This is a genomic window from Pseudomonas sp. MF4836 (assembly GCF_002018875.1).
Classification (GTDB): Bacteria; Pseudomonadota; Gammaproteobacteria; order Pseudomonadales; family Pseudomonadaceae; genus Aquipseudomonas.
On the sequence record NZ_MVOL01000011.1, the window covers coordinates 1 to 112,119 of the forward strand.

Annotated in this window: 120 protein-coding genes and 2 pseudogenes (1 of these 122 only partly in view); 56 read left to right on the forward strand and 66 right to left on the reverse strand. The window is 52.1% G+C overall.

Annotated elements, in window-relative coordinates; translation table 11 throughout:
* Positions 1–39 precede the first annotated feature (39 nt).
* The 4 genes and pseudogenes from MF4836_RS23440 to MF4836_RS23455 all read left to right on the forward strand — a co-directional run.
* A complete protein-coding gene (locus tag MF4836_RS23440) occupies positions 40–381 on the forward strand; it encodes a sugar transferase (protein ID WP_078472288.1) in 342 nt (113 codons plus the stop codon).
* Between the two features lie 41 nt (positions 382–422).
* Positions 423–746, forward strand: coding sequence for an IS66-like element accessory protein TnpA (gene tnpA / locus MF4836_RS23445; protein WP_102047937.1), 324 nt, complete (start codon positions 423–425; stop codon positions 744–746).
* Between the two features lie 41 nt (positions 747–787).
* Complete coding sequence (gene tnpB / locus MF4836_RS36195) at positions 788–1,075, forward strand: IS66 family insertion sequence element accessory protein TnpB (RefSeq protein WP_443217389.1); 288 nt, start codon at positions 788–790, stop codon at positions 1,073–1,075.
* A pseudogene (locus MF4836_RS23455) lies at positions 967–1,206 on the forward strand (transposase domain-containing protein); the annotation flags it as partial. The gene tnpB and the pseudogene MF4836_RS23455, both read left to right, overlap by 109 nt.
* A gap of 5 nt (positions 1,207–1,211) precedes the next feature.
* Here MF4836_RS23455 and MF4836_RS23460 read toward each other — a convergent pair.
* From MF4836_RS23460 to MF4836_RS23495, 9 genes and pseudogenes are all read right to left on the reverse strand, one after another.
* Positions 1,212–1,733, reverse strand: coding sequence for a GNAT family N-acetyltransferase (locus MF4836_RS23460; protein ID WP_078472291.1), 522 nt, complete (start codon positions 1,731–1,733; stop codon positions 1,212–1,214).
* A gap of 497 nt (positions 1,734–2,230) precedes the next feature.
* Positions 2,231–2,695: a M15 family metallopeptidase gene (locus MF4836_RS23465; protein ID WP_238596191.1), complete on the reverse strand. Its 465-nt coding sequence runs from the start codon at positions 2,693–2,695 to the stop codon at positions 2,231–2,233.
* A gap of 572 nt (positions 2,696–3,267) precedes the next feature.
* Positions 3,268–3,849 carry a hypothetical protein gene (locus tag MF4836_RS23470; RefSeq protein WP_078472293.1) on the reverse strand — a complete coding sequence of 194 codons (582 nt, stop codon included), beginning with the start codon at positions 3,847–3,849 and terminating at the stop codon, positions 3,268–3,270.
* A 116-nt stretch (positions 3,850–3,965) separates the two neighbouring features.
* Positions 3,966–6,311: a hypothetical protein gene (locus tag MF4836_RS23475; protein ID WP_078472294.1), complete on the reverse strand. Its 2,346-nt coding sequence runs from the start codon at positions 6,309–6,311 to the stop codon at positions 3,966–3,968.
* A gap of 123 nt (positions 6,312–6,434) precedes the next feature.
* Entirely contained in the window at positions 6,435–7,199 is a 765-nt protein-coding gene (locus MF4836_RS35990; RefSeq protein ID WP_338013630.1) for a DinB/UmuC family translesion DNA polymerase, read from the reverse strand.
* 111 nt (positions 7,200–7,310) lie between these two features.
* Positions 7,311–7,717: pseudogene (locus tag MF4836_RS35880) on the reverse strand (Y-family DNA polymerase); the annotation flags it as partial.
* Positions 7,718–7,720: 3 nt separating this feature from the next.
* Positions 7,721–8,614 carry an abortive infection family protein gene (locus tag MF4836_RS23485; protein WP_078472295.1) on the reverse strand — a complete coding sequence of 298 codons (894 nt, stop codon included), beginning with the start codon at positions 8,612–8,614 and terminating at the stop codon, positions 7,721–7,723.
* Positions 8,607–9,512: an abortive infection family protein gene (locus MF4836_RS23490; protein WP_238596180.1), complete on the reverse strand. Its 906-nt coding sequence runs from the start codon at positions 9,510–9,512 to the stop codon at positions 8,607–8,609. The genes MF4836_RS23485 and MF4836_RS23490 overlap by 8 nt, the downstream gene beginning before the upstream one ends.
* 11 nt (positions 9,513–9,523) lie before the next feature.
* Positions 9,524–9,955, reverse strand: coding sequence for a LexA family protein (locus tag MF4836_RS23495; protein ID WP_078472297.1), 432 nt, complete (start codon positions 9,953–9,955; stop codon positions 9,524–9,526).
* A 259-nt stretch (positions 9,956–10,214) separates the two neighbouring features.
* Here MF4836_RS23495 and MF4836_RS35120 point away from each other — a divergent pair, with 259 nt between their 5' ends.
* The 4 genes from MF4836_RS35120 (at position 10,215) to MF4836_RS35125 (ending at position 12,818) form a co-directional block, all read left to right on the forward strand.
* Positions 10,215–10,502, forward strand: coding sequence for a hypothetical protein (locus MF4836_RS35120; RefSeq protein ID WP_138739347.1), 288 nt, complete (start codon positions 10,215–10,217; stop codon positions 10,500–10,502).
* A 112-nt stretch (positions 10,503–10,614) separates the two neighbouring features.
* Positions 10,615–11,490 (forward strand): N-6 DNA methylase, encoded by an 876-nt coding sequence (locus MF4836_RS23500; protein ID WP_078472298.1) that lies wholly within the window; start codon positions 10,615–10,617, stop codon positions 11,488–11,490.
* Positions 11,487–12,338, forward strand: a complete 852-nt coding sequence (locus MF4836_RS23505) for an N-6 DNA methylase (protein WP_078472299.1) — start codon at positions 11,487–11,489, stop codon at positions 12,336–12,338. Before MF4836_RS23500 ends, MF4836_RS23505 begins: the two co-directional genes overlap by 4 nt.
* Before the next feature lie 138 nt (positions 12,339–12,476).
* Positions 12,477–12,818 carry a hypothetical protein gene (locus MF4836_RS35125; protein ID WP_153050256.1) on the forward strand — a complete coding sequence of 114 codons (342 nt, stop codon included), beginning with the start codon at positions 12,477–12,479 and terminating at the stop codon, positions 12,816–12,818.
* Positions 12,819–13,154: 336 nt separating this feature from the next.
* Here MF4836_RS35125 and MF4836_RS23510 read toward each other — a convergent pair whose 3' ends face one another.
* The 4 genes from MF4836_RS23510 to MF4836_RS35130 form a co-directional block, all read right to left on the reverse strand.
* Positions 13,155–13,463, reverse strand: a complete 309-nt coding sequence (locus MF4836_RS23510) for a hypothetical protein (protein WP_078472300.1) — start codon at positions 13,461–13,463, stop codon at positions 13,155–13,157.
* Complete coding sequence (locus tag MF4836_RS23515) at positions 13,460–16,576, reverse strand: hypothetical protein (RefSeq protein WP_238596181.1); 3,117 nt, start codon at positions 16,574–16,576, stop codon at positions 13,460–13,462. Before MF4836_RS23515 ends, MF4836_RS23510 begins: the two co-directional genes overlap by 4 nt.
* Before the next feature lie 123 nt (positions 16,577–16,699).
* Positions 16,700–17,278 (reverse strand): hypothetical protein, encoded by a 579-nt coding sequence (locus tag MF4836_RS23520; protein ID WP_078472301.1) that lies wholly within the window; start codon positions 17,276–17,278, stop codon positions 16,700–16,702.
* Between the two features lie 528 nt (positions 17,279–17,806).
* Positions 17,807–18,310, reverse strand: coding sequence for a hypothetical protein (locus MF4836_RS35130; protein WP_153050257.1), 504 nt, complete (start codon positions 18,308–18,310; stop codon positions 17,807–17,809).
* Positions 18,311–19,456: 1,146 nt separating this feature from the next.
* Between MF4836_RS35130 and MF4836_RS23530 the strand changes: the two genes are divergently transcribed.
* The 5 genes from MF4836_RS23530 (at position 19,457) to MF4836_RS23550 (ending at position 25,255) form a co-directional block, all read left to right on the forward strand.
* Entirely contained in the window at positions 19,457–19,891 is a 435-nt protein-coding gene (locus tag MF4836_RS23530; protein WP_078472303.1) for a hypothetical protein, read from the forward strand.
* Between the two features lie 10 nt (positions 19,892–19,901).
* On the forward strand, positions 19,902–20,702 hold the full coding sequence (locus MF4836_RS23535; RefSeq protein WP_078472304.1) for a hypothetical protein: 801 nt from the start codon (positions 19,902–19,904) through the stop codon (positions 20,700–20,702).
* Positions 20,699–22,960 (forward strand): hypothetical protein, encoded by a 2,262-nt coding sequence (locus MF4836_RS23540; RefSeq protein ID WP_078472305.1) that lies wholly within the window; start codon positions 20,699–20,701, stop codon positions 22,958–22,960. The genes MF4836_RS23535 and MF4836_RS23540 overlap by 4 nt, the downstream gene beginning before the upstream one ends.
* A gap of 119 nt (positions 22,961–23,079) precedes the next feature.
* Entirely contained in the window at positions 23,080–23,739 is a 660-nt protein-coding gene (locus MF4836_RS23545; protein WP_078472306.1) for a hypothetical protein, read from the forward strand.
* A 202-nt stretch (positions 23,740–23,941) separates the two neighbouring features.
* A complete protein-coding gene (locus tag MF4836_RS23550; RefSeq protein WP_078472307.1) occupies positions 23,942–25,255 on the forward strand; it encodes a hypothetical protein in 1,314 nt (437 codons plus the stop codon).
* A 69-nt stretch (positions 25,256–25,324) separates the two neighbouring features.
* Here MF4836_RS23550 and MF4836_RS23555 read toward each other — a convergent pair whose 3' ends face one another.
* Positions 25,325–25,636 (reverse strand): helix-turn-helix domain-containing protein, encoded by a 312-nt coding sequence (locus MF4836_RS23555; RefSeq protein WP_078472308.1) that lies wholly within the window; start codon positions 25,634–25,636, stop codon positions 25,325–25,327.
* Between the two features lie 188 nt (positions 25,637–25,824).
* On the opposite strand from MF4836_RS23555, the gene MF4836_RS23560 reads away from it, so the two are divergent.
* The 3 genes from MF4836_RS23560 to MF4836_RS23570 are packed head-to-tail and all read left to right on the forward strand — an operon-like array spanning position 25,825 to position 27,285.
* Complete coding sequence (locus tag MF4836_RS23560) at positions 25,825–26,199, forward strand: hypothetical protein (RefSeq protein WP_078472309.1); 375 nt, start codon at positions 25,825–25,827, stop codon at positions 26,197–26,199.
* Positions 26,196–26,732, forward strand: a complete 537-nt coding sequence (locus MF4836_RS23565; RefSeq protein WP_078472310.1) for a hypothetical protein — start codon at positions 26,196–26,198, stop codon at positions 26,730–26,732. The genes MF4836_RS23560 and MF4836_RS23565 overlap by 4 nt, the downstream gene beginning before the upstream one ends.
* A 13-nt stretch (positions 26,733–26,745) precedes the next feature.
* Positions 26,746–27,285 (forward strand): hypothetical protein, encoded by a 540-nt coding sequence (locus MF4836_RS23570; RefSeq protein ID WP_078472311.1) that lies wholly within the window; start codon positions 26,746–26,748, stop codon positions 27,283–27,285.
* A 58-nt stretch (positions 27,286–27,343) separates the two neighbouring features.
* Here MF4836_RS23570 and MF4836_RS23575 read toward each other — a convergent pair whose 3' ends face one another.
* From MF4836_RS23575 to MF4836_RS23585, 3 genes are all read right to left on the reverse strand, one after another.
* Positions 27,344–27,649 (reverse strand): hypothetical protein, encoded by a 306-nt coding sequence (locus MF4836_RS23575; protein ID WP_078472312.1) that lies wholly within the window; start codon positions 27,647–27,649, stop codon positions 27,344–27,346.
* Positions 27,650–27,733: 84 nt separating this feature from the next.
* The gene (locus MF4836_RS23580) at positions 27,734–27,913 is read right to left on the reverse strand and encodes a hypothetical protein (protein ID WP_078472313.1); all 180 of its coding nucleotides are present in this window, start codon (positions 27,911–27,913) and stop codon (positions 27,734–27,736) included.
* On the reverse strand, positions 27,910–28,179 hold the full coding sequence (locus MF4836_RS23585) for a hypothetical protein (protein ID WP_153050259.1): 270 nt from the start codon (positions 28,177–28,179) through the stop codon (positions 27,910–27,912). Before MF4836_RS23585 ends, MF4836_RS23580 begins: the two co-directional genes overlap by 4 nt.
* 97 nt (positions 28,180–28,276) lie before the next feature.
* On the opposite strand from MF4836_RS23585, the gene MF4836_RS23590 reads away from it, so the two are divergent.
* Complete coding sequence (locus MF4836_RS23590) at positions 28,277–29,047, forward strand: hypothetical protein (RefSeq protein WP_078472315.1); 771 nt, start codon at positions 28,277–28,279, stop codon at positions 29,045–29,047.
* A gap of 35 nt (positions 29,048–29,082) precedes the next feature.
* Here MF4836_RS23590 and MF4836_RS35410 read toward each other — a convergent pair whose 3' ends face one another.
* Entirely contained in the window at positions 29,083–29,442 is a 360-nt protein-coding gene (locus tag MF4836_RS35410) for a hypothetical protein (RefSeq protein WP_161955764.1), read from the reverse strand.
* 418 nt (positions 29,443–29,860) lie between these two features.
* Here MF4836_RS35410 and MF4836_RS35140 point away from each other — a divergent pair, with 418 nt between their 5' ends.
* The 3 genes from MF4836_RS35140 to MF4836_RS23605 all read left to right on the forward strand — a co-directional run bounded on the left by MF4836_RS35140 (position 29,861) and on the right by MF4836_RS23605 (position 32,454).
* Complete coding sequence (locus MF4836_RS35140) at positions 29,861–30,610, forward strand: hypothetical protein (RefSeq protein WP_153050261.1); 750 nt, start codon at positions 29,861–29,863, stop codon at positions 30,608–30,610.
* Between the two features lie 312 nt (positions 30,611–30,922).
* A complete protein-coding gene (locus tag MF4836_RS23600; RefSeq protein ID WP_153050262.1) occupies positions 30,923–31,861 on the forward strand; it encodes a hypothetical protein in 939 nt (312 codons plus the stop codon).
* Positions 31,858–32,454 (forward strand): hypothetical protein, encoded by a 597-nt coding sequence (locus tag MF4836_RS23605; protein WP_078472318.1) that lies wholly within the window; start codon positions 31,858–31,860, stop codon positions 32,452–32,454. The genes MF4836_RS23600 and MF4836_RS23605 overlap by 4 nt, the downstream gene beginning before the upstream one ends.
* On the opposite strand, the gene MF4836_RS23610 is transcribed toward MF4836_RS23605, so the two are convergent.
* From MF4836_RS23610 to MF4836_RS23620, 3 genes are all read right to left on the reverse strand, one after another.
* Complete coding sequence (locus tag MF4836_RS23610) at positions 32,451–33,167, reverse strand: hypothetical protein (RefSeq protein ID WP_238596193.1); 717 nt, start codon at positions 33,165–33,167, stop codon at positions 32,451–32,453. The two genes, MF4836_RS23605 and MF4836_RS23610, sit on opposite strands and share 4 nt — an antisense overlap.
* A 5-nt stretch (positions 33,168–33,172) precedes the next feature.
* On the reverse strand, positions 33,173–34,525 hold the full coding sequence (locus MF4836_RS23615) for a hypothetical protein (protein ID WP_078472320.1): 1,353 nt from the start codon (positions 34,523–34,525) through the stop codon (positions 33,173–33,175).
* Positions 34,526–34,617: 92 nt separating this feature from the next.
* Entirely contained in the window at positions 34,618–36,075 is a 1,458-nt protein-coding gene (locus MF4836_RS23620; RefSeq protein WP_078472321.1) for a hypothetical protein, read from the reverse strand.
* Positions 36,076–36,213: 138 nt separating this feature from the next.
* Between MF4836_RS23620 and MF4836_RS23625 the strand changes: the two genes are divergently transcribed.
* The 3 genes from MF4836_RS23625 (at position 36,214) to MF4836_RS23635 (ending at position 37,651) form a co-directional block, all read left to right on the forward strand.
* Positions 36,214–36,903 (forward strand): hypothetical protein, encoded by a 690-nt coding sequence (locus MF4836_RS23625; RefSeq protein WP_078472322.1) that lies wholly within the window; start codon positions 36,214–36,216, stop codon positions 36,901–36,903.
* A gap of 161 nt (positions 36,904–37,064) precedes the next feature.
* Entirely contained in the window at positions 37,065–37,373 is a 309-nt protein-coding gene (locus MF4836_RS23630) for a type II toxin-antitoxin system RelE/ParE family toxin (RefSeq protein WP_078472323.1), read from the forward strand.
* The gene (locus MF4836_RS23635) at positions 37,370–37,651 is read left to right on the forward strand and encodes an addiction module antidote protein (protein ID WP_056788879.1); all 282 of its coding nucleotides are present in this window, start codon (positions 37,370–37,372) and stop codon (positions 37,649–37,651) included. Before MF4836_RS23630 ends, MF4836_RS23635 begins: the two co-directional genes overlap by 4 nt.
* Before the next feature lie 52 nt (positions 37,652–37,703).
* Here MF4836_RS23635 and MF4836_RS35145 read toward each other — a convergent pair whose 3' ends face one another.
* The 6 genes from MF4836_RS35145 to MF4836_RS35150 form a co-directional block, all read right to left on the reverse strand.
* Positions 37,704–38,141, reverse strand: a complete 438-nt coding sequence (locus tag MF4836_RS35145) for a hypothetical protein (protein ID WP_153050263.1) — start codon at positions 38,139–38,141, stop codon at positions 37,704–37,706.
* A complete protein-coding gene (locus tag MF4836_RS23640; RefSeq protein ID WP_078472324.1) occupies positions 38,101–38,832 on the reverse strand; it encodes a hypothetical protein in 732 nt (243 codons plus the stop codon). The genes MF4836_RS35145 and MF4836_RS23640 overlap by 41 nt, the downstream gene beginning before the upstream one ends.
* Before the next feature lie 35 nt (positions 38,833–38,867).
* The gene (locus MF4836_RS23645; RefSeq protein ID WP_078472325.1) at positions 38,868–39,560 is read right to left on the reverse strand and encodes an SOS response-associated peptidase; all 693 of its coding nucleotides are present in this window, start codon (positions 39,558–39,560) and stop codon (positions 38,868–38,870) included.
* Between the two features lie 86 nt (positions 39,561–39,646).
* The gene (locus tag MF4836_RS23650; RefSeq protein ID WP_078472326.1) at positions 39,647–39,976 is read right to left on the reverse strand and encodes a hypothetical protein; all 330 of its coding nucleotides are present in this window, start codon (positions 39,974–39,976) and stop codon (positions 39,647–39,649) included.
* A 48-nt stretch (positions 39,977–40,024) separates the two neighbouring features.
* Positions 40,025–41,026, reverse strand: a complete 1,002-nt coding sequence (locus tag MF4836_RS23655) for a DNA adenine methylase (protein ID WP_078472327.1) — start codon at positions 41,024–41,026, stop codon at positions 40,025–40,027.
* Positions 41,027–41,173: 147 nt separating this feature from the next.
* On the reverse strand, positions 41,174–41,740 hold the full coding sequence (locus MF4836_RS35150) for a hypothetical protein (RefSeq protein WP_153050264.1): 567 nt from the start codon (positions 41,738–41,740) through the stop codon (positions 41,174–41,176).
* A gap of 792 nt (positions 41,741–42,532) precedes the next feature.
* Between MF4836_RS35150 and MF4836_RS23660 the strand changes: the two genes are divergently transcribed.
* From MF4836_RS23660 to MF4836_RS23675, 3 genes are all read left to right on the forward strand, one after another.
* Positions 42,533–45,205: a hypothetical protein gene (locus MF4836_RS23660; RefSeq protein ID WP_238596183.1), complete on the forward strand. Its 2,673-nt coding sequence runs from the start codon at positions 42,533–42,535 to the stop codon at positions 45,203–45,205.
* Between the two features lie 59 nt (positions 45,206–45,264).
* Positions 45,265–47,841, forward strand: coding sequence for a hypothetical protein (locus tag MF4836_RS23665; RefSeq protein WP_238596184.1), 2,577 nt, complete (start codon positions 45,265–45,267; stop codon positions 47,839–47,841).
* Positions 47,842–48,783: 942 nt separating this feature from the next.
* Positions 48,784–49,035, forward strand: coding sequence for a hypothetical protein (locus tag MF4836_RS23675; RefSeq protein WP_078472330.1), 252 nt, complete (start codon positions 48,784–48,786; stop codon positions 49,033–49,035).
* Here MF4836_RS23675 and MF4836_RS23680 read toward each other — a convergent pair.
* Positions 49,032–49,430, reverse strand: a complete 399-nt coding sequence (locus MF4836_RS23680; RefSeq protein ID WP_078472331.1) for a hypothetical protein — start codon at positions 49,428–49,430, stop codon at positions 49,032–49,034. The two genes, MF4836_RS23675 and MF4836_RS23680, sit on opposite strands and share 4 nt — an antisense overlap.
* 287 nt (positions 49,431–49,717) lie before the next feature.
* On the opposite strand from MF4836_RS23680, the gene MF4836_RS35155 reads away from it, so the two are divergent.
* The 5 genes from MF4836_RS35155 (at position 49,718) to MF4836_RS35175 (ending at position 54,313) form a co-directional block, all read left to right on the forward strand.
* Positions 49,718–49,981, forward strand: coding sequence for a hypothetical protein (locus MF4836_RS35155; RefSeq protein ID WP_153050265.1), 264 nt, complete (start codon positions 49,718–49,720; stop codon positions 49,979–49,981).
* A gap of 108 nt (positions 49,982–50,089) precedes the next feature.
* Complete coding sequence (locus tag MF4836_RS35160) at positions 50,090–51,937, forward strand: hypothetical protein (protein ID WP_153050266.1); 1,848 nt, start codon at positions 50,090–50,092, stop codon at positions 51,935–51,937.
* 530 nt (positions 51,938–52,467) lie between these two features.
* Entirely contained in the window at positions 52,468–52,719 is a 252-nt protein-coding gene (locus tag MF4836_RS35165) for a hypothetical protein (RefSeq protein WP_153050267.1), read from the forward strand.
* A 48-nt stretch (positions 52,720–52,767) separates the two neighbouring features.
* On the forward strand, positions 52,768–53,448 hold the full coding sequence (locus MF4836_RS35170) for a hypothetical protein (protein ID WP_153050268.1): 681 nt from the start codon (positions 52,768–52,770) through the stop codon (positions 53,446–53,448).
* Positions 53,449–53,572: 124 nt separating this feature from the next.
* Positions 53,573–54,313: a hypothetical protein gene (locus MF4836_RS35175; protein ID WP_161955766.1), complete on the forward strand. Its 741-nt coding sequence runs from the start codon at positions 53,573–53,575 to the stop codon at positions 54,311–54,313.
* Positions 54,314–54,392: 79 nt separating this feature from the next.
* Here MF4836_RS35175 and MF4836_RS23685 read toward each other — a convergent pair whose 3' ends face one another.
* From MF4836_RS23685 to MF4836_RS23695, 4 genes are all read right to left on the reverse strand, one after another.
* The gene (locus MF4836_RS23685; RefSeq protein WP_078472332.1) at positions 54,393–55,286 is read right to left on the reverse strand and encodes a hypothetical protein; all 894 of its coding nucleotides are present in this window, start codon (positions 55,284–55,286) and stop codon (positions 54,393–54,395) included.
* Between the two features lie 50 nt (positions 55,287–55,336).
* Positions 55,337–55,828 (reverse strand): hypothetical protein, encoded by a 492-nt coding sequence (locus MF4836_RS23690; RefSeq protein WP_078472333.1) that lies wholly within the window; start codon positions 55,826–55,828, stop codon positions 55,337–55,339.
* 57 nt (positions 55,829–55,885) lie between these two features.
* Complete coding sequence (locus MF4836_RS35180; protein ID WP_144269764.1) at positions 55,886–56,197, reverse strand: hypothetical protein; 312 nt, start codon at positions 56,195–56,197, stop codon at positions 55,886–55,888.
* A gap of 559 nt (positions 56,198–56,756) precedes the next feature.
* The gene (locus MF4836_RS23695) at positions 56,757–58,295 is read right to left on the reverse strand and encodes a tyrosine-type recombinase/integrase (protein WP_008438435.1); all 1,539 of its coding nucleotides are present in this window, start codon (positions 58,293–58,295) and stop codon (positions 56,757–56,759) included.
* A 281-nt stretch (positions 58,296–58,576) separates the two neighbouring features.
* Here MF4836_RS23695 and MF4836_RS23700 point away from each other — a divergent pair, with 281 nt between their 5' ends.
* Together MF4836_RS23700 and MF4836_RS23705 are read left to right on the forward strand one after the other, a co-directional pair.
* On the forward strand, positions 58,577–58,906 hold the full coding sequence (locus MF4836_RS23700) for a hypothetical protein (protein ID WP_078472334.1): 330 nt from the start codon (positions 58,577–58,579) through the stop codon (positions 58,904–58,906).
* Positions 58,907–58,932: 26 nt separating this feature from the next.
* Entirely contained in the window at positions 58,933–59,301 is a 369-nt protein-coding gene (locus MF4836_RS23705; protein WP_020298448.1) for a PH domain-containing protein, read from the forward strand.
* On the opposite strand, the gene MF4836_RS23710 is transcribed toward MF4836_RS23705, so the two are convergent.
* From MF4836_RS23710 to MF4836_RS23730, 5 genes are all read right to left on the reverse strand, one after another.
* Positions 59,279–60,559, reverse strand: a complete 1,281-nt coding sequence (locus MF4836_RS23710; protein ID WP_078472335.1) for an MFS transporter — start codon at positions 60,557–60,559, stop codon at positions 59,279–59,281. The genes MF4836_RS23705 and MF4836_RS23710 overlap by 23 nt on opposite strands.
* A 187-nt stretch (positions 60,560–60,746) precedes the next feature.
* Positions 60,747–61,262: a hypothetical protein gene (locus tag MF4836_RS23715; protein ID WP_078472336.1), complete on the reverse strand. Its 516-nt coding sequence runs from the start codon at positions 61,260–61,262 to the stop codon at positions 60,747–60,749.
* Between the two features lie 157 nt (positions 61,263–61,419).
* Complete coding sequence (locus tag MF4836_RS23720; RefSeq protein WP_238596185.1) at positions 61,420–62,247, reverse strand: GNAT family N-acetyltransferase; 828 nt, start codon at positions 62,245–62,247, stop codon at positions 61,420–61,422.
* A gap of 213 nt (positions 62,248–62,460) precedes the next feature.
* Positions 62,461–63,066, reverse strand: coding sequence for an acyl-homoserine-lactone synthase (locus MF4836_RS23725; protein ID WP_078472337.1), 606 nt, complete (start codon positions 63,064–63,066; stop codon positions 62,461–62,463).
* An 87-nt stretch (positions 63,067–63,153) separates the two neighbouring features.
* Positions 63,154–63,525 carry a DUF4902 domain-containing protein gene (locus MF4836_RS23730; protein WP_078472338.1) on the reverse strand — a complete coding sequence of 124 codons (372 nt, stop codon included), beginning with the start codon at positions 63,523–63,525 and terminating at the stop codon, positions 63,154–63,156.
* 129 nt (positions 63,526–63,654) lie between these two features.
* Between MF4836_RS23730 and MF4836_RS23735 the strand changes: the two genes are divergently transcribed.
* From MF4836_RS23735 to MF4836_RS23745, 3 genes are all read left to right on the forward strand, one after another.
* Positions 63,655–64,371: an autoinducer binding domain-containing protein gene (locus MF4836_RS23735; protein ID WP_153050270.1), complete on the forward strand. Its 717-nt coding sequence runs from the start codon at positions 63,655–63,657 to the stop codon at positions 64,369–64,371.
* Positions 64,372–64,778: 407 nt separating this feature from the next.
* The gene (gene ppk2, locus MF4836_RS23740; RefSeq protein ID WP_161955768.1) at positions 64,779–65,672 is read left to right on the forward strand and encodes a polyphosphate kinase 2; all 894 of its coding nucleotides are present in this window, start codon (positions 64,779–64,781) and stop codon (positions 65,670–65,672) included.
* 125 nt (positions 65,673–65,797) lie between these two features.
* Positions 65,798–66,778 (forward strand): NAD-dependent epimerase/dehydratase family protein, encoded by a 981-nt coding sequence (locus MF4836_RS23745; RefSeq protein ID WP_238596186.1) that lies wholly within the window; start codon positions 65,798–65,800, stop codon positions 66,776–66,778.
* On the opposite strand, the gene MF4836_RS23750 is transcribed toward MF4836_RS23745, so the two are convergent.
* From MF4836_RS23750 to MF4836_RS23760, 3 genes are all read right to left on the reverse strand, one after another.
* A complete protein-coding gene (locus MF4836_RS23750; RefSeq protein ID WP_078472341.1) occupies positions 66,744–67,139 on the reverse strand; it encodes a MerR family transcriptional regulator in 396 nt (131 codons plus the stop codon). The genes MF4836_RS23745 and MF4836_RS23750 overlap by 35 nt on opposite strands.
* Positions 67,140–67,206: 67 nt before the next feature.
* Positions 67,207–68,106, reverse strand: coding sequence for a DMT family transporter (locus MF4836_RS23755; protein WP_078472342.1), 900 nt, complete (start codon positions 68,104–68,106; stop codon positions 67,207–67,209).
* 63 nt (positions 68,107–68,169) lie between these two features.
* The gene (locus MF4836_RS23760) at positions 68,170–68,793 is read right to left on the reverse strand and encodes a glutathione S-transferase family protein (protein ID WP_078472343.1); all 624 of its coding nucleotides are present in this window, start codon (positions 68,791–68,793) and stop codon (positions 68,170–68,172) included.
* A gap of 81 nt (positions 68,794–68,874) precedes the next feature.
* Between MF4836_RS23760 and MF4836_RS23765 the strand changes: the two genes are divergently transcribed.
* Together MF4836_RS23765 and MF4836_RS23770 are read left to right on the forward strand one after the other, a co-directional pair.
* Complete coding sequence (locus MF4836_RS23765) at positions 68,875–69,723, forward strand: AraC family transcriptional regulator (RefSeq protein ID WP_078472344.1); 849 nt, start codon at positions 68,875–68,877, stop codon at positions 69,721–69,723.
* A 38-nt stretch (positions 69,724–69,761) separates the two neighbouring features.
* Positions 69,762–70,493, forward strand: a complete 732-nt coding sequence (locus tag MF4836_RS23770; protein ID WP_078472345.1) for a hypothetical protein — start codon at positions 69,762–69,764, stop codon at positions 70,491–70,493.
* Positions 70,494–70,535: 42 nt separating this feature from the next.
* Here MF4836_RS23770 and MF4836_RS23775 read toward each other — a convergent pair whose 3' ends face one another.
* Together MF4836_RS23775 and MF4836_RS23780 are read right to left on the reverse strand one after the other, a co-directional pair.
* Positions 70,536–71,801, reverse strand: a complete 1,266-nt coding sequence (locus MF4836_RS23775; RefSeq protein ID WP_238596194.1) for a sensor histidine kinase — start codon at positions 71,799–71,801, stop codon at positions 70,536–70,538.
* 71 nt (positions 71,802–71,872) lie between these two features.
* Positions 71,873–72,583, reverse strand: coding sequence for a response regulator (locus tag MF4836_RS23780; RefSeq protein ID WP_078472347.1), 711 nt, complete (start codon positions 72,581–72,583; stop codon positions 71,873–71,875).
* 167 nt (positions 72,584–72,750) lie between these two features.
* On the opposite strand from MF4836_RS23780, the gene MF4836_RS23785 reads away from it, so the two are divergent.
* A complete protein-coding gene (locus tag MF4836_RS23785) occupies positions 72,751–73,539 on the forward strand; it encodes an MlaA family lipoprotein (protein WP_078472348.1) in 789 nt (262 codons plus the stop codon).
* Entirely contained in the window at positions 73,529–73,801 is a 273-nt protein-coding gene (locus MF4836_RS23790; RefSeq protein WP_078472349.1) for a hypothetical protein, read from the forward strand. Before MF4836_RS23785 ends, MF4836_RS23790 begins: the two co-directional genes overlap by 11 nt.
* Before the next feature lie 273 nt (positions 73,802–74,074).
* Here MF4836_RS23790 and MF4836_RS23795 read toward each other — a convergent pair whose 3' ends face one another.
* The gene (locus MF4836_RS23795) at positions 74,075–75,235 is read right to left on the reverse strand and encodes an MFS transporter (RefSeq protein ID WP_078472350.1); all 1,161 of its coding nucleotides are present in this window, start codon (positions 75,233–75,235) and stop codon (positions 74,075–74,077) included.
* Between the two features lie 98 nt (positions 75,236–75,333).
* Between MF4836_RS23795 and MF4836_RS23800 the strand changes: the two genes are divergently transcribed.
* The 3 genes from MF4836_RS23800 (at position 75,334) to MF4836_RS23810 (ending at position 78,663) form a co-directional block, all read left to right on the forward strand.
* Complete coding sequence (locus MF4836_RS23800; RefSeq protein ID WP_078472351.1) at positions 75,334–76,254, forward strand: LysR substrate-binding domain-containing protein; 921 nt, start codon at positions 75,334–75,336, stop codon at positions 76,252–76,254.
* Between the two features lie 126 nt (positions 76,255–76,380).
* A complete protein-coding gene (locus tag MF4836_RS23805) occupies positions 76,381–78,324 on the forward strand; it encodes an alkaline phosphatase D family protein (protein ID WP_078472352.1) in 1,944 nt (647 codons plus the stop codon).
* A 51-nt stretch (positions 78,325–78,375) separates the two neighbouring features.
* Positions 78,376–78,663 carry a hypothetical protein gene (locus MF4836_RS23810; RefSeq protein WP_078472353.1) on the forward strand — a complete coding sequence of 96 codons (288 nt, stop codon included), beginning with the start codon at positions 78,376–78,378 and terminating at the stop codon, positions 78,661–78,663.
* A 70-nt stretch (positions 78,664–78,733) separates the two neighbouring features.
* On the opposite strand, the gene MF4836_RS23815 is transcribed toward MF4836_RS23810, so the two are convergent.
* From MF4836_RS23815 to MF4836_RS23825, 3 genes are all read right to left on the reverse strand, one after another.
* Positions 78,734–79,600: a hypothetical protein gene (locus MF4836_RS23815; protein ID WP_078472354.1), complete on the reverse strand. Its 867-nt coding sequence runs from the start codon at positions 79,598–79,600 to the stop codon at positions 78,734–78,736.
* 72 nt (positions 79,601–79,672) lie between these two features.
* Complete coding sequence (locus tag MF4836_RS23820) at positions 79,673–80,257, reverse strand: hypothetical protein (protein ID WP_078472355.1); 585 nt, start codon at positions 80,255–80,257, stop codon at positions 79,673–79,675.
* A gap of 203 nt (positions 80,258–80,460) precedes the next feature.
* Positions 80,461–82,521, reverse strand: a complete 2,061-nt coding sequence (locus MF4836_RS23825; protein WP_078472356.1) for a c-type cytochrome — start codon at positions 82,519–82,521, stop codon at positions 80,461–80,463.
* 297 nt (positions 82,522–82,818) lie between these two features.
* Here MF4836_RS23825 and MF4836_RS23830 point away from each other — a divergent pair, with 297 nt between their 5' ends.
* From MF4836_RS23830 to MF4836_RS34760, 3 genes are read left to right on the forward strand one after another with little or no spacing between them, the layout of a single operon-like run.
* A complete protein-coding gene (locus MF4836_RS23830; RefSeq protein ID WP_078472357.1) occupies positions 82,819–83,394 on the forward strand; it encodes a DUF1444 family protein in 576 nt (191 codons plus the stop codon).
* The gene (locus MF4836_RS23835) at positions 83,375–83,878 is read left to right on the forward strand and encodes a hypothetical protein (RefSeq protein WP_078472358.1); all 504 of its coding nucleotides are present in this window, start codon (positions 83,375–83,377) and stop codon (positions 83,876–83,878) included. Before MF4836_RS23830 ends, MF4836_RS23835 begins: the two co-directional genes overlap by 20 nt.
* 56 nt (positions 83,879–83,934) lie before the next feature.
* On the forward strand, positions 83,935–84,690 hold the full coding sequence (locus MF4836_RS34760) for a hypothetical protein (RefSeq protein ID WP_102047938.1): 756 nt from the start codon (positions 83,935–83,937) through the stop codon (positions 84,688–84,690).
* A 35-nt stretch (positions 84,691–84,725) separates the two neighbouring features.
* Here the strand turns inward: MF4836_RS34760 and vapC are convergent, their stop codons facing one another.
* Positions 84,726–85,124 carry a type II toxin-antitoxin system tRNA(fMet)-specific endonuclease VapC gene (vapC, locus tag MF4836_RS23845; protein ID WP_020298420.1) on the reverse strand — a complete coding sequence of 133 codons (399 nt, stop codon included), beginning with the start codon at positions 85,122–85,124 and terminating at the stop codon, positions 84,726–84,728.
* On the reverse strand, positions 85,124–85,354 hold the full coding sequence (gene vapB / locus MF4836_RS23850; RefSeq protein WP_043229907.1) for a type II toxin-antitoxin system VapB family antitoxin: 231 nt from the start codon (positions 85,352–85,354) through the stop codon (positions 85,124–85,126). Before vapB ends, vapC begins: the two co-directional genes overlap by 1 nt.
* A gap of 194 nt (positions 85,355–85,548) precedes the next feature.
* Here vapB and MF4836_RS23855 point away from each other — a divergent pair, with 194 nt between their 5' ends.
* Positions 85,549–86,133 (forward strand): DedA family protein, encoded by a 585-nt coding sequence (locus MF4836_RS23855; RefSeq protein WP_078472359.1) that lies wholly within the window; start codon positions 85,549–85,551, stop codon positions 86,131–86,133.
* 54 nt (positions 86,134–86,187) lie between these two features.
* Here MF4836_RS23855 and MF4836_RS23860 read toward each other — a convergent pair whose 3' ends face one another.
* Positions 86,188–87,216 (reverse strand): amino acid ABC transporter substrate-binding protein, encoded by a 1,029-nt coding sequence (locus MF4836_RS23860; protein WP_078472360.1) that lies wholly within the window; start codon positions 87,214–87,216, stop codon positions 86,188–86,190.
* Between the two features lie 261 nt (positions 87,217–87,477).
* Between MF4836_RS23860 and MF4836_RS23865 the strand changes: the two genes are divergently transcribed.
* Together MF4836_RS23865 and MF4836_RS23870 are read left to right on the forward strand one after the other, a co-directional pair.
* Complete coding sequence (locus tag MF4836_RS23865) at positions 87,478–88,386, forward strand: LysR substrate-binding domain-containing protein (RefSeq protein ID WP_178102982.1); 909 nt, start codon at positions 87,478–87,480, stop codon at positions 88,384–88,386.
* An 83-nt stretch (positions 88,387–88,469) separates the two neighbouring features.
* A complete protein-coding gene (locus tag MF4836_RS23870) occupies positions 88,470–89,720 on the forward strand; it encodes a 2-aminoadipate transaminase (RefSeq protein ID WP_078472362.1) in 1,251 nt (416 codons plus the stop codon).
* 1 nt (position 89,721) lies between these two features.
* On the opposite strand, the gene MF4836_RS23875 is transcribed toward MF4836_RS23870, so the two are convergent.
* A complete protein-coding gene (locus MF4836_RS23875; protein ID WP_078472363.1) occupies positions 89,722–90,171 on the reverse strand; it encodes a DUF3592 domain-containing protein in 450 nt (149 codons plus the stop codon).
* 233 nt (positions 90,172–90,404) lie between these two features.
* Here MF4836_RS23875 and MF4836_RS23880 point away from each other — a divergent pair, with 233 nt between their 5' ends.
* From MF4836_RS23880 to MF4836_RS23895, 3 genes are all read left to right on the forward strand, one after another.
* Positions 90,405–90,800, forward strand: a complete 396-nt coding sequence (locus MF4836_RS23880) for a GNAT family N-acetyltransferase (protein WP_078472364.1) — start codon at positions 90,405–90,407, stop codon at positions 90,798–90,800.
* Positions 90,801–90,838: 38 nt separating this feature from the next.
* A complete protein-coding gene (locus tag MF4836_RS23885; protein WP_078472365.1) occupies positions 90,839–91,468 on the forward strand; it encodes an SMI1/KNR4 family protein in 630 nt (209 codons plus the stop codon).
* A gap of 502 nt (positions 91,469–91,970) precedes the next feature.
* Positions 91,971–92,378, forward strand: a complete 408-nt coding sequence (locus MF4836_RS23895; protein ID WP_078472367.1) for a GFA family protein — start codon at positions 91,971–91,973, stop codon at positions 92,376–92,378.
* A 14-nt stretch (positions 92,379–92,392) separates the two neighbouring features.
* Here MF4836_RS23895 and msrA read toward each other — a convergent pair whose 3' ends face one another.
* Genes msrA through msrB form a run of 3 tightly spaced genes read right to left on the reverse strand, consistent with a single transcriptional unit; the run spans position 92,393 to position 95,495 of the window.
* Positions 92,393–93,094, reverse strand: a complete 702-nt coding sequence (gene msrA, locus MF4836_RS23900; RefSeq protein WP_078472368.1) for a peptide-methionine (S)-S-oxide reductase MsrA — start codon at positions 93,092–93,094, stop codon at positions 92,393–92,395.
* 33 nt (positions 93,095–93,127) lie between these two features.
* The gene (locus MF4836_RS23905; protein WP_078472369.1) at positions 93,128–94,933 is read right to left on the reverse strand and encodes a cytochrome c biogenesis protein DipZ; all 1,806 of its coding nucleotides are present in this window, start codon (positions 94,931–94,933) and stop codon (positions 93,128–93,130) included.
* Between the two features lie 43 nt (positions 94,934–94,976).
* The gene (gene msrB, locus MF4836_RS23910; RefSeq protein WP_078472370.1) at positions 94,977–95,495 is read right to left on the reverse strand and encodes a peptide-methionine (R)-S-oxide reductase MsrB; all 519 of its coding nucleotides are present in this window, start codon (positions 95,493–95,495) and stop codon (positions 94,977–94,979) included.
* Between the two features lie 155 nt (positions 95,496–95,650).
* Between msrB and MF4836_RS23915 the strand changes: the two genes are divergently transcribed.
* The gene (locus tag MF4836_RS23915; protein WP_078472371.1) at positions 95,651–96,367 is read left to right on the forward strand and encodes a response regulator transcription factor; all 717 of its coding nucleotides are present in this window, start codon (positions 95,651–95,653) and stop codon (positions 96,365–96,367) included.
* Positions 96,364–97,866 (forward strand): sensor histidine kinase, encoded by a 1,503-nt coding sequence (locus MF4836_RS23920; RefSeq protein WP_078472372.1) that lies wholly within the window; start codon positions 96,364–96,366, stop codon positions 97,864–97,866. Before MF4836_RS23915 ends, MF4836_RS23920 begins: the two co-directional genes overlap by 4 nt.
* Before the next feature lie 105 nt (positions 97,867–97,971).
* On the opposite strand, the gene MF4836_RS23925 is transcribed toward MF4836_RS23920, so the two are convergent.
* Both MF4836_RS23925 and MF4836_RS23930 read right to left on the reverse strand, forming a co-directional pair.
* Entirely contained in the window at positions 97,972–98,796 is an 825-nt protein-coding gene (locus tag MF4836_RS23925; protein ID WP_078472373.1) for a hypothetical protein, read from the reverse strand.
* Between the two features lie 2 nt (positions 98,797–98,798).
* Positions 98,799–100,046 carry an MFS transporter gene (locus tag MF4836_RS23930; RefSeq protein ID WP_078472374.1) on the reverse strand — a complete coding sequence of 416 codons (1,248 nt, stop codon included), beginning with the start codon at positions 100,044–100,046 and terminating at the stop codon, positions 98,799–98,801.
* A gap of 95 nt (positions 100,047–100,141) precedes the next feature.
* On the opposite strand from MF4836_RS23930, the gene MF4836_RS23935 reads away from it, so the two are divergent.
* A complete protein-coding gene (locus MF4836_RS23935; RefSeq protein WP_078472375.1) occupies positions 100,142–101,068 on the forward strand; it encodes a LysR family transcriptional regulator in 927 nt (308 codons plus the stop codon).
* A gap of 156 nt (positions 101,069–101,224) precedes the next feature.
* Positions 101,225–101,926 carry a hypothetical protein gene (locus tag MF4836_RS23940; RefSeq protein WP_020297513.1) on the forward strand — a complete coding sequence of 234 codons (702 nt, stop codon included), beginning with the start codon at positions 101,225–101,227 and terminating at the stop codon, positions 101,924–101,926.
* 69 nt (positions 101,927–101,995) lie between these two features.
* Here MF4836_RS23940 and MF4836_RS23945 read toward each other — a convergent pair whose 3' ends face one another.
* The 11 genes from MF4836_RS23945 to hmpA form a co-directional block, all read right to left on the reverse strand.
* Positions 101,996–102,583: a hypothetical protein gene (locus MF4836_RS23945; protein ID WP_078472376.1), complete on the reverse strand. Its 588-nt coding sequence runs from the start codon at positions 102,581–102,583 to the stop codon at positions 101,996–101,998.
* A gap of 4 nt (positions 102,584–102,587) precedes the next feature.
* A complete protein-coding gene (locus MF4836_RS23950) occupies positions 102,588–103,031 on the reverse strand; it encodes a DUF3592 domain-containing protein (protein WP_078472377.1) in 444 nt (147 codons plus the stop codon).
* Between the two features lie 351 nt (positions 103,032–103,382).
* Positions 103,383–104,081, reverse strand: a complete 699-nt coding sequence (queC, locus tag MF4836_RS23955) for a 7-cyano-7-deazaguanine synthase QueC (RefSeq protein WP_078472378.1) — start codon at positions 104,079–104,081, stop codon at positions 103,383–103,385.
* Between the two features lie 108 nt (positions 104,082–104,189).
* Complete coding sequence (locus tag MF4836_RS23960; RefSeq protein WP_078472379.1) at positions 104,190–104,744, reverse strand: cytochrome b; 555 nt, start codon at positions 104,742–104,744, stop codon at positions 104,190–104,192.
* Positions 104,745–104,903: 159 nt separating this feature from the next.
* Entirely contained in the window at positions 104,904–105,791 is an 888-nt protein-coding gene (cyoE, locus tag MF4836_RS23965; RefSeq protein WP_020297518.1) for a heme o synthase, read from the reverse strand.
* 10 nt (positions 105,792–105,801) lie between these two features.
* Positions 105,802–106,137: a cytochrome o ubiquinol oxidase subunit IV gene (gene cyoD / locus MF4836_RS23970; protein ID WP_020297519.1), complete on the reverse strand. Its 336-nt coding sequence runs from the start codon at positions 106,135–106,137 to the stop codon at positions 105,802–105,804.
* Entirely contained in the window at positions 106,137–106,763 is a 627-nt protein-coding gene (locus tag MF4836_RS23975; RefSeq protein ID WP_020297520.1) for a cytochrome o ubiquinol oxidase subunit III, read from the reverse strand. Before MF4836_RS23975 ends, cyoD begins: the two co-directional genes overlap by 1 nt.
* 3 nt (positions 106,764–106,766) lie before the next feature.
* Positions 106,767–108,785 carry a cytochrome o ubiquinol oxidase subunit I gene (gene cyoB, locus MF4836_RS23980; RefSeq protein WP_078472380.1) on the reverse strand — a complete coding sequence of 673 codons (2,019 nt, stop codon included), beginning with the start codon at positions 108,783–108,785 and terminating at the stop codon, positions 106,767–106,769.
* A gap of 3 nt (positions 108,786–108,788) precedes the next feature.
* The gene (gene cyoA, locus MF4836_RS23985) at positions 108,789–109,733 is read right to left on the reverse strand and encodes a ubiquinol oxidase subunit II (protein WP_020297522.1); all 945 of its coding nucleotides are present in this window, start codon (positions 109,731–109,733) and stop codon (positions 108,789–108,791) included.
* 781 nt (positions 109,734–110,514) lie between these two features.
* Positions 110,515–111,024: a disulfide bond formation protein B gene (locus MF4836_RS23995; RefSeq protein WP_078472381.1), complete on the reverse strand. Its 510-nt coding sequence runs from the start codon at positions 111,022–111,024 to the stop codon at positions 110,515–110,517.
* A 474-nt stretch (positions 111,025–111,498) separates the two neighbouring features.
* Positions 111,499–112,119 carry the 3' portion of an NO-inducible flavohemoprotein gene (gene hmpA / locus MF4836_RS24000; RefSeq protein WP_078472382.1) on the reverse strand. The gene runs 561 nt beyond the window's last position, so the window shows 621 of its 1,182 coding nt (coding positions 562–1,182); its start codon lies off the right edge, out of view — the gene reads right to left on this strand; it ends in the stop codon at positions 111,499–111,501.

The following is a 112,119-nucleotide window of genomic DNA, read 5'->3' on the forward strand; positions in this document are numbered from 1 at the left end:
TTTGTTTTGTAAGTTTACGGGTGCTACCGAGGTCTACACATGGTAGATCTTCGTCAGAGTCAGATTTGTATAAGGGACAGCCCTCAGGCTGGGCTCATTCGAACGTTCGACGTTGTTCTTGCCCTAGCGGGGATATTGGCAAGCACTCCAGTGATGATGATCTTGGCCTTGATTGGCCTGTTCGATACGGGGTCTCCGTTTTTCAGCCAAGTCAGAGTCGGCAGGAATAAAAAACCCTTCACGCTCTACAAGCTGCGAACTATGAAGCCTTGTACAGCCGAGGTAGCCACACACCTCGCGAGTAGGGATGACGTTACGCGGTATGCGTCCGGCCAAGTCATCTACCCAAGCCCGAAAAGCCAGGACATGGTGTGCACTTAATTTAGGTGGGCACCAGTTCTAGCCTTTTAAGCGGGTATCTCATGCAGCCAACACGCCGTTCGTATTCCAAATCCTTCAAAGCCCAGGTCATTCAAGAGTGTGTCCAACCCGGCGCTTCAATCGCCAGCGTCGCCCTCGGCCATAGCCTCAACGCAAACCTCGTCCACAAATGGATTCGGGTACAAGCGCAGAAAAGTACGGCGCTTCAACCCGCATTCGTCCCGTTGCCCATACAAACAACGGCGCCAGTACCTTCATCGAATATCAGCGTTGAGATTCTGCACCCGCGCGGCACCGTCAAAGTGAACTGGCCAACTGATAGCGCTGCTGCCTGCGCCGCCTTCCTTAGAGACCTATTGCGATGATCCGCATCGATGCCATCTGGCTCGCCACCGAGCCCATGGATATGCGCGCCGGCACTGAAACGGCGCTGGCCAGGGTCGTCGCGGTGTTCGGTGCGGCGAAGCCGCACTGCGCCTATCTATTTGCCAATCGCCGCGCGACCCGGATGAAAGTGCTGGTACACGATGGGATTGGCGTCTGGCTGGCGGCACGTCGTTTGAACCAAGGCAGATTCCATTGGCCATCGACAACAACCCTGTCGAGAACACGATCAGGCCTTGGGCGCTTGGGCGCTCCAATTGGTTGTTCACCGGGTCTCTGCGCAGCGGCAAACGAGCGGCCGCGATCATGAGTTTGATCCAGTCGGCACGCATGAATGGGCATGATCCGTATGCTTATCTCAAAGATGTGCTGACGCGGTTGCCGACGCAGAAAGCCAGTGAGATTGAGCATCTGCTGCCGCATCAATGGATGCCGGACTGACTTACTCAGCCTGAGTTTGGCAGCCTGCTTGTCGCCCGCGTGACGTCCATTAGCTCTTCACTGGCCAACTGTTTCCGCATCGGTGTACAAGCCAGCTCAAGACCGGAGGGCGAGGTATAGACAGCTTGATTATCTCCGTGATAGCCACACCGACGGTAGAACGCGGTTGCGTTAGGGGTAGCATCTAAATGGATGTCGACGATTCCGGCTTTAAAGGCCAGTCGCTCAAGGTATAGGAGCATTGCCTTGCCAATCCCCTGTCCCATGAATGCAGGCAAAACGAAAATAGCGCCTATCTCTCCAGACTGGAAATCAATCAGACCTGTTGCGACCGGTGTCTCGCCCAACCAGGCAACGTGGTACTCCTTTTCCACCCAAGCCCGATATCGGTCTGTGAGCGGCACATCAGTCCACGCCATTACTTGCTCAGCGGTATAGACGGTAATGCATTGATGCCGGATCGCCTGGAGGCGTATATCAAACGCGGCCTCGGCGTCAGTACGTTTGGCTGGGCGAATCAACAGCATCTTCACTCTCCTTGTCATCAATGAGTTGGAAGGGGAATGAAAAAGCCCCATCCATTTCTGGCGGGGCTTCTGGTCAATGCTTCTGTTCTAAGCACGCATCGCCCTATGGTCCGCCAAAGGCAGTCATCAAGGGGCGCATCATGCTAACGAGATTTGTAGGGGTCATTGATTGATAATCTGGAGATTTGAGCACTGTGTCAATAACCGAAAATGCAAACTGGCGAGTCGCTCTTTCGTGAAATCTGATCGTATTTAGACCATTTGCTTTGTCCAGACGACTTCACCAGGCGCTTACGCTAGGCTTTCTAGAAGCACAATCCTAAGATCTCGCCGTTCTCGTCAGTCGCAGGCAGATCATACGTGTCGATCAGCTCCCCTTTAGCGAAAACGAGCCTAGGCATCCAAAAGGAATGCTTCGCAACCAGCGGCAACAGCTGAGCCAAAGACAATGCATCTGCGGGCTGCGTAGCCTGAAAAAATACTACTTCAAGCGGATATCAGTCAGCTTTAAATCTCCAATGCCAAGGCTCATAAGCGTAGCCGGCGGCATTATCGATTGGGTAAGACATGTGAAAACCAAATGATCTCGCGTTTTCTGTCAGCCACTCGTAGGCCAACGAGTTCTCAAATTCTCGCTCAAGGACAGCGCTCCCGGACGTACCTATATCGACGGCGCACCCGGTATGGTGTTCGCTAAAAAACGGAGGAGCCGAGACCGTCAGGATCTCTTCAATACTTAAACCCGAAGCTAGTTTTTTTTTGATTATTGCAGCCTGCCGCTCAACAGTTCTGAAGGCCGAAACAATGTAAATATTCACATCCTGCTTGCCGGCAGAAGCCTTCAGCTGCCGCCAGGCCAGAGCAGCAAGGGGTACCAGCAAATGCTGTCTACTGTTTGCATCAACTTCAGCAAGCTCAAGAGCCTTAGCCTCATCGAACTCTTGAAGGTTGCGACCAATCACGGAACTCAACGGTATGCCTAGGTCCTTGAGCATTCGCAGTGCAGGGGGCGTGTAGTACATCATACGAACCGAAGGACAGAGGGTAATCTAGCCTACCAGAGCCGGTGCTTAGATCAGCTCTCTTCACTACAAATAGTTGAACTTCACCTAGCGGGCCAGATGCCTTTACTAGACGCTTACTGCCTGCCTTCAACGAGTGTAGGATTATTATGTGATTAATTATTTCGATAGCGGTAAGTACAGCAGATTGAGAATGGTATAATTAGACTAAACAAACTAAACCTATTATGAATTACTCACATGAATTGATTTTACCTAGCCAAGCCCGATTAATATTACCTGACCAGAAATTGATCACCCCCAATGAACAAGTGTTGATTCTGTCTAAAACGCCGATAAATGCATTGTTGGATTTTTACTGTACTTCCCTGCCATTGAGCGCGCTCAATAAATTATCACCGTGCATATCCAGATAAATCTCCCTTCTACGGCAAAGCCGGAATGCAACCACCAAATCAAACCCAATAAAAAAGCCACTGAAGAGTGGCCTTTTCATATCCAAACATTTGTATTCATGCAGTTCTTCTATTGTCGTTGCGTAAGCTTCTATTTTTCATCAGCACCAAAGTGAACATTCCAACCAGGAGAGTAATCGGCCAGATTATTGTAAACGCAAACATAGAGCCGAACATTGCTGATGGATCGCTCAAGGAAAATTCTGCACGGGCATGGACAATTTCGCTTGTGTAATAACCATGGAGAAGGTAGGTCACAGTAGAAAGCTCGCCCGTGAAATCCCAAAACCTGATACCGAAGAAGAAGACAACTATCGACCTGTAAATGAATACCCAAACAATGACACTCATGATGAGCTTAAACGTCTTGATGCGTTTGTCCCACAAGTCTGGATTGAAGTAGTTAGGCTTGTAGTCCATCTGGTTGATCAGATAGAAAACAGGTAACGTCACGTAGAAGAAGATCATCGGCCCAAGACGAATCAGGGTAAGGTGATCATCGAAATAGGTAGAGTTTATTTTAGCCATGCCGCTGTAAAGCAAACCATTGAGCAATGGTAAAAAACCAATGACAGCATAAAAGAAGATAAATCTTTGTAAGAAATTTAACCTTATCTTTTCCTTCTTCATCCATTTCATGTCGTTCACCTTCTTCTAGTTATTGCCATTATAGCATTTACTTCCGCAAAGAAAAGAGTTAGCCGACAAACAGATCTAACTCTTTAGAAATATATAAATTAAAGGACATAACCACTTTACCTTGTTCGTTGTAACGGTAGCACACCTTTAAATTTCTCGCTCATTGAATTAACTTGAGTATTCGCTTGCTCACCCAGGGCTTTATCTGTAAATAAATCTTTTGCAACGAGCATATCTTTGAATGCAGCTGAGATAGATTTAATTCCACTGTATAAAACGATGAACATCATTATAGTAATAGTACAATGCAAGAAAAGCATCACGAACAATCTCATCACATCGAACATGAACCCTGTTCCGCCCGAGAAAAATATCGAAGACAAATAAACAACAAACTCGTTTACTATGACAATGACAACTGACACCAACGTCATCCCGACAAAGAATAAGGTGGCTACAATTGTTCCACTGAAACAAATCCAAACCAGTTGAAGCATAATATTTTTCAGTACGTCAAATGCTTCCTGTTCATTTCTATTAATAAAAATCGACTTAACCAGCCTGACGCTCATTGTCACTATTATTTCAAGCGCACTAGCAACCACCACGCCAATCTCACCCAAAAGCAATAGAAGAGGCAGCAGACCTATTAATATCTGGTTAGCCATGAAGAACGCATACATAAACATCGAAGCTGTCGATATATAGGAAAGAAGGTTTGTCATGTACCTTTCGTTTTTATTAAAGGTCAAAATTCCGTTTCTTATTATTTCAGAACCATAGTAAACAACCAATGAGACCTGTGTATATTCTGACGCATTGCTCCAAAGTGAAGCCGGGACGTTTAGAACCGGGGATACACAATTCGAATCTGTATTAAAGCAAGACTTAAATTGAAACCCCAAATTTTCGTAATAACGTGCCGTTAATTTATTTAGCAGTGCCTGAATCCCATCCAGTGCGAGAGCGCCCAGTTTATTTTCTGTCTGCGAAAAATAGACTTCATAAATAGACTTATTTATATCAAAGAGCTTTTGCACCTTCATAGTGTCTATCATTTCTTGATTCATTTGATTCTTATCATTTTCATTCAATGCTTCTGCTGAATCCGAAGCGTTGAAATTCTGATTAACGCTGATTTTGAAAATTGAGTATTGAGCATCAATGGCGTTAGTCATTTTCTTTTGATAGTTATTGAGATTCATCAAGCCAATGAATGAAGCGAAAATATCTGACGTGAATTTTTCTGGTGTGATTCCCTGCAGGAGGACTTGAACCACAGGATCAACAGTGGCTCTCACGACATTCAGCATTTGGTCACGCCCATTGTGAAGCTCTTCTATAGAAACGGAGTCTCTAAATTCATGTACGAACGAATCCTTGTCTGCCACGGTTCCATCTTCATTCATATCTAGGCAGTCATTAAGCAGCAATTCACTATCAGCGTATTTCATGCGATTATCAGCCTTATCAAGCCCTGTACTGCACATGAACATCTGCATTTTTCTAGCTTCTTTATAAGCCATGTCAAATATTTTAAGATTGGCATCTTTGATTACATCTAATTGACCTGATGAATTGATGCTACCAGCGCTATAAACATTCACTTGCAGCTTCGTTAGACACTGGGCTGTCTTAGTAATCTCACCAACCTTTAAAGAGCTTCCATCATATTTAGATGCTGGTGCTTGATTTTCTAGACAGCGAGAAAAATCAGTTTCTACGAATCTAAACTTGCCCGATTGAACGTCTTTTACCAAATTGTGCTTTACCAAAAGCTGTCTACGAAGCGCCAAGTCGTTTGACGCCATCTGAATGGCATTGATAATCTCCATTTTATAAATGCTTTCAGCTTGTACTACGCCCCTGGTGACATAGGCCGATTCATCTTTAATAGAAGCGTTTATATAGAAAGGCATGAAGAACATAACGGTCGATTTCAACAAGACGAAATTGACAATCAAAGCCGCAAGAACCAAATGAATAATCCACCCATTCCCCACTAAAAACAAAACCGCGCCCAAAGTTAAAAATACTAGGAATTTATTCTCCTTTAGGCCATATTCAGCATTGGCAGCATTCTTGAATAACCTTGCCAATATGTTTAAACCACAAACGAATATAGAAACTATCCCAAATATCCCTACTGCGTCTTTCATGACCCCTTGTATTGCAACGCCCTCTTTTGACTTGTCAGCTACAATTGACAATGTGTCGTTATCCCCAAGATATGGAGCAAGGACCAGCCCAGCTACCATGACTGATTGGGGTGTAATCATCTTTGCAATTGAGCTAAATGCGAAATCTCGCTTACTCTCATGACCTGCGCATTTGCCAACCATGTCAGAAGTGGCGTAGTAGCAGTCAGCTTGTTGGGCGTCTTGATACGTTTCTGCTTGCGATAATGGCGAAAGAATTGCCATAAGCAGAAATATCATAGAAATTATCTTTTTGGAGTTCATTTATATAGTGTTCGTTTTACTTAATTATACCATTTGAAATCATTGCTTTAAGAAGCTAAATGGTATACTTCAAACATAACAGCAAACACCAACATGGATATAATAAAATGAAGCCTTAAAGCTTCAGCATTTAACCCTCTTGAGCTGATTCCAATCAGTGACGAAACTATCTGACAGATAATCCCTTTTCATTCCCCACTGGGGAATGGGTGGCTCCACAGCGAGCATGATGCTACCCCGGCCATAGCGAGCGTTGATCCCATCTAACACCTTCATCAAGGTCTCAGAATTGCGCCGTGGTTCTGGTGCAAATAGATCCGGCTGATACCCGTCGCCACTCACGAATTGACTCAACACGATCCCAGCCTTCGCATAGCGATAGCCTGGCACGTAGATCTTCTGTAGTCCCTCAAGGGCCATAGCAACGAACTCCCGAGTGTCGTTACTCGGCACCTGCAAGCCACAGATCGAAGCGCGGCTGTAGGGCTTGTCATCGAAGCGGGACGTTTGGATGAAGACCTGAAGGCAGGAAGCAAGCTGCCCTTCCGACCGTAGCTTTGCACATGCCCTACTCGCATATGTGGCAACGGCTTCACGAAGCCCCTGCAGTGTAGTAACACGCTCACCAAAGGATCGAGTGCTTGCTATGGTTTGCTTGGGTTCAGGGGAGTCCTCAAGCGCATAGCAGCTAACCCCTTCCAGCTCCATCGAAGTCTTTTCAACGTTGACGTTGAACACCTTGCGTAAGGTTTTACGGTCATACCGTGCAAGGTCGATAGCCTTGTTGATTCCCATGCCTTGAAGGCTCGCAGAGAGCTTCCGGCCTATGCCCCAAATCTCATCAACTGGCATCCATTTCAGAAGCTTGTCACGACGCTCTGCATCCATCAGAACCACGACACCACCAGTTTCCTTGCGCCATTTCTTCGCGCTGAAATTGGCAGCTTTTGCCAAAGTCTTGGTAGGCCCAAACCCTACACCTACCCCTATGCCGGTCTGCTTCTTCACCGCCAATTGAATCTCACGCCCAAGCTTCTCCAAGTCGCCCTGGACGCCGGTGAAATCTAGCCAGCTTTCGTCAATCAATACACCTCGATCCGAGGCGCAAACGTCTCTAAAACACGCATCACACGGTTACTGACTTCTTGGTACAAGGCGTAATTTGAACTGACCACTCGCAGGCCGTGAGACTTCATCAGGTGCTTAATTTCGAAGAACGGCGCGCCCATCTTGATCCCCAGCCCGCCGTTGGCCGTGTCCTTGCTTTTGGCAATTGGACAGCGGGAAACGACGCAACCATCTGAGTTCGACAATGCGACCACGGGAACACCGATCAACGTAGGGTCGAAAAGACGCTCTGCGCTCACGTAGAAGCAATCACAATCAACCAGACAGAAGACGGCCATCAGTCACCTCGCCTTCAACACAAGGTCGGTCTGCTTCATCACAAAGACAGAGGCAACACCGGCAAGATGATTCACTGTCTGAGCTAGATCTGACGTAGGTGGGGTGTATTCATCATCCTTGCCATGAGAGACGCTTTGGGCGTTACGGATGGTCCCTACGCCGAGGAAGATGGTGCCTACTCCACGCATCATTTGCGAGGTAGCTTCGTCGATAACCGAGGACTTTTTCAGGATGTCCAAAACCTTGCTACCAAGCTTCTCAATCGCGTCTTTCTGGTAGCCCGTTTCACCTAATGATTTCAGGCATGCTTTTAGCACTGTCTCTATGTGGCTGCAGCTCAATGTGATGGAAAGCTCTGGATCAGTCAGCACACATCCCCGAGCTTTCAACCAGGAATCCGAGAGCATTTTATTGCCCTTGAAGAGCCCATCGAGATCGGCATCCATCGCAGCCTTCTCGACAGTCACAAATTGGGATAGGGACTGAACCACGGAGGCAGTTTTCATGTACTCCCGATCAAGGTTAACCAGGAGATCAGCTACCAGTGAATTCAGAACCTTGTGGTCACTGACGCGCCTCTGCATATCAGTGCCAGCTTCCTCCAACGTGCAGTAATTCCAGTAATCAAACTCACTTGGTCGAGGTGCCTCTTTCCAGCAGATTTTCAGCTCTCGGCCAGTGAATGTGAGATAGCACATCGTGTGTCCAATTGGCTCATCTTCATCGTCGAGAATTTCATCAAATACGATGGTTTCACTGTTGCCACCACAGCCAAGACCTTCAACCAAATCGAGAAGCTTTCGTTCAAACGCTCTCAATCCAAGCAACAGTTGCAGGTTTTCGTTTTTGACCTTCGCTGATCGAGCTGCCAGCTCAGAAAATCCGTCATCACTCATTTTCTGCAACCATCCGCTCTTTAAGCTTTTCCAGAATGTAGATAGCCACAGCACCCGCTAGATTATTTGACAGGCGCGCCTCATCAGCATTGGCGGTTTTATCCCCACCATGGGCCGTACCTGCATGAGTTCTTAAAGCCCCGGTCGTTTGGGAAATACCCTTAATCCCACCAAAAAATGATTTTATATCAGCAGTGTGATCTTCGCCGGTTGGTAGCTTCAAAGGAGGAAGATCATTAGAAACCGCATTTATTAGTTCACTAATCGTCTTGGTCTTGCCAGCTTTTATGTTTCGCTTTTCGAGATAATGTCTACAAACCGACTCAAGAAATTGATTCGTTCTCGTTAGGGAGTCGCTGGCATCAGTATCAATTGCTAGACGGGCCTTTACCCATTGCTTTTCAAAATAATCACCGTTCATTAAATCGACAAGCTGCCTGTGAATGCTTTCGCTCTGAACGTCTGAAAACTCAGATAATAGTTTTGCTGAACTCTTAGCCTCACCAAGCATTTCATTAACTTGTTCTTCAACGGCGTTCCAAATGGATGATATGGAATCGGGAGAAGCCAATTTGGTAACGATTTCGTCATCCTTGATTTCGTTCAAATGACGTGAAGTCATATGACCTTCCCTGGGCGTCCCGTAATTATGAGCGTCATCCATAGTCGTGGAGGTCATAACTCTCAAATCTTTACCATCAAAGCTCAACAAGCCATATTCCCAGTCATCCTCATCCACTTGACCGAAAGTGACTCGTTTGCCACGCGCATTCACGGTCAAGCCATTCATCCCCTCACGTAAATCCTTTTCAATACTCTCGAGTCCTATGCGGACTTCGCTACGTGTATCAAGAATTTGCTTGGTTAAACGAAAAAGCGCTTCCTTTCTTGTAGTCATGAGACACCTAATCAACGAGACACACGGTGGAGGTTGTGCAGGACGATACCCCACAGCTCGATGTCTTCCCACTCTCCCACCTCAATGCTCGCGTTGAGTGGATTATGAGCCAGCAGAATGGGCGATTTCCCTAGGCGTTCTCTGTACTCCTTGCAGCAAAAATCAGCTCCAATGACCACGACCACAATGTCACCATCCAAAGGTTCCAGAGCCTTGTCCACGATCAGCACGTCACCGTCGTAAATCCCAATCCCCTGCAAGGAATCACCGTCAGCACGTAGCAGCCAGCGCGAAGGCTCACGCAGGCACACCAGTTCATCCAGGCTCAAAGGTGGTTCAGAGTACTCAAGCGCAGGGGATGGAAACCCACACGAAACCCTGCCCACGATGGGCTTTCGCAGAGGATCTACAGGGGGATTGATGGGACCGAGGATGGAAAACATAGGGGCTTGCTCACACTGTACATGCAAACAGTATGGCGCGACGTGCCAGTAGCCCACAAGCGACCTACAGATCCGTCCGACAGACGAGCTTCGAAAAAGCCTAACAGACGCATTCAGACGAAACGCAAACAGCGATACCAAAACTGAAATGAATTAATTGAAGATAGATTATTTCCTTAACACAAAAAATCAAAAAACCTAAATGGTATAATATGCCTACAAAAGGAATAAACCTTTTAACGACAAACCGGAGACAAGAATGATAGTTAGCATACAAGAATCATCAAAACACTTTAAAGCACCAAAGGAACTTGAACCGTATTTACATTTAGAAACGGACAAAAAAAGAAAAATAGGAATTACGATTTTAGATTCAAAAATACTTGAAGATAAATACACACTTGCATTCATGAGATTAGTTAAAGAGGCATCAATATTCAACTACCATTACAATCATAGAAGCATAGAGCTACGCGAATACGATAGCGAAGATTACAAACTGCAAAAGACCGCTTATCAGAAGTTTTACCAAAGCAAAATCAAATAAGCCCTACAGGGCTTTCTTATAATCAAACTCCTACCCAATACTATAATAATAATCTTGACAACCACATTTAATTCGATCTATATTTTCGCCGTCATTACTGAATAGGTGAAAAATGAATGAATTAAAAAACCAAATCGAAACTCTTAGAAAAACCATATTTAAGATTTACGAAAATCATCCTGAAAACGATAGAACAAACCAAGAAAACTCATTCAAGCTGTTCGTGAAAGGCGCACTGAATATTCAGCTAAAGCGCTTCATCGAACGGTACAAGCGATTGGGTTTGTCAGACGCAGAAACTATGCAATGCATAGTGATCCACCCTTCCCTTTACGAAATCTCTTCAAAACAAATCGATGATTGCGATACAGAAGCTCTCGGTTCTTCAGTGGAGCAGTACTTTGAAATCGTATCTAAAGTTCCTGCATACACTGACGTTCTGTCACTTCTCCTAGAAAGCATACTGCTCGTGGGCAAGCGCGGGAAAGGACTCGGCCAGTGTCTGACACCTCCAAGCCTCGCAAGCGGATGCTCTGAACTCATGCCTATGCAGACAGACCAGCCATTCAAGGTCATGGAAATGTGCTGCGGGGCAGGTGCATTAGTGTTGGCACCACTGCAGCAAATGATGAAGCGAAATCCCCATCACGCGAAAAATGCCACTGTCATAGCGAACGACATTGACCCTTTCATGTGCTGCACCACAACCCTTCAAATCATCGCCAACACTGTGATTAACGACATAGACCTTTGCGAGTTCACACAGCACTGCTCAAACGTGATTACAGAGTGGACTTCTGGAAATCCGTACCTCTTCAGGTTCATAACCCCTGCCAAGATTTACGAATCTCGCGCCAGGACTCGTGAAGAGAAGCTTCGTGCGTGTGGCTATTACGAGATATTTGGCTACCCGGTGAATGTCACACCTCTTAGTGATAGCGAAGCCAGGAGAGTACACAGCGCCACACAATTGGTAGGTGCAGCATGAGCCTCCCTATCGAACAACAATTCAAAGCCCTGAAAGCCTCAATCTTTCAGATCACAAGCCATCAAACCGGTGGCAAACGAGCAAAACGAGATTTGGCCTTATCCATCTTCATCAAATTCAACCTTGGAGTGATGCTGAATCAGCTTGTGGCGCGATACCGTCATTATGGAGCCACTGACCTGGAGCTAACCAAACACGTCTTCATTGACGATACCTACATCTGTCTAGACGCAAAGCTGTTCAGCTCAATCAACCTGGCAGCGTTGGCAAGGTCAGCGCAGATCTACAAAGGGGTTGTAGAAGCCCTACCTGTGTTCTCAGACGTGCTGCATTCGCTCACCGAGGACATATGGCTTGATGACCAGAAGGGCAATGGTTTAGGTCAGTACCTCACTCCACCAGACTTGGCTAATCTGATTGGCAACCTGATAGACGTGTGCGAATCCGACCGAGATAAGCGCACCCAGCCGTATGTCATACATGATGATTGCAGTGGGGCAGGTAGCCTGACGTTACCAGCAGCACAGAGAGAAGCCAGAGTAGGACGCCACCGCACGCAATTACTCAATTTAATGGTGAACGACATTGACCCATTGATGTGTTGCGCAGCAGCCCTGCAGTTCGTATCGAGCATGGTGGTTCATGAGCATGACCTTCATCAGCTGAGAGTCATTTGCTCGAATGCACTCACAGAGACGAAGCCTAATAGTAAGTCGTTGATAGTCATCAAGACTCCTGAAAAGGTTCTCTTGAACGTCAAGCTCGCTCATGACCAGCACATGCATGAAAAGCTTCAACTGTTCAAACATATGAATTCATTGACCAATAGGATTTTAAATAAAAGTTAGGGTAATTTTTGTCTAACCCTAAAAATATAAAATCCAAATGGTACGATATTTACACCTAACCCTGATTTTACGACAATGCAAATGGTAATATATTTATATGAAAAGCAATTATGCCGACATATTCGAAAGGTAATTAAAATGACAACATTAAACAAACCCGCAAACGAAAAAGCCCAAGCAGCAGCAAACACCAACTACAATGAAATACTAGGCTTGGGATTCAAGATAGAAATTAGATCTCAATCCAATGGTAAAAGCAGAGCTTATCTCACAGATAATAAAAACGAAAGAATCATGGAAAATAGTGTTCCGATATCCATAGACTTTTACGATAACAAGGGTCAATCCGTTAACCCAGTGAGATCACGCGAAGGCTCACACCTAGATTACGGATTAAAATTGTTGCTGGAAAAAGCTAAAAAGGCAAAACTGACGGAAACGCCTGAACCAAAGAGCAAAAAGGTAAAATTCAAAATGTAATAACTCAAATAGCCCTAATGGGCTTTTTTTGTATCATACGAAACCTCAATCACTTAGCAGCTACCATCAAAGGTTCAACGTTCTCGCCAAGCAGCGCCTTCAACACGTTCGTCATCTCCCCTTCCCCTAGAGTGAACGCTACTGCAGAACAGCTCACAGGCCATGCCACACGATTAACACCAACCAGGGAAGCCAGATCCACAGCGCTAGTCATCACAGCAACAGGCCAAGGCTGTATAACCGCGCTAGAGAGTCGATGACTGCCAGCACTGGCGGACGCCAAGCTCAAGGCAAGGAAACCGCACAGAATTGCTCTGGTGAAACCATTAACGTGCTTCACAAATCACCTATCCCAAGCTTTTCAAGTTTCTGCCTTTTGATCTCATTCTTGCGCGCCATTTCCAACCCTATCAACTTCTCATTGTGGTCAATCACAGCTCGATTTTTAGCATCATGCTCTTCAATCTTTTTGTCTAAATTCTGATTGATGCGTACACCAAGCAGAAAGACCAAAAACAATATCGCGCAAGCGAATGCAGTAATCAAAGCGGGACCAACACTGAAGACCTCCCACACCTTCAAAACACCTAGAAAAATTACGAATATAAAAAGGCCATATTGCTTTGGTTTTGTTTTCTCACTCATGCTTCACCTTCTGTTGTTGTAGAGTTTTTACGTTCTTCTTCTGAGAACTGCTTGCGAATTTCTTCCTTTCTTTTTCTATTCTCGACATCATAGCTTTTAGCCCATGCGTTATTCTTCACCACTGTATCAAATGCGTTACCTAGCATTGGTATGCCAGCGTGTAGGGCATTTTGCAATTGTGGGTGCATGATGAAAGCTTGCATTCTAGAAACAGAATCATCGTGAATGGCATCTTCATTCGATATAGTTTTCATCACTCTATTGAATGAGTCGATTCCGTGCTTATAAATCATGAACAGTGTGTAGATTGCGTAAACCACAACCATAAGGATCGAAAGAATATCTCCAATAAATGTTCCGTCGCTCATGCCCAGGATTCCCCAAATCACAGCTCTAGCGTCTAGATTATTAGCCATGAAATTCATAACCAGCATGAACAACATCAGGATCATCATGAACGAAATAAGGTAAACGAATTTCCAGCCCATGATTTTGATGAACTTACTGTCGCCGCTTATGGTTGAATAGCTGAGAAGAACCGGCACTTCTATAAATTTGAAGAAAATCACAAAATAGACGAATTTAATCAATTGCCCCAAAATCATGAAAAACATGAGCATTGGCATTATGTATTTGCAAAAGAAACCCAAGGCAGCAAATACATATCCAAGCGGCAAATACGCCGACATTATAATATCCATCGACTTAACGACTATCTGAAGGGTTTTACCACTTAACGTTCCTAAGAACTTCGCAAGCTTACCTGTAAACTTACTTGTGTTAATTCCAGCAGAAGACGACGAATCACTATTACCAATTAATTCCATCAAACCATCAAGCGCACCATCAGCAGCACCTGTAAGTGACTTGATTATTATAATGTTCACGCCGAAATCAAACATTTCAGAGCCAAGCTTGTACATTCCCGCAGCCAAACCAATATGGTAGTTATTCTCGCAGCTTTGAGGATTTGAAGCACATTGAGCACGACCTTTAGGAATAGACAAGCTAGGATCGAAACCGGCCATTTCCTTAATTGACGTAAAATCTAAACCAATCATCTCAAAAATGAGTTTATATAAATCGATCTTACTAAGAAAACTGTCGTTTTCCGTCAACGTCGAAGGCGTGATGTTCATGATCGGAGAAAGGTAAAGACCTTTGTAATCGACTGGTGCGAAAGGTGTCAGGTTACAGGCACCATCTGCGCCATTAGGCTTAACATCAGTGATTCCACACAAGATCTTTTTGTTTACATAATCATAATTCTTCACATCAGCATTATCCCAATACACAAAGAAAGAATTCTTGAGTATTTGTGAACTGAGATTTTTATTGCTTTCGAATTTGGTAATTGCTTGAGTAAACAAAGCAGCACCTAATATTCCCCTTTGAACATTTGAAAGCACTTCATAGGTGAGAATATCCAAGCCTTCTTTATTTTCCTGTAGGGCCTTCTTCACGCCAATGTAAAAAAGATCATAGGCGCGGTTGAATGCCGTTAAATAGGCTAATTGTTTTGCTTTGAATTTTTTTGCATCAGATTCGTTGGGGCTACCGAGAATTTCTATCTTCAATGATGAGGCATTGAGAGTAGCGCACTGCATATCAAAATCTATGCCTTGCATACGATTTAAATCACGTCCTTTCGTGTCATTAGGCAATTCATTGAATACTGCAATTGCACGTCTAGAAGCCTCATGCTCAAACCAATGTGTAGTGCAGTACTCATCAAGCTTCGCCCGGACAATAGTGTTTTTAAACGCATTGAGGATATTTCTAAACGAAGCACCATTTTTATCAAAATCATGCCCCATATATCCAGACAAAATATTGGCTGCAAACTTAGCTTTTATTACCTCGGCATCTGCTGATTTACTAACACCTATTTGATCAATCTCAAGAATGCCCATCAATTCTTTGGTTTTAGCATACGAATCATCTACTATAGATTGCTCTTCCGTCTCAAATTTCCCATCGACAACATTCATTGATGACGTTTGAAAATAATCATCATTGATTTGTGCGTAGTATTTTTTACCAAGCTTGAAAGCGTTGTTAAGATATGTCGAAGAACCTCCCAACATATCTGTACTAGCCTTTGCCCCTTTTTCGAACATCGACTTCATCGTGCCGTCATTAAGACTTTGACCAGTAAGAATTTCTACATCACCACCATTTGATCCGATAACGAATTTACCTACGCTCGCTGGGTATCCTTTCAATGCCCTATCGCTCATAGAGTAATCAGCCGTCTTTCTCATTGGATAGTTATGTACCTCATTTACCAGGTTAACGATATTTTTTATATTTGTAGTAACATCAACGTTGACACTATCTATCCAAGAGTTTTCTTCTTTCGAAATTTCCAATCCGCTTTCAGCGATTATTTTAAGCATGCCTTCTTTCGTATAGCCTGCTTCACCAATCGCAATACGATTATTTGCGAAAAGAGCATCTATTGTTCTTGTGTCTTCAGTTGCAATATCGTTAATACGTTCGACGTTTGCAGAAAAAACCATTTTTTCTTCGGGTCTGATTACGTTGTAATCATCGACCTTTGAAAGCTTGCTCAAACTGTCTGCAAGCAATTCTTTGTTGGAAAACATAATTGATATTGTGGCAAACAGCAGTGCAAACATGCTAAATGTCCAGGGCGAGACTATTAACATGACTATGGAGACGATACGGGTAGTGTTATTCTTCAACGATGCTTGAATGCTTTGGCTTTGATACCAGTCCACCAAAAACCTAAACACAATATAACCAGTCAACGCGCCAACAATGATTATTATCATGTTCCACATATATGACGTGAACGCATCAAGCACAGGATTTGGTGTGGAAAAATGATCTTCACTCATACCGCCGCTTTTAAGAATCGGCTTAATTGTAGATAAGGCGGTAGAGTTCCCACCTTCAAGAGAATAAATAACGCTTAAGGCTTGGTCTTCATTACAGCTAAATATTCCAGGTGTGATTTGTGAGGCAAGCCCTTTAGATTGAGGGGTTGCCGTTTTCATCACTTCACAAAGGTTTGAATATTCGAAAGCATGTGATTGGGAGCCAATCAGCATGAGGACAAGCATTGCCAGAATTTTGAATTGACGCATTAGGTTTTGGATTTGTTTTCTTAATTATACCATTTCGGACTCTTGAGTTAGCTGTTAGGCATATTCTTTGTTTTTCATTCATAAAAAAAGGCCGCACATGCAGCTAATTGATTCCATCGCTCATCACTTATCAGTGATGCTTACAATCTGCCCGTATGCCTCCGACTGGACACCATTTAGCTTGGAAGACCAGAGGCACACAGCAACGCCTAAAACGATCAAGCTGACCCATGCGGGCAATCCTACGAACCCAACAGCAGCGACAAGCAATGACGGCGCAAAGAAGCACACAGCAGCATCCTTGATGACCAATTTTCTTTCGTTGACGTACTCACCAGGTGAAAGAATATTTCTCGATAGGATCTCGCCAGCCTGCTTCAGAGCGCCACTGAATCCGCCTGTATACGAAGCATCCTTGATAGCGCATTTCGCTCTGAGAGCAGCCAAGGAGAACACACCGATCAAGCTCAATAGGAACGTCATTGTAAAGAGGTAGAAAAGGAAGCTGGGGTTCAAGGGCTCTTTTATGAAGAAAGAGATATTGGACTTGATAACGAATCCTCCTAAGAACGCTATAGGCAAGATACGAACAAGGTTCATGCCTACGCCTTCAAGGAGATTCCTTTTTACGTGCAGTAGACTTTTGATTTCGGAATCTGTTGGTTGATTTTTCATTTGTAGTAAAGTTTGTTTATGCTCCAATTATACCATTCCCGAAAAACAAAATCGCCAGTAAAGGCGATTTAATTAATTCTGAAAAAATATAATCCTTTAGATTCAAAAATAATACGAAACTATGCCGAGAAGCGCGACTGAAAAAAATACGGGCAGCATCATCGTGTGTATAACGAACGGTTTTAGCTTTGAAAAAAATGGCACATACAGAAGGACAAGAGACAAAATTACAATAGCAGATGCAGGATATATCAAATCTTGAGTAGCAATCATCAAACAATGCGCAATATAATAAATGGACCCTCCGATGACATCACATATAATCGTAAAAAATGCTTTAGCCCCGTCAAACAATAGACCTATTGCAAACAGCATTATTAAAATAGAAGCGACTGAAAACTGAAACTTTTTAATTCTGGAAATTCTCATAACTAGCAGAGTTTGTTTATGCTCTAATTATACCATTATGTAAAAGCAAAACCGCCAGTTAAGGCGGCTTTATTAATACTTAGATTTATTAGGAATTCACAAATGTTATTCCATATTTTTTAACCATCACAATACACCCGCACCTTGGGCATCCACTACACAATAACAGACAAATGCAAGTGCTATTGCTGCAACGACGCAAACTATCCACCTATGGGTTTTCGAGAACGTCACATTAGTAATTATGTACAAAAGAATTAACGTGGAAATCCAAAAAACCAGACCTGCGCAAGCAAGAAAAGTAAAGTAACTATTCCACCCATTGTTTGAATAATATACTAGGCAAGCGGCAAATGCAGAGAAACCAAGACCCGCAAAAAACGAAATGAAAGACATTACCCTTTCTTTCAAAGCTTTTGAAAATTTGTTATCACTTAAACAACTGAAAATGACAAGAATCATGAGTCCAGTAGTAACACCAATCGAACCCAATGTAACGTTTAATTGCGTTGCATTCGCCCCCGCCAATTGGAGAAAACCTGTCTGTAGCAAAATGTAGGTAAACCCTCCCCATATCGCAGCAGCTCCCAAACTTACTAATACAAATTTTTTCGAAAATTCAAGATTCATAACTTTCCCTAGTTTGAGTGAAATTTTCACCATTCTACCCAAGGTGATGGCACACTGGTAGCACATCTATCATCGACCTGGAGAAATGCAACTCACGTCTACCACCATCCCATCCAAGGGCACCCCAGCGTCACGCAGTCCTACCTTCAAATTGGATCTGACGGAAAGCTCTTACCGCTTCTGTATGACGTACACGAACCATCCAGACACAGCCGATTCCGGCCACGGCCAACAGACCAGGTAGGGATGCTGATTCCGGCTGCGCAGCGGTCGGGTGCCTCACTCACTACCCTCCCCCCTTCGGATGACCACGACAGCGGGGATTCCACCAAGAGCTATGCACCATTGGGTAAGTATTGGTTATTCAATAAAGCTATTTTTAAGCATTTTTTAGAGCAGGCAAGGTCAGGTTGGTAATGGACAAGTCCATTTCAACAATCTATCGCGCTCCGCTTGTTTGGATACCGCATTTTATAAAGCTTTCAGTGAATCAGTGTTATCGAAAAGCATGTTTGACTCATTAAAAAAGTGGAAGCATCAAAAAGGTATCTAATAGAAAATTGAGCGCAACCAAAATGCTATAATCTGAAAACAACAACCTGATAACACGATGATATACAAACACCTAAAAGCCTATTTCCGCTTTCTCAAGATAGCTAGAAAAATTAAGCAGGGAGAAATTTACAAAATTCTCCTAGACCATAGAAACTCTGTAGAAGACAGCATGCGTTTATGCTTAAAGGAAATCGAGCGTACACAACCCACGAAATTCAGGAAAGCTCTGTTCAAATCAGTGCGAAGCAAGGCAGAAGATTACACTCCACAGGCAATGAATTTAGCGAGGCTGAACACCTCAAAGATAGAAATCGACAACGCTATTTATGAGTACAAACAGATCTATCTTTCAAACAATGTTAAGCAAAGGGCACTGACCTACGGGAACGACTTCTCAGAATTTCTAAAACTGAATTTCAGCTTCACAACAATCATGCTCATTCTCGCATACACAGCCCATCAGAATTTAGACAAACTGATTATATTCATCATAGCCAGTGCTATCGCCATATACCTTTTCCAAATGAAATCCAATCGAACAGTTTGCGAAATAAAAAATGTTATAATAGGTACAAACAAACAACATTAAAAATGAATATTTCCGAAAAGATTACAGACCTAAAAGTAAAGATTAAAACTAAGCAGACTGCTTTTGACACGCTAGCTGCTGAGATTAAAAAATTCGAAGATCAAGAAAATACTATTCGATCTAAACGAGACAAGGCCAACGAAATCTTAAACAAGGTATCGGCCAGCGACAGCGCGAAATCTACCGCAAGAAAAACCTACAATGACTTAACTAAATCTATTGAAAAGAATGAGGCTTCAAAAAAGTCAAAGCTCGATGCCAGAAGTAAAATATCGTCAGAAATTGCCGAGCTGGAATATTCAATATTAGTAATTGAGGCTTTAGATTTTGTAGAAGAAATGAAGAACCTTACCAACATCAGAGACACTGCCAAATTAAAAGAAGCTTTCAAAACAAAACTTCAACCTCAAAATAATAATTACCCTCATCAGCAGTGAGGGTTGATATATGAAAACGTATCTTAGATTTAGGTGTTCAGAACGCTTCAAGTCAGACCTGCAGAACCTAGTTTTTGCTTGTGGCTACACACGCCTTCCAGAAGTCGTGAATGAGATCGAGGTGATTGCCAAATACAGAAAAGGCGTGAGCCTTTTCTTGACTCACCTCCACAGGGATAGAGACATTTACATTCCTCTGAAAGATCATAAAAGCGTTGCGGCGTTGAAGGACACGTTCAACAGGAATCAGAGCAACATCCAGCAGCTTTTCAACCTATGCGCAGGCCAGCAGTACACCTCAAAGCAAGGCAAGACGGTCAAGCTCCCCAACGTGCTTACGATGCTTCTGAAGCATCACGTCAAGGTGAACCAGCTCAGTGAAAAATTCACATACGTCCACGTCGAGTACTTCGAACAAAACACAGGTGTGGAAGCCGTAGCCAAACGCAAATTCTTACGCAGCGCCCAGCTTTATACGGAGAGCGAAACGCGCCTATCTGCGCTGCTGGAGGACGAACCATACTGGTTTTTCAAGCAGGATGATGATCCGTTTACGCAGATCGTGAGGGCAATCGAAGAAGCCAAGATATACAAGATTGGGGTCAGCTCCAAGCATCCGTTCTTCGTTGAAAGAAAGCGCATTTACGACCTTCTTAATCGACGTGTCAGGGATGTGAACGAGCTGGTGAAAATCGGTAAGGACTACAAAGAATTATTGGTTCGCACAATGCTTGAAGCATCAAAAGCGCTGGAGCTTTTACACACTAAATACAGGAACAATAAGACCATAAGAATAAGAGAAGAAAAATGATAATTGCAGCACCATTAAAACAAAAATTTGCCAGCATTACATCAAATGCAAAAATAGAATACGTTGAATCCTCTGACCCTGAAATCAGGGGTAAGGTCAGAATCAAAGGAGCTGTTGCATACCTGTACCTTCCAAAAATAAACGATGACGGAATAGACACTCATGTTGGAGTCCAATATACGGAAACGAATCTTGATTTACAGTTAGATTCACCGCACAAAATGAAGAAGCTTGGCCTCTTTAAAAACGCCTTCGATGAAAATAATTACACGTTGAAATTCGCAAATACTTGCGCAAATGAATTCATGGAACATTCTAACCAAGGTAAAAAGTCTTCCTCCAATGCACCGGATGCTTTTTCGTTCATCGTTTCTTGTACAGACAATGAGCTAGCCACACTAAAAACTGACGAAGAAAAAGCAAAGTTCCTTATCAATTCCGCCAAAGAAACTTTACTTGAGCTGTCTAATTCCAAAAAGGATATTGCATTCAAATACATGATTGTTCCTCACCTTAAAGACGGTAATCCACACGTACACGTCCTAATGTCTACTCGTAGACTGGATGGGTATAGACCTAGCTTTTTTAGAGGAAAAAAACACAGCGGCATCATCAAGAAGATGAGAGACGTAAAATATCGCCTTGAAGAAAAATACCCATTCCTTCTTCAAATGGAACATGAAGACCGTGCTAAAACGATTGACGTATTGATCAACCCAAACACCGGAAAAATTTTCGGCAAGCACGTTGAGCTTGTTAATAGAATTGAGTCCATTACGTCTCAATTCATTGGGCAGAACTTCTCTTATACAGAATTCACACAAGCCCTTCAGGAAAGTGGTTTTGAAGTGGTGGATGATTACCTTAACGGAAAACAGCACATCAAGATCAAACACAAGGATTATGGCGATGACTTCCTTTCTATAGACACCCTCCCCCATCAAACGAAGGGTGTTCTTGAGCTGCATGCAGCTTACAAATACAAAGCGAACCAAACTAAAACAGACGTGTCCCTAATCGTTTCAAAAGCCGTGGCGCTAATAAACGCCACCGACATGAGCGATGGTTTTGAAGCGCTGAACAAAAAGCTGTACCAAGAGCTAGGGGCACGACTGGTTCCGAACATCAGCAAAAACAAAAGCGGTGAACGTAAGGTAAGCGGTTGGTCGATCTACCTGGACGAATTTGACTTCAAAATCTCTGCAAAAAAATCCGGCGTCATCATAGACAGCCAAATGAAAATCGACATGGATGAGGTCGAATCAATCAACAGCCTCTACCAGATGATCAAAAAGCAGAACATTCAAAAGCAGGTCACAGAAGCCACGGTGAACGGCTCAATCTCCATTGGGGACGGCAGGAAGAAGAAGATCAAATTCAGGTTCATAGACAACACTGAAAGCCTTCAGGATTTCATCACCAGGTTCAACGAGAACAGCCGATACGGCCCATCTATCACAAAGCAGATGATCGTAGGGAACACGGTCGTGTCGAAATTCAACCAAAGAGACGTATGCACAATCGTTGGGAACGCCGTCGAGACATACCAGACCGACCTGAATTCGGCACTCATCACAATGTCGATTCACGTTGCCAGAGGACACACCAAAATCCGATGCACAGGGGAGCCGAACCCAAGGACTCAAGCGAACCTTTACCTTGCATCACGTATCTGCGGGACAACGCTACTGGACTACACGCCTTCTCCAGAGCTTGTCAGAGAAGCCGATGCAATGCTTGGTAAGGAGTACAAGAAGCTTGTCGTCGCTAACCGTCAGAGGGTGAAGGACGCGGTAGCCATAAGAGCTACTGACTCAACCGGCAAATCGAAGAAGGTGTTCATCCAGACGAACAACAGGATGGATCGTGAGGTTGATGCAAGGCCCAAGCTTTATGGATTCCTCTATGGCATACACAAGGGGATACCCTTCCAGGACTTCACATACATTCAACACCTTAACGATTTGCCGAAGGCATTGAAGAAGCGCGTTATTGACGACCTACGCAAAGATGAACAGCTAAAGGCCCACGAGCTGGACAGCATCCTTATACGAGCTGGGATAACACTGGATGACGCCCCACCGGCAAAACCACCTGCGAAGGCGCCGGCACTTGCTGCGCAAGATCAGAAGCCAGCCCTTGCCACGCATTCAGCTCCAGGGGTCATAGAGCAGGAAAAGCCGGATCAGCCAGGTTCGTTGTCATCTGCTAAGCCAAGAGACACTAGACGACCACCAAGCAAACCGGGGGAAGCATGATGGAGTCTTCGCAGTGTCCATAACTGCCAGTCCTTTCGGTTTCTGTCATGATCATCATCAATGGAGGTTCCCAAGGATCAAGGCAGTGCCGGGGAGCCGGACGTACCTAAAGGATTATCATGTTTCGCAAAGCTCACATCATTACCTTTCCTGCCCTTATCGCGACGGTTCTTTTACTGACCGGCTGCCCGCCATCACCTGAATTTACGCGGTGGAAACGCCCTTCTACCTCTGTTGAGGGTGTCAAAGCCGCAATGAAGGAATGTGGCGACCCGGTAACCACTTCGATGACGCATTTGCCAATCAACGAACAGGTGCTGCAATTCCAGTGTATGAAGCGTAATGGCTTCATTCGCAAAGACGGTTTTGAATACTGCGAAATAATGAAGAATATGCCCGCCTGCGTAGAAGAAAGGCAGGGGCATCCTCTAAGCCTGTCCCAGCTCGAGGCTTTGCCATTTGTGGAGGACGAAGCATTTCACCCTATCAAGCCGAATTCTGGCAGGGATGAACGCATGCAAGTCACCTGGCGCAAGGCGGGAGCATCACCGCATTTCTCAGTCCAGATAGCCAATGATAGTGAAGCCCTGCCAGTGATGTACGCATGCGGCTATGCCAAACCGCTAGGGTCAAATCTGGACGTTGCAAGTATCGGAGACACAGCCAAAGCGCAACGCTGCATGATTGATCACGGCTTTGAGCCGAAGCATAAATCAACGCTGGTTTGCCTGATATATCCCCAAGTGACTGGCTGCTCGACGACGGCACTGCCGCGTTGAACCATTCAGTTAGAGGCAATATCGGCGGAAAACGATCATGAACGAAACTCTGACTGCCCCTATGTCACCGATACCGCGCTCCTAGGCCACCTTCGCGCTAGCTCCTGCTTGGATCGAGAAATTGCCCGTAGTAGCATGTGGCTACCCGTGTCGATGGCAAAGCGCCCGCACGCACAACCAAAGGCTAAAGGGAATTATAGATATGTCGATGCTGGATTTCATTGGCGAGCTGGGACGTGTGGAAAAAATTCACAGGAAACCACACATACCCCGCGACAAAGCCTACAACGCTATCTCTTCCTATTGCCCAGCAATTAGCTATGACGACATACAAATTCTCATTGATGAAACGGTATTTGGTAACGCGAAAGTAGGGGTAATCATCACTGATAACCAAATCTGCGGTAAAGATAATTTCTGTGATCCCTTCCACTACTCCCTGCCCAAGGTTTCATCTCTTTTCGTTAAGAAAGGCTTGATGAACTCAACGCTTTACATCAATGAACAGCAGGTGATTAAGCTAACCCAAGCCTCTGGTGCTAAGCTGGTATATCTTTTCGAAAGGATAGAAAAGTACCTCCTAAAATCCAAGAACGATCCTACGCCGAAGCATTCAGCTACTCCAGTTGCCTTGTCTACCAGTGAGGTTCCTCAAACCTCGGCACAGCCATCCACAGTGCTTGCATTCAATCCATCTCCTACACAGCCCCAAGCACAGACCAGTTTGCCCGTATCTGCCGAATCTATTCCGGTTCCTGAACCAGAACGGGAGAAGGTAGAGGCCGTCGCAAGTGAACCATCAGAAGAAAATGCTTCGGTGGAAGAACCTAAAAGCACATCTCGATTCCGCCGTTGGCCCAAAGACAATCTGATAAATTCGATTCAGACGGATAAACACGTCAGTGCGGTGTTCAACTTCATCGGAGACGTGTTAAGTGATAACAAATCCACAAAATCCGCCGCTCTACGAAGGGAAGTCCAGGGTTTTCTTGCAAGTTCAGTTCTGCGATTGAGAAAGGAATACATTGATCGAAACCATGTCATCGGGTTGATGAACGATGTGGCAACAATGGAATTAATGATTTACAGCATCGCCTACCTTCGATTAGAGCTAGCTGACCGGGGCGTAGACCCGAGGATGATTACCTACACGATGAGCGAAGGGGTCAAAGGGTTTCTATCACTCGACAACTCAACCAACTCTCGAAATATTCTTGCTAACCTGCTGCATCTCGCTGAAGCCATGGGTGAGAGCATTGATCAGATCAATTTCACCTTCTACATGAGGGTCTTGATGAGCAACATGAAGGGTGGCTTGGCTGATGACGAATTCGATATGAGCCAATTACGCACGCTTGCTTCGTTCAAAAGAGAGGTGCCACCGCAAGAAGCCTTGGGGAAAATTATCGAAGAATTCGCAATTGCTGCAATGGATGAGATTGGTGATATTAGTAGCAATCGCCAAATGAATAATGCTGCAAGGCGCTGCGCAGACACTGTAATTGACCTCTTCTGAGCAACTCATCCATTGCCGCTGGTTAAGCTCGCAGCTTGGTGGATGGAAGGATCTACGTCCTCCCATCCGCTAGGATTTCGATACCTTACGAGCCTTCCCTACCAGCTCAACGAGTCTTTTCAGCTCGTCTGCATCAGCGTTGTGGATAACTTCAAAGAGAAACGCCCTCTGCTCAATCTCACCATCCAAATCCGCAAAAAACTCCTTGACCGGCACACCTAGAATTTCAGCAAATTTGTACACAGCCTCCACGGTTGGGACGTACTCGCCCGTTTCAAATCGACTGATCGTCTTGGGGTCGAATCCCGACCTAATTGCTAGCTCCGCTTGTGTGATTCCCTTCGCAACCCGAAATTTCTTTATCGCTTTAGCAAGGACCACAGTTTTTTTCTGCCTGTTCGTATTTCAAACAAGCACTTCACAGTAAAAATCCCTATCTACAAACGCTCTGTGCCATCGGATTTTTTGCTAAGAATACGATGGTATGCGTAGAATCAGCTTCAGGTATCAGACGGCCACCACGCCGTCTGTCAGGGGCGCTACGTTCGGTATGGTTGAGGATTCAGGGAATGGCAGATCGAGACGAGAACGATAAATGGCTGTCGTATGACGGCCAGAAGCATGAAACACATTTTCAGGCCAACGAGCGTGACAAAGCCCACGGGAAGGAGATGCGTGAGACGTTTCAGAAGGAAGTGAGCCTCAAGGGCAACCTTGTCCAGGTCATCTACCTTTTCGTCTGCGTCTTTGTGTTTGCAGGTGCGCAGGGCTTTGAAAGTGGCTTGGGGTACGTCCTTCTCTTACCCATGGCCTGGGGTTTGTACGCGCTGACGAAGTTCGTCAACAAATTCTCACAAGAGCAACGTGATCGAATTTTTATGTGGACCCTAATTGCCATTGCAGTGATTTCAATAACGATGATGATAAAAGGAATCGTGAAATGAAAATCGCTGACCTAATGCTTTCGGCTTTGATTTTCTCCACTGCGACCCTTGTTCATGCTGCCCCTAGCTTTTCGAAGAATGAAAGCTACAAAGACAATCAAGTCAGCGTAGACATACAAGGTTTCGGGAATCAGATTTTAGATCAAGCAGGCAAATCGAAGTATCTCAAATTTGATCTGCAGGGCACAGAATATGCCTACGTCATTGAACGCATGGGTTCGAACGATGTGCAATACACGGGCAACACTAAAGACATTGAAGGTGTGATTTTTATCCGTGTCAGAGCTTTCAAAGACGGTTTTGAGCTTCCCAAACAGGTCAGTACTTTTGCACCTAGCAAATATAATAATGCGATCCGCATAGTTAAAATGGACCGTAATGATGATCGCCCTTACGAGTTCGACCTTGGAATGGATGAAGACAAACGGTTGTTCTTAATCGACGGCCCTACGTCTACGACCCACCTAGAACAGGTCGATACAATTAAGAAGCACGTTTCAAGAAAAGACAAAAAAAGCCCTTACGCTTTCTAAATGGAATTTCACCATGATCAAACAAATCAGCCTCGTATTTACAGCTATGCTGTTTTCAACAGCCACAGTCGTACTGGCTGACACCAGCTTTTCTAAAAACGAAAACTACAACGACCAACAAGTCAGTGCCGACATCCAGGGTTTTGGGAACCAAGTTCTAGACCAAGTTGGAAAATCTAAATACATAAAGTTCGACCAGCAAAAAACTGAATACGCCTATACGATTGAAAGAATGGGCTCAAATGATGTGCAGTACACAGGCAACCCTGCTGACATGAAAGGTGTGCGGTTTATAAAAGTACAATTTTTTGTAGACGGTTCACCGGGCCATACTCAAGTAAGTACATTCACACCAAGCAAATACAATAACGCTATCAAAATCGTAAAAATGGATCGTGACGATGATAGACCTTATGAATTTGACCTAGGAATGGATTCCGACAACAAGCTGTACCTGATAAACAAAAACGGAAGCACAACACCGCTCCAACAGGTCAATGAGATTAAACGCGATATTCCATTGACGGAAAAAAACAAAGACATGATTTTCTAAGAACAAAAAAGGCAGTAGAACAAAGCTACTGCCTTCTAAAAAGCAACGAGATTAAGCTTTATCCACCGATGATTTTCAACCTGATGATTTTCTTTTCATCGGGGGTTAAATTCATCGTAGCCAGTTTGCCCACGGCGAAAAGGTAAGCGTCCTTGGTAGATGGGAGGCTTTGAGCAAATTCATCTTCAAAATTATGGAAATATAGATTAGCTAATCTGTCAGCTTCAACAACCAAATCATATCTAGCCAATTCCTCTGCTAATCGCCTTCTTTTTGCTTCTTGATTGTGAAGCCTCACCGCCCTCACATAGTCATTATCTTTCTTATCCTCTAGCTCAATCGCAATCGTTTCATATGCATTCATTTTTAGTAAAGTTTGTTGTTAAGCGAATTATAGCATTTCGACTTATCCAAATTTACCGTTAAATCAAAATAAATAAAAACAGACTCAAAGGTCTGTATTTATAGGCTTCCAATTCTCTCTAAGATCTTTATGTTTTTTCCGCTCAAGCAGAATATTCAGCTCTAGACTCAAACATTCGTCAATCTCATCATCTGATTTTTTTTGTTTAATCGACTCTAAATCATCATCGTAATAGTTAAAAGGCTTCTGTTTTCCTATTTTCATTTAACAGCCTCATTACCGATAAGCTCGAGACTTAAATCATGGAGCGCAGAAACTGCTGACTCGCTGAACGTAATGACTATAGGCGATCTGAAATTCATGACCTTGATTTTAGTGATTTTCTGCATCTTCTTGGTGAAGCGTAAAAACTTATCTCCTTTGATTCTGGCTTTTACCAGGATCGACAGTCTTTTTAGCTGATCACCTTCTACCTCAAGACTAAAAGCATTTAACGCATTTACATCTCCGACAGTCATTTCCTTTTTCATTTTTGGCTTGTTTGTTTGTATCCATTATAGCATTTTCAAAATGGTATAATTTGAGAAACAAACCTTCTAACCAATGAAAACAACAAAAAGATGGATAATGATGCTTTTAGCAATCGTCGCCATTTCAATTATGACAATTCCCATTAGCTATGCAGAGCCAATAACAGGTGAATCAATATCAGAACATTCAAGCGGATTCGTCGGAGTTGATGACAACGACGATGCATATGACGCAGACGTAGATAATCCCAACGGGGACGAATATCAAAATTTAATTTCGATAATAATCTGGCTAACAAAGACCATCAGTGTATTCGGGGGTCTATTATTTATAGTCATAGCCTTTAAAAACATGGTTCTTTACACAGAAGTCGGCTCAGAGAGCAAACACGCCGTAAAAAATAAAATGATATTCGGATTAATCATTGGTGTTCTAATGCTAAACATTACATCCACAGTAGATTCGGTTGTTAAGACTTTCAATTCAGAATCCAAGGGAGCTTGCTATATAACAAATGAAGATGCACTTGAAGATTGGAAAATTGGTAAAAACAAAGACATGTGTTGGAGTGTTGCAAGCAGTCAAATATCTGGACCTACATTTGACAAAGTGAAATCAATGATTGACTCGCAAAATGCTGGTGGTTTAGAAGGAAACCTTAAAAACATAATATCTGGTCTTCAGATGGTTGGCTTTCTGTTTTTCGTGAATGCTTTATTTGCCCTTCATAAAATCTCATCAGGTTCAGGACAGCGAGACTACAGGGGTGTGATAGGTCAATTGTGTGCATCTGCATTAATCATAGATTTGATTCATACAATCGCAGTTGTACAAGCGACAACAAAAATGCTCGGACTTAATGTATAAAGAAAGCCCCAAATGGGGCTTTTTTTATTCCTTGGTCACTCGCTAATGAATTGATCAAATAGGCGCTTGGAAATTTCAAGTCTACATTCGTTGTAGACTCCCCGCTTTATAAAAGCCATTTTCAGGACATTCTCAAGATAGTCGAATTCTGTTGCAGTTGGGTCAAAATCGTAACTGACTAAAATACGCGCTGTTTTAAAAGCATCACGCAAAAGCGCTTCTTCTTCTTTCTTGTATTCAAGAGCCCACCTCTTGTAATCAGCCAGGGAACCGCCCTTCTCTGCCGCTGGCGTAGCCTGTGGCGTTGCTATGCATACGTCCAAGTTTACATCCTCTTCAACCTGGACGATGCCTAGAGGCTCATACGATTCGCTCACACCAAGGGGCACAATCACGTCAGGCTCACCGATAGGCCATTCATCATCCTCTACGCCTTGCGAAGGCTCAACAGAGGCTACTGCAGGCGCTACGATGGGTGCTGGTGCTGGTGCTGGTGCTGGTGCTGGTGCTGGTGCTGGTGCTGGTGCTGGTGCTGGTGCTGGTGCTGGTGCTGGTGCTGGGAGCTTGATCCCTGCGAGTGATGCATTCAAGCCACGACTCTCTGTTATTGAGCTTAAAGCTTGAATCAGTGAGTCAGTTCTTTCCGCGACGTTCTCTTTTGATTTTTCTGTACCGAATAGATCTGGTAAATCAATCTGCACAGCCGGTTCGTTAAAGTTTAATTCATTCATGTTTTACACAGTTGTTTTTGTTATTATAGCAAATGCGATTAGCTCAAATGGTATAATACATTAAATAAATAAATTCCTGCACATGCCGAATTCAAACCTTCACGTATTAAAGCCAGCCACGAGACTCACATTTCAAGACTTCACAGTAAACGGAAAGCCTTTAATCAGTCAGAATCTTATCCAGGCACTGGCGGATCTGCACAAAGCGAATACTAGTGAGCTGATGATTTACACGTCACAAAGAAAAAAATTCAGTACAAAGATACAGGTGCATTTCACTAGAGACTTATTACTAGAAAGACACATCTGCATTACAGCACCTGAAGCTATTCGCATAGAACACGAACAACACTGCTGCTTTGAACTGGACATTAGCCATAATGGTATATCCGAAACAGCTAATGAAGATTATTTGAAGCTACACCTTTGCCGCTTTTTCAAGGTTGTGGTGAATTACGACACTTGGGATTCTTTTACTAACGAAGACTACAGTAAAGCGTATAGGAAATTCATGCCGTACAGGAGCCCTTCAGAAACGGCCATCAAGATTAGCCAAACAGATCTTCTTCAAGGTTTACGCTCAATAACAAAAGACCTTGAAGCCCCGGTCATCAAATACATTCCAAGCGGAGCCGAAACATTCGCAGATTTAACCCAAGATATAGAAACACGAACACATAAGCTTTACGTTGCAATTGAAAACCCATTGGGGGAATTACATTGCATGGTCGCGGTGGATGCGACCACTTGCCAAGTCTTTGCATACTATCCAAAATCAAATCTAAAAGACCTCGCATATTTTAGTAACGTCTTTCTCAAAGAATCCTCCTGACAAAATGGTATAATTTATAAAAACAAACTTAACAATCATGCAAAACTCAAAACCATCTACAACTCAACCTTATGCTAAATACTATAAAATTGAACGCTTCTTCAAATTTGCAATACTTGCGTTTGCCATATTGATAGCTTGCTCAATTTTCATGAGCCATTCCATGGGTAGTTTCAGTTTCATAGACTGGCTGGTGGTAGCATCTCAAAAATCAAATTTAACTCAAATCATCTGCGGCTCAATTGCTTACATTGCCTTACCAATCACCCTCTCCTATCTATTCATTTACAGAAGAAAAAACCGTCAGGCTTAATGCCTGATTATCTTTATCCTATAAGTAAAATTTCGGCGCTTTCAAATGGTATAATTAGAGAAGAAAAAACAAACAATGCCACTATGTTTAAAGCCAGCCTAACTAAAGGTCGAGAGATTCCGATCAATGATTTGAACGAATTGCTTTACAGCAAGACTTTCGACTTCGATCCAAAGCCCAATACACTTGACGAAATTAATAGTGCCAAAAATTACACAGAGCTTAGTAATCCTTTTATCCTCTACAAGTACAACAAAGAAATAGAATTTCTACTTTTCTTTTCGAATTGCCCAACGCGCAACGATTTAATCAACGCGCTTATCTTTGACGATTACTCACAGCGCTTGGCTAACAAACCTTTGCCTTTTCGGTTGAAGTGGTTCTATGAAAAAGACCTCAAAGGCTTCCTAAAGGTTCTATACGCTTTTCCTACTGACGCACTCAATGTCAGCGGCTATAGAGCTAACAGCCGTTGTACAGATCACCGTTTTAAAATCAGACATGACTGGGCACAGATTCAAAACGAAGAATCATTAAACAACTTCACTACGAATGAAGAAAACTGGCTGGCATTTGACGCTTTTCAACTATGCCAATTCGATGAGTGGGCTGAAAACGCTAGACCAAACAGCATTAATGAATACATCGCTTTTTTGCTAAAGAAAAACTATGCACGATACTTTACACATTACGTGAATAAACCGGAATGGCTTAGATACCCAACAGACTATATGACAGAACACCCCTCCCTTCATAAAGACATGCTAATCACTTATGAACCATTTCTGAGAAAATACGGGCACCTTTTCGCCAAATACAATGAAACGTATCTGAATAAAAAAGCCAAGTCATACAGAGCTTTTTTAATGGCTACAAAACATAAACAAAGATTAATGAAAATACTTTCAATACCAACCAACCTAATGAGGATATTATGACAGACGAATATGACGAAGACGCAATACATCAAATGATGCAAAACCTTGATTCAGGGATAAACGGGGATGATGAAAAAGATATACCCAATCCCAATGCTGACATCCTTGATCAAATTTTTAACTCTGACCCGCCACCGGAAGACAAATCGTATGCCGGGATTAAGAAGAAACTAGGCGCCCCGCTGGATAAATATTGCACTGCTTTTGACCAAATCATCACAAGCAATTTTCTTAAACAACCAATCGAAACATGTGCATCTCTAATGTTTGTCACGAGCATGATTAGAACTTACACAAAAATCAAACCCGGCTCACCCGAATGGAAAACGTGCAATGAAGAGGTCAGAGCTTTTGTAAAACACATGGACGACTACTATAGTATTTTTAAGTACACCCATTTCGAAAACGACAAGATCAACACTCACTTTGTAGAAAATCTATTCGAGTTAGATAGGATTATTTTAAAGATGGGTTATTCCAAAACCAAATGGGAATACAGACAGCCCATGGAAATTCTTACTATTTGTCTCAAATTTCCAACGAACAAATCAGTGCTAGCTGAGATATTCACAGATTTGCAGGGCGACCTTTAATCGCCTTTTATGTAGGTGCTTGTCGTATCAAAGATGTAGAGTTCATCGAATAGAACATCTGCATTCTTCTGTAGTTTCTTATCCAAAAAGCTTTTCAAGTCGTCATCACCCACCACCAGGTGAGGTGCTTTTAAGGCTTCATGGCGCGCGACAGAAAGCGGTATGCGCAGATTGTCAGCGAAGTACTGCCCGAGGTTTGAAGCAAGCTTACGCGCAATCACAGCATGAACCTGGCCCTCTACCGCGTCACGTCCGGCTTCCATCACTGCATTAGGCAGATCGATGCACGCAGCGTGGATTACGTCAGTGATAAGCCGTACAAGTCCCCCTTCAGGCGTCACAGACTCATCAGCTAACAAAGAGAGAATGATCTGACCTTCGTTCGTGGCTCCCACTGAGAATTCATGATGGGTGTCACGTATGAGTGAAAGAACAAGCTCTGCAGACTGGGTACGCACATCCAGGACACAGAATCCCTTGCCCTTCATGAGAACAGAAGCCAAGCCGTTGGCCGTGGCTGTCAACTGTTCACCATCATGGGAAACAACAAGCGGCAAAGACCGGGCCGCACGAATCATGGTGCTGATCAATCGTTCTCGACATCTGTTGAGGAATTCAGGCTTCGCCACCAGCTCATCAGCAGCTTTGGAAGCCTCCTTGCTTCTTGGCTTTTGCACTGGATTAGGTACAAAAAAGGAGAACAGCCCCTTCATAGAAATCACGGCTTGTACCCTCTTTTAACTGCCTCGCGCACTGTGTTGTCGTCTTGCTCATTTTTTTCAAGCTTGTGCATTTCAGAAAGGTTTTTACCTCCTACGATTTTACTCAAATCAAGTGAAACTTCGTGCATATTTCCGTCTTTTACCTTTTTACCAACGACATTCTTTGAATCATCTGTAATCGACATATCTACACTTGCTTTCTTTGCTTGCTCTTCAAAAGTAGAGAGATTGCCATTGCTGGCTAACACTACATTTCTAATAGCCTTTTCAATTCTTTGCTCTTCAGTCATTTTCAGCTCTTCGATATACCTCTCCCCTTTTTCTACCGTAGCTGTAAGAAAGGTTGCAGAAAACTTTTTATCAACAGTCGAACCTGTGACATGCTGACCATCATCGCTGAACGTAATTTCTAAATTATGTTCACTTGCGAGGACTGGTCTTTTGCTATCCAAGAAATCCAAATCACCACCGAAAACCTTCAGCATTCTTAACGTGCGTTGTTCTAATGCTTCTTGTGCAGTTATAGTTTTAACACCACCAGTCAGGGGCGGGGCTTGCGAATTCACTGGCTTTGCGTTGTTAGTTGATTCCGCACCAACCTTGACGGGCTCGATTTTAGGCTTTAACTCATCCATAAGGTATCTGAAATCTTTATCAAGAATGACAATTCTCTTATGATCGATACCTGCAGCATGAAGCGTTTTATAACATGACACGAAATATTTTTTACGTTCTTCATGGCTTACTAAATCTGAATCTGTTGAAAGCTCAATGCTTTTTTTATTTCCCGTATAATTATGTCTTGCTTCAAAGTCAACAACCTCTTGAACCCACGGACCATTGATATTTACATAAAATCTAACCCCCCCTGTTCTATTGAGATCGAATTGCGTCCTGTTTCTTTCATCCGCTATCTTAATTTTTGAGTTAGAAAACTCCATTATAGACATATTGTATTTTTCTAGAATTACCTTCAACTCAGCTAGATAATCTTTTGCCTCAACCATTGAGTTTTCAGGGCTTTTAGCCAGCTCAGACTCTGGTACGCGCTTTACATTTATACTAGCAATAACTTTGTCACGGAATGCCCCGTCAGTATCAGTCAAATAATCATATTTAGTTTGACTATTGCTTCCCATACCAAACGTCTTAGATTCTTCTGCGAAAGCCTTTAATATATCATCGCTATATTGTTCTTGATTTTCAGGCAAATCATTGATGACACTAGGTGTAGAATCTGCATCTTGAAAAGACTGAATCACATCTACTGTATTTTCTGAGAATCCCGTGTCTTTTTTTCCGCCAAAAACCTCTTTGAGGTTATCTTTAATTTTGTCTATAAACTTCATTTTAGATTTGTTTGTTATTGCTTTAATTATACCATTTCGCAGTCATCAAATTATGCGCAAAAAAAAAGAACCCGCAGGTTCTCTTATTCTTTTTACATCGAAGGTTTGTTTCTTCGACTTGTTTGCCTCTCTTCCACATCCACAGGTTTTGGCTCAAACAAAGCATCCGCATTTGCTGCTTTGGCTGCATTGCTTGGCTTTATTTCTTTAAACTGATTATCTGCGCTCGAAATATTATTCAGTGCGTTGAACAACCCCGCCCCTAATTTTGAAGTCCCAACCACGATGCTACTTAGAGGAAATGTTTCCCTCTCTTTTGTATTACCATTTACTTTCGAAACAACCACGTCTTGGTAATCATCTGAAAATGACAAATCAATCCCATTTTTCATTAAATTCGTTTTTTGCTTAACAAAATTTTCGAGGTTCATACCTGATCTTATGATTGCCAACTGACCTTGACCTTCAAGCGAATTGAAGACCCTTCTGTATTCTTCAGCATCAGGCATCTTTGAAGTATCAAATTGAAAATTTCGATCTGGAATGCTCGCATCACCCCCAATTTTTGTGACATTAAAGGTACTGCCATCTTGTGATATTTTAATCTTTAGCCCTTCTGTTTTATCTAATTCTACCCCTCTATTTATCATATCCAATATAGAATCTCCCCTCCTAAATAACCCTTCGCCCAAAAAGATCTCTTCAATTCTATCTTTCACTACATCGGCGCTCTGCTTCGCAGGAACTTCTTCTTTTGGTTGAGCGACCTTTTGAGAGGATTCAGCCACTGGTGCAGCAGGTTCAACTGGCTTTTCAACAGGCTTGTTTTGACTCACGACATTAACACCAGCTACAGCGGGCTCTTCTGGATTAGCTGCTTGTGCGTCTGTTTTGTACTTCTCAAGAATAGAGTTGAATTGCTCGTTTTTTAAAATAATACGGTCGAGGCTAACGCCAGACTCTATCAATGTGCCAATAGTGTTCTTAATGAATTCCTCTTGCGCAGCAATTGCTTGTGGAGTCTTTTTAGAATCATCTACCCACACCTCAAGCACGGTGTCAGGCTGATGAAACTTAAATGGGGCTACTGCTCTCACTATGTCTTGGTTCATTTGGCAATTCAAATCGCCCTCATTGAAACGTATATCCCCACTATGCTTAACACTCACATCAATAGCGCGTTCTTGCCCAACTTTGATGAAGAAAAGGTCTACGGCGTCATGGATGTCGTCTTTCTTCTGCATTACTTTTCTGTCGTATTTTTTACCTATTTTCAGCAAAGCTGAAATAAACTCATCCACTGGAAGCTGCTCTTCTTCCTCTTCATTTGAAAGCTTCGTCAAAGGTAAGGCGCGTTTAACATTCACCCCCCCGCTGATAATTCCTTGTTGTTCAATGTTAGGCGCTGGATCTGGTTCAGGTAGTTTCTTAGCGAAACCTTTCTTGGCAAGCATTGCATCAATATCTTTGACTTGCTGTTCCTCATCTATTTCGGATGCTTGATTTCTTTTTGCCAGCGCTTGCTTTTCTTCTTCTTTTGTATACTTCATATTAGACTTGTTAGTTATATGAACAATTATATCATTTTCTTTTTGAAAACCACGCCAAAGAAATTGACAATAGGTTTTCCATCAATTATCTTCAGCCAATTCTTTACAAAACTACCAACGCACGCAAGGAACGAGTGAATGACTGACAAAGCCTCTCAAACTGAATACGAAACCGCAATTACTGCTGATCTCCACGCAGCTCCTGCGAAAGAGCTGGGCGCAAAGGTTTTGAAGCACATGCTGTCTGTCACGACTTCATCAGCCTTGACTGACATCCACGCTCAAATTGCCACAGCAGCATCATCGGGCGATGACGAAAAGCTGGTTAAGCTTTTTGAAGAATTGAAAAATCTAAAAGATGCAGAAAAAGCCAACCTCAAGTCTCTGGCAGACTTGAAGAAAAGCACTTCTTTTGAACGCGTTCTGTTGGCGTTTCAAGACGAATTCAAAGCCTTGGCCTATGAGATTTCCCTCGAGGTCATCAAAGGCACACACGTAGCGTTGAAAAATGCCGGTGGCAAAACTAAAGGCGCTCGCAAAACTAGCGAGAAAGACCCGACAGGCGAGCCAACATTCCACACAGTGACGCACAATGGTAAGTCTGAAAAGCTGTTCTCTCGCCATGGCCGTGCTGCTGTGAATCTGAAACAAGACGAAAAAGTATTCACCTTGTTGGGCTTTAAGATCGTCAAGAATGAAGCCGGCAAGGAAATACTCGATCCGGCAACCATCAAACTTACAGACGGCTCAGAGATTCCAGCTAATCGACCAAACATCGCTAAAGCTATCACTGAGAAAACCGCTTTCGATGGGTACACCATCGCTTGATGGTTCCAAGCTGCCATAAAGCCCCGGCCTGTCGGGGCTTTTTTTCGTCTGCCAGGAAGAACGAGCTGGAAGATATGATCAGGGAGAAGCACCACCAGAACTGATCAAAAAGTGATCATTCTTTCGTTGCTGGAGTGTCGCCGTTCGGCTACACTTGCTTCATGAACACAATCATCACTACCCATGAATTTGATAACTGGCTGAAAGGTCTTAAAGACGTACAGGCACGTCTACGGATCGTTTCTCGGATCTTGAGTGCAGAGGCGGGTAATTTTGGTGACTGTGAGCCGGTGGGCGAAGGCATCAGCGAAATGAGGATCTTCGTCGGGCCGGGATACCGTGTGTACTACACGCGCCGTGGCGAGGTCGTTTACCTGCTACTGTGTGGCGGCAATAAGTCATCACAGAAACGAGACATCAAGCTTGCCAAATCCATCCTCAATGAGATCGAGCAAGGAGACGTAAAATGAGAGAACTCAAAGCATTTGATGCATCCCAGTACCTCACCAACGAGGACGAGATTGCTCAATTCCTAACCATTTCTTTGGAAGACCCAAACCCTGACGTGTTCCTTCGCGCTCTGCAGGAAGTCGCCAAGGCTCGTGGCATGAGCCAGCTTGCCAAGGATGCTGGTATCAATCGTGAGAGCCTGTACAAAGCATTGGCACCGGGTGCAAAGCCCCGTTATGACACAGTGTTGAAGCTTGTGAATGCGCTAGGTGTGAAGCTGACAGCCCAGCACGTTTAGGCCCGATCCCTCCCGGACTGACCGGGAGCAAGAGTAAATACAAAACCTCCATCTAGGAGGCTTGTAATTCAATTTCTTTTAAATATTTTATCTGTTTATGAGTTATTACTGTCTCGCCACGGAAAAGCAATACCTCTTTGTTCTTGAATCTTCGAACAGCAACCCCTACTTCTTTGACCAGATCCCAGCTCACCATCGAATCTAGTTTTACATCATAGTAGTCCAAAGAAATTACAGTTTTCCCTGAATAGTCTTTGTAAGATAAGCCATATGCACAATAACCGTAATCACGGGCTATATGCCTTAAAGAATCAATCAACCCTTCAAAATGCGTAAGATATTCTTCATCAGATTTGAATTTAATTTTAGCCATAGTAAATATAGGTTTGTTTATGAGTAAAATTATACCAAACCAATTAAGCAAAATTCGCCCATAAGGCGAATTAATTTTATAATTTAAATCTTGGCCTATCGGGCTTATTTTGCTCAACAGGGGCAGGCTCAGAAAAAACGCCCATCACTCGTTTAGCAAAAGAGTTTTCAAAATCAGCAAATCTGTTGGGAATAATGAATTCGTTTTTAAAGCCTTTGACGTATGGATTGAGGGCTATCCAGGTATTGGGCATGTCTAGTTCACGCCATTTAGTGAAATCGTCGCCAGAAAGCTTTTGGAGGTCATCAAGCTTCTTGATAGCAATGCCCTTCTCAGTGATGTTCCTCACCAACTGCGCTTCAGGGTCTTTCAACGTCATACCCTTCACCTTCTCGTACCACTGCTTGAAGGTGTTATCGAGATCAAGCATAGGCTCACCTTGGCTGACACTGTGATTCCTCAAGGTGACGTAGTTATCGACAGTCTTGGTTAAGGCATTGATGGTCATTGGAGCATGGTCTTTCTGTGTATAGACATTGCACATGTCAAAGCCATAGTAGTCTTCTCCATCCTTCTGAATCACCGTGTTGGTGAAAACAGGGCTACCAAAATTAAGTACGTTCGGGGCTTTCACGCCTTGCGCACGAACCTCTTCTGCAACCAAAGCTGTTAACCAGCGCGGTAGAAACGCTTCTTCTTTGATTTTCGACATTTTGTAATCAACGTCAGGACTGACGTTGTTGGCGTAATCCAAAGCTTTGATGAAGCTTTGAACCTGTGCGCGGTATTCTGATTTTAGGTTTTGCATACATATTTTTATTTGTTATGTGCTGATTCTAGCATTTAGGTTATCGATTTTATGAGATAAGCCCCTTTGTTCTTCACGTTTCCCACGTCCTTGCTGACCGGATACCACTCAAAATCTTCTGCAGGTTGCCCAAGATCGCGGGCAATTTCCTTTGCTCTATCCTTCGTCAGATCAGGAGAAAGCCATTCCCGCGCAAGATCGGGAGAGAGAACCACGGGCCTACGGTCATGCACGTCAACCATGCCCCCAGCAGCATCAGCAGTGATGATCAAAAAGCCCGGTGGCTCATCAGGTGACGTACCTGACTCTACCTGGGCAAGTCCAGCGAAGAACATAGACTTGTGGCTCTTCAACCTGATGAAGAAGGGTTGCTTCTTCTCATCACCCGGTTCTTTGACCCATTCGTACCAGCCGTCAGCCATTACCAAGGCCCGGTGGTCAGGGAACAGGTCCTTGTAGAACCTACCCTTCGCAATGGTCTCTATGCGTGCGTTGATAGGCTGCACGACCTTGGGCTTCGGCCAAGACATCTCCCTCTTCCAACCCCAATGCACTGGCGAGATCTGCGGACCGTTAGGCTCGGCATGGATAATTGGCAAATCAGTAGAAGGGGCGATGTTGTATCGCTCAACAGGCGTGGTGTCAGCGCTTGAGAAGAGGTCGCATTGAGGGTCCAGCTCATGCACATACTCATCAAGACTTCTGAACATCACGAATCGACCACACATGGCTTACTCCAACGAATAGCGTATGTACGTGTGAGCGTAGCGAATCTTGGGAGTTCAGTAAAAAACCGAAAGAGCAGAATCACGCCTTACTCTATGAAAAAAGATAAAGTCTTGAATTCATCCTCATACTCCAGCTCATATCTTTTAATAGCCACATTCCACTGCCTTATACCATCCGATCTTAAATTAGAAACCTGCCCAAAAACCCAATCAACATAAACATATTCAATAGTATCTACATAAATGAAGACACAGGTTTCATCTGTTAAATAGATTTGTACACATTCACTATCTATCACATCAACCCGCGTAACCTTTTTCTCAAATCTTCCATTATCAACTATCAATCGAAATTTGTTCTTTTCGACAAACAGGCAAAATTCTTGAAACTTATCTTCAGCAGTTTTAACACTCATAGTGAATACCTAATTACCACCAGCCGAATTACTGATGGGCGTTCCTCATCAATTCTTATGCAAGACGTGAAGGTATTCAGTCACGTAAATTTCATTGGCAGCTTCTTTACGTGATTTGAATTTCTTGTACTGCATTTCTTTTCTTTCGTATGTTCCAAAGCAACTCATCACATCGGCAATCAGCTCAACAGGCATGATGCTTTCGTTTGAATAGCTCATGACCAGGTATTCAAAATTGGCTGTCTCAACAAGCCGCCTAAACTCACCCTCGACCTTCGGCCTACTAGCCCATGCTGAAACGTTCCGGCCTTCAGGCCGACCGCTGATCCCATGGATCGTAGGATGCTCGTTCTGCGCAATGGTGTTGAGGACGTGGTAAGCATTGCTGTACTGCATGGACGTGTACGGAGGATCGAGGTACAGAACGTCACCACTAACGCGCTGCAACAGCTCGTTAGCGTCTGCCAGGTACACCTCATTGCTTGCCACTGGCTCTTTCAGGTCGAACCCTCTGAACTCAATGGGTTTAAGCGAAGCAGCAGTGAATTTCTTGAGGAACGATGAGTACAGCCCAGTGGTGTTGCTCACCCTGTCAGCAGCCTCTAGGACAGAGCAGAGGCAGTAGTAGAACTGCCCATCAGTCAGCTCTCCATTTCCATATAGCTCGTACACCAGAGACACCCCAGCGTCGATCCTCATAGCGTTGGCATTGGTGAAGAAGGTACGGCCACCAGCTTCGCTGTAATTCTGAAAAATGAAGCCTTCAACATCATCCATGGCGTGGTTCATGTAGTCGATAATCGGCTGACATTCGTAGACGGTCGAAGGATCATTGTTCAGCAGGTTTTCCAAGGTCGCATATGAGTAGTACTCCAGATCATTAGCTACGACCTTGAAACGATTTTTGAAGTGATTCGCTACCCGTCCTGACCCGCTGAATAGGTCACACAGAACAATCTCATTTGATGGCTTTGAGATTGTAGAAACGCATTCATTAACAACAGAATCAATAAAGCCCAATAGCTTCGTTTTAGACCCAAGGTATTTCACAAGCGCACAGAGCGGCGCACATCGTCAGAAGTAACGTGTGGAAAAGACTTTAACTTTTCTGGTATGCATTGCAGTATTGTTCAAAACTGCTTTTAGAAACGTGAAAGCGCTTCAGTTAATGCATAAGATGTAAGCAAGTATCAATTGTTATGCGGGTTTAAATCGCTGATATAGACTTTCATACTCATCAGGTGTGTAGGCTTTAACAAAATGACCCCCACCGACATCTATAAATCCCTGCTCTGCCAAGCTAGGGCGTTCTGAATACCCCCAAAGCATAAGACCTATATCGTTAATCCATCGTTCTTCATTGAGGCTACACTCACCTTTGTAAGCGCTCACAACCAATGGTTTTACTCGATTCGAAATACGCGTGAGAATTACTGCACACGAAAGCATTTCACAGCACAACAAATGCGAAATTAAACAACTTTTAAATCTATCCAATAGAATTGGAACAATACGATGAGGTACACCATTCAACGTATCAAATCTAAAAACCAAAACCATGTCAGTTTTATTCGTTATTTCAAAATTAAACGCCTCAGAATCGCAACCCCAAACTTCACGTTCGGAGTTACCACCTAGTGATGCAATCTTTTCAAAATCAAAATAATACCTACCTCCATCTTCGCTAAAACAAAAATCAATTATTTCATTTAAATCGCCCTTGCTGCAGTGAATCGCAATCTCATTTCTAAAAATATTAGCCATTTGGAAATACCGGGTACGCCTCTCAGAATGAGATAGCGGAAAAGACTTTAACTTTTCTGGTTCGCACTGCTGAAATCAATCAGCGTTTAGAAATGGGCTATTTCAGATAGTGCGATTGGTACAATTACTTACTGGTAATACCGTTGAAGCTTCGCATAGTGCTTTCACGCCAAGGCATTTCCATAACCACTTGTTTTTCGAATCCCGTTGATTCGATGAAGCGAACTTTAATGATTTTAAAAACATTGTCAAACAGCCAGAATCTAGAAAAAACAGATTTTTATTTAGCCAAAAAATCTTAAATCCAAAATGATGATTTTGATAAATAACAGATTGAGGCTCACACATCGCTGCAGCTCTTAGTTTCTCGGGGCTAGAAGTCATTTAAGAAAAGGAAATGACCTTTTTGGAAAAAAATAAAAATCGGATTTTTAGGGAAACGCTGTTCTCCCCTACCGTTTCTGATAGTCAAACTCGATCAGGTGCAAGGAAGTCGATTAAAACGATTTTAAAAAAATATGCAAATCACAGCTTGGGAACAGTGAAAAAGGCAACCTAACAACGTCTGATCTTTCTCACAGCTCACCAGGAGCTTGCTTGTCTCCCCGGCACAGTAGGCCACAAGCTATCCAATGTGATGGGGTAGGAAGCAGAGCGAGAGCTACACACTGCCTATCCAAGGAGGGTGGAAGATCCACCAGGAGAATGGCAAATGGGTAAAAAAGGCAATCGGCTTATCAGCCGAAATCACGAAGCCAAATGGTATAATTTAGAAAACCAAACCTATTACTAATGCGTCAATTAGCTCTCGCCATTCTTCTATTGCCATTTCTGTATATGTCACAAGCATCTGCAGCAGAATGTGGATTCAAATCAGATAACAAAACAGTAGATCCTAATTCATCAACTCTTTGCCCTGAAAACATCGCCATTAAACTAATGAGCAGTTCCGTTGGCGAAGGGGTTCTTCTTCTAAGCAATGATCAAGATACACAATACGCAAAGATCCAGGAAACAAAAACAGATTCACAGTTACGTTTTGATGAAGCGAATCAAGATCATTTTATAAGAGACAAGCAATACACAAGGGATTTAGCTTCCTACCTAATAATTGCCATATTTATTATAATATGGTTAATCATGGCGCTCAAAGCTTGGAAAACGGGTGAATTTCATGACTCAAAAAATGATCATGGAGAACAGGTAAAAGCCAGATATAGCTTCTTGAATAACCTATTCATAGCAATAGCGGCGGTAGGGATATTTGGGCTAGGGATGGTCGGACAGAAAAACTCTTTATCCATAGCAGACGCAGTAATTATAAGGCTTGACGTAACATCTGAGATCGCAAAGCAGAAATTCATACAAATGGTAAGTTGGGTTAGACAGAAAGGATATTTGGAAACAACGGTTAAAGACTCTGAAACAGGCGTTGTAGATGATGTGACAAAGGGACAAGCCGCTTTTACGGCTTCGGCATTGTCAAACCAATTAATTTCAAAAGCCATTGTCGCGAGGCTTTCAAGTCAACTCTACAACGACATTTTCAATAAGAATTATTCTTCGAATTGGGTTGTATCGAATTCGCTATCTGACATCTCTAAACAGGAAAACAATACCTTCACATTTAAGAAGTTTAGCGATAACGGAGAGCTATTGTTCAAGCTTGATCCAGTGACCGTATTCAAATCAGAGCTTGATGCAGGTGCAGCAACACCTTATCTAAAGGAAGTCAGATACAACGAAAGGTTCAGGGACGAAGCTGACATTGGCACAGTAGAAGCTACTGCAAACCAGTTGAGAAATGAACTGCGTAACGGTCCATTTGAAAACAAGAAGGCTGAATACGAAGACATCAAAAACAACGTAATGGTGATGTTCTATAAAGACACTAGAGCAAACACCTATCTCAAAGAATTACCAAACGATTTTAAGCTAGCAGACGATGTTGCTGTGACAGTCTTGAATCTGGTATGTGCAGAAAATAAACAACTGCGCCTTTCCGCAAAAATCTACATAGATGCACATAAAGGCATTGGGGCAAGAGGCACGGGCTCAATTGAATGCGTGGGAAACGACTGGCAAGTGATGGGCGAAGACCCAATAGCGACTTACAAAACAAAGCTCTACGAAACAAGAAAGAAACTAGAAGACACTTATCGTGACAGAATTTTAGCCTTCAACGATGCGTTCAGCACGGCTTTAGAAAGTCCTTCGATCCTGGACCAGTTGAAAAAAATGATTAAAGAGGGGGAGCTAAATTTCTATTTCAATTACCAGAATCTTGTTGAAGAGACTACTTTCACGAGCATCAATCAAAACCTATTCAACACCAAAGTCTTGCAAATTTCAGAAAGGAAGGCAGTGGATTTCTTCATAGATGACGAATGGGCACGAGCGCACGGATATGAAGCTGACTATAATAACCGGGTCAACATCAGCCAATACGTCAGAAATTATTTCTTAAAGACTGACCGTGCAACATTGCCAACTATCACTGATGCAGAAGCTATTACTCAGAAGCTGATCTTCGATAATGGTACGTCTGCTGGAATGCACAATGACTTCGAACAGGGCGCGGGAATAGGCTTTGAATTGCCTTCTACTGCGTTAAAACGCTGCAAGCTATCAGTTACCCACCCAATCAAATGTTATCAATTGTACGCAACCAGCTTAAGCAATACGGCTAGTGATTTGAGAGCCTTCGGATTGACTCTAGCTATTACAGGACAAATCGCTAACGATTATGCCAAGTCAAAGATTGAAATGCCTAAAACCGATAGCGCAGCTAACATTGGAAAGCCAAATAAAATCCAAGCTGGAAGCTCATTAGCACAGACAGTAACTTTCATAGCAGCAGGTATTGGTTCAAGCATTGTGTCTTTGAGCCTGACACTTGACATGATTAGTAATGGTTACAGATTTTTTCTTATCTCAGTAACTATATTGCCGTTCTACACAATGTCGGTCACACAAAAATACTTTGTTATCGCGCTCATCAAATTCTCACCATTCTTCCTTTTCGCTTTCGTGAGGCTGAATGACGCTGACAATTTCGCAGCAATGCGCAGGAATATTTTTGCGTTTGCAGTGGGCATTGCAGTTTTCCCTATACTGCCTATTATTGCATATACAATAAATTGGGAGGTCATCAGGGTCGTTTTAGTATTCACAGATGCATCATTCTATTACGAAAGAGGCGGTATCTTTGACAACATTGTTGGATTCTTTATTGAGTGTATAAGACCATTCATCGTGACATTGGTTTCGACAAGCATTTGCCTGCACTTTATGCAAAACACCCTTAAATTACTCAGAGGACACATGATGTTTGCAGAAGCGGGAATCAAGGTTATAGGTTGGATGATGACTATCGTAAACGTTTTATCGATGGGCTCAATAGGTATGATTAGTAAGTTAAGCACGGGATTTATTTCTTCTATAACATCTTACAAACGAAGGTGATTATGAGTCATTAAGAATGGGTTGAAATGGTATAATACTTTAAAACAAGCCCACCTTTAATGAAATTCTCAACTTATGCATTTCTGCTTCTACTAACCCTATTCCCACAATTTGCTAATGCAGAGTCTATTGGCTCTAAAGCAACGGCATACATCCAATCTCAAACAGATGAAGAAAGAAGGTCTGGATTCACAGAGCCAGTATTAGACTCATTGTATGGCTGTGAAATGACACAGAGCATTGCTGAAGGAACAGAAACTGGCAAATATAACTGCATTGGAAAGAACAACAAGTTTAATAGCGGCGTATCCAAGATAGTAAATCCGTCTATCTGGAAAATGCTCACAGTGATTACCACTCTTGCGTTTTTAATTATTAGCAGGTGGTTTTATATTAAAGTATTTGCCGCAGCTTCTCAAAAAATGAACGAGAAAAACTCTGCATTAACGGCCACATTAATCACCTTACTATTTTATGCTTTTGCTTTTCCCGTTTTCGTGAATGAACAGGATATTAGATACAATTTATTTACAAAGCTAGCGATAGGGACGTTTTACAAAGCTCACTCCATAGCGGAATATTATTTATTCAAAGATGCTCAACAAACCAAAATTGAATACCCAAAGCGCTTTATCCCCGCTGTGAATTCAGGTGGACCAGCTAACGAGTACAACGCGATTAGCTTTCAATTGTGTACGTCGAGTATGTCAGAGCAAGAAGCCTCAAAAAAACAAAAAATCATCTTCAACTTTAACGAGTCTACAGGTGAATTCTCAGCCTTTCACCAAGTGGGGAGCTGCATACTTGATCTCAGCTTCACAATCGACATGAATACCGAAAGCATTGCAAAACGTTATGGCTTATCCAGCTATGTGGATAAATCGATTGAGACAATGAAACGAATCATTGAGGAAGAATATATTCAGAAGGCACAAGGAATCGCTGAGAACGTAATCAAGGCAGGTAAACCTAGATTGGGAGTACCTGACACATACACACAAGGTCAGCTCGTTTGCAGTGACGAAGAGAATTTCAATCTCAGCGGTATGAGCCCCAATAGCATCAAAGACTACGCCTACGACGCCGCAAAATGCATGCACGGGCGCGTGATTGACGACCTTAATAAGGTTCCAGGATACACAGAAGCGTTGATGCCCAAAGACCGAATGGTAAGAGTTTGCTCAACTGTTGACCACAGCGCCGGGTTAGAAACCAGTTTAGATCGTGATGCCAACTCAACAACCTTTACCAGCAATGCGACTCTTGAATCTACGTTGAGAGCGTGTGCCGAAAGGGCTTGTGCAAATGACTCAAGCCCTAAGAACTGTGCTGACTCACTGAATTTTTACAACCTATATTTCAAAAACAGATACATGACCAATCCCAACATGGTGACTTTCTTTGCGAAAATATTGAATACCGATTTCAAAAACACCCTATTCTCTGGCCCAGGTGAGCAGTTAGCATCAACGCTAAAATTAGACATGTATCAATCATCAAGCATACTCACGTCTGAAATTAAGGATAAAGAAGCCTTTACTGTTGAATACGAAAGGATTCAGTCGAATATTAATTTACAGTACTTCATAAACAATAGTCTTGATGCAAGTCAGTTAACACCAGTTGCAAAGGACTGGGACACAGCATTTTTGAAATCCATTACAATCGGAAATGACGGTCCTTTAAGTATAGATAGAGTGGTTGACTGCTTGCAGTACTCTAGCTCAACGTCCCCTAGCGGCAGAGAATGTGGTTCTGTGTTTTTAGAAATTGAAGGCTTTGGGCAAAACCTTCTAGCAGTAGGTATGATTATAAAAGCAGAACTCAGAGTAAATGATGCGATCAGAAAGAACACGTTTAGCAGAACCAAAGAGGCAGCAGGATTAAACGCTAGCAAGAATGTAATAGAGCTTGCATCAAGCTTCTTTGGATCATTCACAGGTAAGATTGCAATCCTTGCAACAGGTATAACAGCCACAACAGGCTTCAATGAGATCTACAACCCCGTAGGATTAAGCGTTGGCCCTGAAGCTCTCATAGCGCTAGCTATAATTGTCAAGGTTCCGCAAATGGCTGCCTTCCTGGACACTTTTGCAAACTCCCTGATTTTGGGTGGAAACGCTTTGATTTGGGCAATTCCTCTTGCAATTGTACTGAGTGGTTTGAGTGTAATATATACATCTATAAAATCCACGATAGGTTTTTCTGTCACGGCCCCGACTACAATTCTTCAAAATATCAATGGAACTACAGTTGACAAGCATACGGATATATTCAAATTCATCCAAGAATTGTTTTTACTTTTTCTCTCAATAACCTGCTATGCCGTGATGCTTTACCACTCTTTATGGTACATAAAAGCGTTATTTATCTATAAAGTTATCGACATAGAAAAGATAACCGGCAGTTTAAATATCGGATACAGAATCACCGGAATTGGCGACATTTATTCAACCCTGATGGGAATCAGCATCTACCTTTGTATTGTCTTAATGTTATGCATTCATATAATTCGAAGATCAACCAAAATCAAAGAATTCATAGGAGTGATTCTATATTCAACGGAAAGTAATCTTCCTGAACACGCCCAAGGAATAGAATTCTCTTCAAGCAAATTCGGAAAAAACAATATATAAATTGGCCTTATGGCCAATTTGAGATTGTGCAGATGCTATAATTAGGAAAACAACCTAACACTATAATGTCAATCAAATTATCAAAAAATGAATCTCAGTATTCAGATGAAGAGAAAAGCGCTATTCAGCAACAATTCGATTATGCAATGAGCCAATATTGTGAAGTAGACAACCTCTACAAAATAGCAAAATTGACGGCGCTATTTTTCCCATATGGATTATTAGCGACTTTCTTTCCAATACGAAGGCTAATGCAAGCAGATCACAGCCTTTTTAGGTATTGGATGATTCTGCCAACTTTGTTGGTTATCACGTTCATTTCAGCAAACATCTATGTTTGGTATGCTTATTTTTCTGTTCGTAACACACCTATCTCTGACATATTCCCCTTCCACTTAGTAATCATCTGTTCGATTTGTTTATGGACAATCGGATTGTTCGCACAGAAGATTTCAAAAGTAGCGTGGCTAATCAGAGAACTCATCTATTACAAACAAGTCAATCGTTACAATCACTATAAACGAATCGTAGCTAGCCGCTTCACCACGTCAGGAATGAAAGGTCTATTCAATAAATTTGCAGGTAGGATTAAATAAAGCGCAATGCCTGCGGCAAATGGCAAGCAATAAAGCTCAACCCATTTTCCATTGACTACCATCACACTGAAAAGCCCGTGAATAAACCCAAAAAGCCTTTTGCTTTGTACCGCCGAACCATTCAACGAGAATCTACTTATCCAATCAAATAAGCCATACCAGGTGCTACTCGCGTCAGCGGATGCTCTACCAGGTACTCAACCTTCCCTAGGCCGTCCCTAGGCCGTCCCTAGGCCATTCCGAACAGAATCCGAATGCCTCTATTACCCCGATAGAATCTGTCCAAGTCCAGGGAGCGCAGGGCCAGTTATACTACTTAATAACGCAGGTTCAGGGAGTTGACCGTATGGACAAGGAATTCAGCTACAACCCTTTAATTCCGTGCATTGTGCTGCGCAACGGCCAAGACGTTGGGGCAATGGTGGACGGGAAGCTCTACAGGTTCGATTCCAGCCTCACTGCGCAGAACCAGCATGCAGAAGCAGGATTCCTTGTGGATAACGTCCTATTTCAGCATGGAGAGCCTATAGGTCACCTTGAGGGCCGAAGGCTCATCATTGATAGCGGTAGTGAAATCCTAGAGCTGGTGGAAGCCTAAACGCCCTTCTCTGCTCCATTGGTAAGCTGACTCAGTGCAGCATCGAGTGATTCCAATAGGCTCTGTGAGTAGCTGACTGCAGCAGCTAGAGCCACTTCTGCAAAGCCCGTATCAACGTCTACGAATTTCTCCATAAACGCCCTGCAGTACTCCTGCCATTCCCCATCCTCACCCAAGCAATAAAGCCCAAAGCAGCAGGCGATGATCTGGTGTACGTGCATAGCATTCCTCGCCGTCTCCCCTTGTGTCCGTAGAAAGGCTTCGCGGTCATCAGAGACCGAGAATTCACGGAAAGCTTGTAGGTGTTGGTTCAGGTTCAAGACACACACAGACACGTCAAAATCAAGCTGAATGCGCTCCCTTGGGTTGTACCTGTTGCGGATCGGTCGAGACATGTGAAAGCGCCCTGGATGAAGTCGATCTGATCCTACCTCCAGATCTCGCAGCGAAGCCACTTAGGAATCACAGAAAGCAGAAAGCGAAAAGCCCGCACGATTGCGGGCCTCTCTAAAAACAAACCTAACTAACAAGCAGCGGACTTTACTAAAAGATGAACAACTTGCTGCTTGCCTTTACAGTTTAACATTTATATTTACAAATAAAGACAATAAAGATTTTTTTAAAAGAATTTGATTTTCTTATTTTAAATGCTACTATTTAAAAATAACAAACCTTTACTAAAATGAAAATCAGATTATTAACCTTTGCAGCTTTAGCGTTACTTTCGAGTTTATCCAATGCGAATTACTCAACTCAAAACAAATCAGGAAAACTGAATATAGATGAACAAAACCTGATTGAGACCACAAGACAAATTGTTGACTCAGTGGGTTTCGTTGATATGGATGCACAATCACGTTCTTTTTTAAGCACGGATTTCAAAGGAATTCCAATTGAAGATTATGAAGACACAAACGATTACGACGCCCATATAGACGCTTCATGATTAATCACTTATCAATTAGAGCCTCAACAGAGGCTTTAATTTTTCCCACAGGAAAAATATGCAATTGGCAAAATGGTATAATTAAGCTAATAAACAAACCTTTAAATCATGCAAAAATCTCTAATAGCTTTATCAACACTAACCCTTGTGTTGAGTGCAAATACTGCTTTTGCAATTACACAACAATCTGAAACTAAAACTGAATTTTGCCCCATAAATTACATAGGAAAAATAGTAAGTTCTAGAACGTATAATTTGTATGCAGACGGTACAAAAGATAACTATTCAGATTGGACAAAAACACAGGATACCTGCGTTTCAAGGCAAACAGAATCAGAGTGGAAATCATGCCCACAAGCAAATTACGTGGGTCAAATCGTTAACGAAAGAACATATGATTTGTATTTGGATGGCACAAAAAACAACTATTCTGCTTGGGTTAAAACACAAGATAGCTGTCAATTGATGAATACAAAAACCGTTGAAAATTATAATTGCGCAACGAAAGCCCCATCTTATCCGCTCGGCTTTACATTAGAAACATGGACTAGAACGGTAAAAGACGGCATTGCGACAGATTGGAAATTGAATAGATTTTATCCAATAGAAAACTACTGCTATAAAACGGTAACTGAAACCAAAAACCCTACCTGTTCCGCAGGCTATTCAGGGCAAATGACGCAATCAAGAACGTATGATTTATTAGCATCGGGCAGCACAAAAAATGATACAGGCTTCATCACAACGCAAGACACATGTTTAAAAAATGAAAGCCAAAATGACGAATGCACAATAGATACGTCATCAATTCAAAACGGTGCGTTCACTCTTAAAGGCTCATATAACACCGGTTTTTATTGGGGGAAATATGGAATACATGCTGTGATGGTTCCAGTTCCCGGCACTAGTTTTACTCAAAATGGTTATACATATTACGTCGGGGCACACAGTGGAGCGGATGTTTACGGAATATGCAGAAAGCCAGATTTGGCTTTTAGCTATTATGGTTATGACAATTCAAAATCTTTATGCCCTTCTGACAAGCCTTTAGGTGTAATCAATACACAACAAAAATATGAGGTTTGGACTGATGGTTCAATCAGAAACAAATCGGAATGGTACGAAACATCAAATACTTGTGAAGCGATTAAAGCGCAAACAGTTGAAGTCAAACCCGGCAGCGAAACTGTAAGCTGTGATAGCTATTACGGAGTTCAAGCAGGAACGTACAGCGGGAACGTAACAAAAACGGGCGACAACATCACAATCTTTGACCCAGCATCAGGAACGACTAACACAACGTTTCAAACGAAAAGCGAAGACACAACATCATGTATGAAAGAAATCACAGCGACTACAAAAGAAATCATTGAAGAAGATTGCCCTGCTGGCTTTTCAGGAAAAATCACCTCGTATTTAATAAAAGCCGAAGGCGCGAATGGCAGCGTTTATCCGTATGGAACAACCCCGATTTTAGAATCTAATACATGCATTGCTTCATCTACGGATACTGAAACGCCAGCAGAGGCAGCAAAACAACAAAACACTGTATTATCAAATTTAAGCTTTACCACCACCTCAATTTCTAAAAGCGACTTGATAATAAACGAGCTTAATAAAATTAATACATCAAATCCAGAAAGAAAAAGTTACATCATGAATATCAATGCTGATGATTTGAGCGTTTCTGCTTTTGATAAAAACAAAATCACCAATCTTGTAAAGACTTTCAAAACAAAGCTTGGGAGTCAATCAGCAAACGTAAAATTAGTATCTGTACCAAACAATTTAGAAAAATACATTGGTCAAAATGGCTTGACGATGGACAAAATCAAGAATGAAAAATTGGCTATGACAGGCTCAACAATTGACGGCGGCACAGTCACTGTTAAGTACCTTTCTCTTACCAACACGAAGCCCGCGCAATCGAGCTTCACAGTCAAAGTGTTTGATTGAATCCAATCACCAACAGAAGCCCTACGGGGCTTTTTTTGTGCCTTGAAATCACCACCATGAGCCGTCCTAACCTTACCCACCATAAAGGCACACCCCAACCTGTGAAAGCTCTCAAATCAATCGACAGCCATCCTAATTAGGAGTTCTGCAATTTTTTTGCTTACGGGCTAGTTTGCAAAACCAAAATGGTATAATTCGATTAACAAACAACCCTTTACTAAAAATGAGAACAACATTAGTCCAAACCATAAAAAGATTAAACTTAAGATCCGACACCAACCCAATCTATTTGACATTCAATCTATGCATTTGCATATACTTATCAGCCCTTACACTCCCACTCATAAAAGAAGCTTTGAAATTAGGAGATAGAAACTCTATATACTTACTAATCCTTCATTATTTATTCATGTGGAGCTTCTTAACGGCGTTTTTTTTACCTTTCCCTCTGTATAGCCTATTTATTTAATTTATGTAAGTTATTTCTGAAAACCCGCATACATGAAAATCATATTTTAAGAGGGCTTTCGATGTCAGGGAAAAATCTAAAAGATCCTAAATTAATATTAAAAATCTCGAGAGATTTTATAAAGTACAACACCAAAACCGATGCTTTGTTTCTAGCAAACAAAAAATCCGAACATAAGAAACAATTTAAAAATCGAATAGAAGACAGAGAACACTTGAATAAGTTTCATGAAGATTTAAGAGAACAAGAACACCTAAATAGCCTTGAAGTAAAAAGAATTCATGATGAGTATAACGCTTCAAATAACAAATAACTTTGCAACCACTGAATAAATGATAACGCCATAAGGCGTTATTTTTATATGCGCAATCCGTCCTTAACTCAGAATCCGCGACTTGCCAAATGCTATAATTCGATTAACAAACAACCCTTTACTAAAATGAGAACAACATTACTCCAAACATTATCAAGAATGGAAACAAGAGAGAACGGCGCCCTTAATAAATCATTACTCCTTGCCACATTTCTTATAGCTTTTATGTTCCTGACTTACCTCATACAAGCTGCATATTTTCAGAAATCATTGATTCCTTTGCCTAGCGACCCTGTTGAAGCTTTTCATATGCTGGCCTTCGAATCTTTATTTCAAAATTTACTATTTTTTGTTTTTTATTCAATGGGTGTTGTTTTGTGCGGAACTATTTTCTTCATAGTTTTGCACTTAGAATCACTCTTCAACTTGTTTAGTAGAACGCGCAAATATGAAAATAGATGCTTGCGCAGATATACCAAATCAGGGATAGACCTGAATGAGCCCAAAGTGAGATTAGAAATATCTGAGAGTTTCAGAGAGAACAATTCTAAAGACGATGCCTTATTCATTGCCGACAAAAAGGCTGAACGCGAGAAAAATTTAAGACAGATTATAGAACATCAACAAAAGACAGAAGAACTCGATAGAGATCTCAGAAGGCTTGAAAACCTACATAGACTTCAAGTAAAAAGACTTTATGATGAACATAAGGCTTCAAGAAACATATAACCTGTCACTACAGATTGAATGATAACGCCAAAAGGCGTTATTTTTATTGTCAGAATCCGTTCTTAACTCTGAATCAGCGCCTTGCCAAATGCTATAATTCGATAAACAACAACCCTTTACTAAAATGGACCAAACCAACCAGAAACAAACAAAAAAAAGTAAGCTGTATGTATTCCTAATGTTTACGTTAAGCTTTATAGGTGCAAGTGTCTTTTTTCTATCTGTTTCATATTTTATCCTTCTACATAAAAGCCTTGATCGACAAGGCTATTATCTTCACCATTACATGAAAGATGAATATATAACACCAATGCTTTACGCCTCTGTTGCGGCGGGTTTAACTTTTTTCATTTGGCAAAGCATTAGAAACATTATCAACACAAAAAATAGTAAATTCGATAGGGAAAGTTTTCATTTATCATATTTAGTGGTTTTTCTGATATTCACTATGACTTTTTTAACTTTAATAACTACACAGATTAGATTTGAGCTTTTGAAAACCCAAGATATCAATTTGATACTGGAAGATGCAACCTTGGAAAAATATGGAGCATACAGCGCGTCACGCGCTCCATATTATGAATACAAAAATGCCCAGTTCAGCTTCATTAAAGAACAAGGAGCCAGCTTATTAAAAACACAGAACATTAGTAATTTATATGCCACCAGCATGCTCATTAAACCAATCGAACCGCCTTACTATGATTTACACAACTTATCTAGGGTTGAACTGGAAGCAGGTTTATGGCCACTATTTATTTTTAATTACTTGGTCGCTTTACAATTTTTCTTGGCGATATTATTAAATCTTTGCGTTTATTTAACATCTAAAATGTTACCTACTACCAATCCACAAGAGAGGTAACGATTTTCTGTGTTATTTAAGATTGATGATTGCTTACAAAAAATGCCTCTTATGAGGCTTTTTCTTTTGTGGTCAGTCATCAGAAGGTTATGAGCTTCACAGCATGCTCAAATGCATTTTCCCTCGCTTTGACGTGCCCGAGGCTCATCAGGAAGGCCAACACGTCATCACTGCTGTAATGCTCTGCAAATGCCTGCCTAGCCACCTTCCTGTCGATTACATCGTCAATCACGGCATCACCAAGAAGCCTAGATTTGTACACCAGCGTTTCACGTAACGCATTTAGGTAGAAAGCGGTGTCATCAGGGCTACCAGCTTCAACAACAGGCGCTGTGAGCTTCATTCCCCTTACCTTCTGTATCTGAGCCACACATTCAGAGCAGGAACGCTTTAGAGAGCGATTGCAGGTCACGAATGACCCTGTGCCATGGTGCTTGAATCCAGCAGCGTGGATAGGTGCTTCAAGGCTCCTTGGACGAGGTACGCGCAAGGTGCTGACACTCTTGTTCAGAGCCCAAACGAACATCTGCGCGTTGTAGGCATACTGGTCATCAGCTTTATCTTTGTCGATCCTACACACCAAGTCGTAACGCTTGCTGTGAAGGCTTCCCTTGATGGTTGTTACCAGAGTGGGGGCAAAGCCAAGGCTAGCCAGGTCTTTGAGCTTTACGGACGTGACAGAGCTGATAGCAAGATAGTGGTAGGTCTTTGACTTCGGGACAATAGTTACGTCATACCCTTCTATGTTTTTTGCGCTCATCAGCTTGAAAAGCTTGTCGGTCAGCAGGTCATCTGCAGTGAAGAACTGATCCTTCACACCTTGCGCATTGAATGCTTTCAGACAGAAAGCCGCCTTGCCTTTCTCAATCAAGGCTTCTGTAGCCGGGTGGAATATTACTTGGAATTTGTCAGCTTCAAAGGATGCTAACTGGTTTGAAAAATGGTCGATTCTAGCTATTTTTGTTTTTGTCATTTTTTCTCTCTTTTTTTTTATTTTTTCTCCTTATGGAGTAGTTGCGAAAATCAGAATGGGATAAGCCCATCAACACCTTCTTGATTCATATCATTATTAAATTGCTTATATTTCTTGAATTTCTCTTTACAAATCTGTCCGCTTACCAAAGCAGCAGATCTAAACGATTTGTTCAATGCGCTAGGCATTTTCATCTTCTCATCAATACTACCTTTACAAGCAAACTGGACATTTACCTTAAAAGTCGTTTCACCACCAGTCCTATTACTATTTTTAGTCTCAATGAAATTCATATATCTCAAAACATTTAGGGATTTCTTACGAGTATTTTCAGAAACGTCCAAGTACTTATCAAGGTCATGCAGGTTAACTTTGCACTCATTAAATCTATCCATATTTTCGACTGCAGCCATCAGGATTTGCCCAGCCACTTTATCAAAACCAACTACCGCAATATAATAAGGCATTGCGCTCGTAAGAATTTGCGCGTAAAAATTCTTTTCTAATTTATTAAATGTTATACTATTAAAAGGGTTCTTCATCTCAACCTCAACTCATTAATTAGACTGTTTGCCGCAGTCTTTTTATTTTTCTATCAATTAAAGGTTAAGGAACTTAACTTCAATCCACATCATTCCATGGGCTTTATCATGCTCAACAGCTATCAATTTCTGCTCAATTAAAACGTTCATGCATCTGCGTACATTTTCGCTTGTGCAATCCATCCACTTCATAATCTCTGCTTTGTCCGTATAGACGACATGCAAGCCAGTTTCTGTTTTATCAGCAGCAGTACAGAGTTTTATCAATAGCGTATGCGCGGAGTGTTTTGTCAAAGCCACTTTACAAAGAGCTTCCAAGGCTTTGTCAGAAGTAGGCAGTTTTATATATCTTCTATTCTCAATGTTCATGTTGATTATTATTTAGTTTGTTTTAATACGATAGCATTTGAAAAATACAAAATTGTGGTTTAAGCACAAATTTGTTGAAAAATATTTTAGTATGAGAAAATAAAGCAAACTTTGGAGTACAATTTTTTGTACTCCAAAAAGAGAAATTCCACAAATATGTTGGAAAACACCGCTTTAGAGTACAGTTTTTTGTACTCTAAAATACCTTTACAGTACAATTTTTTGTACTCTAAAGTCTCTACAGGCCACGGAAATCAAGGACTGAAAACCTATAGCGCGCGCGTATAATTTTAGATCTCATTAAAAACTTAAAGGCGTCAGCAAATCTAGCCATCAATTGCTGGGTAATGGATCATGCGTTGGAATTGAAAATGCATTCGACAGGTCAATGACTTTGATTGATCCTTTAAGCTCATTCCTGTTAAGAGGTTCGGGCACTCGCTGCGCGAAATTGTTCAGCACTGCAAGCCCCAAACCTTTGGATCATGCCTTTGTCGCTTAAATATCCGTCAAGATACTTTATTAATTAAAGCTATTCCGGCATTTCCATGAACGTACATCAAATATCAAATTTAACCTTTTCAATAGCTTCTTTCTTTGCCATGGGTGTTGGTCCATCTGAGTAACGATCAAATGTCATTGAAAGACTACCGCCCACTTCATGCCCGACAATCGACATTACAAGTATGTTTTTCGTATCGGCACGTTCAAGCTCCGTGACCATTGTGTGTCGAAAGGAGTGAAAAACCAAATCCTTTGGATATCCAAGCGCAATTTTAAAGGCAGAGAACTCACTGCTCATTTCTTTAGATTTTGTTCCATACTTACCGCCTCGATTCGTTTTCAGCAAATATCCGTCTTTGGATTCAGCCTTTAAACGTTTAACAAGGGTTAGCAATTCTGAGTGAATTGGTACAAGCCTTTCACCAGCGTTGGTTTTTGACTGTTTAATATCTATGCAGTAAACACCATCTACCTCAACCAAATCTTCAACCTTGATTTGGCATATTTCTTCTATTCGTGCGCCTGTGTAGCATCCGAGCCTGATCAAATCAGCAAGGCGTGTCTTTTCTTGGCTTATAGCATTACTGTAGAGCGCCTTGACCTGTTCCTTGGTAAAACCTTTACGAGCATCCTCTTTCCGCGCACCACGGCGTATTTTAGCCACAGCGTGATTTGCAAATGGATTAACTGGATATTTTTGTCTGAAATCCACGTTATTGAACATGAATTTGTAAAAGGCATTGTAGGAACAGAGGTACTGCAATTTCGTTTTATCGGCACATTCAAGCGATTCCAAGAAAACACGAACCGATTCATAATCAAGCTCAAATTTCTGTTTTTCCAGAAACGACTTAAGCATGTTCAAGCGTTTTACGTGCCGATCAATAGAGCGCAGCGTTACCTTACGTTTCACTTCATATTTGTGAAACTCAACGAAATTCTTCTCTGTCAGAGGATGCCTTTTGACGAACTTGGTTGGTTCTGCAATGAAGGTTTTGACCTGTTCCTTCTCTGCATTGGTTTCTGCATATCCGTGGAATGAACCTAATTCAAGGGTATTTTCCAGCTTCTCAAGGAGCCCTTCCGATTGCTTGAAGGTTTTGCTTGGTTGGCTCTGGAATTCGTTCAGCTCAGTCAAAATCGAAGCCAGTGCCGGGTGCAAATCCTCACCAAGAGCCTCTTTTTCTTCAGCCAAAAGATTCAAAAAACTATGGTGGCTCTCTATTTCCTTCACTGCCTGTACGTCTTCATATTCTGAATCTTGAAAGGCTTTCTTCCTATCATCTTTCCGCTCCATCAGCCTGCGCTTGATCTCGCCCAGGTTCTGGAACATTTCGTCAAATTTCACATCGACTGGCAGTGAAGCTAGGTTCTGCATTTCTTGCTCAATGACGAGCTTGCGCCGTTCCACTGCTATGCGGTTTTTGAACTCATGCAGATCCTTGGTACGAAGCACAAGGGCTTCGCTCTTACGACCCGTTTTGAGGCTCTTGATGAACTCAGTTCGGTTCCCAAAAGCAGACCTAACATCCTTGGGAATCGCTACGCGGACGTACCACGTTCCATCGATGTTTTTGAGATTATCGACCGCCATAGCGTGAGCATCCTGTACAATTTTTAACCTGAAGGCATATGGCCTTCTCATCTGCACAGAATGTAATGCCACGAACAGCTTTTTGGAAGTGGTTTTTGGAAGTAAAAATTGCTGGAAGCACCGCATATCAAGGTTTACAGGGGGTTGCGCCATTTTAGGAGACAGTTCGAGTCTCCCTCGGGGCACCAAATTAAAAAAGACCTTGTTGATCAAGGTCTTTTTTTTCGCCTGCAGAAAAGTGATGATCGCCGCCCGATCACCACAGCAGAGGACCCCGCTCCATGGAATCGACGCTGGAAACCGTTGCGCTGTTTGCCCTCAAGCTGGCCCATGAGACGGATGATGCAAGCCCGGTCTTGCGTGATGACCCGATCATGGCCGCGTATGAGCGGGAAGCCTTTGGCTTGCTGGTGCGCAATGGCGATATCGCGGCCATCCAACTCAAGCTGGGGCAATGCGTGGCTGTGGCGCTTACCGCGTTGGGCGGTGCGCAGAGTGTCATGGGCCGGGAATTGCAAAAGCTGGCGACCGAGGTCGACCAGGCGCAGACCCTGGAGACGCTGCACGCTCCCCTGCTTGCACTCAGGGATTACCTGAAAGACATTCAGTAACGGATTTCCACCACAAGGACTGGACCATGATCGACTTCAATAACAAAGGCTTCTTCAAGCTCAAGCAAAACGATGAATACGCCGAACGCGTGACCTCCCTGTTGCTGGAGGACGAGCAAGTCATCGATTCCTACAAGTCCATGCGCGACGGGGTGGTCTTCACCACCAAGCGGATCATTGCCGTGAACGTGCAAGGGATCACCGGCAGCAAAAAGGACTTTACCTCCCTGCCCTACAAAAACATCGTCGCCTACTCCGTGGAAACCTCGGGCACCTTTGATCTGGATTCGGAGCTGGAAATCTACTTTTCAGCCCTGGGGAAAGTGAAGTTCGAGTTCACCGGCAGGACCTCGATGGTTGAGATTTCCAAGCTTATTTCCAGGCACGTGCTCTGACCTGACCGCGCAGCATCAGCCCTGCGCCCATCAGCAACAGGCAAGCGGCGCCAAAGATGTAGGCGCCGTAGATGTCGATGAACAACCGTTGCTGGCTGGCCACGGCCTGCGCCAGGTTGAGGGTCTGGGACGCCATCAATGTGCCCAGCAAGGAGGCGATGGCCAGGACCGGGGTCAGCGTGGCCGAAACCCGGCCCATGAAACCTTCCGGCACTGCCTCCTGCAACATCGGCCCCTGAACGATGGCGAACACCGAAAAACACAGGCCGCAGACCGCCATGATCAGCCATGCCAGATAAAACGGCGGGCTGAGGGCGTAGCCCAGATAACCCAGCCCCAGGCAGAACAGCGAGGCGCTGAAAGCCTGGCGGATGCTCCATGAGCGCAGCAGCGGTCGCACCAGCAGCGCGGCAATCAGGCCTCCGATGGGGAATGCGGCGAGGATCAGGCCGTACTCCGAGGCGCTCAAGCCCAGGGTCTTGAAGGCGTACAGCGACAACACCACGTTGTTCACCCCCAGGGAAACTCCGTACAACGCCATGCCGATCAGCAGGGTTCTGATAGCAGAGTGACCCCAGGCAAACCTCAGGCCCGCCGCGACCCCACCCCAGAATGAAGGACGCTCGGTTTGCGCCGCCAACCGCCGACCCAAGTCTCGGGTCAGGACGATGCACAGCGCGGAGCCGGCAAAGGCCAGCACATTGATCAACAGTGCCCAGAGTGGCCCGACCAGCACAAACAACGCCGGCCCCAGGGATGCGCAGATGACGGAGATGCCGGTCAGGGAAAACATCGCCTTGGCCGAGGCCTCGACCCGGCGCTCGGCCGGGAGCACCGCTTGCATCACGGCCTGGCGCGAGGGGTTGAAGAACTGCGCGGCCACGCTGTTCACAAACAGCAACAGCAGCACTCCAAAGAGCACTTGCCCCTGCTCAAGTTGAAACAGCCAATAGGCACTTATAAAGAGTAGGAAGTGGATGACCCTGGCCACGTCCGCCGAGATCATCACGTACAGCGGAACCAGGCGGTCCACCCACGCCCCCGCCAGGGGCGCCACCAGCACCCGGGGGATCGCCGACGCTGCCACGGCCATGCCGACGGCGCTGGGCAGAAAGGCGCTGTCGCGATACAGGTCGGTCACCAGCCAGACGATGACCGTGCTTTCAAACACGAACTCGCCGAACGAAGACAGCGCCTGGCCCAACCACAGCAGGGAAAAGTTTCTGCTGATGAAAAAATCTGCGAAGCGCTGTTTCACAACCAGGACACCTTAGGCTCATCCGTGCATTCAGGTGCAGCCAGCGCGGGCTGATCCATGAAAAGAAGGGCCCGGCGAGTTGCCGGCCCCCTTTGTGCAGCAACACCCTGAGGGGAAAGTTGATCGAAAGCAATGCATTGACGCCAGTGACAGCAGCGGCCGGCCTTCGATCCGACCGCCCCCCCTCTTACATCTTCATCTTGTAAGGCTTGGACTTGGCCACCACCTGGAACTGCCGAGTCTTTTCGTCCCACACCACAACACCGTCGGACTGCACCATGTCGGTCCCGGCGTAGCCCAGGCTCGACATGAAGATCATATTGCTGGTGGGCCGGTACGCCTTGCCGCCGCTGACCTGGGGCAGGTCGCTGCCTTCGCTCGGGAACTGCATGGGTGACTTGTAGATCTTGCCGTCATTGACGTCGACAAAGGCCGTGCTCTGGCAGCCGGTGCCGCAACTGAACGAGGTCACGACAAAATGCCCGGCGAAGTCCGCCTGGCGGCCCACCGCCCATTGCACGGCGTCCTTGGACTTGAGGTCCTTGGCGTAGGCCGGGTTCGACTTCCAGTCGACCTTGGCCAGCGGCTTGCTGGCTACGGCGGAGGCGGGATACGCCTCGAACGTGAAGCGCTCATCAGCACCCGCAGTCGCTGCACTGACCATGGCACCCGCCAGCAGCCAACCGCACAGAATCCTTTTCATTGTGTATCCCCGTAGCACGTTGAGAAACGCAGGAGCCGCTTCATTTCAGAAGCCACGATAATACCAAAATGATATTGATCAACGTCAGCATCGCAAGGCAGGTGCCGCGGGGAACAGCAGGGCGCGGCCTGGGCCGCCAGATAGGATTGGGATCGGCTCAATGGCCGAAGTACAGCTTGACCTGCTCGCCGACCACGTTGAACCCAATGGCGCGAAGCCGTTTGTACAGTGGCCCGGAGGAACTGGTGAAGGTCAGGGGGATCTTGCCCCGGGCATGGACGGCGGTGCACAGATCACCCAGCAGGCGGTCCGCCACGCCACGGGCACGATGCCGCGACTCGACGTAAATAAAGCCCAGTTGCTCATGAAGCTCGTCACTGGTGATCAATGCCGCGCAACCACCCACTTCCCCGTCGACCTCGATCACGAACAGGCAGCCCCGCGCCAGCAGGCGGGTCACGCTGTGGTGCGCCTGCTCTCGGCTGCACACCAGGGCCAGCTGCGCATCGCACTCCATCTGGATCTGGTAGTCGATCAGTACTTCAACATCGTTCAAGCGGGCCAGACGGGTTTTCAGCGTGTCGTCCTGCTCGACCCGGCACGGCTTGAGTTGCTTGAGCAGCACTTCGTTGCGCTGGCTGAGAAAGGGCTTCCAGGTCTCCGGCCACGCCTGGGTCAGCGCCTTGGTCGCCGCTTTCGGGCCCAGGGCCATATGCGGGCTCTGGGCCAGGATGCTGACCGTATCGAGCAATTCCGGGGAGACCTCGCCGGCCGGCAGAATCAGCGGCATGGCAAACGGCGGCAAGGCCGGCAACAATGCAATCGCGCCGACCACCTCGCCGTTACGGCGCTGGACATGCACGTTCAAGCCATCGGGACGATTGCGCAGCACGCCCGAGAAGAACAGCAGGCCATCGCCGTCCGCCGCGGTGCTGATGAAGCCGAGCAGTTCCTGATAACGATGCTCTGCGAGGTACTCGATCATCACGGTGTTAATCACTCTGCATGATTGAATGGGCAACCGGGCCAGCGTGGGTCGCCGGCTCCTGCGGGGCTCGCCCGGGGTGCCGGACGGCAACTTCTCCACAGCCCCATAAATCCCCATCAAGTGGGTGCTGGCTAATAACAAATACGGCGCAGCCCCATAACCACTGCGGCTCGTTAGTCCATTAACGGGCTGGCGAGCCGGGTGGTTAAATCAGTTGGAAAACGCTCGGGGCGGACATTCGATATCCAGGGCCGAACGGGTCTGGTGATCAATTTCAATCCAGAAGGCAATCACGGGTTTGTCATCAATTAGTTGCGGCGCGGCAATACGGTGAACATTGACCCCCATGCGCTTCAACAAACGCTCATTGCCCACGGCCGATACAGCGATCAAACGTTCGGCGCCCAGGCTTAATGCCGTCACCAATACTTTGCGCACCAGGGCGACAGTATTGGCCCAGGCCTGGGTGGCGCTGGTAGTGCCTGTTTTTGAAGGAGTAATGGCGAAGCGGGAGAGTTCCCAAGTCCGCGGATGGTTAGGGAGACTGGCGCCTCCCATCAGATGGACAAAGTGTTCCGATAACAAGTAAGGCTTGGTAGTGGGCAATAAGCGCGCACAACCACGAACACTGTTATCGGGATCCAGGACAATAGCGTAAACAGTATCGGGGCGATCAAACTCATCTTGTTCAAAACCTTCAGGGCAACTAAGTGGCCACCCCATTTTCTTCACAAAGATTTCGTAACGATACTCCGCGAGCCCATTCATCACACTTTGATTTATTTCACTACTCATTCCCGCAATCAAACGCAACATAACCCCCTCCAATTGGCCAACCCACCAATTAGAGATACAACCCCCCTATTTTCATAGCTGCCCATTCGGGCAGGTCAGGGCCTCAAATCAAGGACACTGCCGCTCCCAGGCCAGGCAAGACAGCCAGCTGATCATCAGGTTGTGGGAGATGTTGCTGCCCATGTCATAGCCATTGGCACAGCGCAGCATCAGGTTGCTGCGCAGCCCTTCGGGCCCGAGCAAGGGACGCCGGCGACCGGCCAGGCGAAACCAGGTCCAGCCGATACTGATGCCGGGGGCGGCGTGGCTTTTCCACTCGCAGTAACCGGCCGCGGTTGCGTTGACCCCCAGGCCCTGGAGTTCGTCGCGCAGCTCGTCATCCTCCCAGGACATATGATGAACAAAGCGTGTCTCCATGAACTCTTTAACTGAAACTCTGATAAAGCCATCCACCATTAATGTCATAAGTTCCTCTGGCATTGTTTATCGCATGTTTAATAAGAACAATAGAAAACCCTATAAGCATAAAGTACAATTACGCCCTACACCTTATGCCGCGGCATTACAGCATATTGCCGGATCCACGGATGTGTGACAGGAAAAACAACCATGCTTTTGGCTGATTGGCGCGAAGAGTTTCTAGCAGTGTGTACAGAGTCGACATCCGAACTGGCATTGTTTTCCAGCTTGCAAAGTATCGCGGAGGATCTGGGTTTTAAGTCGTGCTCTTATGGTATTCGACTGCCTCTTCCCATCAGCGCCCCTTCGTTCCATTTGCGCTCCTCCTACCCCAAGGCCTGGGAGGAGAGCTACATCAGCAATAACTACTTCTTTCTCGACCCGACGGTGCGCCATGCGCTGAGCACTCACCTGCCCCTGGCCTGGGCGGCGCAGGACAGTGTCCAGGACGGGCCCTTCTGGGAGGAAGCACGGATGCACGGCCTGTCCCACGGCTGGTGCCAAAGCACGTCCGGGCGCTTTGGTGATATTGGCCAACTGTCCATGGTGCGCAGTCACGGCATCATTTCGGCCAAGGAACTGGCCCATCAGGAACATAAGCTGATGTGGCTCACCAGCCTGGTGCATTCGACTATGCGCAACTTCCTGCTGCCGGAGCGCTTGCCCGAATCCCAGGCTGGGCTGACTGATCGCGAGAAGGAGGTCTTGCGGTGGACAGCGTCCGGCAAGACCTATTCCGAGATCGGCGACATTTTGACCATCGACGCCCGCACCGTGAAGTTTCACATCGTCAACACCCTGAAAAAGCTCAACGCAGCCAATAAAGCCGAAGCCGCCGTCAAGGCCACCATCCTCGGCATGCTCTGACCGCCCCTTCCCCCAGGCCCACCGGCCAGCTTGCGGCAGAGCGGCACGATCAGCCGATCGTGCCGCTCGAAGCGCTGCGCAGCACATTCCCACACGCCCTCCAGATAAATCCCTCGCCCGTTACAGATTCTTCCCCGGCAAACCTTGATCAGGGTCAAAAACCAGCGCCATCACGCTCCTAAACTGTGACCAAGACATCAGAACTAGAAAATAGGTCCTCCATGAGCGAAGAATCCACCGTACGCCCCTTGCCCGCGCCTTCTGCCAAAGCTGCCAAGCCGGCCACCACCGCCAGCACCAGTACGCCACGCAAACCGGCCACTGCCCGCCCACGCCGGCCGCGCACCACCAAGGCGGCACCAGTCAAAGTCGCCGAAGCCCAGATCAGCGCCATCAGCCAGAAGCCGATTGCCCTGCAAGTCGCCAGTGCGCCCCGTGGCTCCAATGAAGACAGCGTGTCGGCGGCACTGCCCGCCACCTACCCGTACCGCAGCCGGATGCGCCGCGCCGAGTATGAAAAAGCCAAGCACGAGTTGCAGATCGAACTGCTCAAGGTGCAAAGCTGGGTCAAGGAAACCGGGCAGCGGGTGGTCGTGCTGTTCGAAGGCCGTGACGCTGCGGGCAAGGGCGGCACCATCAAGCGCTTTATGGAGCACCTGAACCCACGGGGCGCACGGATCGTGGCCCTGGAAAAACCATCCGACCAGGAAAAGGGCCAGTGGTACTTCCAGCGTTATATCCAGCACCTGCCCACCGCCGGGGAAATGGTGTTCTTCGACCGCTCCTGGTACAACCGCGCCGGCGTCGAGCGGGTCATGGAGTTCTGCTCGCCCCTGCAGTACCTGGAGTTCATGCGTCAGACCCCGGACTTGGAACGCATGCTGTGCAACAGCGGCATCCTGCTGTTCAAGTACTGGTTCTCGGTCAACCGCGAAGAACAACTGCGGCGCTTTATCTCCCGGCGTGACGACCCGCTCAAGCACTGGAAGCTGTCGCCGATCGACATCAAGTCCCTGGACAAGTGGGATGAATACACCGGCGCCAAGCAGGCGATGTTCTTCCACACCGACACCGCCGATGCGCCGTGGACGGTGATCAAGTCGGACGACAAGAAACGCGCGCGTATCAACTGCATTCGTCACTTCCTGCACTCCCTCGACTACCCGGGCAAAGACCTGCGCGTGGCTCATCATCCCGACCCGCTGCTGGTGGACCGAGCCTCGCGGGTCCTGGAAGAAGACGAGCGCGGCTCGAACAAAACCGCAGGCACCGCCGTCGATCACCTGGCGATGCCGGCCTGAGCCTGATGCGCCACCAACCGGTGGCGCACCGGGAGCTGTTCACCCGCCCTTGACTCTGTCCCTAGGGACAAGCCGCACCCTGCCTTATCTGTTTCAGCTTCCGCCGTGGCGGATAAGGCCAATAAATGAACACCCTCGCAATGGTCACCGGTGCCAACGGGCACCTGGGCAACACCCTGGTCCGGGCCCTGCTCGCCCGGGGACAAACAGTGCGCGCCGGGGTTCGCGAGCCGGATCGCAGCCCGGCCCTGGACGGGCTCGACTGCCAGCGGGTATACGCCGAACTGCAAGACCCGGACTCCCTGCGCCAGGCCCTGCAAGGGGTTGATGTGCTGTATCAGGTGGCGGCGGTGTTCAAGCACTGGGCCAAAGACCCACAGGCGGAAATCGTCGAGGTCAACGTACAAGGCACGCGCAACATCCTGCGTGCTGCCGCCGAGGCCGGGGTCAAGCGGGTGGTCTATGTCAGCTCGGTGGCGGCGGTCGGGCACAACGGCCAGCCCCTGGACGAAGGCACCTGGAACAGCGACCAGCGCAACCCCTATTACCGCTCGAAGATCCTCGCCGAACGCGCTGCCTGGGAATGCGCCCAGGCCCATGACCTGTCGCTGGTCACGGTGCTGCCCTCGGCCATCATCGGCCCCCATGCCACACGGCTCACCGACACCATGGGCTTTCTCGCCGCCGTACTGGTACGCAAACTGGTGCTCGACCCCCACTTCCACTTCAACTTTGTCGATGTGCGCGATGTCGCCGATGGGCTGATCCGCGCCGCAGAGCATGGCCGCCCCGGCGAGCGCTACATCCTGGCCAATCGGCACGCGTCCTCCCTGGCCGAGGTGATCGAGGCCCTCAATAGCCTGAGCCCAGGTTGGCGCCTGCCGCGCCGGGCGCCCAAAGCCTTGCTGCTGCTGATCGCCTGGCTGCAGGAACAGCGCGCTCGGTACAGCCAGCAACCGGCCGAACTGCTGCGCAGCCAGGTGCAGATGTTTTACGGGGTGCGCCAGGAATACTGCATCGACAAGGCCAGCACCGAGCTGGGCTATCAGCCGCGCTCACCCCACGACGCCCTCAGGCAGGCATTTGCGCATTTACTGGCGCGCTGAAATCGGCCGCTGGCGCGAACTGCTGGTTGATCTGCCGTTGCAGCTCGCTCAGGCGCTGCTCCTGAAGTTGCAAGGCGAGGATCTGCGCCTGCAACTCCAGGCGCTTGGCCTCGATGCCCTGGTTGGCCAGCCCCAGGGGAAATGGCGCCTGATGCTGCTTGGCCGCCAGCAACTGGCTCATTTCCCCGAGCTTGAACCCCACGGACTGGGCACTGCGGATCATCCGCACCAGGGTCAGGTGATGGGCCGTGTACAGCCGGTAACTGCCACGGCGCTGCGGGGCCAGCAGGCCCATCTGCTCATACAGGCGTATCGCCTTGGGGGTGCACCCCGCCAACTTCGCCAGCTCACCTATATACATCGCCGCCTCCACATTGCCCGACGCGCAGCTTACGGGCAGTGCCCGGGGCGTGTCTTGGCTGGCGCATTCACACCGGTTCGTTCAGCGCCGGCGCCTTGTGCGGCGGTTTGATCGAGCCGATGTACACCGCCACCACCGTCAGCAAGGCGCCACTGATTTGCAGCGCCGAGCTGGCCTTGCCGAGAAAGGCCACATCGATGAAGTAGGTGATCACCGGCTCCAGCAACAGAATCAAGCCGGCCAGCCCGAGGCTGATGGCGCCGATGGAGCGGTTGACCAGCAACCAGCCGACAAACTGCACCAGCACCCCATAAATGATCAGCATCAGCAGCGTCTGCCGATCAGCGATTACCAGGCTTTCGCCCATGGCCAGGGCATACGCCAGCAGCACCAGGGCTGACCACAGGCTGAGGTTGAGCATCTGCGCAATTTTGTCGCCGCCACCGTCCGGCAAGCCGGTGTTGACCTTGAGGAAATACACGCACACCGCATAGGCCAGGCCCGACAACACGCCGTAGACCACGCCCTGGATACCGACGCTGCTGCCCATTTCCGGCAGCAGCAACATATACAGGCCGACAAACGCCAGGCTGATGGACAGCACAAAGTACAGCGAGGGTTTTTCCTTGAGCAGTGAAAACCCGAGCAGGGTCATGAAGAACACCTGGCAGTTGGTCAGGATCGAACCGATGCCCGGGCCGACGATGTAGATGCTCTGGTGCCAGAGAATCAGGTCCACCGCCAGAAACACCCCGGCCAGCGCCGTGTACAACCGGGCCTTGCGGCTGGGTAGACGCACCGGGACCTTGCGCAGCTTGAGCAACAGGTAAAACAGCACGGACGCGAACAACATCCGATAGAAGCCGGCGCCGCCCGCCCCGATATGGGCGAAGGCCACGGCCAGGGCAGAAAGGCTGAGCATCAAGCCCCCCACCGTCAACTCAAGTACAGCCCTGTTGGTCGACATACGCGACTCCATGAAGGGTTAGGCAAAATGCTTCAGACCCGCAGCCGGCTGGCTGCGCGGCGCTCAACGCTCGTCTGCGGCCAGGCGCAGCCATTGCTGCACGGGGGCGCTGGCCAGTACGGCGTCGACATAGTCCTGCAAGGCGTGCGGCACCTCGATGCCATAGCGCCGCAAACGCAAGACTACCGGTGCGTAGAAGGCGTCGACAATACCAAACCCGCCGCACAGGAACGGACCTCCACTCAGGCTGCGCAGTGGGTTCCAAAGGTCAAAGATACGCTGCAGATCGGCCTGGGTTTCGGCCGCCAGCACGGGCGGCTGCTCCCCGGTATCGACCCCGAACGACAACTGGGTACGCAGCGCGACAAACCCCGCGTGCATCTCGGCGCAGGCCGCACGGGCCAACGCGCGCAGGGTTTTATCGGCGGGCCACAGCCCGGCGTCGGGGCAGGTTTCGGCCAGGTACTCGGCAATCGCCAGGCTGTCGTTGATCGCCAACTCGCCCTGGAACAGCACCGGCACCTTGGCCGATGGCGAATACTCGAGAATCGCCTGGCGCGTATCCGCCTGGTCCAGGCGGACCTTGATCACCTCAAAGGACACACCGGCGCTGACCAGCACCAGCCAGGCACGCAGCGACCAGGAGGACTTGCGGTAATCGCCTATCAACAATTGCGTGGGGTTCATTGGATCTAGCTCGCATTACGGGATGGGTGCTAAATTTATCCGCCGTTTTATCCACCGTATTGCACAAAACTGGACAGGCTCATGGACCACCGCCCCACGCGCAAAGAGCCTGCAACCCCGGCTGGCGACTTCTCCCAGTTCTGGCGCATTGCCGAAGGCGACTGCGAGCTGCTTTCAGCGCGCTACAGCCAGCAGACCTTCGGCCGCCATTCCCACGAGCGCTACGCCATCGGCGTGATCAGCAGCGGCGTGGAAAAACTCTTCTACCGCGGCGCCCATCATCTGGGCGGCGCCGGCAGCGTGGTCACCATCAGCCCCGGCGAGATCCACGACGGCGTGCCCGGCAGTGCCGACGGCTGGATGTACCGCATGCTCTACATCGACCCGGCCTGGCTCAATCGGGTGATCTTCCAGGGACGCTTTGCAGCGGAGCACATCCACCTGTTCCGCGAGGTGATGCGCCAGGATCCGACCTTTGCCCAATGGTTCTTGCAGCAGCACCAGGTCCTGGAACGGACAAACCCCACCCTTGAGCGCGAGACCATCCTCCTGGAGCTGGTGGCACAGCTGTTCCAGCGCTGCGGCGTGGCCGTGAACCTGGTCGATGGCGCCGAGCGCGATGCGGTCCGACGCATCCGGAAAAAACTCGACGCGGATTTCGATAAAAACATCCCCCTCGAGGAACTCGCGCAACTGGTCGACCTCGAACCGCTGTACATGATCCGCGTGTTCAAGAACCAGCTCGGTATTTCACCCCATAGCTACCAGATCCAGAACCGCGTGGCCCAGGTGCAGAAGCTGCTGCGCAGCGGCGCCAGCCTGGCGCAGGCGTCCCTGAGTTGCGGTTTCTTCGATCAAAGCCATATGGCCCGTGCCTTCAAGAAAGTAGTCGGGGTGACCCCCGGCAGCTTTCGCAACAGCCGCGCCTGAATTGCCCCCAGGGCCAACGCCCCCAGAAAGGACTCCCCATGAGCAGTACCCCGGACTTCAAGCAACTGCCGACCGGCGCCGTCGCCTTCCCCGAACCGAGTGCCGTGTTCGTCGCCGACCAACAAGGCCTGGCCCGCCACCTGCACCCGCTGTTAAGCATCGACGCGAGCATGGTCAACCCCGAGTGGTCCGGCCAGCTGCACCTGCTCAGCCCCCTGGAGCCCTACGAGGGCCTCGTGGGCGAGCTGACCGAGGATTGGGAACTGCACAGCGAGCTGCTGAAAACCAACTGGATCGGCTTCAAGCTGGAAGAAGGCCGCTACCGCCTGTGCGGCGATCCACGCTACTTCTTCCTCGATGAAGGCAACACCCAATTGCACGAAGGGCGACCGGACCTGCAGGAGGAGCTGCTGGAACACTACGCCGAACAGCAGGCGGCCTTTGAAGCCAACCGCCAGTTCTATCGCGAACACGGTCACCTGGCCCGCACCGACTGGGGCAGCGACCCGGTGGAGTTTATCGATACCCTGGGCGGCGAGCTCGACGGCCGCGCCAACTGGGTGGAAACCGTGGAATTCCCCATGGACGTGGTCGAAGTCGACGATGACAGCGGTGATTCCAGCGTCTGGCCCCTGAGCCCTGCTGGACGCCGCTTCCACCATGTCCTCAGCGTCCCCGGCTGGCATTACCGCAGCGCCGGTGCCGACCGCATCGTCATGTTCTACGAACCCGTCGACGGCCTGGTCCTGTTCACCTTCGACTGGTCCTGACCTGTCGCCGCTGCCGAACACGCCCCGAGCCTTCGGCAGCGGCTACACCGGTAACGTCACCCGTGCTTCCAGGCCGCCGCCTTCGCGGTTGTGCAGGGTCAACTGGCCGCCGTGCTCGCGCACGATCGCCCGCGCCGACGACAGCCCCAACCCCACGCCGCCGGTGCTTTTATTGCGCGACTGTTCCAGGCGAAAGAACGGCTCAAATACCTGTTCCAGGCAATCCGCGGCAATCCCCGGCCCCCGGTCCAGCACGCGGAGGGTCAACTGCTGCGCCCCCTGTTCCAACACAATCTCCGGCTCGCCGCCGTACTTGATCGCGTTGTCCAACAGATTGCTCATCACCCGCCGCAGCCCCAGGGGCCGGCCGCTGTACACCAGGCGTGGCGGACCGCTGAAAGCGATATCAATGGCCTGGTCCCGGTAATCGTCGATCAGGGTTTGCACCAGTTCCGCCAGATCCAGCGGGGTCGCCTGCTCCAGGCGTGCGTCGTCGCGAAAGAACTCCAGGGCCGAATTGATCATGGCCTGCATCTCGTCCACATCACGAAACAGCCGCTGCTGTTGTTCCGGGTCTTCGATAAATTCCCCGCGCAAGCGCATGCGCGTCAGCGGCGTCCGCAAATCATGGGAGATGGCCGCGAGCATCTGCGTGCGGTCTTTGATGAAGTGCTGCAATTGCGCCTGCATGGCATTGAACGCCAGGATCGCCTGGCGAATTTCATGGGGCCCCACCGGTTCGATCGGCGGCGCGCGAAAATCCACGCCAAACCGTCGCGCACCCTGGGCGAACTGTTGCAGCGGCCTGGCCAGGCGGCGGGTGGCCAACAGCGCCACCAGGCCAGCGGACATCAGCACCAACAGCATCACGATCAGGTTGCGCGGCCCCTCCTCCAGCCCCCAACTGCGCGAAGCCGAGGAGAACATCAGCCAGGAGCCATCGCTCAATTGCAGCAGCAACGCATAGCGTCCGCCAGGGCCGGGCCAGTCACTGGGTTGGTAGGCCTCAATACGCGCCTCCGGCGCCTTGAGCAAACGACGCAGGCCTTCGGAATCCTGGTGGTACTCCGGGTCGTCGACCACTGGCACCTCGATCCCTTGGCGCGTGGCGTACCAGGCCACCGTCACGCCCCCATCGCTGACCGCCTGGGTCAGGTGTGAACGACTGGCCGGCTCCGAGGCGTCGAGCAGATTGACGATGGAGGCAATCCTGTCCACCAGGCCGGACTCGCTCAACGGCGGATACGCCCAGACCCCGGCCAGTTGCACGAACAGCGCGTTGAACGCCAGGGCTGTGAGCATGGCCATGATGATGGTCAGGGCGATCCAGCGCTCCACGGTGTCCCGCAGGCGGTAACCCAGCGCCGCCTTGAACCCCTTCACTGGCGGGTCACGCTGGGGGTGAACAGGTAGCCGCCGTTGCGCACCGTGCGAATCATCGCCGGGCGCTTGGTGTCAAACTCCAGCTTGCGGCGCAGGCGGCTGACCTGCACATCGATGCTGCGATCAAAGGCGTCGTGGGCGTGCCCGCGCGCCAGGTCCAGCAACTGCTCGCGGCTGAGGATGCGTTGCGGGTGCTCGACAAACACCAGCAGCAGGTCGAACTCGCCAGCCGAGAGCGGGATCATCACCTGATCCGGCGAACGCAGTTCGCGCCGGGTGACGTCCAACTGCCACTCGGCAAACTGGATCAAGGGCCGTGGCACCTCACCGAGCAGCGGTCGGTTCTCGCCGGCACGGCGCAGCACGGCACGTACCCGGGCCAGCAGTTCGCGGGCGTCGAAGGGCTTGCTCAGGTAATCGTCGGCGCCCATCTCCAGGCCCACCACCCGGTCGCTCAATTCCCCCATGGCAGTGAGCATGATCACCGGCGTCGCGTGCAGCAGCCGCAGGCGTTGGCACAGGGTCAGGCCGTTGTCGCCGGGTAGCATCAGGTCGAGGATGATCAGGTCCGGCAGCTGCTGCGCCAGCGCCGCCCACAGCGAGGCGCCATCGGTGGCGACCGCCACCTGATAGCCGTGCTGGACAAAAAACTTCTTCAGCAGCGCGAGGACCTCAAGGTCGTCGTCCACGATCAACAGACTGCTCACCAGCGGGCATCACTTCAGGTCGGAAAGAGTCGCTATCTAAAACCATTCGGCCCGCTCCGTCATATATTTCAACCCGGTAACAAACCGTCAGCGGCGCAACAAAGCAGACATCTTTGCGCAAGGTGCGGCTGCCAGGATCGGCGCACTTTCCTGGAGACTGCGCGCTCATGCCCTCACTGACTCACTCCCTGGCCCCGGCCCGTCACGCCGCCCTGCTGTTGACCCTGGCTTACCTCACCGGCTGCAGCAGCCAGCCGCCAGCCGGCAGCGACCCCTGTGTCCAGAGCGCCACCTCGGTGTACGACCCGGCCGAGCCGCTCAACCGTGGCATCTTCGCCTTCAACCGCACGCTGGATAAATACGCCCTGGCCCCCGTTGCCCGGGGCTACCGGCAGTTGCCGGATGTGATGCAACAGGGTGTGCATAACTTTGCCAGCAACTTCGGCGAGCCCAAGGTCCTGATCAACGACCTGCTGCAGGGCAACCCGCAGCGCTCGGTCAACACCCTGGGGCGCTTTGCGGTCAACAGCACCGTGGGCGTGCTGGGCCTGATCAACGTCTCCGACCCGATCGGCATCCCGCGCCACACTGCCGACTTCGGCCAGACCTTCGGGGTGTGGGGCATCGGCAACGGCCCCATCGTTGAACTGCCGCTGCTGGGCAACGGCAACAGCCGCGACTCGGCGGGCAAAATCCTCAGCTTCTTCGTCGACCCCTTTGGCGATCACAGCGACACCGTGCAAACCCTGGGCACCGTGGCCACGGTCGGCGGCATCGTCGACGAACGCGCCGCCCTGCTGCCGTTGACCGACAGCCTGGAAAAACTGCCCGACTACTACAGCGCCCTGCGCAACGTGGTCGCCGAACACCGCACCGCCTTTATCGAAGAAGGCAAACAGGGGGCCACCGAGCCCGCCCAGCACCGCTGCCCCGGAGCCACCGCCGATGACTTCTGAACGCCCCTGCCTGATGCTCCTGCAACGGGTGGCCAAACACGCCGACGCCACCCTGCATTGCCGTGAAATCAGCCTGCAACTGGCGGCCGATTCGCAACACCTGATCCTCACCCGCTACAACGAACGCTACAGCCCCGAAGGCATGGAATGGGTCGAACGCCGCCACCGCGTCAGCATCACCGACTTGATGCGCTGGGTGATCGAACACGGCCAGGCGCTGGAACTGGAACACAGCAACGAACCGCGCCGGGTGTCGGCCTAAGAGGGGCTCGGGCTTCACCACTGGGGCGAAGGTGACGCCGCCGGGAATTTTGCTGGAGGTGGTCATAGGCCACCTCCGAAGATTTTCGGCAGGCCAGGGAAGGAAGTCAGCGGCAAAAACCCATGCGTTCCTGTGTATAGAGCCAGCATGGATTTGTGGCGCCTATGCGCCCAGTGTTTGCGGGTTCACGGGCCCGGCCGCTGAATTAACAGCAGCACATCAAACCTAGTGCGGGCTTCACACGGCTCAATCGAGGCTTTGACGCTAGATATTTCACGCCTCTTCAGCCGACGACGCCTTTGTCCCCCGTCGAACTTCCCGACACACCACCGCACTCACCGCCAGACACCCCGCTGCCACTGAATACACCCACACCGACGGCGCCACCGGCAATAACACGCCGGCCAACAATGGCCCGATCCCGGCGCCGATATCGCGCCACACGGCGTTGGCGGCCAGTGCGCGTACCCGCCCGGGGCCGGGGTGGCGTTCGGCGACGACGGTGACCACCAGCGGCAGTTGCAGGGCGCGCAGGATCAGGACCAGGGCGCCGCCGACGATCAGCCAGTGCCAGCCGAAGCCGATCAGGGCGATGGAGGTGAGCAGGGAGAAGACGATAAGCATGCGGGTGGCGCCCCAGCGTTGTGCGGCAAGGCCGCCGAGGGGGCTGAGGAGCATTTCCGAGACGTAGCGCAGGGCCAGGAGTACGCCGGCGACCACCACGGCGTCGCCGGCCATCAGGTGTTCGGCTTGCAGCGAGAGGCCGATGATAAACAGGCCGTCGAGCACCAGGCCTTCGATAAAGGACCAGACGGCGACGCTGTCGGGGCGTTGAAAGCGCCGGGGCGAGCTGGCCAGGGGGTGGGGTTTGGCCGGGAGGCCGAAGGACAGCCAAAGGCCGAGCAGCGAGGTAGCGGCCATGACCAGGAAGATCAGGCGCGGGCCGTATTCCACCGTCAGCAATGCGCCCAGGGGCAGGGCCAGCATCGGCCCGGTGGCGATCAGCGCTCGGGAGCGGCCGGTGCGGCGGGCTGCGCCGCTGGGTTCGGCGGTGGCCATGACTTGGGTCGACAGGTTGAGCGCGGCGTAGGACAAGCCCCAGCCCAGGCGCAACACCAATAGCCACCAGAACCCGGACAAACTGGCGTAGCCCAGGGCACAGAGCGCGGCGGTGCCGGCGGCCAGCAGGCAGATCGGGCGGTCGCCGTGGCGCGCATAGAAGCGCATCACGTAGCTGTAGCCAAAGATCCTGATCAAACGGTTGGCCGCCAACAGCAGCCCGGCTTCGGCCAGGCTGACGCCAAAGGCTTCGTGCTGCATCGGCAGCAGCAGGTACAAGAGGGTGTCGCCGGGCAGGCAGAGGCCGAGGATCGACGCGGCGCGGGCTGAATCTCGATCAGTGCTGCGGGTGCTGCTGGGGATGGCATCGGGCATGGGCTGGGCAACCGGGCAAAGGCGGCCTTCAGGGTGGCGGCAAGCACCCGCGCTGACAAACGCTTTAATTGCGCCCTATATGTGACTAAATTAGACCCATGATTGCCGACCTCCCCCCGTTGAATGCCGTTCGCGCCTTTGCCGCCGCCGCTCGCCACGAGAGCTTCAGCCGCGCGGCCGAGGAGCTGCACGTGAGCCACAGCGCGGTCAGCCGCCATATCAAGTTGCTCGAAGAGCACCTGGGGGTGCTGCTGTTCGAGCGCCGGGTGCGGCAGTCGATACTGACCCCCGCCGGGCAGGCGTTTTATGAGCAGGTCAGCGTGGCCCTGACCCAGATCGCCAGCGCCGCCGCATCGTTGCGCCAGGGTGCGGCACTGCGCAAGGTGACGCTCAATGTGCGGCCATCCTTTGCCGTGCGCTGGCTGATCCCGCGCTTGCCGAACTTTATGGCGCAACACCCGCAGATCCAGCCCGAAGTGGTGACCAGCACCCAATACCCCGACCCGGCGCGGGAAACCTTTGACCTGGTGATTCGGCGCGGTCGGGCCGGCTGGTCGGCGGCGCTGCAACCGCAGCGGCTGCTGGAGGATGAAATGCTGCTGGTGGCTGCCCCCGCACTGCTGCACAACACCCCGCTGGCCAGCGCCCGCGACCTGGGCCGACACACCCTGCTGACCAGCCGCACCCGTGCCACCGACTGGAGCAAATGGACCGCCCACTGCGGCCTTGCGCCCCTGGGCAGCCCGCCTACCCTGCAGTTCGACCATATGCATTTTGTCCTGCAGGCCTGCGTCGATGGCCTGGGCCTGGCCCTGTGCCCGGCCTCGCTGTTGGGCAAGGACCTGGCCAGCGGCCGCCTGGTGTGCCCGTTGCCGACCTTGCACCAGCCGCTGCCGCGCTATTACTACGCGCTGTCGCCGGAAGCCGGGGCTGACGCCGAGCTGTTTATCCAATGGATGCGCGCGCAGATCGAGCAGGACGCACGGGATAACGTGGCCCAGGTGCCGGTAGCGCCTTGATGCCGCGACCCGGCTGACAGCAATCAGCGCCCTGCCCGGCACCACGCACAGCTTGATCTGACAATTCTTCGACATCCTCTACGGTAAGATTCGCGCCTGTGTTTGCCCTGTGAGCCCCGATCGTCCATGCCCCTGACTGCACCTGTTACCACCGCCCTGCCCCCCGTGCTGGCCGGCCCGCTGCTGCGGCGCCTGCAACCCACGCGCCTGGTGCTGTGGCTGGTGGGGTCGCGGGCGCTGCCACTGACGCTGCGCTTGCAGGTCGCCGCGGGCGAGCCGGCGCAGGACATCGCCCTGGACGCCCGGCAGTGCCAGGTGATCGCCGTCGGCCAACAGGCGTTCATCCACCTGATCGACGTCACCCTGGAGGCAGCCCTGCCCCAGGACGTCGCCATCGGCTACGACCTGCTGCTCGACCACGGCGATGGCTCCAGCTCCGGCATCGCCGACTGGGCGCCGCACCTGCTGTACGGCCAGGCGCGCTGCCCGGAGTTTGTGCTGCACAGCCGCCTCGGGCAGTTGCTCCACGGCTCGTGCCGAAAGCCACACCACCCGGCCAATGACGGTTTGCTCTGCGTCGACCGCCTGCTGGCCGAGGCCCCGGCGCCCGAGCAGCGCCCAGCCCTGCTGATGATGAGTGGCGACCAGGTGTACGCCGACGATGTGGCCGGGCCGATGCTGCGGGCGATCCACGCCCTGATTGCATGCCTCGGGCTGTTCGACGAACACCTGGAAGGCGCAGTGGTGGATGACAGTGCCGCGCTCTACGGCCACCGCGCCAGCTACTACCACCGCGCCGAATTGCTGCCGGCGCTGAAAAGCAACGAGACCCTGCGCGAACGCTTTTTTGGCGGGGTGAAAAAGCCGATTTTCACCAGCAGCAGCGCCGACAACCACCTGGTGACCTTCGCCGAAGTGCTGGCGATGTACCTGCTGGTGTGGTCGCCGCTGCCCTGGACCCTGATCGCCCCGTCACCACCGCAGTTGCTGCCCGCAGAGCAGGCCCGCTACCGACGCGAGCAGCAGCATATCGACGGTTTCGTGGCCGGCCTGGGCGGCGTGGCGCGGGTCATGGCGCACCTGCCGTGCCTGATGATTTTCGACGACCACGACATCACCGATGACTGGAACCTCAGCGCGCAATGGGAAGAAACCGCCTACGGCCACCCGTTTTCCAGACGCATCATCGGCAACGCACTGCTGGCCTACATGTTGTGCCAGGGCTGGGGCAACAACCCGGACGCGTTTCCCGCGCTGCTCGAACAGACCCGGGCCCTGAGCGGCACCCCACAGCAAGGGCACCTGAACGCCGCCGCCCAGGATCAACTGATCGATGAGCTGCTGCGCTTCCAGCACTGGCATTACGTGCTGCCGACCACCCCGGCGCTGGTGGTGCTGGACACCCGCACCCGGCGCTGGCGCAGCGAGTTCAACCTCGGCCAACCCTCGGGCCTGCTGGATTGGGAGGCCTTGAGCGAGCTGCAACAAGAGCTGCTGGACCACCCTTCGGCGATCATCGTCTCGCCGGCGCCGATCTTTGGCGTGAAGTTGATCGAGACCGTGCAAAAGGTCTTCAGCTGGTGCGGCTACCCGCTGCTGGTGGATGCGGAAAACTGGATGGCTCATCGCGGCTCGGCCCAGGTGATCCTGAATATCTTCCGCCACTCGCGGACTCCGGGCAGCTACGTGGTGCTGTCGGGGGACGTGCATTATTCATTCGTGTACGAGGTGCTGATCCGTCACCGCAAGAGCGGCCCGAGGATCTGGCAGATCACCAGCAGCGGCATCAAGAACGAATTCCCCCCGGCCCTGCTGGAATGGTTCGACCGCCTCAACCGCTGGCTGTATTCGCCGCGCTCGCCACTGAACTGGTTTACCAAGCGCCGACTGATGCGGGTCATCCCGCACATCCCCGAACGTGCCGAAGCCGGTGAGCGGCTGTGGAACTCGGCGGGAATCGGCCAGGTTTTTTTCAATGAACAGGGACAACCGCAGCAGATTTACCAGCACAATGCCGACGGCTCGGCGCCGACGCGGATGGTCGCGCCGGATGAGCCATCCAGCCGCTGAACCGGCCCGGTAAAACACCTTCGCCCCTGCCACTTGCGAGCCCCGCTGCTGATGAAAATCCTCTTCACCACCCTGGCCCTGCTGTTGCTCGGGGTACTGTTCACCGGCACCTACCAGACCATGGAGGACGGCTACGCCGAAACCCGGTTCTTCATCAAGAAGTCGCCGACCCTGCGTATCCGCTTCGAGAATATTTTTGCCTACGAGGCAGACGACAAGTCCCTGGTCGAACTCGACCACGAGCAACGTCAGCAGGTGATCGATTACTGCCGGTATCGCCTGGGCATCGTCACTCAGTTGCAGAGCCAGGAGCAACTGGAGCGGTGCAAGGCGCGATAAGGCTCAATCACGCCTCGACTCTCCAGTCGCAATGCCGGACATCCGCTGCGGCGCGGATGTCGGAGTGAAATCAGCCCGCGCGGTGCACTGGCTTTATCGCAGTCAAAAACTCATTGACCACTTTCAGAACCCACTCTTTGGCCTTTTGAGTATTGGCCAACTGCGCTTTGTCTGCGTCCTCGACAAAGCCTGGGATATGTTCGGGAGCAAGTTTGACGATAAAAGCGGCGGCATCATCGGCGGCAGATCTCTTATTGAACTCGTGCTCCAAACGCGCCATGGAAGCCGCGAATATTGAGCTCTTCATCAGTTGCTGACTGCGCTCCGTCAGTTCAGCGATGTTGTTCGACTGATTGATGATCAGGAATATATCGAAGGCATCCCGCAAGCGCTTTCCAAAACCAACCGAGCGTCCCTTGGACGAAAGAAAGCCGGCTTCGGTGGCGAAAGGCACCTTCAGAAAGGTTTCCGTTCCATCCATGGCCAGCCCCGATATCACCTGATACCTGGCTTCTTTTTCAGTGAAGATCACATCCGTGCCCGGGGTCGCGATGGACTCATAACGCCCCCACTGCATAATCAGGTCGGCTGAATCATCCGCATATTTCCTGTGCAGAAAATCCACATGAAAAATCATCGGTTCATTGTTGACCACCAGCTTTCTGTACACCTGGAACGCGTTCTTTGGCGCCCGCATATACCCCGAGTCCTTGACCATTGAGTCCAGAGCCCGAATAACATGCTCTTTGCTCAGCGCCGCATTCAAAATGATGTCGACGTCATACGTGCCTGTATGACGAATGGGCTTGGCGTTGAACAGGTAAGGGATCCAGCCGCCAATCACCGCATAGTCGATGGTTTCACGATTGAGCAACCCGGCCACTTCCAACAGCATGGCCTGCGCTGCTTCCTGTTCGCTTGCAAAGCTATACGTCATGTTCACTCCATCCTTATTGAATAGGGCTTATTGCTGCGGGGGCTGGCACCAGGCGCGGATCTGCTCACTGCATCAAGGCCGGGCATCGGCGCTGCAATAGTCGGCTTTTTCCAGCTTCACTTCGTCCGGCAGGGCATTGCCCTGGCCGTCGATCTTGCGCAGCAGCGCCAGGCATTGCTGCTGGGTGTCATGGATAAACACCAACTGGTAATTGACCCCGGCTTCGGGGGTGAAGCGCACCGACTGCGCGCAGCTGTAGATCAAGTCGCTGTTTTTGGGGCGCTCGGTGTTGCTGAACATCAGGGCGAACGGCCGGTTGGCGGGTATTTTCAGCTCGTTGGCGCCGAAGTCGTCGCTGCGCCGCAGGCGGTCGGCCTCGGCGCTCATGGGCATGCCCAGGGAGCGGAAGTTTGGGTTAGGGCGATTGCCGTGGGGACGGACCATCAACCCCGAGTCGGGCTTGCGCCAGTCGATGCAGTCGCTGCTGGGCACGCCGCGAACAATGCCTTTGGCGATGATGCGGATTTGCGCAGTGGGCCCGCTGCCTTCCGGCAAGCGATAGCTGACGGTGGTGGCCTTGAGTGTCGACAGGCGGGTACAGCCACCCAGGCCCAGGCCCAACGCCAGACAGAGCAACAACAGGGATGTGGGTTTCATCGTTCGTCCTTGAGCATGGCGGACGGCTGCCAGGGGGTGGCAGCCATTGAAAAAGATCGGCAATCCTACCTCAGGGCCACAGGCCGCTGAGGAGTTTTTACCAGGACACCGATTGCCGGCGCCTGCTCTTTCTTTCGCCAAAGGCGCGGACGGCGTTGCCTGTCAGGCAGACGCCGGCACGGGGTGACACGCGTTGAGCGCAATCAGTAACGCGCATCCACCGGCTTTTTATCCTTGGGCCAATCCTTGACCTTGTCCGGGAAATCGGGACGCGGCTGGTGGGAGAAGTATTCGGCCACGTCCAGCGCTTCCTGGTCGCTCAGGCCGCCCTGGCCCAGGGGGAATTTTTCATGGAAACCGATGGGCATGTTGCGTTTGACAAAGGCCGCGGCGGTGTTGGTGCGAGCCATGCCGGCACCGATATTGAACGACTGCTCGCCCCACAGCGGCGGGAAGATCAGGCTGCCATCGGCGCGTTTCAGGCCTTCACCGTCGGCGCCATGGCACACCGCGCACTGCTTGGCGTAGACCTGCTGGCCGTGTTCCGGGTTGGGGGTCAGCGACGGGTCGATCTTGCCGACACCGCGCCCGGCCACTTTGTCTTCGGGCTTGGTGTTGTTTTTCATCCAGTCGAAGTAGGCCACCATCGCCTGCATGTCCGTGCCCTGCACCGGCAGCGGCTTGCCGTTCATCGAGCGACGGAAGCAACCGTTGATGCGCTCTTCCAGGGTAATGGTCTTGCCGGCCCGCGGCGCATAGCCAGGGAAGAACGCCGAAACTCCGACAAAGGGCGAGCCGTCGGCCACGGTGCCGGCGTTGAGGTGGCAGCTGGTGCAGTTCAGGGAGTTGCCGACGTTGTCCGGCAACAGCGCCTTGGTTTCCAGGTGCAGGCGCATGCCACGCACCACTTGCTCGGCGTTGGGTGCGGCCAGCAGATTGGCCAGGCGCGGGGTTTCGAACAAGGTGCTTTCAACCGTCGGGCTGAGCTGGGCACGCATGGCCTTGACCTGCGCGGGGCTGATGGCCGAGCCGGTGTTGCCCCAACTGCTGCGGACAAAACTGAGGATCTCGGCAATCTCTTCATCCGCCAGCTGGGCAAAGCCCGGCATGGTGTAGACCCGTGGGTGGGCCGCGGTTTGCGCGGTCTGCCAGCCGGTCAGGGTGATGTGCAGCAGCGAGGTCGGGTTGGCCGAGGCGATGCTCGGGTTACCCGCTAGCGCCGGGAACATCTGCGGCACGCCGCCACCGTCCTGGCGATGGCAGTCGGAGCAGAACTGCGCATAACCCAGGCCGCCACGCGAACTGAACAGGTTGCTCGGTGGCGCGGCCGGGGTCAGTGGCTGGGACGGCATCGGCAGGTCGTCTTTGCCAGCCGGCAGGGACTTGAGGTAGGCGGCGATCGCCGTCAGGTCTGCATCGGAAATGTGCTGGGTGCTGTGGTTGATCACATCGGCCATGTTGCCGGCCACGGTGGCGAAGCGGTTCTGCCCGGTTTTCAACAGTTGCACCGTGTCTTCCACGGTCCACAGGTTCCGCAGGCTGAGGGCGCGCCACTCTTCCACGGTCTCGCCGGCCAGGTAATGCTCGCCGCCGGACTCGTTGTCGCTCATGGCCTTCTCCTGGAAGGCGATGCCGCGCGGCGTGTGGCAGGAGCCGCAGTGGCCCAGGCCCTGGACCAGATAGGCGCCACGGTTGAGCTGGGCGTCTTTTTTCGGGTCAGCTTCGAACTCTTTGTTGTCGACAAACACCAGGTTCCAGAACCACAGGCCCCAGCGCTGGTTGAAGGGGAAGCCCATGTCGGCTTCGAGGTTGGCTTGCGCCACCGGCGCCACACCGTCCATCAGGTAGGCGAAGAGCGCACGCATGTCCTCTTCGGTCATCTTGGCGTAGGACGGATATGGCATCGCCGGGTACAAATGGCTGCCGTTGGGGGTCACGCCTTCGCGCATGGCGCGGTCGAACTGCTCGAAGCTGTAGCGGCCGATGCCGGTGTCCGGGTCGGGGGTGATATTGCTCGAGTAGATGGTGCCCATGGGGGTTTTCAGTTCCAGGCCACCGGCCATGATCGCCCCGCCCTTGGCGGTGTGGCAGGCGATGCAGTCGCCCAGTTGCGCCACATACAGGCCGCGCTCGACCAGGGTTGGTTCAGCAGGGGGGGTGGTCTGGACGGTAGCAGGTGCCGGTATCGGCTCATTGCCTTGGACGGAGTGAACGCAGAGCAACGCCGCGCCAAGAATGGCCAAGCGTGACAGAGAGAAAGCCATCAGGTTATTCCTTTAAGAACTGCCTGGAGTGGTCTCCTCGGCAGTTATCGGCATCTATTTTTATGGGTATCACCGGGCACGTGTCCACACGGACCGGGGCGCACAACCTCACGGAGTTGCGCATAAAAGTGTTTTACAGGCATTTCTCTGATGGCAGTTTGATATGGATCAGCTGCCGTGCACCTGGGGTAAAAAAGCGCCGTTCGTGGCTCCAGCGCAGCACTTGCATTCCGCAACGGCGGCGCCCGCGTTACCCTGGCGCTCGCCGTCCGATCATCGTCGTGAACAGGGAACCGTATGCCGACCAGTGCTGAAGCGTTTTGCCAACGGGCCATTGCCTACCTCAAGGTCCAGGCGCCCGCCTCGGACGTGATCGAACTGACGCTGTCTCCCGCCGACAGCCCAATCCTCCAGCCTTTTGCCCAGGACCTGCTGGTGGCGTACCTGGTGGATGAAGGCGAGTCATTTGCCTATGTGCAGCAACGGCACCTGGATCAGGCCGGCATCAGCCCACAGGCACTGCACCTGATCGGCCTGCGCAACCTTGCGGCGCTGGCCGAGGAACGGGCTGACGTCCGGGCCCACGGCGAGCTGTTTGCGGTGCTGCTGGACGGCCATTTCGAGGCCAGCCTGCTCCTGCTGGATGAATTCTGGTCGCAGTGGTACGCCCAACTGCTGCCCAACGGCGCCATCGCCGCCCTGCCGGCGCGGGATGTGCTGGCCTTTACCGACGCCGCCAACACCACCGGCATCGCGCAACTGCATCAACTGTGCGAACGCCTGCAGGGCGACATCAGCCACCCCCTGACCTCGACCCTGTATCGCCGAAACCACTTCACCTGGGAGGCGCTGCATGAAACCGCCGATCTGTGACCTGTGCCACAACGACTTTCGCTGCGAGTACGGTCATCGCGGCACAGGCGGCGGCGCGGTGTCATTCGCCGACTTCCGCGCGTTGCCCGAGGGCGCCGCGGGCCAGGCGCACGGCTTGGAGTGGTTTTGCGACGAACACCTGGCCAGCGCCAAGGCCCTGTCCCATCTGCCCCATGCAGTGGCCATGGAGCAATTACGGGCCGAGCATGGCCCCTTCCCCGAGTACCCGCCGTTGCCCGCCCTGGACCCTGCGCTGTGGGTCATCGATGTCGGGCCCCAGCCAGCGAAAGTGTTCAGTGTGCTGCGCCAAGCGACGCGGCTCAGCCCGCAGGAGGCCAAACAGCGATTGGCCGAAGGCGTGTTCCAGGTGCTCGGCGCCTGGCCGGCAGCGCTCGAGGTCTGGCAGCAGGCATTGGTCGAAGCGGGGGCAACAGTCGAGATTCGTTACCCGTCGTCGCGTAATATCCAGCTGTTTTGCCGTTGAGTTGGGCACGCTGAGCCCGCGCGAAATCACCTCAACCTTCAGGAACAGGATGCGCCTTGGACATTGCCCGGTTGTTGAAAAAGCGCCAGTTGAACGTGCAGGAGCAAAACGCCCTCGCCGCCCATGCCTTGACGACGTGCGCCTTGCACTGGCGCCAACAGGGCCTGCCGCTGGCGCTACGTGAGGCCGGCGCCGCCCGGGGCGTCGACTGGGCGCGCAGCATCCTGCTCCGTCTGGAACTGGACTTCCCCGGCATGCCCGGCCTGTGCGGCGAGCTGATCGACCAGAACGGGCGCTTTATCGAGTTCGAACTGGAAAGCCAGCCGCCGCATGAGCAATTGCTGAGCGTGGAACAGTGGCAGGACATCACCCAGCAGCAGGACTTCGCCCGCCATGCCAAAGGCATCGGCATGGGCCGAGGCGCCATTGCCCGGGAGGTCTGGCGAACGCTGGTTCCAGGTGCCCTGCGCAACCGTTACAAGGCCGCCTTTGTGCTGGCGCTGGGCAGCACAAAATCCCTGGGCGACAGTGGCTGGGAGTTTGCCCCACCGCTGCCCATCGATCCCCGTGTGGCGCAGCACTTGGTGCAGCGCCTGCACTTGCAGGCCAAGGAGAGCTACCTGGGGATTGACGCGTTCGAGGGCGAAGACATGCAAGCCTCGGTGATCCATGACCAGGCTTGGGGCATCGCCGAGATTGCCTTCAAGACCTACAGTGAAGCCGCCCTGGAAGCCGTGACTCAAGCCTGGCACAGCGAGCCTACGGGCAGTACCGAACTGTTTGTGCCGTCGCGGGAAGCCGAGGCGGATTGAAACAGGTGGTCAGCGCCTGGCTAGTAGCCGACGCATCAGACCCAGTCTTCCACGCGCAACCCAGGAACCCGTTGGAACTCACGCAGATTATTGGTCACTAGAATCAGCCCCTGAGAGCGCGCATGACCTGCAATCAGTTGATCGTAAGGACCGATAGGCTGACCCAGCCTGGCCAGTTCTGCGCGAAGCTGACCGGTATGAATCGCCGCCTCGTCGTCATAGTCCAGCACATCAAGCCGCGCAGAAAATCCCTCGACCACATTCAGATTTTTCTCAGGGGCCGCTGACTTCTCCGCACCGTAAATCAGTTCCATCAAGGTCACTGAGCTGATGCACAGGCGACCATGCTGCCGGCTGAACGCCTCACGAACCTGCTGCGGTTTGTTTTTGATGGTGAAGATACAAATGTTGGTATCAAGCATGTACTTGAGCATCAGAAGGACTCACGTATCTGTTCGGCAGGCTGATCCCTGTCACTCATGAAATCATCGCTGACGCTATCTTCATCAAACCAGCTGTCCCAAGACTCGCCGGCCGGGGTAATAATTCGACTGCGTCCAATGCTGACAATATCCACCCGAGTAACATCCTCCGGCAGAGCTGCCGCCTTGGGCATGCGTATCGCCTGACTGCGGTTACTTTTAAATACCGACCCTTGTTCCATAAACACTCCGAGGGATATACCTAAGGTATATCCAGTGTAGATATCGCAATGTATATGTCAAAGACATATCCCAAAATAAACGACCTCGGACTCTTCACTCCCACGTCGACCCAGGCCAAAAACCCGGGAACTTCCCCCACCGCCAGCCACTCACTTTTCTGACCATCGCTGATTGACCACAAGGCCTGCCCCTCATGTTTGAACACCTCGACCTCAACGCCCTCCTCGCCACATACGGTTACTGGGTGGTGTTTATCGGTTGCCTGCTGGAGGGCGAAACGGTGTTGATTCTGGGCGGCATGGCGGCGCACCAGCAGGTGCTGAAACTGTGGCCGGTGATTGCCTGGGCCAGTGTCGGCGGGATGCTGGGGGACCAGATGCTGTTCTGGAGCGGGCGCTACTTCGGCGCGCGGCTATTGCCCAAGCTCAAGCGGCACCAGGCGGCGATCGAGCGGGTCCAGGGCTTGATCGAGCGCTACCCCTCGACCTCAGTGTTTGCGGTGCGATTCCTGTACGGCATGCGTCTGGTCGGGCCGATGGTGATCGGCGCCAGCCGGCTGTCACCGTGGCGCTTCACCCTGTTGAACATGCTCGGCGCTGCGGTCTGGGCCACGCTGTTCGTCACGGCCGGGTACTGGGCCGGTGAGGCGCTGGAACATTTTCTGGGCAATCTCAAACCCTATCGTTTGCCCATCTTTATCGGGGTGGTGCTGCTGTTTGTCGCCGCGGCGCTGATTCGCCACCGGCGGGCCAAGGCCAAGGCTCGGCAAGACGCCTGAGCTTGGCACCACGGCGCACCCGACCGCCTGGGCGGACGGGCACACACCCGGACCTCAGCGCACCGGCGGTGCGTACTGAATCCCGCCGTTGTTCCACAGCGCATTGAGCCCGCGCTTGATTTTCAGGCGGCTGCCCTGCCCCACGTTGCGCTCAAAGACTTCGCTGTAGTTACCCACCTGTTTGACGATCTGCACCACCCAGTCGCGGGGCAGTTTCAGGTCCTTGCCGTACTCGCCATCAGCCCCCAGCAAACGGGCGATGTCCGGGTTCTGGGTGGACGTGGCCTGGGCTTCGACGTTGGCCGAGGTGATGCCCATTTCCTCGGCGTTGAGCATGGCGAACAGGGTCCACTTGACGATGCTGAACCACTCGGCGTCGCCGCGCCGGACCAGGGGGCCGAGGGGTTCCTTGGAGATGATTTCCGGGAGCACGATAAAGTCGTCCGGGGTGGCCATTTTCAGGCGCTGGGCATAGAGCCCGGACTGGTCGGTGGTCAGCACGTCGCAGCGCCCGGCCTCCAGGCCCTTGGCGCTTTCATCGGCGGTGTCGAAAGTGATGGGGGTGAATTTCAGGCCGTTGGCGCGAAAGTAATCGGCCACGTTGAGCTCGGTGGTGGTTCCGGCCTGCAGGCACACGGTGGCGCCATCCAGCTCCTTGGCGCTGGTCACCCCCAACTTGTTGTTGATCAGGAAACCGATGCCGTCGTAGTAGGTCACGCCAGTGAATACCAGGCCCATGCCGGCATCCCGCGAGCTGCTCCAGGTGGTGTTGCGCGAAAGAACGTCGATCTCGCCGGCCTGCAACGCAGTGAAGCGCTCCTTGGCCGTGAGCTGGCTGAACTTCACTTTCGAGGCATCGCCAAACACGGCGGCAGCCACGGCGTGGCACACGTCGACGTCGAGACCGACCATCTTGCCCTGGGCATCCGGCACGCCGAACCCCGGCAGGCCGTCACTGACGCCGCACTGGATAAAACCTTTCTTGTGGATGCCGTCGAGGGTCGCCCCCGCCTGGGCGGTGGCCGTGGCACCGAGCAAGGCGGCAGCGGCGAACAATGCGAGGGTGGATTTAACTGGGTTCATGCAACATCTCCATTTTTCTTCTTGTTCGGCACGTAAGTCCTGAGCCGGGTAGGTTCACCGGCCGCAACGGCGCTGTGGCTCGTCGCGTGCCCGCAAGCGCGCAAGGGTGGTGCGGTGCTCATCCTTCAAACCGGATAAGGCTTGAAATCTTCGAGGCCGGCCAGTATTAGTCGGTTGCCGCCGGTTGAACAAACGATGTTTCGGCAACAGCCCGTTCCGCCCAGGAATGAACTCCCACCCCCCGCACCAGGACAGCCTGTGATTTCCAAACGCCTGACCCCCTCCATGACAGCCCTGCAATGCTTCGAAGCCGCCGCCCGCCACCTGAGTTTCACCCGCGCCGCCGAGGAGCTGCACCTGACTCAGAGCGCGGTGAGCAAGCAGGTGGCGCAACTCGAGGAGATGCTCTGCCAGAACCTGTTCGAGCGGGTGCGCCAGCGTCTGTTCCTGACCCCGGCCGGTTCGCTGTACCTGGCCGAGGTGCACAAGATCCTGACCCAGGTCGACATTTCCAGCCGCTACATCCAGACCTATGGCGGCGAAACCGAAGTGCTGCGGATCGCCACCCAGCCGACCTTCGGCGACCGCTGGCTGGTGCCCAGGCTCAAGCATTTCGCCCAGCGCCACCCGCGCATTCACCTGGAGATCCGCAACGAGCTGGAGCCCTTCGATGTGTTGCAGGCCAAGGCCGACATCGCCTTTTTCTACGGCCAGGGGTCGTGGCCGGGTGCGACCTGCATCGAACTGTTTCGCGAAGCCGTGGTGCCGGTGTGCGCCCCGGACTTTGTCGCCGAGCACAGTTCGCCATCGGCGCAGCACACCCTGCTGCAATGCACCTCACGCCCCGAGGCCTGGCACCAATGGTTCCTGGCCCAGGGCCTGCATTCGCAGAACAGCTATCACGGGCCGCGCTTCGACACTTTTTACATGTGCATCCGCGCGGCCCAATGCGGTTATGGCGTGGCGCTGATCCCGCGGTACCTGGTGGCCGACGAACTGGCCCAGGGCACCCTGGTGATTCCCTGGGACTACCCCTTGCCCAGCAGCGGCGCGCACTTTGTCGCCCACGCCGAACACACCGCGCAGATCCCCAAGGTCAAGGCCTTCCTCGACTGGATAGTCGAAGACGTGGCGCGGGATGCGGCCACACATTCGGAAATTTCATACTGACCCGGCGACTTTATTTCGTTTGCGACAAGCACCGGCTGTTGGCTTAGATAGCGCCACGTTCCAGGCAACCAGAGCCCCTCAGCATGAGCAGCGAGACCATCAGCCGTTCGATTTCCATCGTCCATCCGATCCTTCTCAGCCACGGCAAAAATGCCGAGGTCTGGGATGGCGACGGCAAGCGCTACATCGATTTTGTCGGCGGCATTGGCGTGCTCAACCTCGGGCACTGCAACCCGCGGGTGGTGGCGGCGATCCGGGAGCAGGCAGGCAAACTCACCCATTACGCGTTCAACGCCGCCCCCCACGGTCCCTACATCGACTTTATGCAGCGCCTGGCAGACTTTATCCCCGTGGGTTACCCGGTCAGCGGCATGCTCACCAACAGCGGTGCGGAAGCGGCGGAGAACGCCCTGAAAATCGTGCGCGGCGCCACTGGGCGCACGGCGATGATCGCTTTCGACGGCGGCTTCCACGGCCGCACCCTGGCCACCCTCAACCTCAACGGCAAGGTCGCGCCCTACAAGCAGAAGGTGGGGGTGCTGCCGGGCCCGGTGTATCACCTGCCCTTCCCCAGCAAGGACAACGGCGTCAGCTGCGCCGAGGCCCTCAAGGCCATGGAGCGGCTGTTCAGCGTGGAAATCGATGTGGCCGACGTCGCCTGTTTCATCGTCGAGCCGGTCCAGGGCGAAGGCGGCTTCCTGGCCCTGGATGCGGAGTTCGCCCGGGCCTTGCGGCGCTTCTGCGACCAGCATGGGATTGTGTTGATCGTCGATGAAATCCAGTCCGGATTCGGCCGCACCGGGCAGCGTTTCGCCTTCTCGCGCCTGGGCATCGAGCCGGACCTGATCCTGCTCGGCAAAAGCATTGGTGGTGGCGTGCCCCTGGGGGCGGTGGTCGGGCGCCGCGAGCTGCTGGACAACCTGCCCAAGGGCGGCCTGGGCGGCACCTACTCCGGCAACCCACTGGCCTGCGCGGCGGCCCTGGCCACTCTGGACGAGATGAGCGATGAACGCCTGCAACTATGGGGTGAGCGCCAGGAGCAGGCGATTGTCGAGCGCTACCAGCGCTGGCAGGCGCAGAAAATTTCGCCTTACCTGGGACGCCTGACCGGGGTCGGCGCCATGCGCGGTATCGAGTTGGTCACCCCTCAGGGCGCACCGGCGCCCGAGCAACTGAGCGCGCTGCTGGCCAGCGCCCGCGAAGCCGGCCTGCTGTTGATGCCCAGCGGCAAGGCGCGGCACATCATTCGCTTGCTGGCGCCCTTGACCATCGAGCCCGAAGTGCTCGAAGAAGGGTTGGATATCCTTGAAGCCTGCCTCGCCGGCCTGGCGTAGGTCAGAGGCCCTTGAGCAGGCTGCCCCGGGTGACGCGCCGGGGCTTGCGCCTGATCAGCCCCGGCACGCCGCAGATCACAAACAGCAGGCCCAGGCCGCCGATCACAACCGGCGTGGCCCACAGGGCCCAGGGGTCATCGATGATCGCGCTATTGGCCGGACGCTCGGGGGAATACAGGACTCGCACCGGCTGGCCGATCTGGTAACCGAAGATAAAACCGCCCTGGGGGTAGGAAATTTTCTCGCCAGCGATGCTGGTGAAGTCGATCTGCGGGTGCGCGCCGCCCGCGTTCAGTTCGCTGACCAGGCCCTGGGCCACTTTCGCCTCGGAGACAAAGTCATAACGGTCGCTGGCGACCTTGCCGGCGATCAACAGCAGGCCGGCGCCGATCAGGGTGATCAACAGGCTGGAGAACATCCCGCCGGAGCGCGAGTGAGGGGCGTAAGCCATAAGCAGTCTCGATACTCATCCGTTGAAGAGGCGGCCACCATAGCAGAACCCTACGGGGTGAAAAACCGCCCGGGCCACCCACCACGAGCGGGCGCCATGCAGCAATTGGGCTGCGGGCCTGGCCGGAAGTTCCACCGTCTTCCGCCGCCGACAAAGTCGCAGTTCACAGAACAGGCCTCCCCCGCTAAGGTGGGGCGCTGACGTTAGGCAAGGCCGTGGCCAGGGGTAAACACATGCAAATCCGCCCGATCCTCCCTGAGGAAATCGAAACCGTACGGCTGTTTCTCGGGGCCAATGGCTGGGGCCACCGCATCGGGTCGCCCTCGCACTTTGCGCAATTGATCGCCCACTCCCAGCACACTGCCGTGGCGTTCAAGGATGGACAGGTGGTCGGTTTTGCCCGTGGCATCAGCGACGGTCTGTCCAATGGTTACCTGTCGATGGTGGTGGTCGCCAGCGAACACCGGGGCCAAGGCATCGGCCGTGGGCTGGTGCAGCAGATCATGGGCGACGACCCGCAGATCACCTGGGTATTGCGCGCCGGCCGTCCCGGTGCCGAAGCGTTCTTCGAAAAACTGGGGTTTGCCCGCTCGAACATCGCCATGGAACGCCCGCGACATCCTGCATAATCCCTGCCCCACTCACCGCCACCGCGCAAGGAAGCCCCATGTCCGACCTCGATAACACCTCCGACACCTGGCCACCTGCCGATTGCCCGGCCTTGGCATGGCCGGCGCTGCCCGATCCGCAGGCGCGCCTGGCCTGGTATCAGGCCGTGATCAAGGCTTACGCCGCCCTGTGGGAGGGCCATGTCTCGGCCCCCATGCTGACACCGGTCGCTGAAGGCGCCATCCAGGCGCTGGAGCAGCAACTGGGCTGCGCCCTGCCCGCGCCCCTGCGTCAGTACCACCTGCAACTGGGGGCGCTGTCCCTGGCCGAAACCCTGTGCAGCGTGCATCACGGCCCGGTGTGCATCCAGCCGCTGCTGGCGGCCTATCCCGGCATCACCGATATCTATGAAGACAACCTGGACCTGCCGCTGGTCGAGGCCCTGGTCGCGTTTGGGGATTACCTGGGCAACGGCAATATGTTCTGTTTCCACCGCCAGGACGGGGCGGTCTACTACTTTGACCATGACACCGAGCCGGCCCTGACGCGGTTTTTCGATTCAACCCAGGACTACCTCGACGCCCTGATGCTGCGCTGCCTGGCGGAGGTTCACGACGACGATGACACCGGCGAAGCGCTGCTCGGTGCCCGCTATGGCGAGAGCCTGGTGCGCAAGTGGCTCTACTGATCAAGGCTCAATCGGTGGCCTTGTCCACCGCCAGGCCGATCAGCACCAGGGGCAACAGGGCAATCACGAACACCGTGGTCCAGGCGCCGATGTAGGCATCGTCGAACTTGTCGCCCAGGCTGCGTTTCGCCTTGGGCGCCTCGGCGCGCTCCAGCTTGGCCTCAAGGCCATAGGTGTAACTCCCGGCCGGTTCACCGCACGGGGCCTGGCAGGCATCACTGCTCAGGCTGGCATAACGATCACCGACATTGCGCGCCCGCCCCTCGCTGTTCGGCGCCCGGGTCGCGGCGTTGCTGAGGACGACGCGGTTTTGCAGTTGATCTTTCAGCGGCCCGAATAGTGATCGAAAGGCTGGTGGCGATACAGAGCGTGCGGTTCATGACTCGTTCCTTGAGTGCGGGGTGACCTGGAGCCGGGCTCGGGGAGAGTAAGGTACACCGGGTGGCAAACGCCATATGATGTGCGCCGTCACTGTTATCAGCCCTGCGAGCCTATGAACCCAATGTCCGAGCTTCCCTGCTACGACGGCAGCTGCCTGTGCGGCGCCGTGCGCTATCGCCTGCACCAGGCGATCAAGGCGGTCAGCCACTGCCACTGTGGCCAGTGCCGCAAATCCCACGGCGCCGCCTTTGCCTCCTACGGCAGCGTGCGGCGCGCGGCCCTTGAATGGCTCGGCGGCCAGGACCAGCTGCGCGCCTATCGCTCATCACCGACGGTGCTTCGCGAATTCTGCGGGGTGTGCGGTTCAAGCCTGTTCTGGTCGAACAGCGCCGGCGACTTCCCGGACTGGGTCTCGGTGGCCCTGGGGACCCTCGACAGCGAGTTAGTAGCGGCGCGCCAACAGCATATCCACGTCGACTCCAAAGCCTGCTGGCTGGACATCACCGACACCTGGCCGCAAATACCCTAGCGGCCAGCGACGGGTCAGGAACCGCCTTTGACCAGCACTGGCTGCTCCTGGTAGCGCCGCGGGTACAGCTGTTTCAGGTGGGCAACCTTGGGCAGGTCGTTGACCACGATATAGGGGTACGCCGGATGCTCAGTGAGGAAGTCCTGATGGTAGTCCTCGGCTGGGTAGAAGCCTTTGTCGTGCTCCAGCCGGGTGACGATGGGCTTGCCGAACACATGGGCCGCGTCGAGCTGGACGATATAGGCCTGGGCCACCCGTTGTTGCTCAGGGCTTTGCACAAACAGCGCCGATCGGTACTGCGTGCCGCTGTCCGGGCCCTGGCGGTCGAGTTCGGTGGGGTCGTGAGCCACTGAAAAGTAAATCTGCAACAGGCTGCCGTAGCTGACCTGGGTCGGGTCGAAGGTCACCTGCACCGATTCGGCATGCCCGGTATCACCGTCGCTGACCCGTTCGTACCGGGCGGTATCGGCCGCGCCCCCGGCGTAACCGGAAACCGCGCGCTGCACCCCTTTCACATGCTGGAATACCCCCTGCACGCCCCAGAAACAGCCCCCGGCAAAGACTGCGGTTTCGCTGTGGGCCTGGGTGTTTTCATCCAGGGCCGGGGCCGCGATGACCACCGGTTCTTCACTGCGGCCAAAGGAAAAAGCCGAACACTGGCCGACCACCCCGACCATGGCCAGGCCCAGTAACAAGCGTTTGAAAGAGGTGTGCATGGCGCATGACTCCTGACAGAAAGGTACGGCGGCTCAACCGAAAGTGAAGGCGTAGGCCGAGACACCCGGGTCGAGAAATTCAATGCTGAAAGTGCGATCGCCCACCCCACCCGGCTGGCGCAGCAGTTGGTACAAACGCTGTTCGGTGACGCTGCCGCTGCCCTCCGGGGCGACGTCGACACCGTGGGCCGCGCCCGGGGCCTGGCCATCGATCGTCACCTTGAAGCGCACCGGCTTGCCGTCGGCGCCCGGGCCGAGCACCAGGTGCAGGTCACGGGCATGGAAGCGATAGACAATCCCCGCCCCGGCGGCCGAAGCCACCGCGCGTTCGGCGCCCACTTGCCACTGGCCGTTCAGGCCCCAGTCGTTCAGGGTCAGGCTGGCGGGGGCCTGGTAGGCCGCCACCGTGTCGGGAGCCAGGCTCGCCTCGGGCACAAAATGCTCGGAGCGTTGATAGCCGACGTAGGTTTCCGGCGAAGCCACCGTGCTCATGTCGGGTGCCTGCTGCACGCCCCGGGCATCGGCCTGGATCAGGCCGCCGCTGACGTTGCCGTTGCCGGCTTCACGCAACAGCTGCTGGATCACCCGTTCCGACTCGGCATAGTCGCCCTCGCCAAAGTGGTGATAGCGGATCCGCCCCTGGGCGTCGGCAAAGTAGTGGGCCGGCCAGTATTCATTGTTGAACGCGCGCCAGATCCGGTAATCGTTGTCGATCGCCACTGGGTAGGTGATGCCGAGGTTTTTCATGGCTTTGGTGACGTTGCCGACATCGCGTTCGAAGGCGAACTCCGGCGCGTGCACGCCAATCACCACCAGCCCCTGGTCGCGGTATTTTTCGGCCCAGGCTTTGACATACGGCAGGGTCCGCAGGCAGTTGATGCAGGAGTAGGTCCAGAAATCCACCAGCACCACTTTGCCCTTCAAGGCTTGCGCATCCAGGGGCGGCGAGTTCAGCCATTGCACCGCACCGTCGAGCGCCGGCAACTGGCCCTCGATGGGCAGCGCGGGGTCCTTGGCGGTCGCTTTCATCGCGCCACCGGCGGCCATCATGCTGCCGCCGCCAGCGTCCCGGGGTGGCAGGTTTTGCGCCATCATCGCCCCGCCGCCGTTCGCCGATTTGCCCGCCAGGCGCCCAACCAGTGCCTGCTCCAGGCTGCCGGTGGAGGCCGTGGAGACTTGCGCCAGAATCCCGGTGTCCAGGCCCAGCGCGATGGCCACAACCCCGACCAGCATCGCGGCGCCCAGGCCGCGGCGCAGCCATTCACCGGCGCCGATCGTGCGCTTCATCGCGGCGTAGACCTTGCCGCCCAGCAACAGGGCCACGGCCAACGAGGTGGCGGCACCGGCCGCATAGGCCAGCAGTAACAGGCTGGTGCCCAGGTTCGCCCCCTGCAGGGCCGCGCCGGTCAGCAGCAAGCCGAGAATCGGCCCCGCACACGGCGCCCAGAGCAGGCCTGTGGCAACACCAATCAGCAACGACGCCCCAGGCCGTGGCCGGGCATCGTTGCCCGCGGCTTGCGACAGCCGGCTGCCGGCTGCCACCAGGGGCCGGGTCAGGCGTTCGGCCAGGTGCGGCAGCAGCAGCGTCAGCCCGAACAGCGCAACGCACAGCAATGCGAGCCAACGCCCGTACTGATTGACGTGTACCACCCAACTCCCGCCCACCGCCGCCAGGGTGGCGACCAGGGCGAATGTCAGGGCCATCCCCACCAGCAGCGGCAGGCCACTGCGCACAAACGGCTGCCCGGTGCGGGCGAAGACAAAGGGCAATACCGGCAGAATGCACGGGCTGACGATGGTCAGCACACCGCCGAGATAAGCGAGAAGTAGCAGCCACATGGCGACGACCTTTTTTCAGTGAGTAGAAGAATGTGTCCAGGGTTCACGCCGCGTGCGGCGCGAAATTCATTGCCACGCCGTTCATGCAGTAACGCAGGCCCGTGGGCCGCGGGCCGTCGTCGAAGACGTGCCCCAGGTGCCCGCCGCAGCGTCGGCAATGCACTTCGTTGCGCTGCATGCCGAAGCTTCGGTCGCTGCGGGTCGCCACGGCCTGCTCCAGGGGCGCCCAGAAGCTCGGCCAGCCGGTGCGGCTGTCGAACTTGGTGCGGGAAGAGAACAGCTCCAGGGCGCAGCCGGCACACCTGAAGGTGCCGTCACGGTGTTCGTCATTCAGCGGGCTGCTGTAGGCGCGCTCGGTGCCCTCCTCGCGCAGCACCTGGTACTGCTCGGCGCTGAGCAGGGTGCGCCATTCGCTGTCGCTGTGGCTGACCTCGAACACCTCATCCGCCCGGGCCTCGCTGATCAGCACCGGGCTGCCGACCAACCGGGGCAGAACCCCAATGGCCAGGGCCGCTGCACCGAGGCTGCCACCTACCCGCAGAAACTGTCGCCGTGAAAACATGAGCCTCTCCCGAAAAATCACCGTGGTTCGCGTTCAACACAGCCTAGGCTTGAGGTGGTCGCCAAATCCTCACGCACAGTTAAACAATTCGTGATAACTCGAGGCGCGCAAACCCCGCACAATAAGCGCCTTACGCAGCGAGGCCCGGAGTACCGATGGAACAGCCCAAACGCGTCCTGGTGGTCGAGGACGACACCCACATCGCCGACCTGATCGTCTTGCACCTGCGTGACGAGCAGTTCGAGGTGGTGCACAGCGCCGACGGCAATCAGGGCCTGCGCCTGCTGGAACAAGGCGGCTGGGATGCGTTGATCCTCGACCTGATGCTGCCCGGGGTCGACGGCCTGGAAATCTGCCGCCGCGCCCGCGCCATGACCCGCTACACCCCGATCATCATCACCAGCGCCCGCGCCAGCGAAATGCACCGCATCCTCGGCCTGGAACTGGGGGCCGACGACTACCTGGCCAAGCCGTTTTCCATGCTCGAGCTGGTGGCGCGGGTCAAGGCCCTGCTGCGCCGGGTCGATGCCATGGCGCGCAACCTGAAGATGGACGCCGGCAGCCTGGCCCTGGACGGCTTGGCCATCGACCCGCTGACCCGCGACGTGGCGCTCGACGGCCGGCGCCTGGACCTGACGCCGCGCGAGTTCGACCTGCTGTACTTTTTCGCGCGCCAGCCGGGCAAGGTGTTCTCGCGCATGGACCTACTCAACGCGGTGTGGGGCTACAGCCATGATGGCTACGAGCACACGGTCAATACCCATATCAACCGGCTGCGGGCGAAGATCGAAAGCGACCCGGCGCAACCGACGCGCATCCTCACGGTGTGGGGGCGCGGCTATAAATTCGCCGCGAGCCAGGAGCCCGCATGAAACTGACCCTGACCCAGCGCCTGTCCCTGGTCTTCGCCCTGCTGTTGCTGGTGTGCTGCGGCACCTCGGCATGGCTCCAGGTGCGCGCCAACCAGATGCATGAGCTGGAGGTGGTGCAGGGCCTGTCCCGCGACCTGGCCCAGCACATCGCCCGCGACACACAGTTGATGGATGCCAACGGCCTGATGCCCAGTGCCCTGCGCGAGCTGTTCAGCCAGTTGATGCTGGTCAACCCCAGTGTCGAGGTGTACCTGCTCGACCCCACGGGACGGATCGTCGGCAATGCCGCCCCCGAGGGCCGCCTGCGCCGGGAACAGGTGGACCTGGCACCGGTACAGCGCCTGCTGGAGGGCGCGGCGCTGCCGATTCTGGGCGATGACCCGCGCAGCCTCGATGGGCGCAAGGTGTTCAGCGCTGCCCCGCTGAAGGTCAACGGCCAGCCGGCCGGCTACCTGTACGTGGTGCTGCTGAGCGAAGAGCACGACCGCTTCGCCGAACGCGGCGCCACCAGCGCGGCCTTGAACATCGCGTTATGGTCGATCGGCCTGGTGGCCCTGCTGTGCCTGATCGCCGGGCTGGCGGCCTTTGCCCTGATCACCCGACCGTTGCGCAAGCTGACTGACACCGTCAGCCAGTTCGACATCGATGGCGCCCCCAGCGCCCCGGCCACGGACACGACCCCACCGCTGCCCGCCGAGGGCCACGATGAAATCGCCGTGCTCGACGCCACCTTCCGCCACATGCAGAGCCGCCTCAGCGAGCAGTGGCGTTCCCTCACCCGCCAGGACCAGGAGCGGCGCGAGCTGGTGGCCAATATTTCCCATGACCTGCGCACGCCCCTGGCGTCGCTGCACGGCTACCTCGAAACCCTGCAACTGAAGGACGCCAGCCTGGCCCCCGAAGAACGCCGGCGCTACCTGGGTATCGCCCTCGACCAGAGCCGCAAGGTCGGTGGCCTGGCGCAGTCGCTGCTGGAGCTGGTGCGACTGGAGCACGGCTTTGTGCAGCCGGTGCTCGAACGCTTCCCCCTGACCGACCTGGTGCAGGACATCTTCCAGAAGTTCGAACTCAGCGCCGAGGCGCGCCATGTGCAGCTCAAGGCCAGCTTCGCGCCCAACGTCGGTGCGGTCTGCGCCGACCTCGGCCTGATCGAGCGGGTGCTGACCAACCTCTTCGACAACGCCCTGCGCCATACACCGGAAGGCGGCGAGATCGAGATCGGCCTGGTGCCCCAGGGGCCGATGGTGGAGGTGACCCTCAGCGACAGCGGCCCGGGCATCGCCGCCGACCTGCGCGAAGGGCTGTTTCTGCGCCCCTTTACCATCGGTGGGGCGCGTCGCGATGGCGGCCTGGGCCTGCGCATCGTGCACCGCATCCTGCAATTGCACGGCCTGGAAATCCGCCTGATCGACCTGCCCGGGCGCGGCGCCAGCTTTCGCTTCAGCTTGCCGGTGGACCTCGCCACGGCGCAGCACAAGGCCACGCGGGCGCAAGGCTGAACCCGGCAACCACGAGGGCTTTTCGGCGGGCAAAAAAAAGCCGGCAGTCCCCCCAGCGAGGACTCCCGGCAAAAGCGCCTGACATCAGTCGGCGGTGTTACCCCATCATTGCAAGACTTGAGCGCAGTCCCACATCACGCTGGATTTGCGGCGCAGGTACTCGGCGAAGATTTCCTTCGCGGCTTCCGGGTCGATCTGAATCTGCATGGCGTCGACAAACTCGTTCACCGCCGCCACCGCATGGGCGAAGTGATTGCTCTCGGTGCCGCCGGTGTGCACCGTGACCCAGGCCACAGTGGCGCGGGCCCTTTCCGCCGGCACGCCCATGTCGCGAACGAACCACTGCTTGTACAGCGGGTGGATGAATTCCACTTCGCCATGGGTGTAGACCTCATGGATCAGCGTGGTCAGCAGCCCTTGCAGCAGGTCGCGGTCGCGCAGGCGACGGGCGTCGGTCCAGTCCTTGAAGGACTGCGCCGACGGCAGGCAGTTCTCCTTGAGCAGCCACTGGTCATCGCCACAGATAGGCGTGGCCATGTTGTAGAACAGGTCCGAGTGCAAGGTGTTGCCCAGGGCGCCCAGGTCCTCGTCGGTGATGCGTTGCAGGCTGCCGCAGGCCCGATAGAGCATTTCGGCGGCTTCGGAGCCCTGTTCCGAGCGCGCCAGCAAGGTGATGCGATTGGCCAGGCCAGAGACGCTGGTGGCCGAGTTGTTGGTCTTCGACCAACTGGCGAAAAAGGTCCTCAGCGCGGCCGGTGACTGATGGCGCGAGGTGAGTTTTTCAAAGGCATTTTCGATATCCACGAGTGCACTTTCTTCACTCCAGAACGCCTCGAACAGGGCATGTTTCAAGACACTGGCTGGCATATCGTTCAAGACCGGTTCAACGATCTTCAACAACTGACTTTGTTGGGTCAGTACGTTACTCATGGTCACCTCACATATTCCTTATTGGATGATGAATCGGGTTGGGGAATGGGCCCGGTCGAGCCACGTCCATTGGCATCGCGAGCGACCGGTGTTGCGGTTGTTCCGGGCTTCCAGCCACTGACCGCGATCATCAGCGACAGCAACTGGAAGCCGATGATCAGCGCCACGCAGCCGGGCCAGCCGAAGCGGCTCCAGATCATGGCCGGGACGACGGCGCCGAAGCTGCCGCCCAGGTAGTAACAGGTCAGGTACAGCCCCACCGCGCCGGCCTTGTTGTGGCGGGCGGTGGCGGTGGTAAAGGAGTTGGCGGCAGCCTGGGCCAGGAAGACCCCGGTGGAGCTCAAGGCCAGGCCGAGCACGATCAGCCACAACGACGGCAGCAGGGTCAGGGCCGAACCGCAGACACCCAGCAGCGCCGCGCCCACCAGCAGCTCAGATTGCGGTCGCGATTTGCTCAGGCGCCCGGCGATCGGGATCACCACCAGGGCCAGCAGGAACACCGCATAGATTGCGCCCAGGGCCGCGGTGCCCAGCTCAAACGGCGCCTGGCTGAGGTAGAGCCCGGCGTAGGTAAAGGTCGCCACTTGCGAAAACAGCACACAAAAGCCCACCCCGTAGGCGGCCAGCAGCCGCTTGCTGTACAGCTCGCGTACCGCCAGCAGGCGACTGGGCGCGACTTTGGTCAGCGGGCGCGGATTGGGCGGCAGCAGCACGCCGATCGCCACGCCGATCAGCAGGCTCGCGGCGGCCAGCAGCTCGAAGGCTTCCCGCCAGCCGGCGTATTCGGTGACCACCCCAGTGACAAAACGCCCGGCAAAGCCGCCGAGCACGGTGCCCGCCACATACAGACTGGTCACTTCGGTGACGCTGCCGCCACTCCAGCGATCGCCGATATAGGCCACGCTGGTGGCGAACACCACCGGAATCAGCATGCCTTCGGCAAAGCGCCAGACCAGCAGCTCGGTAAAGCTGCCGGCATAGGCCGCGAGTACGGCAGGCAGGGCCAGGAGCAAGGAGGCGCCGACAATCACCGAGCGCTGCTCGAAACGACCGGTAAAGCGACTGACAAAGGGGGCGGTGATGGCCACGCCGAGGGTGGTGACGGTGATGCTCCAGCCGGCCTCGCGGACACTCACCTGAAAACCCTGGGCAAATTCCTGGAGGATGCTTTGGGTGGCGTACAGGTTGAGGAAGGCCGCACAGCCACACAGAAACAGGGCGATGCGTGCACAATGCAGGCGCGAATTCATGAAACCGCTCGTTTTATGACGAAGGGCCTTTATAGAATGCGCGACAGGTTGCAAACCAATACCGATTTCGGACCGATCAATACCTAAGGATCAGGATGCTCGACCTACGCAGGTTGCGTTACTTTTTGACGGTCGCCGAAGAGCTGCACTTCGGCCGCGCGGCCCTGCGCCTGCACCTCGCCCAACCGCCCCTGACCCGGCAGATTTCCGCCCTGGAGACCGAGCTGGGCTTTCGCCTGTTCGACCGCACCAGCCGCACCGTGACCCTCACCGCCCAGGGCCGTTACTTCCTGCCCTATGCCCGTGCGGTGCTGGAGCAGGTCGACCTGGCCGAAGTCATCGCCCGCAAGCTGAGCGTGGGCTCGGCCGGGCAACTGTCCCTGGGCTACGCCAGTTCGGTCGCCCTGTCGGATATCTTCAGCCAGGCAATCCAGGCCTTCGCCCAGCGCTTTCCCGCGGTGCAATTGACCTTGGTGGAAGGCGCCTCGGGCAGCCAGTGGTCGCAGATTGTCGACGGCCGCATCGATATCGGCCTGAGCCGCCTGACCCCACCCCATGGACAGACCCAGGTGCAGGCCCTGTCCTTGGGCGACGAGCCGCTGGTGGCCGCACTCAGCAGCGATGACCCGTTGGCCAGCCTGGAGCAGGTGAGCCTGGCGCAACTCAGCGCGCAGCCGTTGATTCTGTTTCCCGCCGACTACGGCTCCGGGCTCAACGAGGCCATCGAGCAGCTGTACCAGCGCAATGGCTTGGCGCTGACACCGGGCCCGGCCGGGCGCCAGATCACCTCGATCATCGCCCTGGTGGCGGCCGGCCAGGGCGTGGCCCTGGTGCCCGAATGCACCCGGACCCTGGCCAAGAAAGGCGTGGTCTACCGCCCGCTGACCGACCCCGACGCCACCGCGCAACTGCTGATGCTGACTCGCAAGCAAGGCCGCAGCCAGTTGGTCGAGGCGTTTATGGCGGTCATCGATGAACTCCTGGGCCCATCTACGGGTTTTGGGGCCGACGGGGGTCGATGATGGCCCATTAAATTCGGGATCGGATCCATCATCCTTTGCCCCAAGGGGCCTGTTCAGCCGTGACAACACCGCCCGGGTCCAATAGATTAGGCGACCTGAAAATGCCCGCGGGCTTTTCACGCCTCAAACCTGGTTAAACGAAGTAGTGGATTTTCAATGCCTGACTCCAACACCGAAGAATCCGTGATCGCCTTGTCCAGCAAGGTTGAATACGAAAACGCGATCAATCTTTCCCAGCATGTGGCCCAGGCCAAGACCATCAGCGAGATGGTCCTCGACGCCTTTCACAGCTCGAAAGAGAGTGATCAGATTCGTGAGCTGCGCACCGCGATTCGCCAGGCCCACGACCGTTTTGACGACGACAAGGCCTACGAGCTGATGGGTGAGCTCAAGCAGCTCAAGGACGCCGAGGCCGCCGACGCCAGCGCCCTGGAAGACCTCAGCGCACGCTTCCCGATCAGCCGCATCCTGTCCAGCTATAAGGACGACCCGAGCTTCCAGGAGCTGGTCTACAGCCTGGCCCTCAAGGTGCTGAACCAGACCCACCAGGCCATCAGCAACCCGAGCGGCGGCAAGGGCAAGGCCGCACGGGCCAAGAAAGAAATGGAAGTGTTCGCCATCAGCAAGGACGGCATCAGCGTCACCCTGCCGATGCGCCCGCGCTCCAAGGCCAACGTCGACCGTGAAGCCTTTGAGTTCCTGGGTTTCAGCTTTGTCGGCGAAGGCGATGAAGCCGAGCTGGAAAGCGAGACCTTCCTCGACAAGGACGGCAACGAACAGCCGGCCACCCGTAAAGGCATCGTGACCGCGATCCAGCAGCAGACCGCCTTTGAAGGCTACAGCGCACAGCAGCAGTAACCGCGCCCGCTGTAATAGAAAAGCCCCTTCACGGGGCTTTTTTGTGGGCGATCGATGGGCCGTTCAGAGTCAGAACAGGTAACCGAGAAAAATCCCCGCCCCCGCCCCCGCTTGCACACCGGCATTCATCCCGACCATGACCACCGCGCCCTTGGCCGATTGCAGCAACTGGCGGTTGACCAGCTGCGCGGCGATCAATGACGTCGCCGGGTTGCTGCTGAGGGCCAGGTACAGGGCCAGCAGCTTGGGGTCGAGGCCGAACAACAGCGCGGTGGCCGAACCGCCGACCACCAGGCCGGCTGCCACTTCGGTGTAGACGCAGGGGCCGGTGATGTCATCGCTGGTCAGGTCGCGGGTCTTCAGCGCATCGCTGACAAAGACCTTGCCGGTGCTGGGGAACGCTTCTGCCGCGCCCGCCGCGGCCACACCCGTGCCCTTGATCTTGATGTTGATCTTGCCGATACGCGGCAGCCGTGCACCGATGCCAACCCCCACGCCCACGCCGCCGTAGCGGAAGCTGACGTCCTGGCCCTGGGGCGAGCGCAAGATGATCGAGCCGCCACTGCCGGCGACCAGGGCCACCGTCAGGCCGCCTCCGCTCGCGGTCGAGTACTGCCACTGGCTTTCATTGACCGGTATCGGGATGGAGATGCTCATGGGTTCAAAGTCCTTTCAGAGAGCGTACAGGGTCTTGGCCCTTGCGCTTGAAAATGCCCGTCAGGCCGGCACCGAGGAAAATCAGCCCGAGGCCGCCCAGCACCCCAGGCGTGGCCCAGAGCGCCATGGGGTCATCGACCACGGCGCTGTTGGCCGGGCGCTCGGCCAGGTAATGCACCTTGACCGGCTGGCCGGCCTGGTAACCGAAGATAAAGCCGCCCTGCGGGTAGGAAATAGCTTCGCCCTGGGCCGTGCTGAATGCGATCTCGGGGTGCGAGCCGCCAGCGTTCAAACCGCTGACCACGCCGTCGGCGGTCAAGGCGTTGTCGAGGAATTCCAGGCGATTGCTGAGGATGTAGCTGGCGATCACCAGCAACACGATACCGATCAGGCTGATGAGCAGGCCGCGCAGAATGTGCAGCCAATGGGACTGAGGGGGGTGAGCCATGGGCGGCCTCGTTCTTCTTCCGTGAAATAAGGGAGGCCACGTTAACAGCAACGTCACCAAGGAAAAAATCCCTGCCGCGACGCTGTGAGCCACTGCTCAGAAATACGTCAGGAGCCGGCCTGGCACGGGCAACACTGGCGAAGGTGAAGAAGCGGCGCGCAGAGCAGGAAAAACTTTGTCTGCAATCGGCGCCGGAAGTTCCGGAGGCGGGGCACAACAGGCGCAACGCTTTTGGGCGCCAAGCCCTCTCCCCCGGCAATCCCCCCGCAGCCTGATCATCTCAAGCCAGTGGAGCAACACTCACCTGGCGGGGCGCTGCCTAAGTCCATTGGCTCGCCCTCGATCAACCCTTCACTGCAGATTGAGTTTGCCTTTCAGGGCCTCCATGACCGCGGCCTTGTTGCCCAGGTACTCATTCAAGCCCTTTGCGCGAAGGTTGCAGGCATCGCAATCGCCACAGCCACTGCCGAGCACGCCGTTGTAGCACGTCAGCGTCTGCTGGCGAATCAGCTCCAGTTGATGGTGGTAATCGGCCAGGGCCCAGGTCTGCGCCTTGTTCAGCCACATCAGCGGTGTCTCAAGGCGCAGTTTGTAGTCCATGCCCAACTCGAGGGCCTTGTTCAGCGCCTTTACAAACTCATCCCGGCAATCCGGGTAGCCGGAGAAGTCGGTCTCGCAGACCCCGGTTATCACGCATTCGGCCTGTACCTGATAGGCATAAATCGAGGCCAGGGTTAAAAACAGGATATTTCTTCCCGGCACGAAGGTGCTGGGCAAGCTTTCGCCCGAACTGTTCACGGTCGGAACCGGAATATTGTCCCGGGTGAGGCTGCTGATCGCCAATTCGTTGAGCAGCGAAGCGTCCAGCACTTTGTGGACGGTGGCCCCCAGCTGTTTTGACAGTTGCTGCGCGGCGTCGATTTCTGCGCGGTGACGCTGGCCGTAATCAAAGGTAATGCAGTGCACTTCATCGTAGAGCGGCAATGCGTGGATCAAACAGGTGGTTGAGTCCTGCCCGCCACTGAATACAACAACGGCTTTTTTCTTCATCATTCTGCTTCCTGCATAAGTGGAATCACGTCGGTAGTTTAAACGGCGCACTCTATAAAAAGCCCCGTGCTTCTGTCGAAGGCGGGGCTTTTTTCCGGGGCTTGCGGATCAGCCCCTGGCGGCGCCGCCGGCCATGCGCCGCAGGATAGCCCTGTCACCTTTGACACAGTGCAGGATCAGCGCCGCCACATGACCAACGATCAGCAGCAACAGGGTCCAGCCCAACAGGCTGTGGAAGTTATTGCCCAGCTCGGTCATCCACTGGATTTTCGGCCCCTCGAAACCACTCATCACCGGCACGCCAAACGCGGAAAAAGCGCGACCCGAGCCGTACTGGCGCAACAGCCCGAGAAACGGAATGGCGAACATGGCCGCATACAGCAGGCCATGCCCCACAGTCGCGGCGAGGTTGACGCTGGGCGGGCGACGATGGCGATTCAACAGGCTCCAGAGCAGCCGCACCAGCAGCAGGCCCATCAGCAGCAGGCCCACTTGCTTGTGGGTCGGCCAGAGAAAGGTGTCCAGGGCCGAATCGGCCAGCAGGTAGTGGGCACCGGTGGTGCAGTAGATCCAGGCAAAGGCCACTGCCATGGCCCAGTGCAGTCCGCGACTGACAGCGCCATAACGCGCGCTCGAGTCGAGCATTTCGATACGGTTTTCCATTACATCCACTCAGGCTTCATCAACAAACGGGCAATTTTACCCAGCCAGGGAGTGGGACAGGTCCGAAAACCATTAAAGGATATGTAACGGGACATCTGCTGCATGAAAAAAGCCCCGCACTTCCTTCGAAGGCGGGGCTTTTTTTACAACGTCTGCAGCTTAGGGCGCGTACGTCAGCAGCAACGCAGCGGGCGCTTTAAAGTCCAGGGACATCATCACGCTCAAGGCGGTAATGGTGAAGATCGAGAACACGAACAGCTTGCGTGCCCAGACCGTGTCATCCACCGCCTTGTAGCCGGTCCAGGCCATGTACAACCAGTACATGCCCATGGCCGCGGCCACCGCCAGGTAACTCATGCCGGCATAACCACTGAATGTGAGCATCAGGGTCGCCACCAGGAACGCCAGGATGTAGAGCAGGATGTGCCGCTTGGCCACCAGGATCCCGCGCTTCACCGGCAACACCGGAATCGATGCCGCCAGGTAATCGTTGAAGCGGAAGATCGCGATGGCGTACGAGTGCGGCATCTGCCACAGGCTGAACATCACCAGCAGGGTCAAGGCGGCCATGTCGAAGCTGTTACTGACGGCGACGTAACCGATCACCGGCGGCATGGCTCCCGACAGACTGCCCACCAGCGTGCCGTGAACCGAGCGACGCTTGAGGTACAGGCTGTACAAGCCGACATAGATGACAAAACCGATGACGGCAAACAACGCTGCCAGCGGATTGGCCACCTTGTACAACAACACCACGCCCGCCACACCCAGGACAGTCGCATAGACCAGCGCCAGCTTCAGGGAGATCAAGCCCTGGACCAGCGCGCGGTTCTTGGTGCGTTCCATCTTCAGGTCGATGTCACGGTCGATGCAGTTGTTGAACACGCAACCGGACGCTACCACCAGAGAAGTGCCGATCATGGCCGCCAGGAAGATGGCCAGATCGACATGCCCTTTCGAGGCCAGGAAGAACCCGCCTGCCACAGAAAGCACGTTACCGAAAATGATCCCCGGTTTGGTGATTTGGATAAAGTGCTTGAGCGACATCGGGTCTACCTCACTTCGCCATCATGACGGTGTGGATGCTGAACATGATCCACAAGGACAGACCCACCAGCAGCACGATCACCAGTGCGGCGAAGATAAACGCGACAACGTTGTTGCGCTGGGCTTGCGAACGGTCCAGGTGCAGGAAGTACACCAGGTGCACCAGCACCTGGATCACGGCGAACGCCAGGATGATCCACAGGGTCATGGCTTTTGGCAGCGATGGGTACATCACCAGGCCAAACGGAATGACAGTCAGGATCACCGACAGGATGAAGCCGATGGCGTACGACTTGACGCTGCCATGGCTGGCATCGTGGTTGTCATGGGCATTTGCATTAGCCATTACAGAGTCCCCATCAGGTAAACAACGGTGAACACACAGATCCAGACCACGTCCAGGAAGTGCCAGAACAGGCTCAGGCAGCTCAGACGGGTCTTGTTGGTCGCCGTCAGGCCATGCTTGTGGACCTGGTACATCATGATCGCCATCCAGATCAGGCCGCTGGTCACGTGCAGACCGTGGGTGCCGACCAGGGTGAAGAACCCGGACAGGAAGCCGGAACGGCTAGGGCCGTAGCCTTCGGAGATCAGCAGGTGGAACTCGTTGATCTCCATGCCGATGAAGCCCAGGCCGAACAGGAAGGTCATGGCCAACCAGCCCAGGACCTGCTTCTTGTTGCCCCGGAAGAACGCCAGCATGGCGAAGCCGTAGGTGATCGAACTGAACAGCAGCAGAGCGGTTTCGCCCAGTACGTATGGCAGTTCGAAGATGTCGTGGCCCGACGGGCCACCCGCTACGTTGTTTACCAGTACCGCGTACACCGCAAAGATCGACGCAAACAGAATGCAGTCGGTCATCAGGTAGAGCCAGAAACCGAATACGGTCATCTCGCCCGAGTCGTGGTGATGGTCATCGTGCCCATGTTCATCGACATGAGCGTGTCCAGCATTGGTCACTAAGTTCGACATGGTTTAAGCCTGTTCCAACGAGGTTTCAACACGGTTGGCCGGGATCTTCTTCTCGGCTACCAGGCGAGCGTGCTGCTCGGCTTCGATGCGTTCGATCACATCGACCGGCACCATGTAGCCTTGATCATCACGGGCAGCGTGGATCGCGAAATAGATCACGGTGCCGGCCAGGCTTGCGATCGCCAGCCACCAGATGTGCCAGATCATCGCGAAACCGAACACCGTCAACAGCGCCCCCATGACCACACCGGTAGCGGTGTTGTTAGGCATGTGGATCGGCTGGTAGCGGCTTGCCTGCTCGTAGGCGGTACCGTTTTCCTTGGCCTCGGTGAACGGGTCGATACCGTCAGCCTTGGGCAGTACTGCGAAGTTGTAGAACGGAGGTGGCGACGAGGTCGACCATTCCAGGGTGTGAGCATTCCATGGGTCGCCGGAGACGCACATGTTCTCTTTGCGATCACGGATGCTGACGTAGAGCTGAATCAGCTGGCAGGCGATACCGATCGCGATCATCACCGCACCGACCATGGCGACGTACAGGTACGGCACCCACTCAGGGTTGGTGGTGGCGTTCAGACGACGGGTCATGCCCATGAAGCCCAGTGCATAGAGCGGCATGAAGGCAACGAAGAAGCCCGAGATCCAGAACCAGAATGCTGCCTTGCCCCAACCTTCGTGCAGCTTGAAGCCGAACGCTTTCGGGAAGTAGAAGCTGAAACCGGCGATGTAACCGAATACAGCACCACCGATGATCACGTTGTGGAAGTGAGCGATCACGAACAGGCTGTTGTGCAGTACGAAGTCAGCACCCGGGATGGCCAGCAGTACGCCGGTCATGCCGCCGATGGCGAAGGTCACCATGAAGCCCAGGGTCCACAGAACCTGGCTGGTGATGCGCAGACGGCCGTGGTAGATGGTGAACAGCCAGTTGAATAGCTTCACCCCCGTCGGGATCGAAATCAGCATGGTCGCCAGGCCGAAGAAGGCGTTGACGCTGGCCCCCGAACCCATGGTGAAGAAGTGGTGCAGCCAGACCATGAAGCCCAGGATCGAGATCGCGCCGCTGGCGTAGATCATCGAGTGGTGGCCGAACAGGCGCTTGCCGGAGAACGTCGAGATCACTTCCGAGAACACGCCGAATGCCGGCAGGATCAGGATGTAAACCTCAGGGTGGCCCCAGGCCCAGAACAGGTTGACGTACATCATTGGATTGCCACCAAGTTCATTGGTGAAAATGTGGAAATCCATGTAACGGTCAAGGGTCAGCAGTGCCAGGGTAGCGGTCAGAATCGGGAACGAAGCCACGATCAACACGTTGGCCCAGGTGCAGGTCCAGGTGAAGATCGGCATGTCCATCATCTTCATGCCAGGGGTACGCATTTTCAGCACGGTGGCCAGGAAGTTGACCCCGGTTAGCGTCGTACCCAATCCGGATAGCTGTAGCGCCCAGATGTAGTAGTCCACACCCACGCCCGGGCTATACGCCAGGCCCGACAGTGGCGGATAGGCAACCCAACCGGTCTTGGCGAATTCGCCGACGCCCAGGGACAGGTTGATCAGCACAACACCGGAAACCAGCAGCCAGAAGCTCAGGGAGTTGAGGAACGGGTAGGCAACGTCACGGGCGCCGATCTGCAGCGGCACGACAAGGTTCATCAGGCCGGTGAAGAATGGCATCGCCATGAAGATGATCATGATCACACCGTGGGCGGTGAAGATCTGGTCATAGTGCTCAGGTGGCAGGTAGCCAGGCGAACCCTCGGTGGCCATGGCCAGCTGGGTCCGCATCATGATGGCGTCGGCAAAGCCGCGCAGCAGCATGACCATGGCGACGATGATGTACATCACGCCGATTTTCTTGTGGTCGACCGAGGTCAGCCACTCGGTCCACAGGTAGGTCCACTTCTTGAAGTAGGTGATTGCCGCGAAAAGCGCCAGACCACCGAGCGCGATCATGGCAATGGTCACCATGACAATCGGCTCGTGGAACGGTATCGCGTCCAGACTTAATTTACCAAACATCGTTTACTCCTCTGCCCCGGCAGCTGAATGCGAACTCGCGTCCATCCCTTGCGTACTGGCCACTTCCTTCTCTTTCTTCTCGTGCTTGACCGGCGCGCCTGGTTTCATGCCCTCATACTTGTCGATGATGAGCTGGAACAGGTTCGGGGTGTACGAGGAGTAGAGTTCAACAGGGTTGTTCTGGCTCGGCTTGGAAAGGGCTTCGTATTCAGCTTGTTCAAGCTGTTTAGGTGCCTTTTTGACTTCACTTACCCAGGCGTCGAATTCTTCCTGGGAAGTCGCGATCGCTTTGAATTTCATGCCGGTGAAACCAGCACCGCTGTAGTTGGCGGAGATACCGTCCATTTCAGCGTTCTGGTTGGCAATCAGGTGCAACTTGGTCTGCATGCCGGCCATCGCGTAGATCTGGCCGCCCAGGCCCGGGATGAAGAACGAGTTCATCACGGTGTCGGAAGTCACGCGGAAATTGACCGGGGTGTGCGCCGGGAACACGATCTTGTTGACGGTGGCGATCCCTTGCTCGGGATAGATGAACAGCCACTTCCAATCCATCGCAACCACTTCGATGGTGATCGGCTTGACGTCAGATTCCAGCGGACGATAAGGGTCCAGGGCGTGGGTCGACTTGTAGGTCACATAACCCAGGGCAATGATGATGAGCACCGGAACCAGCCAGACCGCGATTTCGATCTTGGTGGAGTGCGACCACTTCGGCGCGTAGACGGCGTCCTTGTTGGAGGCGCGGTATTTCCAGGCGAAGGCGAAGGTCATGATGATGACCGGCACAACCACCAGCAGCATCAGAATGGTTGCAGTGATGATCAGGTTTCGTTCATCCAGACCAACCTGACCCTTGGGATCGAGCAAGGTCCATTTGCAGCCTCCCAGCATCAACATGCCGAGTAGCGGCAATAAGCCTAGGAATCTGGGGTACCTTTTTTTACTCATCTCACGACCTCTAAAGCAGCTTGCGCAATGCAGTTGGGTTTTGATCGCCAACACTTCACCCTGCCAAGGGTTGGCATTTTTTCTTCAATTGAATAAGGGCCTGCCCATCGCGTTAGACGCTGAACGACAAATCCTGGGCCAGCAGTGAGTTCTTATTCGATTTCGTGGTCAAAGGCCTTGTTACAGACCAATTCCATTTGGTGCGGAAGTTTGGAAGGTGCCGGCACCTGGCGTCGCATGGAGCAATCAAACCGCCCCTCGACCGCACTCGTGTGCTCAGGGATGAGCAGCGCCGGAAATTCAGTGCGGGCGATTGTAGATATGTCAGGAGGCATAAACCATGTCTCATCTCGAAATAATTAATATCGACCGATGCAACAATCGAAGCCGATTATTGCGAAAGCCCGCAATCATATCGATTTTCATTCTCAACAAAAAGCCTCAAAACGGACTCCCCGCAATCCCCGGGTCCCACCTCACAGCCCCCCGCTACCAGGCGCTATCCCTTATGGAATGAGGGTCGGACGCAGTGCATCGATAGCAGGCTATGGTTGTCGTCACGGGTCCTGCCAATACGAATTGACAGATATTTCCCACTCCCGGGACCGCAGTTCATGCTTCCCACCACAAGGCTGAAACGCTCCTCGCCGCACGAGACTGTGACAACATGTCGCACTTTTGCCGCACCGCGGATTGCCTCAAGTCACAGCCCCTGCATCCTTTGCCAGAACCCATGAAAAAGCCCCGGCCCCCAAGCAGGGACCAGGGCTCTTTTACCGCGTCAGCTACGTGCTTTGCGATTGCGCGTGACACCCAGCGGCACCAGCACCACCGTCAGTACAAAAGCCACCAGCGCCCACTGCGCCAGGGACAGGCCCAATATCGGCGGGTACGGGGTGGAACAGAAACCGTCGACCTGAAAACCCAGGGGAAAGATCGCCGCCAGCGGCAGGCTGTCGACGATCGGCTGCAGCACGTCGATGCCGCAGCTGACCGCAGGGTAGAACTGGGTGTAGACGTGGTGCCCGGCGACCGCGACGCCGGCCAGGGCGCAGATCACCACCAGCACTTCAAACAGGGTGATGCTGCGCCGGGTCCGCATGGCCGCGCCAATAAAGGAGAACAAGGCGATCAGCAGCAACGCATAACGCTGCAGGATACACAGCGGGCAAGGCGCCTCGCCCAGTACCACCTGCATGTACAGCGCGCCGCCGATCAGCGCCAGGCAGATAACCCCCAGCAACACCAGAAAGCGTCGTTCACGCCCCAGGCGCAATATGTCGTCACTCATCCCCAATTCCTTTCCTGTGTGTGGCTCGGCGGGCGCCAGCCGGTGTAACAGCCGGGTCGAACCGAGTCGTATGTGATTGTCCATTGGCCGCAGTCCGGCCGCTGTGGAGCTGACAGGCACCGGTGGCCCGGAAGTCTACACGCTGATCATGACCTTTGAATGCATTGAAGCGTTCGCACCAAGGCCTGCGCCCCGGGAGCGATCACTCGCTCGCCGGGGTTGTCGCAACGTGTCCACAGGTGCAAAAAACCAGGTTTCAGGCCAGCAGCTTAGCCGTCAGATCGCCCCAGCCAATGGCCGGGGACCAACAACAGCAAGACGGCCCTGAAAGTAATGACGCGCGAGACCCATGATCAGCCTCGGCTAATTGACGCTCAATAGGTTAAGTACGAATTAACCCTTGAACAAAATTCAACGCCCAGAGGCGAGGGGCAGCAGCGCCAATGGAGCTGCCACGGCCCCGCCCCGGGGGTGTCATTCCAGTGCTGCGGCCGGGCCGAAGAACTCGTAGCGGCTCTGTTGCTCAGGCACGCCCAAGGCCTTGAGGTGGCGCTTGATCGCGGCCATGAAACCCTTGGGCCCAAGGAAATAGGCATCCAGGTCGCGTTGCTGCGGCAACCACTGGCCCAACTGCTCCTGGCTCAACAGCCCCAGTTTGTCCGCCGCCGGGCTGACTCCGTCGTCTTCGGCATAGCAATAGAAGCGCTTGAGCTGCGGATGACGCGCGGCCAACTCATCGACCCACTCACGAAAGGCGTGCACCCCGCCATTGCGCGCGCAGTGGATAAAGTGCACCGGGCGTTCGGTGGCCAGCGCCGCTTCCAGCATCGGCAGGGTCGGGGTGATCCCCACGCCGCCACTGATCAGCACCAGGGGTTTGGCGCTGGCGGCCAGGGTGAATTCACCCGATGGCGGGAACAGTTGAATGCGGGCGCCGACCTGGAACTGGTCATGCAGGTAGTTCGAGGCCCGGCCGCCGGCTTCACGCTTGACGCTGATCCGGTAGTGCCCGGCGTCGGACAGAGCCGACAGCGAGTAGTTGCGACGAATTTCTTCGCCCTCCAGGAACAGCTGCACGCCAATGTATTGCCCCGG

What these genes read in the sequence shown, in the direction of transcription:
- MF4836_RS23785 (WP_078472348.1), top strand. Translation starts at nt 72,751, where the DNA reads ATGCCCTCACTGACTCACTCCCTGGCCCCGGCCCGTCACGCCGCCCTG.
- MF4836_RS23440 (WP_078472288.1), top strand. Translation starts at nt 40, where the DNA reads ATGGTAGATCTTCGTCAGAGTCAGATTTGTATAAGGGACAGCCCTCAG.
- MF4836_RS23675 (WP_078472330.1), top strand. Translation starts at nt 48,784, where the DNA reads ATGGACAAGGAATTCAGCTACAACCCTTTAATTCCGTGCATTGTGCTG.
- MF4836_RS23500 (WP_078472298.1), top strand. Translation starts at nt 10,615, where the DNA reads ATGAATGAATTAAAAAACCAAATCGAAACTCTTAGAAAAACCATATTT.
- vapC (WP_020298420.1), bottom strand. Translation starts at nt 85,124, where the DNA reads ATGCTCAAGTACATGCTTGATACCAACATTTGTATCTTCACCATCAAA.
- MF4836_RS23640 (WP_078472324.1), bottom strand. Translation starts at nt 38,832, where the DNA reads ATGCAAAACCTAAAATCAGAATACCGCGCACAGGTTCAAAGCTTCATC.
- MF4836_RS23725 (WP_078472337.1), bottom strand. Translation starts at nt 63,066, where the DNA reads ATGTTGCGTTTGATTGCGGGAATGAGTAGTGAAATAAATCAAAGTGTG.
- MF4836_RS23860 (WP_078472360.1), bottom strand. Translation starts at nt 87,216, where the DNA reads ATGAACCCAGTTAAATCCACCCTCGCATTGTTCGCCGCTGCCGCCTTG.
- MF4836_RS35175 (WP_161955766.1), top strand. Translation starts at nt 53,573, where the DNA reads ATGGACCAAACCAACCAGAAACAAACAAAAAAAAGTAAGCTGTATGTA.
- MF4836_RS23715 (WP_078472336.1), bottom strand. Translation starts at nt 61,262, where the DNA reads ATGAAAAGGATTCTGTGCGGTTGGCTGCTGGCGGGTGCCATGGTCAGT.
- MF4836_RS23575 (WP_078472312.1), bottom strand. Translation starts at nt 27,649, where the DNA reads ATGAATGCATATGAAACGATTGCGATTGAGCTAGAGGATAAGAAAGAT.
- MF4836_RS23830 (WP_078472357.1), top strand. Translation starts at nt 82,819, where the DNA reads ATGCCGACCAGTGCTGAAGCGTTTTGCCAACGGGCCATTGCCTACCTC.
- MF4836_RS23620 (WP_078472321.1), bottom strand. Translation starts at nt 36,075, where the DNA reads ATGAAGTATACAAAAGAAGAAGAAAAGCAAGCGCTGGCAAAAAGAAAT.
- MF4836_RS23975 (WP_020297520.1), bottom strand. Translation starts at nt 106,763, where the DNA reads ATGTCGAACTTAGTGACCAATGCTGGACACGCTCATGTCGATGAACAT.
- MF4836_RS23770 (WP_078472345.1), top strand. Translation starts at nt 69,762, where the DNA reads ATGAGCAGTACCCCGGACTTCAAGCAACTGCCGACCGGCGCCGTCGCC.
- msrA (WP_078472368.1), bottom strand. Translation starts at nt 93,094, where the DNA reads ATGCACACCTCTTTCAAACGCTTGTTACTGGGCCTGGCCATGGTCGGG.
- MF4836_RS23820 (WP_078472355.1), bottom strand. Translation starts at nt 80,257, where the DNA reads ATGAAACCCACATCCCTGTTGTTGCTCTGTCTGGCGTTGGGCCTGGGC.
- MF4836_RS23460 (WP_078472291.1), bottom strand. Translation starts at nt 1,733, where the DNA reads ATGCTGTTGATTCGCCCAGCCAAACGTACTGACGCCGAGGCCGCGTTT.
- msrB (WP_078472370.1), bottom strand. Translation starts at nt 95,495, where the DNA reads ATGTTTTCACGGCGACAGTTTCTGCGGGTAGGTGGCAGCCTCGGTGCA.
- MF4836_RS23765 (WP_078472344.1), top strand. Translation starts at nt 68,875, where the DNA reads ATGGACCACCGCCCCACGCGCAAAGAGCCTGCAACCCCGGCTGGCGAC.
- MF4836_RS23685 (WP_078472332.1), bottom strand. Translation starts at nt 55,286, where the DNA reads ATGACAAAAACAAAAATAGCTAGAATCGACCATTTTTCAAACCAGTTA.
- MF4836_RS23645 (WP_078472325.1), bottom strand. Translation starts at nt 39,560, where the DNA reads ATGTGTGGTCGATTCGTGATGTTCAGAAGTCTTGATGAGTATGTGCAT.
- vapB (WP_043229907.1), bottom strand. Translation starts at nt 85,354, where the DNA reads ATGGAACAAGGGTCGGTATTTAAAAGTAACCGCAGTCAGGCGATACGC.
- MF4836_RS23560 (WP_078472309.1), top strand. Translation starts at nt 25,825, where the DNA reads ATGGCAGATCGAGACGAGAACGATAAATGGCTGTCGTATGACGGCCAG.
- MF4836_RS23540 (WP_078472305.1), top strand. Translation starts at nt 20,699, where the DNA reads ATGATAATTGCAGCACCATTAAAACAAAAATTTGCCAGCATTACATCA.
- MF4836_RS23905 (WP_078472369.1), bottom strand. Translation starts at nt 94,933, where the DNA reads ATGTGGCTGCTACTTCTCGCTTATCTCGGCGGTGTGCTGACCATCGTC.
- MF4836_RS23635 (WP_056788879.1), top strand. Translation starts at nt 37,370, where the DNA reads ATGAGAGAACTCAAAGCATTTGATGCATCCCAGTACCTCACCAACGAG.
- MF4836_RS23610 (WP_238596193.1), bottom strand. Translation starts at nt 33,167, where the DNA reads ATGAAGGGGCTGTTCTCCTTTTTTGTACCTAATCCAGTGCAAAAGCCA.
- MF4836_RS23690 (WP_078472333.1), bottom strand. Translation starts at nt 55,828, where the DNA reads ATGAAGAACCCTTTTAATAGTATAACATTTAATAAATTAGAAAAGAAT.
- MF4836_RS23535 (WP_078472304.1), top strand. Translation starts at nt 19,902, where the DNA reads ATGAAAACGTATCTTAGATTTAGGTGTTCAGAACGCTTCAAGTCAGAC.
- MF4836_RS23930 (WP_078472374.1), bottom strand. Translation starts at nt 100,046, where the DNA reads ATGAATTCGCGCCTGCATTGTGCACGCATCGCCCTGTTTCTGTGTGGC.
- MF4836_RS23510 (WP_078472300.1), bottom strand. Translation starts at nt 13,463, where the DNA reads ATGAGTGAGAAAACAAAACCAAAGCAATATGGCCTTTTTATATTCGTA.
- MF4836_RS23680 (WP_078472331.1), bottom strand. Translation starts at nt 49,430, where the DNA reads ATGTCTCGACCGATCCGCAACAGGTACAACCCAAGGGAGCGCATTCAG.
- cyoA (WP_020297522.1), bottom strand. Translation starts at nt 109,733, where the DNA reads ATGAGTAAAAAAAGGTACCCCAGATTCCTAGGCTTATTGCCGCTACTC.
- MF4836_RS35140 (WP_153050261.1), top strand. Translation starts at nt 29,861, where the DNA reads ATGCCGAATTCAAACCTTCACGTATTAAAGCCAGCCACGAGACTCACA.
- MF4836_RS23545 (WP_078472306.1), top strand. Translation starts at nt 23,080, where the DNA reads ATGTTTCGCAAAGCTCACATCATTACCTTTCCTGCCCTTATCGCGACG.
- MF4836_RS23585 (WP_153050259.1), bottom strand. Translation starts at nt 28,179, where the DNA reads ATGAAAAAGGAAATGACTGTCGGAGATGTAAATGCGTTAAATGCTTTT.
- MF4836_RS23550 (WP_078472307.1), top strand. Translation starts at nt 23,942, where the DNA reads ATGTCGATGCTGGATTTCATTGGCGAGCTGGGACGTGTGGAAAAAATT.
- MF4836_RS35160 (WP_153050266.1), top strand. Translation starts at nt 50,090, where the DNA reads ATGCAAAAATCTCTAATAGCTTTATCAACACTAACCCTTGTGTTGAGT.
- queC (WP_078472378.1), bottom strand. Translation starts at nt 104,081, where the DNA reads ATGAAGAAAAAAGCCGTTGTTGTATTCAGTGGCGGGCAGGACTCAACC.
- MF4836_RS23495 (WP_078472297.1), bottom strand. Translation starts at nt 9,955, where the DNA reads ATGTTTTCCATCCTCGGTCCCATCAATCCCCCTGTAGATCCTCTGCGA.
- tnpA (WP_102047937.1), top strand. Translation starts at nt 423, where the DNA reads ATGCAGCCAACACGCCGTTCGTATTCCAAATCCTTCAAAGCCCAGGTC.
- MF4836_RS23735 (WP_153050270.1), top strand. Translation starts at nt 63,655, where the DNA reads ATGCTTTTGGCTGATTGGCGCGAAGAGTTTCTAGCAGTGTGTACAGAG.
- MF4836_RS23885 (WP_078472365.1), top strand. Translation starts at nt 90,839, where the DNA reads ATGTCCGACCTCGATAACACCTCCGACACCTGGCCACCTGCCGATTGC.
- MF4836_RS23530 (WP_078472303.1), top strand. Translation starts at nt 19,457, where the DNA reads ATGAATATTTCCGAAAAGATTACAGACCTAAAAGTAAAGATTAAAACT.
- MF4836_RS23895 (WP_078472367.1), top strand. Translation starts at nt 91,971, where the DNA reads ATGTCCGAGCTTCCCTGCTACGACGGCAGCTGCCTGTGCGGCGCCGTG.
- MF4836_RS23475 (WP_078472294.1), bottom strand. Translation starts at nt 6,311, where the DNA reads ATGAACTCCAAAAAGATAATTTCTATGATATTTCTGCTTATGGCAATT.
- MF4836_RS23805 (WP_078472352.1), top strand. Translation starts at nt 76,381, where the DNA reads ATGCCCCTGACTGCACCTGTTACCACCGCCCTGCCCCCCGTGCTGGCC.
- MF4836_RS23745 (WP_238596186.1), top strand. Translation starts at nt 65,798, where the DNA reads ATGAACACCCTCGCAATGGTCACCGGTGCCAACGGGCACCTGGGCAAC.
- MF4836_RS23600 (WP_153050262.1), top strand. Translation starts at nt 30,923, where the DNA reads ATGCCTGATTATCTTTATCCTATAAGTAAAATTTCGGCGCTTTCAAAT.
- MF4836_RS23660 (WP_238596183.1), top strand. Translation starts at nt 42,533, where the DNA reads ATGCGTCAATTAGCTCTCGCCATTCTTCTATTGCCATTTCTGTATATG.
- MF4836_RS35130 (WP_153050257.1), bottom strand. Translation starts at nt 18,310, where the DNA reads ATGAATCTTGAATTTTCGAAAAAATTTGTATTAGTAAGTTTGGGAGCT.
- MF4836_RS23790 (WP_078472349.1), top strand. Translation starts at nt 73,529, where the DNA reads ATGACTTCTGAACGCCCCTGCCTGATGCTCCTGCAACGGGTGGCCAAA.
- MF4836_RS35990 (WP_338013630.1), bottom strand. Translation starts at nt 7,199, where the DNA reads ATGGATGCAGAGCGTCGTGACAAGCTTCTGAAATGGATGCCAGTTGAT.
- MF4836_RS23625 (WP_078472322.1), top strand. Translation starts at nt 36,214, where the DNA reads ATGACTGACAAAGCCTCTCAAACTGAATACGAAACCGCAATTACTGCT.
- MF4836_RS23570 (WP_078472311.1), top strand. Translation starts at nt 26,746, where the DNA reads ATGATCAAACAAATCAGCCTCGTATTTACAGCTATGCTGTTTTCAACA.
- cyoB (WP_078472380.1), bottom strand. Translation starts at nt 108,785, where the DNA reads ATGTTTGGTAAATTAAGTCTGGACGCGATACCGTTCCACGAGCCGATT.
- tnpB (WP_443217389.1), top strand. Translation starts at nt 788, where the DNA reads ATGCGCGCCGGCACTGAAACGGCGCTGGCCAGGGTCGTCGCGGTGTTC.
- MF4836_RS23665 (WP_238596184.1), top strand. Translation starts at nt 45,265, where the DNA reads ATGAAATTCTCAACTTATGCATTTCTGCTTCTACTAACCCTATTCCCA.
- MF4836_RS23935 (WP_078472375.1), top strand. Translation starts at nt 100,142, where the DNA reads ATGCTCGACCTACGCAGGTTGCGTTACTTTTTGACGGTCGCCGAAGAG.
- MF4836_RS35165 (WP_153050267.1), top strand. Translation starts at nt 52,468, where the DNA reads ATGTCAGGGAAAAATCTAAAAGATCCTAAATTAATATTAAAAATCTCG.
- MF4836_RS23650 (WP_078472326.1), bottom strand. Translation starts at nt 39,976, where the DNA reads ATGAGTGTTAAAACTGCTGAAGATAAGTTTCAAGAATTTTGCCTGTTT.
- MF4836_RS23630 (WP_078472323.1), top strand. Translation starts at nt 37,065, where the DNA reads ATGAACACAATCATCACTACCCATGAATTTGATAACTGGCTGAAAGGT.
- MF4836_RS35155 (WP_153050265.1), top strand. Translation starts at nt 49,718, where the DNA reads ATGAAAATCAGATTATTAACCTTTGCAGCTTTAGCGTTACTTTCGAGT.
- MF4836_RS23945 (WP_078472376.1), bottom strand. Translation starts at nt 102,583, where the DNA reads ATGAGCATCTCCATCCCGATACCGGTCAATGAAAGCCAGTGGCAGTAC.
- MF4836_RS23755 (WP_078472342.1), bottom strand. Translation starts at nt 68,106, where the DNA reads ATGTCGACCAACAGGGCTGTACTTGAGTTGACGGTGGGGGGCTTGATG.
- MF4836_RS35170 (WP_153050268.1), top strand. Translation starts at nt 52,768, where the DNA reads ATGCGCAATCCGTCCTTAACTCAGAATCCGCGACTTGCCAAATGCTAT.
- MF4836_RS23505 (WP_078472299.1), top strand. Translation starts at nt 11,487, where the DNA reads ATGAGCCTCCCTATCGAACAACAATTCAAAGCCCTGAAAGCCTCAATC.
- MF4836_RS23695 (WP_008438435.1), bottom strand. Translation starts at nt 58,295, where the DNA reads ATGGCGGTCGATAATCTCAAAAACATCGATGGAACGTGGTACGTCCGC.
- MF4836_RS23795 (WP_078472350.1), bottom strand. Translation starts at nt 75,235, where the DNA reads ATGCCCGATGCCATCCCCAGCAGCACCCGCAGCACTGATCGAGATTCA.
- MF4836_RS23810 (WP_078472353.1), top strand. Translation starts at nt 78,376, where the DNA reads ATGAAAATCCTCTTCACCACCCTGGCCCTGCTGTTGCTCGGGGTACTG.
- cyoD (WP_020297519.1), bottom strand. Translation starts at nt 106,137, where the DNA reads ATGGCTAATGCAAATGCCCATGACAACCACGATGCCAGCCATGGCAGC.
- MF4836_RS23470 (WP_078472293.1), bottom strand. Translation starts at nt 3,849, where the DNA reads ATGAAATGGATGAAGAAGGAAAAGATAAGGTTAAATTTCTTACAAAGA.
- MF4836_RS23940 (WP_020297513.1), top strand. Translation starts at nt 101,225, where the DNA reads ATGCCTGACTCCAACACCGAAGAATCCGTGATCGCCTTGTCCAGCAAG.
- MF4836_RS23730 (WP_078472338.1), bottom strand. Translation starts at nt 63,525, where the DNA reads ATGCCAGAGGAACTTATGACATTAATGGTGGATGGCTTTATCAGAGTT.
- MF4836_RS23920 (WP_078472372.1), top strand. Translation starts at nt 96,364, where the DNA reads ATGAAACTGACCCTGACCCAGCGCCTGTCCCTGGTCTTCGCCCTGCTG.
- MF4836_RS23925 (WP_078472373.1), bottom strand. Translation starts at nt 98,796, where the DNA reads ATGAGTAACGTACTGACCCAACAAAGTCAGTTGTTGAAGATCGTTGAA.
- MF4836_RS23800 (WP_078472351.1), top strand. Translation starts at nt 75,334, where the DNA reads ATGATTGCCGACCTCCCCCCGTTGAATGCCGTTCGCGCCTTTGCCGCC.
- MF4836_RS35180 (WP_144269764.1), bottom strand. Translation starts at nt 56,197, where the DNA reads ATGAACATTGAGAATAGAAGATATATAAAACTGCCTACTTCTGACAAA.
- MF4836_RS23515 (WP_238596181.1), bottom strand. Translation starts at nt 16,576, where the DNA reads ATGCGTCAATTCAAAATTCTGGCAATGCTTGTCCTCATGCTGATTGGC.
- MF4836_RS35150 (WP_153050264.1), bottom strand. Translation starts at nt 41,740, where the DNA reads ATGGCTAATATTTTTAGAAATGAGATTGCGATTCACTGCAGCAAGGGC.
- MF4836_RS23760 (WP_078472343.1), bottom strand. Translation starts at nt 68,793, where the DNA reads ATGAACCCCACGCAATTGTTGATAGGCGATTACCGCAAGTCCTCCTGG.
- MF4836_RS23605 (WP_078472318.1), top strand. Translation starts at nt 31,858, where the DNA reads ATGACAGACGAATATGACGAAGACGCAATACATCAAATGATGCAAAAC.
- cyoE (WP_020297518.1), bottom strand. Translation starts at nt 105,791, where the DNA reads ATGTCGCTCAAGCACTTTATCCAAATCACCAAACCGGGGATCATTTTC.
- MF4836_RS23750 (WP_078472341.1), bottom strand. Translation starts at nt 67,139, where the DNA reads ATGTATATAGGTGAGCTGGCGAAGTTGGCGGGGTGCACCCCCAAGGCG.
- MF4836_RS23615 (WP_078472320.1), bottom strand. Translation starts at nt 34,525, where the DNA reads ATGAAGTTTATAGACAAAATTAAAGATAACCTCAAAGAGGTTTTTGGC.
- MF4836_RS23875 (WP_078472363.1), bottom strand. Translation starts at nt 90,171, where the DNA reads ATGGCTTACGCCCCTCACTCGCGCTCCGGCGGGATGTTCTCCAGCCTG.
- MF4836_RS35120 (WP_138739347.1), top strand. Translation starts at nt 10,215, where the DNA reads ATGATAGTTAGCATACAAGAATCATCAAAACACTTTAAAGCACCAAAG.
- MF4836_RS23700 (WP_078472334.1), top strand. Translation starts at nt 58,577, where the DNA reads ATGGAATCGACGCTGGAAACCGTTGCGCTGTTTGCCCTCAAGCTGGCC.
- MF4836_RS23995 (WP_078472381.1), bottom strand. Translation starts at nt 111,024, where the DNA reads ATGAGTGACGACATATTGCGCCTGGGGCGTGAACGACGCTTTCTGGTG.
- MF4836_RS23590 (WP_078472315.1), top strand. Translation starts at nt 28,277, where the DNA reads ATGATGCTTTTAGCAATCGTCGCCATTTCAATTATGACAATTCCCATT.
- MF4836_RS23915 (WP_078472371.1), top strand. Translation starts at nt 95,651, where the DNA reads ATGGAACAGCCCAAACGCGTCCTGGTGGTCGAGGACGACACCCACATC.
- MF4836_RS23580 (WP_078472313.1), bottom strand. Translation starts at nt 27,913, where the DNA reads ATGAAAATAGGAAAACAGAAGCCTTTTAACTATTACGATGATGATTTA.
- MF4836_RS23720 (WP_238596185.1), bottom strand. Translation starts at nt 62,247, where the DNA reads ATGATCGAGTACCTCGCAGAGCATCGTTATCAGGAACTGCTCGGCTTC.
- MF4836_RS23870 (WP_078472362.1), top strand. Translation starts at nt 88,470, where the DNA reads ATGAGCAGCGAGACCATCAGCCGTTCGATTTCCATCGTCCATCCGATC.
- MF4836_RS23960 (WP_078472379.1), bottom strand. Translation starts at nt 104,744, where the DNA reads ATGGAAAACCGTATCGAAATGCTCGACTCGAGCGCGCGTTATGGCGCT.
- MF4836_RS23815 (WP_078472354.1), bottom strand. Translation starts at nt 79,600, where the DNA reads ATGACGTATAGCTTTGCAAGCGAACAGGAAGCAGCGCAGGCCATGCTG.
- MF4836_RS23490 (WP_238596180.1), bottom strand. Translation starts at nt 9,512, where the DNA reads ATGACTACAAGAAAGGAAGCGCTTTTTCGTTTAACCAAGCAAATTCTT.
- MF4836_RS23775 (WP_238596194.1), bottom strand. Translation starts at nt 71,801, where the DNA reads ATGGCCATGCTCACAGCCCTGGCGTTCAACGCGCTGTTCGTGCAACTG.
- MF4836_RS23950 (WP_078472377.1), bottom strand. Translation starts at nt 103,031, where the DNA reads ATGGCTCACCCCCCTCAGTCCCATTGGCTGCACATTCTGCGCGGCCTG.
- MF4836_RS23565 (WP_078472310.1), top strand. Translation starts at nt 26,196, where the DNA reads ATGAAAATCGCTGACCTAATGCTTTCGGCTTTGATTTTCTCCACTGCG.
- MF4836_RS35125 (WP_153050256.1), top strand. Translation starts at nt 12,477, where the DNA reads ATGACAACATTAAACAAACCCGCAAACGAAAAAGCCCAAGCAGCAGCA.
- MF4836_RS23485 (WP_078472295.1), bottom strand. Translation starts at nt 8,614, where the DNA reads ATGAGTGATGACGGATTTTCTGAGCTGGCAGCTCGATCAGCGAAGGTC.
- MF4836_RS23855 (WP_078472359.1), top strand. Translation starts at nt 85,549, where the DNA reads ATGTTTGAACACCTCGACCTCAACGCCCTCCTCGCCACATACGGTTAC.
- MF4836_RS23705 (WP_020298448.1), top strand. Translation starts at nt 58,933, where the DNA reads ATGATCGACTTCAATAACAAAGGCTTCTTCAAGCTCAAGCAAAACGAT.
- MF4836_RS23835 (WP_078472358.1), top strand. Translation starts at nt 83,375, where the DNA reads ATGAAACCGCCGATCTGTGACCTGTGCCACAACGACTTTCGCTGCGAG.
- MF4836_RS23825 (WP_078472356.1), bottom strand. Translation starts at nt 82,521, where the DNA reads ATGGCTTTCTCTCTGTCACGCTTGGCCATTCTTGGCGCGGCGTTGCTC.
- MF4836_RS23880 (WP_078472364.1), top strand. Translation starts at nt 90,405, where the DNA reads ATGCAAATCCGCCCGATCCTCCCTGAGGAAATCGAAACCGTACGGCTG.